Here is a 115,343-nt window from a genome sequence, read left to right on the forward strand (position 1 = left end):
TACATCCGGCAAGCCGGCGGCAATTCACTACTAGTCGAGAATCAGAAACTGATGCCTGCCTTGATCGAAATTCGAAACCGTCGATTTTTCACTGCGCTGTTACTTACGCTCGGTCTCAATTTGACCTGCGTTGGACAGGAACGCGAACAAGCCAGGGCGCAGGCTAGCCCCGCCAGCACCGCCGACTTGAACGCGAGGCTGATTCAGTTGAACTCGGCAACTATTGAATATGCTGAACATCGGGCGCCCAGTGCCCAAGCGACTATCGTGTTTGAAAATGGCTTGTTGCTAGATTTTTCTACCTGGAACGCTGTCGCGGCTGGGCTTAAGCAATGCTGCAATCTGCTGTTCTACAACCGGCCCGGTGTGGGGCGCAGCGTGCGCGGTGATGCCGACCTCAGTCCGGAGTCGGAGAGCATGCGCTTGCACCAGCTATTAAAAGAACGTGGGTTCGCTCCGCCGTATGTGCTGGTGGGGCATTCCCTCGGCGGGCAATACGTACAAGCCTATGCCAAACGCTATCCCGAGCAGGTCGATGGTTTGGTTCTGGTGGATGCATTGCCGCTTGGCGTCGTCAAGCCGTATAGCGAGTTCCCTTGGTTCACCCGATTCAGTCTGTGGATTTTTGCGTCCCGGGCCGCCCGGCAGGAAATCGCCAACATCGATTTGATGGGCAAGTATGTGCTGGAACAGGCTGATTTCTATCGCAAGCCCGTAATACGCATCGTCGCGCAGTCTTCACCGCAACAGCACAAACCGCAAGGTCTCATCAAAGATCTTCTGAGTGGTGTGATCTATGCGGAGGATTTCGGTGTGTGGGCGACCGATCCTGATATCGCAGAAGGCCGTATGCGTAGCTACTATCCGCACGCCCAAGTGCGCTCGCTGTCCGCCATTCATCGGATACAGGAGCAGTATCCGGCGGTGGTGATTGATGCCATCTCAAGCTTGGTCAAAAAGCAGGCGGACGTGCAGGCAGCGTTGAACGTCGTGCCCAAGGATTCCAGAGAAGAGTAGGCCGCCTCGGAGCGGATAATCCGAACGGCTTATTCTGTCGGGCACAGCATGCTTCGTAACTGGCCGGGTGTGGGGGATGTCAGGGCAGGGCCGCTTATGGAGTAGCTTGCCTGGTGTGCGGCGTTTACGACATTGTGACTTCCGACGATGGTGACCGTGCTGTTTGGCTTGCCCCAGTGGAAAAACCAGCGCATATCCTTGCCTGCGCTCCGGTCGGCCAGAATGCCGAATAGATCGCCATCACCGGCGATTGTCTGGAAGGCGGCGTCGCCCATGGGCGATATCCCGGGCGTCAGCATGCGCCCCTGGAGTCCGGCGTTGGTTGCTGTGCCGCGCGCCAGTACATAGCATCCGCTTCCGGTGGAGCCAGCGCCTTCGCTCTGGAACTCATAGGCTGATATGCGTCCGAGCCGGTCGATTTCGACATAGCCCATCGTTTCTATCGTGGTGTCAGCGGTTTTAATGGTGTGGGCAGAACTGTAGATGCCGGCGATGGACGAGACATTGGCGGGTTCTTCCGCGGCATGCGCGCCCAAGCTCATACCCAGCGCAAGCAAGGTGCTGGACGACATAAATTTCATGGGTGGGTTTCCGTGGAAAAGTGTGCGCCAATGAAAAAAGCCTTCTTCAGTTATAACGCGATCAAGATCGCGCTGCGTACTGAAGAAGGCTCTTTGCGGAATTCTGTGGTGCCCACGGAGGGACTCGAACCCCCACACCTCGCGGCACATGGACCTGAACCATGCGCGTCTACCAATTCCGCCACGTGGGCACTGATGCTGCTCAACAACTCTGCTATTATAACGACGGGGAGAGTATCGCGCCAGATGAACTTTCGTTCCTTACTGCACATCAACCCTGTCTAGCAGTTCCTGCTTTGACTTTGTTTTTCAACGTTGTCGCTGCAAGAGACCAAGATTATAGAGGAAATTTTTCGCTTGTCAAAGGCTCGCGCAAAAATTTTTTTAGTCCCTCCGGCTGAAACCGGGGGCAAATTAGTCTTTCAGGGCGTTTCCAAGTACACTACGGCTGTCGTCGCGCCATATATATGCACCCGATGATTTTGCCAGGCCGGATTCCCTCTGAATACTGTCAATATAACCACAGAAATACTTTTGAATCAGATTACCCATACCATTCCTAGCCGGGAGGATATTCTCGGCATTTTCCGCAGCGCCAAGGGCCCGCTCGATCTGCGCGCTGTCGCCAAGGCGCTCAAAGTCGCCACCGATGCGCAGGCCGTGCTGTCGCGCCGCCTGAATGCCATGCAGCGCGATGGCCAGCTCGATATCGATGACAAAGGCCGCTTTGCACTGGTCACGGAAACCGGCTTTATTGCCGGCCGTGTCAGCAGCCACAAGGATGGCTTCGGCTTCGTCATTCCCGACGAGCCCGGCGAGGACCTGTTCCTGCCCGATAAGGAAATGCAGAAAGTGCTGCACGGTGACCGTGTGCTGGCCCGCGTGGTCGGTACGGACCGCCGTGGCCGCAAGGAAGGCACCATCGTTGAAGTGGTGCAGCGCGCGAATACCCACATCATCGGCCGTCTGCTCAACGAGAACGGCGCATGGATCGTCGCGCCGGAAGACCAGCGCATCGCCCACGATGTGCTGGTGGAAGGCGCGATCGGCAAGGCCAAAGCAGGGCAGGTGGTTAGCGTGGAGCTGACCGAACAGCCTATGCGCTTCAAGCAGCCGGTGGGCAAGATCGTGGAAGTACTGGGTTCGCTCGACGATCCCGGCATGGAAATCGAAATCGCCGTGCGCAAGTTCGGCGTGCCGCATATCTTCTCGGACGCTGCACTCAAGCAGGCCAACAAGCTGCCCGATGTGGTGAAAGAATCCGACTGGGGCGAGCGGGTCGACCTGCGCGATGTGCCGCTGGTGACTATCGACGGCGAAGATGCGCGCGACTTCGACGATGCAGTCTACTGCGAGCCGATCAAGATCGGCCGCAGCAAGGCTTACCGTCTGATCGTGGCGATTGCCGATGTGAGCCACTACGTCAAACCGAACGATGCGCTCGATGCCGATGCGCTGCAGCGCAGTACCTCGGTCTACTTCCCGCGCCGCGTGATTCCCATGCTGCCGGAAAAGCTGTCCAACGGCCTGTGCTCGCTGAACCCTGCCGTCGACCGATTGACACTGGTGTGCGATGCCGTGGTAACGGCCAAAGGCGAGATCAAGGCTTACCAGTTCTATCCGGCCGTGATCCATTCGGCGGCCCGCCTGACCTACACGGAAGTGGCCGAGATCCTCGGTAACACCAAGGGCCCGGAAGCGGCGCGCCGTCCGCAGATCGTGCCGCATTTGCTGAATCTGTATGAGGTGTATCACGCGCTGCTGAAGGCGCGTACGGAGCGCGGTGCGATCGATTTCGAGACTACCGAAACCTATATCGTCTGCAACCCGTCCGGCAAGATCGAGAAGATCATTCCCCGTACGCGCAACGATGCGCACAAGCTGATCGAAGAGTGCATGCTGACGGCCAACGTCTGCGCCGCCGATCTGCTGATCCGTCACAAGCATCCGGGTACTTACCGTATCCACGCCAGCCCGACGGTGGAAAAACTCAAGCAGGTACGCACCTTCCTCAAGCAGGTAGGCCTGAACCTGAACGGCGGCGACAAGCCGACGGCCGGCGATTATGCGGAACTGATGCGGCAGGTGAAAGAGCGTCCCGACGCGTCGCTGCTGCAGACCATGCTGCTGCGCTCCATGCAGCAGGCGGTCTACAGCCCTGACAATATCGGCCACTTCGGTCTGGCCTATGAAGCGTATGCGCACTTCACCAGCCCGATCCGCCGCTATCCGGACTTGCTGACCCACCGCGCCATCAAGGCTATTTTGCTGGGCAAGAAATACGAGCCGAAAGTGGCCGATACCAGTGTGCTCAACACCAGCGTATCGAACGCCACCCGCAAGCAGCAGGCCAAGGACAAGGCCGAAGGCAAGGAAAAGAAAGCCGCCGACCTGACGGTGTGGGATGCGCTGGGCGTACACTGCTCGGCCAACGAACGCCGCGCCGACGAAGCTTCGCGCGATGTGGAAGCATGGCTCAAGTGCTACTTCATGCAGGACAAGCTGGGCGAAGAATATACCGGCCTGATTACCGGCGTGACCAGCTTTGGCATCTTCGTCCAGCTCGATCAGCTGTTCGTCGAAGGCATGGTACACGTCACCGATCTGGGTGCCGATTTCTTCCAGTACGACGATGCGCGCCATGAACTGCGCGGCGAACGCACCGGCAAGACCTTCCAGCTGACCGACCGCGTGCATGTGCAGGTGGTGCGGGTGGATCTGGAAAGCCGCAAGATCGATCTGCGTCTGGCCGGCCTCGATGCGCCAGCTGAAAAACCTGTCATGCCATCCAAGGCCGATAAGACCAATCTGCGTCCCGGTCCTAGCGTGCCGGCGGCACGTCCCGGCCCGAAGATAGTGCTCAAGGCGGCCAGCAAGGCCACTGCTGCACCGGCTGCCAAGGGCAAAGGCAAGGCTGCGCCCAAGCCGGCGAGCAAGCCGGCAACTAAGCCAGCGAGCAGCCGGAGCAAGGCCAAGAGTGGCCATAAAACACATGCCGGAGCGAGTGCTGCGGCAGCACCCCGGGCAGCCAAAGCTGCCTCAAAAAGTAAGAAGAAGCGATAAACAATGAAGAATAAAATGATTTTTGGTTTCCACGCTGTGACCTCGCGTTTGCGTCACGAGGCATCGTCCGTGGAAGAGATTTTTATCGATGCGGGCCGTACCGACCGCCGCATGCAGGATCTGGTGGCCAACGCCAAGGCCGCCGGTGTGCGTGTGATGCCGGTGGATTCCTCGCGTCTCGACAAGATCGTCGGCACCCGTCGCCATCAGGGCGTGATCGCGTTTGCCTCGCAACTGTCGCTGGCCCGTAACCTCGACGAGCTGCTCGATGCCATCGACGGCCCGCCACTGCTGCTGGTGCTGGACGGGATCACCGATCCGCACAATCTGGGCGCCTGCCTGCGCGTGGCCGATGGTGTCGGTGCACACGCAGTGATCGTGCCGAAAGACCGTGCTGTAGGCCTGAACGCGACGGCCGCCAAAGTGGCCAGCGGCGCAGCCGAAACCGTGCCTTACATTACCGTGACGAATCTGGCCCGTACTCTGCGTGAACTGAAAGACCGCGGCATCTGGCTGATCGGTACTTCCGACGATGGCGACAAAGGCCTGTACGAAGCCGACTTCACGGGCCCGTGCGCGCTGGTGATGGGTTCGGAAGGCGAGGGCATGCGCCGCCTGACGCGCGAAACCTGCGATGTGCTGGTGAATATCCCCATGTTCGGTTCGGTCGAAAGTCTCAACGTGTCCGTCGCATCGGGCGTCTGTCTGTACGAAGCGCGCCGTCAGCGTATGGCACAGGAAGCCTAAACTTCCCGTTCTGCCTGCGGCGGCGCTCCAGTGGAGAGGCCGCCGTGTCTCCCCGCTGCGTCCTCCCCGCTTTTTTCGCCTGTCCAGCAACCTTGCACTGAATACGCTACCATCGTCGTTTCAGTGGTTTTTCCGGCTTTCCCTATGTTCCATCGTTTGCGCCAAGACATCAACAGCATCATCGAACGCGATCCCGCGGCCCGTAACGCGTGGGAGGTGCTGACCTGCTATCCGGGCCTGCATGCCATTGTCATGCACCGCTGGGCCTACTGGTGCTGGCATCACGGCATGAAGTGGCTGGGCCGCTTCATCTCCTACCTTGCCCGCATCATCACCGGCATCGAAATCCATCCGGGCGCGCAGATCGGTCAGCGCGTGTTCATCGACCACGGCTTCGGTGTAGTGATCGGCGAGACTGCCATCGTCGGTGACGACTGCACCATCTATCAGGGCGTGACCTTGGGCGGCACTTCGCTGCACACGGGCGCCAAGCGCCATCCCACGCTGGAGCGCGGCGTCATCGTCGGTGCCGGTGCGCAGGTGCTCGGTGCTTTCACAGTGGGCGAATATGCCAAGGTGGGCTCGAATGCCGTACTGCTCAAGCCTGTGCCGGCCGGTGCTACGGCCGTGGGCAATCCGGCCCACATCGTGCAGAAGGAAACCAATCTGAGTGCCACCGCCCAGCTGTTCAGCGCATACGGCGTGACGCCGAATGGCGATGATCCGCTCAGCAAGGCGCTGCATGGCCTGATCAATCACGCCGTCACGCAGGAGCAGCAGATCGAGCGCATACTGGCCACGCTGAAGGCGGCCGGCCTGCACTGTCAGGGTCTGGCCGAATGTGATAAATTGAATTCCGATCAACTCAACAAGCTGGTGGAATAAGGGAGTATGGATGGAATTGTCGCCTGACGGGGTGGAACTGCTGGACCCCTACGAAATCCGTGTGCTGGCTGTGCTGGCCGAAAAAGAAGCGCTGACGCCGGATAACTATCCGCTGTCGCTGAACGCGCTGGTGAATGGCTGTAACCAGCTATCCAGCCGCGATCCGGTGATGTCGCTATCGGAAGAGATGGTGGCGGAAGTGCTGCAGCGGCTGATGCAGGCCAAGTATGTGAACGGCATTACGCAGGCCGGCGCGCGCGTGACCAAGTACGAACACCGTATGCGCATCAAGTGGTCGCTGGAACAGGACAAGCTGGCCGTGCTGACCATGCTGATGCTGCGCGGTCTGCAGACGGCCGGCGAGATCCGCAACCGCAGCGGGCGCCTGCACGAATTCAAGAGCGTGGCCGATGTGGAACAGGCACTGCAGTTCCTGATCGATAAATATCCGCCGCTGGTGTCGCGCCTGCCGCTGGCACCCGGCACCAAGGAGCCGCGCTACGGCCATCTGCTGGCTGGCGAAGCTGCGCTGGCGCGCGAAGAAACGGCGGCCAGTCTTGGTGGTTCGGTCAGCACGGGCGGGCAGGGCAGCCGCGTGGCCGCGCTCGAGCAGGAAGTGCAGCAACTACGCCAGCAGTTCGACGAGCTGAGTGCGCAGTTTGCCGAGTTCCGCCGCCAGTTCGAATAGCCTCTTCAATGGATGGACAGCACGGCGCGCACGCTGCTGTCCAGCGCCTCACGGTCGATATAGCCTATCAGGCTGGCATCGGCCGCCACCAGTTTTTTCACCGCTTCGCTATCGCCCACGGCAACGGGCGGTTGCGCCCGTCCCGTAAATAGCATGCGCGCCCAGTGGGCATTCATCTGCGCCGGTCCCTTGCCGGTGGTCTTGCGGTAGAAGCTATCGCGTATGCTGGCGCCTTCGCTCTGGTCCAGTGGTGTGGCCTTGCTGCCGTTGGGGAAGTCGTTATTCTTGCCGAGAAAAAGATCGACAGCCTGTTCGTTACTCAGGGTGCGCACGGGATTTTTCGCCGAGACGATGACGATGATTTCTGCGTGCAGAGGCAAAGGTAGGGCCAGCAGCAATGACAGCGGCAGGAGCAGGCGGGCGAGCAGGGTAGGCAGGGTTCTCATGGCGGCCACCCTAGAACACAAAATCCGTCAGCACGCTGACGACGTTGACCTTGCCGCCTGCCCTGGTGCCGGGCGCGACGTTCTGCAGGGTGCCGAAAGAATGGTCGTTGAGGCGTATATGATCCCACTGGAATTTCACATCGACGTTGCGATGCACGTCCCAGCGCACCCCGGCCGCATAGGTGTGCTGGCCTACGGGCGCCTGCCCCGTATCGGAAATGGGGCGTAACTCGGAGAGTGTGAGGTAGGGCGTAAAGTCGCCCACCCGTACGCCGCCGTTCAGATACCAGGCGGCGCGGGTGATCTTGAGATTGCTGGCATTGTAGTTGATGGCCTTGACCCATTCGGCCGAGGCAAACCACGGCCCCGGATCCCACGCCACTCCCAGCGACATGAATTTGCCCAGCGGCGGATTCTGGTTATCCACGCGGCGCTGCTGGTAGGCCGCATGCACGGTGAGCGGTCCCTGCTCGAAGCGTTCGAAGATCCCCGCCACATCAGTCGAATGGACGTTGACGGAGCGGGTGTTGGTGACGGTGCGCTTACCGTACAGCACCGAGACAGTGTTGACGAAGTCGCGGTTGCTGTAGCGGTAGGTGGCATCGATGCCGTCGCTGTCGCGCAGTACCAGCAGACGATAGACTTCAGTGGGCGGACGCGCCGTGATATTGCTGTAGCCTATCTTGCGCGAATCGGAAGCGATGAAGCTGTCCAGTGCGATACGGCCGACCCGCAGGCCGAGCGCGGGCGTTAGGGCATAGCGCAGATAAGCCCAGTTGACCATGGGTGTGTAGGTGCCGTCCCAGCGGTATTCGCTCACCACTTGCAGCACGGCCGACAGGTTGGGGTTCAGATTGGCCGTCAGCTGCAGACCCAGCCGGCTATCCACATCATTGGACCATTCGTGGCTGCGCCCCGTACCTTTGGGCTGCAGATTGTCGAACACGAAGTCGGCACCGCGTTCGCTGGAACGGGCAAAGCCCAGCGTGCCGAAACCGTTGAGTGCCAGCGCGGCCGGCGCTACCTGCATGGAGGGGCTGGCGCTGCTGGCCAGCAGCCCTTCCTCGGCGCGGCTGCTCGCGGCCAGCGGCAGGAGCAAGGCGAGTGCGGCCAGACGGGCAGAATGGGCAGTCATTGTAGATAGCGCTCCAGCAAGGTCTCGAAGGTGTGGGTCTTTTCCTGGCGCTCCAGCCCGGCATTGAGCTTCTGCAGCAGACTGGCCGCTTGCGGGCTATCCGCAGCCACGCCGAAATACAGTTCCTGGGTGGCCGCGCCCGGCAGTGTCTGCTGAACCAGGGTGCCATCGACCAGCATGCCGCGCAATTTTGGGTTGACCAGATACTGTCCGGCCATGGTTTCGCGGCTGGAAATGAACAGGTCGCAGCGGCCCAGATGCAGCTTGTTGATCAGCTGCTCGTAGCCTATGGTGGTGCCGCGATCGACGCTGCTGGTGCTGATGCCATAGGCTTCGAAGCGGTAGCCGCCCATGCCGCACACATGGTAGTTCTTCAGGTCGGCCAGTCTGGCCAGCTTGATACCGGCCGGACGGGCGCGGCGCGAGGTGTAGTACACATTGTGCAGGGTGTAGTAGGGCGCGCTGGTCTGCAGCGCATTCGAAACACCATCGCTGGCGCTGATGTTGACGGCGATCTGGATTTGCTGGCTGGCCACTTGTGCCACGCAGCGCGCCCACGGCAGCAGCTGGACTTCGATCTGCCAGCCATGCCGTTCGGCGATGCGGCGCAGCAGGTCTACGCTGGCGCCGGTAATGTGTGCGCTCTTGCGGCCCTCGATGCGCTCGGCGTAGACAAACGGTGGCATTTCGGCCTGATCGGCGCAGGCGCGCACCAGTTCCGCATGTGCCGGTAGCTGGAACAGGACCAGACAGAATGCTGTCAGGATGGGTAGCCGCATACGACTTTTTTGTCAGAAGAACGATGTTGCGATCATTCTAACAAGAATGGCTTGCTTAGAAGAACTTTCTACGCAATCTGTTGCTTAATCGGGCGAGTTGGCCGTAGGCGGGGAGTGCAGCGGTGGCGCGGCAGCATAGTCCACCACCGCTGCAGGGCTTACACTTCCTCGCGGCGCTGGCGCATGCGCACGGCGATGGCCAGCATGACGAGGCCGGCGACGGCGCCCAGCCAGACCGATGCTCCCGTCAGCGTATGCCAGGAAGCGTAGTAGGCCGATTCCAGCGGCGGCAGGTGCTGCGCGCTGAGATGCTGCTGTACATTGTGCGCCTCGAAGCCCATCCAGCTGCCCGGTATTGCGCCCAGCAGTATGCGGTTGGTGACGTTGGCCGTGAACCAGCCCGCATCCAGCCCCAGATGCAGCATGCGGTCGGCCCACATCAGCAGCAGCGAGGTGATGACGGGCGTGCCGACGGCCCACAGGAACACTTTGGAGCGGGCCATGCTCGACACCATCAGCAGCCAGCCCACGGTGGGCAGGGCCCACAGGATGTACACGGGCAGCAGCGACAGCAGGCGCAGCGGCGACAGATACAGGTCGGGGTTGAGCAGCAGGCCGCCGAACAGATTGGTGCCGTGACTGAGTAGCAGCCCGCAGCCCGTTACCAGTATCGTCAGAGCCAGCACGATGGCCACCAGTATGGTGATCAGTGGCGCTACTACCAGCGCAAGGATGGCTTTCGAGGCCACGGTGGCAGTATCGGATACCGGCAGCGACTTCCAGAACAGCAGGCTGCGGTCGCGCCGTTCGTCATGCAGAGCGCCCAGACAGTAGAAAAACACGAGCAGACTGAGCAAGGCTAGCACGGGCAGGGCGGCCATGATGTAGCCTTGCGCGATGGTCTCTATCATCACTGCGCGGGCCTTGCCTTCGATGGTGATGGTGCCGATCGAGAAGGTTTCCTGCGCTTCGGCGAAGCTGGCATCTTTGCCGAGCAAAATAGAGGTGATGGCCAGTATCGCCACCACGGCGGCCACCACGATAGGTGTCCACAGCAGCATGCCTTTGTTTTCCCACATTTCGCGTTTGAGTAGCCATTTCATGGTGTTCATGCGTAAGTTCCTTTCATGGTGGCGACGAACAGATCGGCCAGTGCCGGTGTGCGCAGTTCGCCCAGATTGGCCAGCTGTGCGCGTGGTACGCCATCGAACAGCATGATGCTTTTGCCGAATACGGCGCGCTGGTGGATGGGCTGCAGTGCCTGTGCAGCGGGGATGCTGGCTGCTTCCACCATCACTTCCGTGAAGCGCTCGCTGACTTCGTCCATCGAGGCGGACAGTTCGATCTTGCCGTCACGGATGAACATCAGATCGCTGAGGATGTGCTCGACTTCCTCGATCTGGTGGGTGGTGATCAGGATGGTCTTGTTCTCGTCGAAGTAGTCCTCCAGCAGATGCTGGTAGAACTGCTTGCGGTACAGGATGTCCAGCCCCAGCGTGGGTTCGTCCAGTACCAGCAGGCGCGCGTCGATGGCCATCACCAGCGCCAGATGCAGTTGCACCACCATGCCTTTGGACATGGCTTTGACCTTCATCTCGGGATCGAGCTTGGTCTGGGCCAGATATTTTTCCGCCTTGCTGCGGTCGAAGCGCGGATGCACGCCTTCGACGAAATCCAGCGCCTGCTTTACCTTCAGCCACTTGGGCAGGATGGCCACGTCGGCGATGAAGCACACGTCGTTCATCAGCGCGTCGCGCTGCTGGCGCGGGTCCATGCCTAGCACCGACAGTTCGCCTTCGAAGCGGGTCAGGCCGAGGATGGCTTTCAGCGTGGTGGTCTTGCCGGAACCGTTAGGACCGATCAGGCCGACGATGCGGCCCGCTTCGATGCTGAAGCTGAGGTTGTCGATGGCGGCGCGCTTGCCATACTGCTTGCGCAGGCCGCTGGCAGTGATGATGGCACTCATGATGCTGCTCCCGTGCCCGCTGCCGGTGCGCTGAGCAGGGCGGCAACATCCAGACCCAGCCGGCGGATGCGTTCCAGCATGGCAGGCCAGTCTTCGCGCAGGAAGCGTTCACGTTCCGTGGCCAGCAATTTGTCGCGGGCGCCTTCAGTCACATACATACCTAGTCCCCTTCTTTTTTCTACCAGCGTTTCGTCTACCAGTTCCTGGTAGGCGCGTGAAACCGTAATCGGGTTGAGTTGATATTCGGCGGCGATCTGCCGTACCGAGGGCAGGGCGTCGCCCGGCTTGAGTACGCCGTCCAGCATCATGCCTACAACCCGCTCCTTGAGTTGCCGATAAATCGGCGCATTGTCATTCCAGCCTATCGCAGACATACATGTAGTCCCCTTGCTGTGTGTTGATGGAGTGGTGTTGTAGTGAACTATAACACTAGATTTTGAATTTGCAAGTATTTTTTACAAGTGCATGGTGCTGCCTGTGGCGCTGGCATAATGGCGGCACGATAGACTCACCGGAATGCGTATGCCTGTACTGTCCTCTTATTCCCGCTGGGCCATAGCCCTGATCTGCGGCGCCATGCTGGCTGCCTGCGCCACCCTGATAGGCCCGCGTCAGCTGGAGCTACCCCAGAGTAAATTGCAACAGAGTCTGGAGCGTAAATTCCCTGTGCACCAGCGCATGCTCGGTATCTTCGAACTGGAACTGAGCCACCCGCAGCTGGCCATTCTGGCCGAGAACGACCGCGTTTCCCTGTCGCTCGACGTGCAGGTAACGCCGCTGCTGGCACGCCAGAACTGGCAGGGCAGCATGGTGCTGTCGGGACGGCTGAAAGTGGATACGGCGCGCAATACCGTGTATCTGAGCGATGCACACGTGGACCGCTTCGCCATGCGCGGCATGGATGAGGGCAAGCAGAATCAGGTGGCCAGCGTGGCCAATCTGCTGGCGGAATCGTCGCTGCGCGATGTGCCGGTGCACACCTTCCGCCCCGAGGAACTGCGTTACGGTGGCGTGCAGTTTGTGCTGACGGGGATAAGCACCCGTCCCGGCGCGCTGCTGGCCAGCGTGCAGCCGGCCCAGTAGGCTTTAGAGGAAACCCAGATTGCGGCTGCTGGCGTTGAAGTTGGCCAGCGAGGGCAGCATGGCCAGCAAATCGCTATTCGATACGCCCATCCAGCTACCGAGCGTGGCCGCATACTGGGCGATCGAGGTGGTGGGCAGCAAGCGGCCCTGACCCACATCATCGGGACCATCGGCTGCTACCACGGGCGCCGTGCCGTAATAGCGCCCGCCTTTGACGGCACCGCCCAGCATGAAATGCATGCTGCCCCAGCCGTGATCGGAGCCGTCGTTATTGCCGCTCAGCGTACGGCCGAAATCGGATGCCGTGAAAGTGGTGACCTGGTTGGCCACGCCCAGTTCTACTGTGCTCTGGTAGAAGGCTGCCACGGCATCGGCCACGGTTTTCATCAGCACCGGATGCTGGGTGACCAGACCATCATGGGTATCGAAACCTCCCAGCGACACGAAGAATACCTGCCGCTTGGCGCCCAGTGCCGGTGCGGCGGCGATCATGCGTGCCACCATCTTGAGCTGGTCGCCCAGGCTGTTGCTGGCCGGGTAGGGCGTATTCAGCGCGCTGCTGCCGGCTAGTGCCGAGGTCAGCACATCGTTGGCGGCGATGGCGCGCTGGGTGATGCGGGCATAGTCGGACTGCATCAGGTGCGGCTGGGCCTGCGTCATCAGGGTCTGCAGGGCGTTGCTGCAGGAGGCCGAGCCGAACAGCGGTTTCTGCAGGGCTGCGAACGGTACCGAGCCACTGGTAGACACCTGATACTGCACCGCCTGCTTCCCGGCGAGGAAAACGGCGTTGCCGGAAACGTTGACGCAGGTGAAGGTGGCATTGCCATTACCGGAGGCGAACAGATCGCCCAGCATGCCGCCCCAGCCGGTCGAAGCACCTTCCGGCATGGACGATTGCCATTCCGATTGCTGGTCGTTGTGCGAGAACAGCTTGGACGGCAGCGGCACGGATTTGTTGGCGAACTGCTGTTTGGTGGTGGGCTGGACCAGCGTGCCGACGTTGAGCAGCACGCCCAGCTTGCCGGCATTGTAGATCGGCATCAGCGGCGCCAGTTCCGGCGCTAGCGCGTACTGGTGTGCCGTGCCGTTGACGTCGACCGGCGCATTGGCAGTGCTCAGCACGGTGCTGCCGAGCGCGCTGCGCTGGTAGGCCAGATTCGGCCGCAGATTGTAGTAGCTGTTGAAGCTGCTGGCATCGTAGGGCACCAGCGTGTTGGCGTAGTCATTGCCACCATACAGGAAGACGCAGACGATGGCTTTGTAGTCATTGGCATTGGCTGCCGAGGCTTCGGCCATGGCGGCCAGATTGATGGCCAGCGGCGAGGCCACGCCGCTCAGGGCCAGTGCGGAAGCACGTTGCAGGAAGGCGCGGCGGGAGAGTTCGGTAGTCATGGCGGCCTCTTATTGTTGGATCAGGTATTCCGGCGCGGCCATGACCATGGTCAGTGCGGCGTAGATGCGGTTATTCAAGGCATTCTGGCTATTGGCCGGCATGGTGTCGAGCGCGCCGCGAATCAGGCTCAGGGTGGTGCTGCCGAGCTGGCCGGCTGCCAGCACCTGATTGATTTCGGCCAGCAGGTTCTGCGCATTGGCGGCCAGCGGCAGCAGGCTGCTGTAGTCGGGCAGCACGTCGCCTATGCCTTTGCTGATCATGCGCTGCATGAAGTTGACGTAGCCGACCACGGACGATTCATTGGTCAGCTGGAACTCGGGTGCCACCAGCCCCAGCTTGGCAATCGAGCTGTTCGGCGGCACATAGCCGGGCCGGTAGAAATTGAACACGGAGGGCGAGCGTAGCGGGCTCTGGCCCAGCCGCGTGGCCGCATCGCTGGTGTTGCCGATGGCCCAGTTGTCGCCGGCCGAGCTGACATTGTAGGCACGTGCCCAGGCCACCAGGCGCAGCATGGGCTCGCGCAGCTTGCCATAGCTGGCGTTGATATAGGCTTCGTTGCGCGCTTCGGGATCGAGCAGCAGCGCCTTGACGACGGCGGCCAGATTACCTTTGACGCCACGCCCATCGTTATTGAATACGCCCGCCACGCGGGCGACATAGGCTGGCGATGGATTGCTGGTGACCAGCTTCTGGATCAGCTGGCGGCTGATGAATGGCGCCACGTTGGGGTGGGCGTAGATGATGTCGATCGCCACCTTGAGGGCATCGGCACCGGACAGGCCGGCCGGCACGGTGCTGCCGAGGAAAGTGGAAGCGCCCGTTTCATGGCGTTTGGCGATCTGCAGCATGGGACGGCGCAGGAAGTCCGGCATGTCTTTGCTGGTGCCCGTCAGATCGAAGTCCCAGCCCGTGAAGACGCGGGCCAGCCCCGTGATGTCGCTCAGGCCATAGGTTTCCTGCGGATTGCCATTCACCAGCTTCGGCGTGCCATCGAGATTCAGCTGGATCAGGCCTATGCTGAACAGCTGCATGATTTCGCGCGCATAGTTTTCATCGGGCAGGGCGCCGGTACCGGGGTTCTGCTTGACGTTGCCACGGAAGGTCAGATACTGGCCCATGGGCGCGCTGGTCGAGATGGCGGCCAGCAGGTTGCGGTAGTTGCCGAAAGCGTGATCTTCCAGCAGATCGAGGTAGGCTGCGGCCGAGAAGCTGCGCCACGGCGCCCCCACCAGCCCGCTGATGGCCACCACGCAGATTTCGGACAGGGCCAGCGTTACGCGCTGGCGCAAGGTGTCGGGGGCGCTGATCAGCTTGCGCCATGCGCAGGCATCGAAGCCCTGTTCGGAGTTGCGGAAGCTGGCGTTGCTATAGCCCTTGTCGACCAGCCAGTCCCAGCGCGTGCCGGAGTGCGGCGCGGCCAGCTGGGCATCTATCCAGGCCGCATAGCCCAAAGTCTGAACGCGGGAGATTTCGGCGCGCGTGGCGCCCATGGACGCTTGTGCGAGAAAGCGCGAAGCTGCGTTCGCAGTGGGAGTGGGCATGGCGGCGTCCTTCGTGCTGGTCTGGGTGAATATGGTATTGCTTCACGGTAATTTATTCCTATTTGCCTCAGCCCGCCACCGGTTTTTTGTAACGTACCGTTACCCGCAGCGGCAGCGGCCTTAAATAATAAGCAAGCTTTCTTGTGGGCGCGGGCAAACACTTCTACAATGCGCCAGATTCGCCTAGAGGAGAGCAAGCGTCATGACGATATTTGGTGTTGGACTGCATGTGCTGATTGCACTGTTTTTTGCCGTGCATGTGATCCGTAGTGGTCAGCAGCTGTACTGGCTGATGATACTGTTTATGTTCCCGCTGCTGGGGAGTGTGGTGTATTTCATTGCCATCTACCTGCCGGACTCGAAGCTGCACCATGGGGCGCGGCAGGCGGTGGCCGTGGCCGCACGCGCGATGGACCCGGGACGCGAATTGCGCGAAGCACGCGAAGCCTATGATTTCACGCCGACGGCACAGAACCAGATGCGGCTGGCGGCGGCCCAACTGGCGGCAGGCGCTGCTGCCGAGGCAGCGGCCACTTATGAAGCCTGTCTGCAGGGGCCATTTGCGGGTGATCTGGAAATCCGTTTCGGTGCAGCCCGTGCCAGTCTGGCGGCGGACAATGCCGCTGCGGCAGTGACGCATCTGCAGACCATACGCGCCAGCGATGCCGGTTTCCGTGGCGAACAGGTGACCTTGCTGCTGGCACAGGCGCTGGCGGCAGCTGGCCGTGCCAGCGAGGCGGGTGCCGAGTTCGATCATGCGCTGGCGCGCTACAACAGCTTTGCTACGCAAGCCGAGTATGCGATCTGGGCGGCAGGGCAAGGCGATGCTGCCAAAGCACGCCAGTTGTATGCGGAACTGCAGCGCACCATGGATCGCTGGAACCGCCATACGCGCGACATGAATCAGGAACTGATACGGCGGCTGCAGGCGGCCATGGCCGCGCTGCCACGTTAAGGCTGGCGGGATTAGGGTCGTCTAGTGTGCTTTAGTGTGGACTAGTGCGTTCTAGTCCGGATTAGAAAACCGGAAAAAAACCTAGTCCACCAGCGCTGTGCCATCCAGCGCGTGGCGCGTGATGGCGCCATCGAGGCCGATGGCGATCCAGCCGCCGCGCGCAGGCGTGGCTTCCGGCTCCCAGTCGGGCAGCACGTAGCGGCGCTTGCCGTCTTGCACGTGCAGGGCGGGGCGGTGCGTATGGCCGTGGATCATCACGTCGCATGCCGTTTCGGCAAACACGGCAGCAATCGCGGCCGGCGTCACATCCATGATTTCGTAGCTTTTATTGCCCTGATCCTTGCGGCTGCTTTCGCGCATGCCGGCTATGATGGCTTTGCGCTGGGCTAGCGGCGTGGCAAGGAACTGCTGCTGCCATGCGGGCTGGCGCACCATGGCGCGGAAAGCCATGTACTGGGTGTCTTCGGTGCACTGAGCGTCGCCATGCAGCAGCACTACGCGCTGACCAGCGATGGTGGCAACGTGAGGTTCGGTCAGCAGAGTCACACCGGCAGCGTGGGCAAATTCGGCACCGACGAGGAAATCGCGGTTGCCTGCGATCCAATAGATGGCCACGCCAGCGTCGCTCAGCGTGCGCAGGGCGGCAATAATCTGTTGATGATAATCGTCGTGCAGGTCGTCGTCACCGGCCCAGTATTCGAACAGGTCGCCCAGCAGATAGAGTTGTTGCGTGCGCCGCGCCTGTTGCTCCAGAAAGCGGAGAAACGCCGCCGTGGTGGCGGGCTGGCCGGCCTGCAAGTGCAGATCGGAGATAAACAGCGCGCCGGTCTGGCCGGCGCGCGTGTTGTGAGTCGTCATGCGGAATCCGACGTGTCAGCCTAATTAGGCAGCCAGTTCGATCTTCTCGATGATGATGTCTTCCACTGGTACGTCAGCGAACATGCCGGCGCGGGTGGTTTTGACTTTCTTAATCTGGTCAACCACTTCGGTGCCGGCGGTAACTTTGCCGAACACAGCGTAGCCCCAGCCGTCCTGGCCTGGGTAGTCCAGGAAGCTGTTGTTCTTCACGTTGATGAAGAACTGTGCCGAAGCCGAGTGCGGTGCCGAGGTACGGGCCATGGCCAGCGTGTACGGTTCGTTTTTCAGGCCGTTCTTGGCTTCATTCTCTACCGTGGTTTCGGTCGGCTTCTGTTTCATGCCTGGCTCGAAACCGCCGCCCTGGATCATGAAACCGTCGATTACGCGGTGGAAGATGGTGTTGCTGTAGTGGCCGGCTTCCATGTAGGCGAGGAAGTTGGCAACGGTTTTAGGGGCTTTTTCCGCGTTCAGTTCAACGGTGATGTTGCCCAGATTGGTGGTGATGATTACGTTGGTCATGTGTTTATCCTGAGTGAACAATAATGCTAAGGGCGCTATTTTACTGTTTTGGCGTGACAGGCGTCTTTAAAATTGTGGCCGACTTGATCACGACGGGTACCACAGGGATGTTCTGGAAGCTGCCTTTGTCGTCGACCAGCACGGCTTTGATGCGGTCTACCACTTCCTGACCCTTCACCACTTTGCCGAACACGGTATAGCCGAAGCCGTCGCGGCCCGGGTAGTTGAGGGCGTCGTTATCGGCCACGTTGATGAAGAACTGCGACGTGGCCGAGTTCGGGTCGCCAGTACGCGCCATGGCGATGGTGTAGGTGTTATTGGTCAAGCCGTTCTGCGACTCGATAGGCACGGGTTTGTTGGTTTTTTTCTGCACCAGCTTCTCGTCGAAGCCGCCGCCCTGAATCATGAAGCCATCGATGACGCGGTGGAAAATCGTGCCTTTATAGAAACCTGCCTTCACATAGGTGATGAAGTTGTCCACGGTTTTAGGGGCTTTTTCACCGTTCAGTTCCACCACGATATCGCCCATGGTGGTCTTGATTTCTACCTGCGGGGTGGCTGGAGCGGCCGCTGGCGTAGCAGCCAGTGCGGCGCCGGACAGGGCCACGCCTGCGAACAGGGACATCAGTTTGCCGAACAGGGTAGGCTGGGATGCTTGCATTGTTACTTCCTTGTCTAGTTATAGGCGGTGTTGTGTAGATCGAATTGCCAAAAAATCATAAGGCACCCGGGACTATGCGGTTTTTATCAATGCTATACTTGCCCATTCTACTCCTTCAGAGTGGAAAGATTAAACGGGTGTACCTGCCGGTCGCGCCGATAAAGAGAACATAGCAAGAGCCGATGAGCAATTTAAAGATTTACAACACGCTAGCGCGTGACAAGCAGACTTTCGTACCGATAGAAGCTGGCAAAGTCCGCATGTATGTATGCGGTATGACCATCTATGATTACTGCCACATCGGCCATGCGCGCATGATGATGGCGTTCGACGTGATGTACCGCTGGCTGATGGCTTCCGGCTACGAGGTGACTTACGCCCGCAACATCACCGATATCGATGACAAGATCATCAAGCGCGCCGTGGAAAACGGCGAAACCATTTCCCAGCTGACCACCCGCTTCACCCAGTACATGGATGAAGATACCCAGGCGCTGGGCATATTGCCGCCCACGCTGGTGCCGCGCGCGACCCAGTATGTGCCGCAGATGCTGGCGCTGATCGAAAAACTCGAGTCCAAGAATCTGGCCTATCAGGGCGAAGACGGCGATGTGAACTATGCCGTGCGTAACTTCCACAATTATGGCCGTCTGTCCGGCAAATCGCTGGACGATCTGCGCGCCGGCGAGCGCGTGGACGTGAATACGGGCAAGCGTGATCCGCTCGACTTCGTGCTGTGGAAAGCTTCGAAAGAATCCGAACCGGAAGAAGTGAAGTGGGATTCCAAGTGGGGCAAGGGCCGTCCGGGCTGGCACATCGAGTGCTCGGCCATGTGCTCGGCGCTGCTCGGCGAACACTTCGACATCCACGGCGGCGGTGCCGATCTGCAGTTCCCGCACCATGAGAACGAGATCGCCCAGTCGGAAGGCGCGTTTGGCCGTCCGCCCGTCAACTACTGGGTGCACAATGGCTTTGTGCGCGTGGATAACGAGAAAATGTCCAAATCGCTGGGCAATTTCTTCACCATCCGCGATGTGCTGAAAAAATACGATGCCGAAGTGGTGCGTTTCTTCATTCTGCGCGCCCACTACCGCAGCCCGCTCAATTACTCGGACGCTCACCTCGACGATGCGCGCGGCGCACTGACCCGTTTGTACACGGCGCTGGACGGCGTGGCTGATGATGGCTCGGCGCTGGACTGGCAGGGCGAGCAGGCCCGCCGCTTCGCCGAAGCGATGGACGATGATTTCAATACGCCGCTAGCCGTGGCGGCCCTGTTCGAACTCGCAAGCGAGCTGAACAAGTCGAAATCGCCGCGTGTGGCGGCCCAGCTCAAAGCGCTGGCAGGTGTGCTGGGTCTGCTGCAACGCAGCCCGCAAGCCTTCCTGCAGGCTTCGGTAGGCGAGGTGGACGGCGCGGGTGATGCAGCGATTGCTGATGCGATCGCCCAGCGTGCCGCGGCCAAGAAGGCACGCAATTTCGCCGAGTCCGACCGGATTCGCGCCGAACTGCTGGCCGCTGGCATCATCCTCGAAGACAAGCCTGACGGCACGACCAACTGGCGCCGCGCATAATGGTCACGGCCAAGGATAACGGGGGCGCAGGCCCGGTCACGGCGGTACCGCCGTACTGGGAGCAGGCCAAAATCGAGCTCATGAAGCGTGATCGCATCATGAAAAAGCTGATTCCGCAATTTGGCGACCTGTATCTGGTCGGCCATAGCGACCCGTTTACGACCCTGGCCCGTTCCGTAGTAGGACAGCAGGTGACGGCCAAGGTGGCCGAGGCTGCCTGGGCCAAGCTATTGCTGCTGAGCCCGAAATGCACGCCAGCCCAGATCATCAAGGCGGGTGCCGAGCAGGTAGCCGCTTGCGGTTTGTCCAAGCGCAAGACCGAGTACATCCTTGATCTGGCCGACCACTTCAAAAACAAGCGTGTTCATACTGCCCAGTGGGACCAGATGGACGACGAAGCGGTGATTGCGGAACTCACGCAAATCCGTGGCATCGGCCGCTGGACGGCCGAGATGTTTTTGATTTTTAACCTGCTGCGGCCTAATGTTCTGCCCTTGGACGACCCCGGTCTGATTCAGGGCATCAGCCAGAATTACTTCTCCGGCGAGCCGGTTTCGCGCAGCGATGCACGCGAAGTTTCGGCCAACTGGGAGCCCTGGCGTACGGTGGCGACATGGTATTTATGGCGTAGTCTCGATCCGCTTGCTGTAGAATAGATACTCTAATCGCTGAGCGTGGTCCTGCTAGACTCTAATATGCAGTCTGCAAGGCCCCACGGCGGAGAATAAACACGGAGGTACAATGACCAAAACGACTTTCCTCAACTTTGAGCAACCGATCGCCGAACTTGATGGCAAAATCGAAGAACTGCGTTTCGTTCAGGACGATTCGGCTGTCGACATCTCTGAGGAGATCGACCGTCTGGCCAAAAAGAGCCAGCAACTGACCAAAGATATCTACGCCAAGCTGACCCCCTGGCAGGTCGCGCAGATCGCGCGCCATCCGCAGCGTCCATACACCATGGACTATGTGAACGAAATCTTCACCGACTTCCACGAACTGCATGGCGACCGTACCTATGCGGACGACCTGTCCGTGGTCGGTGGTCTGGCCCGTTTCAACGGTCAGGCCTGTATGGTCATCGGCCACCAGAAGGGCCGCGACACCAAAGAACGCGCCATGCGCAACTTCGGCATGCCTAAGCCTGAGGGCTACCGCAAGGCCATGCGCCTGATGAAGCTGGCTGAAAAATTCGGCATTCCCATTTTCACCTTCGTCGACACCCCTGGTGCATTCCCCGGCATCGACGCGGAAGAGCGCGGCCAGTCGGAAGCCATCGGCCACAATCTGTACGTGATGGCCGAACTGAAAGTGCCACTGATCGCCACCATCATCGGTGAAGGCGGTTCCGGCGGCGCACTGGCGATTGCCGTGGGCGATGCCGTGCTGATGCTGCAATATGCGACCTACTCGGTGATTTCGCCGGAAGGCTGTGCCTCGATTCTTTGGAAGACTTCGGAACGTGCAGCCGATGCGGCCGAAGCACTGGGCCTGACGGCGCACCGTCTGAAAGCCATGGGCCTGATCGACAAGATCGTCAACGAGCCACTGGGTGGGGCACACCGCGATCCGAAACAGATGGCCACGCTGCTCAAGCGCGCGCTGGCTGATTCGCTGCGTCAGTTCCACGGTATGAAGACCAAGGACCTGCTGGAAGCCCGTCACGAGAAGCTGATGAGCTACGGTAAGTTCAAAGAGACCACGCCGCAGGAATAAGCGGGCGCGGCATCAACAAGAGTCGGGGGCGCTGCCCCCGATTTGCATTTTTGGAGCAGGCATTGAAGAAGCAACAGATTCCTACCCTGAGCAGCATCTTCGCTCAGGCTACCAGCGCCGCACTGGCGCGCGTACAGGCTGACGAAGGCGCCAGCAGCACGGCGCATGCGGCGCAAGGCGGCGCGCTGGGAAGCGCTTTGGCTAGTCCGCGTATGGCGGTCGCGCTCAGCGGCGGACTGGATTCGTCCGCCTTGCTGCAGCTGGCGCACGGCTATGCGCGCGAGCATGGCATAGAACTGTTTGCGTTCCACATCCACCATGGCCTGAGCCCGAATGCGGATCACTGGCTGGCCCATTGCGAGCAAGCCTGCGCTGCGCTGGGCGTGATGTTTGAAGCTCAGCGCGTGCAATTGACGGAGCAGGGCAAGACCGGCACCGAAGCGGCGGCGCGCAAGGTGCGCTACGCAGCTTTGGGCGGCCTGTGCGCGCGCCACGAAGTGCGTTTGCTGCTGACCGCCCACCACCTCGACGATCAGGCCGAAACCGTGCTGCTGCAGCTGCTGCGCGGTTCCGGCACAGCCGGCCTGTCCGGCATGGATGCAGCCAATGCGGCGCCGGAACTGCTGGCCAATCCGGCACTGGTAATGGCGCGCCCACTGCTGCCCGTCTCGCGCAAGCAGCTAGATGCTTATGTGGCAGCGCAGCAGATCAGCCATATTCACGACGAATCGAATGACGATGCGCGCTTCGCCCGCAATGCCCTGCGCCACAAGGTGATGCCGGCGCTGGATGCGGCCTTCCCCGGTTTTCAGGAGCGCTTTGCGCGCAGCGCCCAGCACGCCCAGTCGGCCCAGCGCCTGCTGACCGAACTGGCCGAGCAGGATCTGGCCCAGTGCCTCGATGGCGACAGCCTCGATGTGGCCAGGCTGCGCAGTCTGAGTGCCGACCGCTGCGCCAATCTGCTGCGCCACTGGTTCAAGGTGCGGCAGTTGCGCATGCCTAGCTCGGCGTGGCTGAGCGAAATGCTGACCCAGTTGCTGGAGGCCCGTTACGATGCCCAGTTGCTGGTGACCCATCCGGACTGCCATGTGCGCCGTCATCGCGACCGCTTATATCTGACGCCCAAGCTGGCAGCACTGGCAGGAGAGCGGGAAGATCAATTCGACCAGTCGCCCGGTACGGAATTTGTATGGAAAGGCGAGGCGGAACTGGCGTTTCCTGCCTATGGCGGAGTGCTGCATTTCGAGCGGGCAGAGCAGGGGCTGGACCCGCAGTGGCTGCAGGGCCAGACGCTGGTGATCGAATTCCGCCGCGGCGGTGAACGCCTCAAACTGGCCGACAACCGGCCCACGCGCGGCATCAAATACCATTATCAGGCGCTGAACATCCCCGCATGGGAGCGTGGCCGCCTGCCCGTTGTGAGCACGCCGCAACAGTTGCTGTTCGCGGCGGGCATAGGCATGGACTGCAATAAGTTGACTACAGGCACTGACCGTATCCGTCTGCGCTGGCAAGCAGTATAGACAATTGTCTGTTTCTGCCGAATTTTGTATGTAGATATGCTTATTCGGTATGACTTTATCTGTTTTTTGACTTGTTATTTTGCAGTGCGGCATGTAGAGTTTAGGGTTCCATTTACCTTTATTTGAGCGGAAAAACTCACTGTTATGGCTTTAATCGTGCACAAATACGGCGGTACGTCGATGGGTTCGACGGACCGTATCAAGAACGTGGCGCGGCGTGTCGCCAAGTGGCATGACGCAGGTCACCGCATTGTTGTGGTGCCTTCGGCTATGTCCGGCGAAACGAATCGCCTGATCGCGCTGGCGAAAGAAATTCAAGAGCAGCCTGACCCACGTGAACTCGACATGATCGCCTCGACCGGCGAACAGGTGTCGGTGGGCCTGCTGTCGATGGCCCTGCTGGCTATCGGCAAGAAGGCGGTGTCCTACGCCGGCTGGCAAGTTGCGATTAAAACCGATTCCGCTTTCACTAAAGCCCGTATTCAATCGATCGACAACGAGAAGGTGAACCGTGATCTGGACGATGGCAAGATCGTCATCATCACCGGCTTCCAGGGCGTAGACGAAGGTGGCAACATCTCGACGCTGGGTCGCGGTGGTTCGGATACTTCGGCGGTGGCGATTGCCGCTGCCATGAAGGCCGACGAGTGCCTGATCTTCACCGACGTCGACGGCGTCTACACCACCGATCCGCGCGTGGTTTCGGAAGCGCGCCGCCTGAAGGCGATTACCTTCGAAGAGATGCTGGAACTGGCGTCGCTGGGCTCGAAAGTCCTGCAGACCCGTTCGGTGGAATTCGCCGGTAACTATCGCGTGCCGACCCGCGTGCTGTCGTCACTGACCGACCCTATGCTGGACATCAATGTCGAAGCTAACTCGGGTACCCTGATTTCGTTTGAGGAAGATACAAACATGGAACAAGCAGTCATCTCCGGTATCGCGTTTAACCGCGATGAGGCCAAAATCACCGTGCTGGGCGTACCGGACCGTCCGGGCGTGGCCTACCACATTCTGGGCCCGGTGGCCGATGCCAATATCGAAGTCGACATGATCATACAGAATCAGTCGGTCGACGGTAAAACCGATTTCACCTTCACCGTCTCGCGCAACGACTACCAGCGCGCTGTGGACGTACTGAACAGCACCAAGGCCGAACTGGGCGCAGCCAGCATCACCGGCGACGCCAAAGTGTCGAAGATCTCGGTGGTGGGCGTGGGCATGCGTAGCCACGTCGGCGTGGCATCGCAGATGTTCCGTACTCTGTCGGAAGAGGGCATCAACATCATGATGATCTCGACTTCGGAGATCAAGATCTCGGTGCTGATCGACGAGAAGTACATGGAACTGGCTGTGCGCGCACTGCACAAAGCCTTCGAACTGGAAAAAGCATAATTTTTTCAAAAAAATCGCCGAGTAGCCTTGACCAAACCCAGTGCGGTCTATACTATGGCGGTCGTCTGCTGTAGCGCAGTTAGCAAGGCAGACATAGTTGAGTAATCGACTAGGAGACGTGGCCGAGTGGCCGAAGGCACTTCCCTGCTAAGGAAGCATACGGGCAAAACCTGTATCGTGGGTTCGAATCCCACCGTCTCCGCCAGGAAACTTTGTTAAAGAGAATCTTTAACAATCAAAAAAGCCCGCTAGCTATGAAGCTGCGGGCTTTTTTGTTTTGGTTCGGAAAATTTGTGTCGCCAATAGGTATCCCGAATTCTCCCTTTCCAGATGATGTCTCCTTATGAGGGATAGGCCTAGCAAACACTTTTGAGGGGCAATTTGAGGGTCGCGGGCTCATGTAGTTTATCTGGCCTTGTAGGACCGAATTAAGTCCGTCAGGATATCGAAAGCCCAATTGTGCAAGACGTCCTTTTACTTGCGCTAAAATGGCCGTGACAATTCCCAACGCTGTGAACAAAGCCATGCGACCATCCACCGCACTTGAACTGCACCGAATCGCTGTACGCCAATCCGCAAGCCGCTTCCGTACGGTAAATCCGCGCGTATTCGGATCGGTACTGCACGGCACGGATATGGATGGCAGTGACCTGGATTTACTGGTAGACGCTTTGCCCGGTGTGACCTTGTTTGATCTGGGCGGATTGCAGGACGAGCTGGAATCCTTGTTGGGTATTCAGGTTGATCTGCTGACGCCAGCTGACTTGCCCGCCAAATTCCGTGACAGCGTGCTCGCTGAAGCATTGCCGGTATGAGCGAAAATAGGCTTTATGACTATTTGGAACACATGTGGGATGCAGCATCCGATGCCTGTAGTTTTGTTGACTGCATGAGTAAAGATGGGTTTCTGGCCGATAAGCGGACGCAGCAGGCTGTCATTATAAGCGTCATCATAACGAGTGAAGCAGCGACCAAGGTTATGGATGGTTTTGTTGAATTTTCACTAGCGCATCCGTAAATACCATGGTGTGCTACGCGGGGGATGCGTAACCGGATAGCCCACGGCTATTCCGACATCAATCTGGATGTGGTGTGGGATACCGTGCAATTGGCGTTGCCGTAGCTCTTAAAGCAATTACAGGCATTTCATCAGGCTAACCGGCAAGGTGATGACACTGGTGACAATTTAGTTTGCGGCTGCATGTAAAATTCATGGTGATTCAAGATGTGTCTGGCCTGCAAAACCGTCCATTCCATGAACACATGGATCAAAGAAGGACGGCGTACTCAAATTGTCGCGCAAATGGGTGGCTTGGTTCGTCTTAGAACGAGAAGCGCATGCCGAGGTCGTATTCGCGATTACCTGAGCCGAAGCGGGTGGTGGTAAAGTTGGTGTTACTTAGGTAGGCAAAGGAGGCGTATAAGGCGGTACGTTTGCTGAGCGCGTACGAATATGCGCCGGCGTACTGGTGCGCACGATATTTATGGCTAGTGGCGCGATCGTTCTTATCGATATACGTGGCCATCAGTGTATGTTTGCCTAGCGGAATAGTTAGCGCGGCGATGCTGTCGCGGCTATCGATGCTGCCGATACCGTGATTGATGGCGTAGCCGAGGCCGGCAATCACTGGGCCGAAGTTGTATTTCGCGATCATCAGCGTATTGTGCGCGCTGTCTGTAGCGGTGGCATTGTTAGTCTGGTTGTAGCCTATGCGAGCAGTAAAATCGCCGCGGCTGTATGTCAGGCTACCGCCGAGTTGGCGCGATGCAGCTGCATTACCGGCGACTTCACCGGCGCCATAGGCCAGTTGTGTGGTCCAGCCTTGCATCTCTTCGGAGATAAACATGACGGTGTTGTTCTGACGTGCGCCCGCTTTGGCACCCGACATCAGCTGACCTGCGGCGCCAGCATACTGGTTGGCCATGGGGTCGATCGTGGTCAGGGTCTGATAGATAGGCACGTACACCCGTCCCATATACAAAGCACCGATATCCTTTTGACGCAGCCCCACGTAGCCCTGACGACCAAACAGCAGTCCGCCCTGATCCATGCCGCCGGTATCGACCAGCATACCGCTTTCGAGCAGGAAGAAGGCTGATGTGCCGCCGCCGAGATCTTCCTCACCTTTGAAGCCGAGCCGGCTGCCATTCGAGACGCCGCTCTCCAGTTTTGTGATACGGCCTTTAGGACCGCCACTTTCGAGCACAATAGCGCTGTCGATCAGTCCATAGATCTGGACATTTGATTGCGCGTGTGCTGCGCCGTGACTCGCCACCATCGCGACGGCGGCGGTCAGTAAGGTGGGGAGTCGGTGCTGCTTGGCTGGTGGTGCGTCATGGTAGTCGGACGTACTGGGCTGGTTGAGGGAATGCATGAATGTCTCCTTGTCTGTTATGTATAGTCGAGCGACGCCAACGTGGCTAAGTGCGTCAGCCACGGTGAGCTTGGGTAAATCGGGATGTTGTGCCGCTGACAGGGCGGCGTTTAGGCCACCCTGTATTCTGCGTACGCCAGTGCAATCAGGCGGCGCTGGCCTGACGCACCTCGGCGGCCACGGCTGCGCTGAAGGCACGCGTCCCCATGTTGCCGCCAAGGTCGGCGGTACGGGTGGCCGGATTGCGCAGCACGTTATCGACGGCGGCTTCAATCGCATCGCCTGCCCGCTGCAGGGCCGGACGCTGGTGATGTTCGCCCAGCCAGCGCAGCAGCATGCCGGCCGACAGGATCATCGAGGTCGGGTTGGCCTTGTCCAGCCCTTGAATGTCCGGTGCCGAGCCGTGCTGGGCCTGAGCGCAGCACTGACGGTCGCCGGCCATGATGGAACCGGCCAGTCCGAGGCTACCCGAGAGTTCGCTGGCCAGATCGCTGAGGATATCGCCATAGAAATTGGTGGTGACCAGTACATCGAAGCGCTCCGGCGTGCGCACCAGATGGGCGGTCGATGCGTCTACCAACAGCTCGTCATAGGCCACTTGTGGGAACTCTTTAGCCACCTGACGTACGGCTTGCAGGAACAGGCCATCCGTCATGTAGAAGCTGTTGGCCTTGTGGATGGCCGTCACTTTGCTGCGGCGTTTGAGTGCCAGTTCGAACGAGCGGCGGGCGATGCGTTCGCTGCAGTGGCGGCTGATCTTGCGTACCGACAGTGCCAGATCCGGCGTCGGCATCATTTCGCCCCATCCCAGATGCATGTTGCGGTCCGGGTAGAAGCCTTCTGTCGCTTCGCGCATGATGACGAGATCCATGCTCTTGCCAGCCTTGAGGTTGGAGTCAAGGAAGCTGCGGGTACGAGCCGGACGCACGTTGGCGTATAGGTCGAGTTTGCCGCGGAAGGCCGCCGATACATTGATGCCGCCCGCTTCCGGACGAGGGTAGTCGGCGTGCGAAATAGTGCCCAGCACGATGCCGTCATAGCCGCGCGCACGTTCTAGCACATCGTCGCGCAGTGTGGTGCCATGCTGCTGCAAGCTGGCGAAGCCGATATCTTCCTGATCGAAATTCAGGCCCAGATCGAAAGCCTGATTGGCGGCGTGCAGGACTTCCACTGCACCGGTGGTGATTTCCGGGCCGATACCGTCGCCGGGGAGTACGAGAATACGCATGATGGGGTTCCAGTAGTTGGTTATTTCGGGTGATGTTCGAGCGCAATCGGGCGGGTCTCGCCACTATCGCGCAGGGTACGGGTGGCTTGCGGCGAAGCGTAAGTCCAAAGAATCTTCATAGGTTTGCTATCCGAGATATTGCGGAAGCGGTGCACCACATTCGGCGGGATGAAAGTCGTGTCGAGTACCTGTAAGGGATAGTGCTGGTCATCGATGTCCATGATAGCTTCGCCTTCCAGCAGTACCACGCTTTCCTCGCAGTTATGACTGTGGAAAGGGATCGCCGTGCCGGGATCGAATTCCGTGATGCCGGAAATGAAGGTGGTAGCGCCCAGTGCTGGCGATACCAGCGAAACGGTGCGGGCACCGCCACCACGGTCATGCTGTGGCAGTTCGCCAGGACGCAGCAGTTTGGCATCCGACGGGGTGGTAATGGGATACATGTATGCTCCTCAGGTGTTCAGCGGGCCGGCCCGACCCAGATGGTTTTGGTATTGGTAAATTCACGGGCACCGGCCGCACCCAGTTCGCGCCCATAGCCCGATTGCTTGATACCGCCAAACGGCAGGCGGGCATCCGATGCCACCAGCCCGTTGATGAACACGGCGCCGGCTTCGATTTGGCGTGCGAGTCGATGGGCGCGTGCGATGTCGCCGCTCCACAGTGCTGCGCCGAGACCGAATTCAGTAGCATTGGCGAGTGCGATAGCCTGCTCGGCATCCTGAACGCGGATCACGGCAGCGACCGGACCAAAGGTTTCTTCGCTCGCTACCGCCATCTGCGGCGTCACGTGATCGAGGATGGTAGGCGGGTAGAAGCAGCCGGCGCCAAACACTGGTGCACCACCGGTCAGCACGCTTGCACCGGCAGCAACAGAACGCTCGACCTGGCTGTGCAGATCGCTAACCAGACTAGGGCGTGCCAGCGGACCGATCGTGGTCTGCGGTAGCAGCGGATCGCCCATTACCAGTTCGCGTGTGGCCGCAGTAAACGCGGCAACGAAGGCATCGGCCACGCTGGCTTCAACGATGAAGCGCTTGGACGAGATGCAGCTTTGCCCGGTGTTGCCGAAGCGTGCTTTGACGGCCGTTTTGGCCGCGGTGGTGATATCCGCATCGGCTAACACGATGAAGGGATCGGAACCGCCCAGTTCGAGTACTTGCTTCTTCAGTACCCCACCGGCCTGGGCCGCAACCAGTTTGCCCACGGCGGTGGAACCGGTCAGTGTCACCGCAGCGATGCGCTCATCCTCGATAACAGCTTTAACGCGACCGGCATCGATCAGCAGTACGCCGACCAGACCGGCAGGAACGCCGGCATCGAGCATCAATTGCTGCAAGGCCAGTGCACACTGGGGCACATTGTTGGCATGTTTGAGGATGGCACCATTGCCGGCCACCAGTGCCGGAGCCAAGAAGCGGATAAACTGCCAGAACGGGTAGTTCCACGGCATGATGGCCAGCACCACGCCTAGCGGATCATAGGCGATATAGCTGTCACTGGCATTGCTGCTGACGGGCGTGTTGGCCAGATAGGCTGGTCCATGCTGGGCGTAATGATCACAGGTCCAGGCGCATTTCTCGATTTCGCCCTGGGCCTCGGCCAGTGGCTTACCCATTTCCAGCGTGATGAGGCGCGCATATTGCTCGCGTCGCTCGCGCAGCAGGCGAGCAATGGCTGGCAGAATGGCGGCGCGACTTGCAATGTCGCGGCAGGCCCACTGGCGCTGGGCTTGCGCGGCGGCGTTTAGTGTCAGCTCGACGTGCGCGTCACTGTGCTCGTCATAACGGGCCAGTTCAGCGCCTGTGGCAGGGTTGGTAGAACAGATCATAGTGGGCTTTCGTGAATAATCGTAGTGAAGGATGATCAGATGGCGAAGCCGAAGAGGGCCGCCGGGTTGTGGATCAGGATGGCGTCGCGCTGGGCGCCTTGGCGGGCCCATTGCGACAGCAAGCTCAGCGTGCGCGTCGCATCTTCGGCGCGGAAGGCTTCAATCCGCGCAAGGTTGCCATCACGCTGGGCCGAGCTACCGGTATGCGGCCAGTCCGAACCCCATAGCAGGCGATGCGGGGCCGCATTGATCAAGGTGCCAGCCAGCTCGGCCACAGATGCGTAATCAGGACCATCTCTGGCCACACGGTAGGGGGCCGACAGCTTGATGTACACGTTGCCGCTGGCCAGTAAATCCAGTAGCACGGGTAAGGTGCTGGCGCGGCTGGCAGGATTGCTCTTCATTCCGCCGAAATGGTCGAGAATGACGCGGCAGGGTAGGGTGGCCAGCATAGGCGCTAATGCTGCGACGGTTGCGCCGTCCGCGTATAGCTGGATCAACCAGCCGAGAGGCGCGACTTTTTCTGCAGTCTGGCGCAAGGCCGCACTGATGCTGACGGCATCAGCCGATCCGGCTTCGACATTGAGCCTGACGCCACGTACGCCTTGCTGATGCAAATTCTCAAGCTGTAGTGGCGTAGTGCTGTCGGCATCGATCACGGCAATGGCGCGGGCCTGGGCGCAGCCCAGCTGTTGCAGTGCGTCCAGCAGGCAGCGATTATCCGTACCGTAAGGGCTGGGCTGGATCAGCACGACCCGTGCCATGCCCAGCTTGTGCAGGTGCTGCCGGAGCTCCCTGACGCTGGCTGTCGCGGGAGTGTAGCTGCGCGGCAGTACGTAGGGAAAACGGGCGGGGTCGAACACGTGCACGTGGCTGTCGCAGGCTAGTGTCATATTTGTTACGTGGTTCATCTTGAGTTCCGTGAAATCGCTTGGTGAATTACTCTTTTTTTACCAGCAGCCAGAGCGTCGAACTGAGTGTGGCAGACAGTACAAGAATGCCGGCCATAGCCCAGATGCCGTAATTGAACGAGCCGGTCGCTTCCTTGAGCACTCCCACCATGTACGGACCAGCGAAGCCGCCCATAGTGCCGATTGAGTTGATGAAAGCCAGTCCGCCAGCAGCGGCCGCCCCGGTCAGGAAACCGGTCGGTATGGTCCAGAAGATGGCACGCGCTGAACTGATGGCAATCACGGCGATACTGATGCCGGTCATTTCCAGTGCAAAGGAACTGGTCTGGGTGGAGGCGAACAGGCCGATGGCGCCTAGCAGGCAGGCCAGCAACAGATTGCCTATCTTGCGGCCGGAGCGATCCACTACGCGGGCCCAGAGCAGCATGCCGAAGATGGCGCCGATGTAGGGGATGGTCGAGAGAAAACCAACTTCTACGGTGGAGAAACCGCGTCCTTTGAGGATCAGCGGCAGCCAGATGCCGATGCCGTAGGAACCCAGTACGAAGCCGAACTGGATGGCAGCCAGCAGCAAGACCCGGCCATCGGTGAGTGCGGCCCATACTGCCTTGCGAGGTTTGTCACGCGGCTCTTCTTCCAGCATGGCGATCAGTTCGCGTCGCTCGTCGTCGCTGAGCCAGTGTGCCTGCTGTGGCGTATCGCGCAGATAGATCAACACGACGATGCCGATCAATGCGGCAGGCAGACCCTGGATGAGGAACATCCATTGCCAGCCGGTGAGGTTGAGGATGCCGTTCATCTGCAGCAGATAGGCTGACATCGGGCCACCAATGACGGACGACAGCGGTACCCCCAGCATGAACAGGGCAAGTACCCGGGTGCGGTAGGCCGCAGGGAACCAGCAAGCCAGCAGATAGGTTACGCCGGGGAAGAAGCCGGCTTCGGCCACCCCTAACAGAAAGCGCAGAATGTAGAACGAGGTCGGTCCCTGCACCAGCGCGGTGGCGGCAGCAGCGATGCCCCAGCTGATCATGATGCGGGCTAGCCAGCGGCGGGCACCATAGCGATACAGTGCCATATTGCTGGGGATTTCGAAGAAACAGTAGCCAGCAAATAAAACGCCGGCACCCCAGCCAAATTCGGTCGCGGTCAGCCCCAGATCCTTGTTCATGGTGATGGCGGCGAAGCCGACGCTGGTGCGGTCTATGTAATTGAAGATGAATGCCAGGATGAGCAGCGGCAGCAGGCGCCAGGCGTTCTTGCGAATGGCACTGCGGCGCACTGCCTCCTTGTCATAAGTGGGCAGCGTCTGCGCTGCCATAGGGGGATTCAGGTGCATCGTGAATTCCTTGTCTCGGTGTTGTGGTTGTGGTCCGTTGGGCTGACTAGCGTATCGGAATGAGTGGTATTTTAGTTGCGTAAAAAACCGCGTCAAATGGTTTTTTTGGTTGTTACAAAACAGCCGCAAATACCATTTTTGTGAATATTTCAGCGTTTTTTTACGGCATTTTCGTTCTCGAAAAACCACTAAATGGTATTATTTTGTTTTAAAAAACCATGGTGAGATTTTGATGGTGCGCCGTATCGCCGACACACTCGTACTGCAGATTAAGCAAATGATTGCTGCCGAAGGCCTTGCGGCCGGGACCCGACTAAGCGAGCGCGGGCTGGCTGAACGCTTCCGTGTCTCGCGTACGCCGGTGCGCGAAGCGATACAGCGACTGGTGCGCGAAGGTCTGCTGGCGACCAGTGAAGATGGTGCCCATAGCATATCGAGTGCTGGCGCCTTGCTGGTGCAGTCGGGCGAAAAGCAGCTTGCGCCACCGGACCCGCTCGAGCAGGCCTATTTTGCGATTGCCGAAGACAGGTTGGCAGGACAATTGCCGGAACGGGTGACGGAGAATGAATTTGCGCGGCGGTATGACATCAGCCGAGCACAATTGGCTGCGGTCTTGCGTCGTATGGCGCAGGAGGGATGGATAGAGCGTCTGCCCGGGCATGGCTGGCGCTTTACCCCTATTCTGACGTCAGCGGCAACTTATGATCAGGGCTACCGCTTCCGTATCCTGATCGAAGCGGCTGGCATACTGGAGCCGACATTCAGTCTGAACCGTACTGCACTGGAACGTTGCGAGCAGCAGCAGCGCATGCTGCTGGAGCGGATTAATGAAGTTTCTGCGGTCGATATCTTTAATGCCAATACGCAGTTACACGAAGCCATTGCAGAATGCTCAGGCAACGTTTTCTTTATCGATTCGCTCAAGCGGCTCAATAGCCTGCGCCGCTTGATGGAATATCGTAAGACGTTTAACCGCGAAGCCAGTGCACGTCGCTGCCGTGAGCACCTGAGCCTGATTGAATTGCTACTGACAGGGCAGCAGGAGGCAGCGGCAGATTTTATACGCTTGCACTTGAGGGATGCTGCGCGTGAAAAATCGGCGCGTATAGATGGCTAGATTTTGGAATTGTCGAGACCAGTCAATTCTTTGTAAATGAGGAATATGAAGATTTTTTTTAGCATTGCAGCCGGGTTTTTCAATGGCGTAAATCTATGTGGTGTATCCGAACGTCTGTCGCGTTAAATATGGCACATTGATTTCTGTTAGATCGCCATGGAGCGTGCCAGGCCTATGCTAGGATGGTCCGAGGAGGTGCAGCTATGCCTGTGTGCATATTCGGTTTGCTCGTGCGTTTTGAGGGGCAATTTGAGGGTCGCGGACTGTTCTGTAGACTCGAAAATTCGCATTTTTCCCTCTGGCGGACCTCCCAAGTAGGCTCCCACCGTCTCCGCCAGGAAACTTTGTTAGAGAGAATCTTTAACAATCAAAGAAGCCCGCTAGCTATGAAGCTGCGGGCTTTTTTGTTTTTTGGTGGAAAATTTGTGTCACCAATACGGATCCCGAATTCTCTCGTTCAAGATGATCTCTCCCTATGATGGATAGGCCTAGCAAACACTTTTGAGGGTCAATTTGAGGGTCGCAGACTCATGTGGCTTATCGGCCTATAAGGGATCGATTTTCAGGCATTGGCTATATCCAAGAGGCCACAACCTCCGATGTGCTCCGAGTCGGCACGAGTTCTGTAGATGCTCTCCAGCCATCGATATGGGGCGAAAGGAGCAGTAATGAGTAACACGGGTTACACCGACAAATTTAAGGCAGAGGCATTGAAATAGGCGACTGAGCACGGGTATAACGTTGCCGATGTCGCCGCCCGGCGTGATGTGAGCATGCATCGCGTTTATCATTGGATGAGGTGCATTGACGCCACACCGGCGGAGCGCAAGGCATCCTGTAACCAGCAAGCATAAATTCGATGGTTCAAGGCCAAAATCAAGCGCGTTAGCGAAGAGCGAGATCTCCCTAAAAAAGCCGCAATGTATTTGGTCAAAATGTCCGGGTGAAGTACGCCTTCGTGCGCGAACATCAGGAAACCTATCCCGTGCGCCATCTGTGCAAGACGTTAGAGATTCATCCTAGCGGTTACTACGCATGGCTGCATTCCCCTGATTCGACCAGGACCATTGAACGCCTCCGCTTACTGGGTTAATGGGGGCAGGAAGTGATAAAGAACCGGCTTAAGTTGCTCTAGTGATGGCAGTCTGGTGTCGTCCGCCAAAACAAGCCGTAATGGTGTGCCCAGACCGGGCATTCAATTCGCGGCTATGACTGGCAGAATTTCCTGAAGGCCCACAATCTTCAGCAAAGCATGAGTCGTCGCGACAACTGCCATGATTACACCTTCGCTGAAAGCTTTCTCCGGCATTCGATTCATCAAGAATGATGCAGTTCTCCTACGCTACATCAAATATTTCCTTCAGCTACCAGTATCCTCAGATTGTTTCGTAGATCGAGGTGGCCCATCCATCGCCCAGACACGCAATTTAAGCAGCGTGGTTTTTTTGTATCCATGTTTGTTCTTGTGTCCTATGTTTGGTACTATGTACTAACTAATGATGCCTAGTCCCAACTAGGTCTGTTAAAACCAGATGAGTTCAAATTATGAAAACGAAAACCTTAATCAAGTTGCTAGCCATTCCGCTGACTCTCTCGTGCGCACATGCTGAGGAGGCAGCAGGTCCAGAAGTTAAGTTCAGTGGCTTTGGTACGGCTGCACTGACTTCGACCAACACCAATCAGGCGCTGTTCTCACGCCCGTTTCAGGCGGGTGGTGCTGGCACAAAGCCGCGCACCGGTGTGGACTCCAACGTTGGGTTGCAAATCGATGTCAATTTGAATGACTGGCTGACGCTGACAGGTCAGGGCGTGGTGCGCAAACTGGAGTCGGATTCCTATGGCGCAACCGGTAGCATGGCCTTCGCAAAGGCCAAGATCAATGACAACGTCAGTGTCCGGGCTGGTCGTGTGCCGCTGGCGGTATTCCTCGTCTCCGACTTCCGCAATGTCGGCTATGCCAACACGATGTTGCGACCCTCGCAGGAAGTGTATCGGCAAGTTCCCAACGATAGCCTAGATGGTGCAGATGTGGAATGGCGTCATGAACTGGGCGCATCTACGCTGACAACTGAATTGGCATATGGTAGTTCCGTTGCAAAGCTGGCAGGACAAACGGTGAAGTTCTCTAATGCCAAAGTCCTCAATCTGATTCTGGAACGTGGCCCTGTCACGGTACGTTTAGGTCGCGACGAAGGACGTATGAATGTTGAGCAGGAGGGCATCTCGGTAGCCAAGGCCAAGGTGTCGTTTACGGCCCTGGGTTTCACGCTGGACCAGGGTAACGTGGTACTGCAGTCGGAATATACGATTGCGCGCGGTGCTGGCGAAAACACCAAGGGCTGGTACGCCATGGGCGGATACCGCTTTGGCAAATTACTGCCTTTTGTTAGCCATGGCAAAGCCACAGGGGAAGGTGCGCAAACCACTGACAGCGTAGGGCTGCGCTGGGATGCCTTCCGCTCTGCGGATATCAAATTCCAATTAGACCGTGTCAAGCCTAAGGGTATTGGCATGTTCAATGAGGCGAAACCGTCATTCCGAGGCCCGGTCACGGTTGGCGCAGTCGCGATTGATTTCGTATTCTAAGGAGAATGAAATGCAGAAGTTCGTATATTCGTGCGTATATGCCGCGCTGCTGGGTTTTGTTGTGCCGGCGTATGCCGAAGTAGTTGTGATCGCGCATCCCAGCGCCCCGGAAGCCACACTCAGTAAGGATGAGGTTGCGCAGTGTTTTCTGGGAAAATCATCGGCCTTCACGCCGGTCGACCAGTTAGAAAATGCTGCTATCCGTGCAGAGTTTTACCGCAAGGTCGCTGATAAAGATCAGGCGCAGGTGCGGGCCCTCTGGGCCAAACTGGTCTTCACGGGCAAAGGCACGATGCCTAAGGAATTGGGCGGGAACGCAGAGGTGAAGCGCGCGGTTGCTGCTAATCCGAAGACTATCGGATACATAGACAAGAGTGCGGTTGATGCCACTGTAAAAGTGATCTACACCCTTCCTTAATCAAGATCACCTGAGTCCGAATTCAATATGAGTATCAAACGTACTATCTGGTCCCTGCCAGTCGTCTCTATCGTTGTTTTTGCATTGGGTATAGGCGGCAGCTCCCTCATCGCAACAGACGCTTTACACGCTATCAATCGAACGGAGCACTTAGATTATCCGTTAATGGATGTTATTAAGGAGCTCAATCAAGAGGTGAACAGCATCACGGATGGCTTACGCGATGCGGTCAGTGAGGGCGAGCAAAGCCGACTCGCTCCTATCTCGGAGCAGGCCGCGAAAGTGCGTTCGCACTTTGAGCGGCTATCTGCATTGCAAGGACAGCAGATCGCTGGCGCCCGGTTGGCGAGCGAGTTTGATGCTTATTTCATGGCCGCATTCAGTGCTACCCGTATTATGTTGAAGCTGGAGGAGGGTGATTTTCAGCCGGTCATGGAGAAAATGCAGCAGGCGCAGCGTATTCTCCAGACCGATCTGACTCAAGCTAGTGCCGATGCACAGCGCCAGTTCCAGGATGGCATCGAGCGCAGTGGCTCCGGGGTCAGGCAGGTGCTCTGGACCATGGTGCTGACGGTGGTGATGGTAGCCTTGGGGCTGATCACTTCTTCATGGTTTGTGGTGCGCGCCATCTGGCGCCAGCTGGGGGGCGAGCCGGAATATGCGCGTGCCATTGCGCAGGCGGTGGCACGTGGCGATCTGTCCATGGAGATCCGCACCAAGTGCGGCGATAGCGTGCTGGCGGCACTCGGTGAGATGCAGCAGCGTCTGGCAACGCTGGTGGCAGAGATCAAGGGCACTGCCAATGCGATTGCGAGCGCGAGTAGTGAGATTGCGCGGGGCAGTGTAGACCTTGCCGGCCGTACTCAAGTGCAGGCAGAGGATCTGGAAGTCACCAGTCGCTCTATGCTGGCGCTCAATGCTGCGGTCGAGCAGAATACGCAGCATGTCAATACAGCGAGCCAGCTGGTCAATGAGACTTCTACGATAGCTACGCGAGGGGGGCAATTAGTGGACAGTGTCGTCACTACTATGGGAGAGATCAATGAGTCGTCCGGAAAGATTGTCGACATTATCGCGGTAATCGATGGTATCGCCTTCCAGACCAATATTCTGGCACTGAACGCAGCCGTCGAGGCGGCACGCGCTGGTGAGCAAGGACGGGGATTTGCGGTGGTCGCTAGTGAAGTTCGCCAGCTGGCGCAGCGCAGCGCTGCAGCGGCCAAAGAGATCAAGGAGCTGATAAATGACTCGGTTGCCAAAGTCGAAGCAGGCGGCGTGCTAGTTAATGATACGGGAGTGACCATGCGTCAGATTGTGGCTTCTGTCTGTCAGGTGGAAGCCATCATGGGGGAAATCAAAGCGGCCGGTATGCGCCAGGCTGGCGGGATTGAGCAGATAGGGCGGGCAATTACCAGTATGGATAAGATGACTAGCCAAAATTCGGCGCTGGTCGAAGATGCTTCTGCTGCGGCTGAGTCGCTGTCGGATCAAACCACGCAACTGACGGCTTCACTCGCAGTATTTCGGCTAGCAGCATTCAAGCGCAGTGCGATCAAATTATTGACCTAGTATCCGCTAGCCCTTTAGCTACTTCGGACATTTCGGTTCCGCCCATCCTGAGTAGCTTTTTCCTTTTCTACAAAAAAGAGAGACTACGCAGGATGAGCATCCCACGTAGTCTTCATCTCGGACCCAATATCACCGATAGTCAGCTTGCGAAACTGCGCTGGCGGATATGTTTGCGCAGGAAGGCAAGCTGTAGGGCTATGCTCTGCTGGCACACTTGCTCGCTCGTCAGGTGGAGCTCGAAGTGGTTTCCATCCAGAAGATGAAATTCGCAGAAGGGTATCCGTTGTGCAGTCCGAGCGGCAGCACTGGCTGGGGTGACCGAGTCTCGGCTGCCGGCAATAATCAGTGTAGGCACTTGTACTTCTCGTGCATATCGGATGGGACTATAGAACGGTAGCTCCAGGAAGATGCGGGACAGTACTTTATTTTCCCAAACTGCCCCCGGCGGATTCAGTTTTGCATAGCCATCCCAGCATTCCGGACTGGTCAATGCAGCCAGTTCGCCCGGATGCCCCACGATACGGCTGTAGTGGGGTTTGCCGAACAGGCTACCAATCCGGTCGCGCAGCGCTGCAATCGTCAGTCTCGTGCTGATATGCAGCGGCACTTGCAGCACGCTAGCGATCCCGCTGACATGTGGTACCTGTGCGATAACAGCACGGATGCCTGCTTCGCGCGCAGCAGTGCAGATAACATGCCCGCCAGAGAACGATGTGCCCCACAGGATGATGTTATCTACATCGATGTTCGAGAAGTTTCTCACATGATTGAGCGCCGCCTTCCAGTCCGCTAGATGGCGGCGTGGGCTGATCCAGTGCCGCGGCTCTCCCGCGCTGTCACCGAAATTGCGGTAATCGAAGAAGAACACGGCATACCCATCATTTACAAAATGCTGTGCGATCTGCGGGAGCGCCGCCATCCGAATTCCACCAAAGCCGTTAGCCATCAGGATGAGAGGAGGACACTGGGCTGCCGTTGGCAGCATGAGGGTGCCGATACAACTGACCCCCTCACTGGAAAACAGCGAATCGATATGCAGAACGCTCATGCCGCGCGGCGATTAATTGACTCGACCTTGGCCTTGCTTGGGCCGGTGAGTTCAAGTGAGGCATCGCCGACCGGGTCGTTCAGGAACATGTTTCGATCCGACTTCAGGTTGTTGACAACGCGCCATGGCAAGGAACGTCCTTGACGCGGGAGAATTTCCTGCCGGCGTGTGACATAACCAGCGTGTATCGATGAAAGAACTGATTCTTCCAGTTTCTGCCCGACCGGTGCGCGCGGGATGACGACATCTTTGCCCAAGTTCTCCATGTGCTCCCAAAGTCGGCACAGATAATTGGCCGACATTTCGATCTTCACTGTCCAGGGTGCGTTGGTATAGCCGAACAAGTAAGCAAAGTTGGGAACGTTCTCCAGAAGTACGCCTTTATAGGTCAGCAGCTTTCCGGGCTCGACTTTGGTTCCATCCACGGACACGTTCATGCCGCCCAATGATTGCAGTACCAGGCCGGTTGCTGTGATGATAATGTCGGCTTCCAGCAGCTTCCCAGACTCCAGCAGAATGCCTTTTTCAGTGAATGTCTTGATTTTGTCGGTTACAACAGATGCCTTGCCCTCTCGTAAAACCCGGAACAGATCGCCATCAGGTACCGCGCACAGGCGCTCGTCCCATGGATTGTATTTCGGGGTGAAATGACGCATGTCGACGTCCTTGCCGACCTGTTTCTCGACGTGATTGAGCAACCATGAGCGTACCTTTACTGGCCAGCGACGAGCGGCCTTAAAGATCAGTTGCTGCAGACGTAAATTGCGCCAGCGCGCCATGCTATACACCCAGCTCAACGGGAGTATGCGACTGAGCACGGCAGCGGCTATATCGTAGCCAGGCACCGACATGACATAGCTTGGCGAGCGCTGGAGCATGGTGATGTGCTGGGCTGTTTCGGCCATAGCCGGTATCAGCGTTACGGCTGTCGCACCACTACCGATCACGACAATGCGCTTGTTCCGATAGTCGAGATTTTCCGGCCAATGTTGCGGGTGTATGCGCAGGCCGGCGAAGTTCTCTTCGCCAGGGAATGTTGGTAGATATCCCTGATCGTGATTATAGTAACCCGTGCAGGAGACCAACTGTTTGCAGGTAAAGCTGAGTTTTTCACCGCTCGCTACGTCGTGTGCGCTGATGGTCCAGCATCGATGTTCGGACGACCAGTTGGCTCCCTCGATCATGGTGCCAAAGCGGATCAGACGATCGACCCCGTGTTCGCGTGCAGCATCTTCAATGTACTGGCGGATGGCGGGGCCGTCAGCCAGCGTCTTGTGCTGATTCCACGGCCTGAATGAGTAGCCGTAAGTGACCATGTCCGAATCCGAGCGGATCCCTGGATAGCGGAACAGATCCCAAGTACCGCCAATGGCCTGACGCCGTTCTAAGATGGCTACACGCCGGCCGGGGCTTTCACGCTTCATGTGGCACGCCATGCCGATGCCAGACAGGCCGGCGCCAATAATCAGTACGTCAAAGTGCGATTTCATTAGAAAGTCTCCCTTATGTGTTTATTAACCGTAATGCACTATAGCCAGTTGATTAGTAGGGTGCTTGACATAGTGAGACAAATTATTTACATTTTGAGACATGGAGCCTACTGTTCGCGCGAGAGGGTTGCTCGGTTATCCTGTGCTGATGCGGGAGCTAGGCTGTGATCCTGAGCCACTGATGCGTCGATATCACATCGACCCGGCCTTACTGGGGCAGGAGGATGCGTGGGTGTCGCTACGCGCGGCGACGCATTTGATGGAAGCTAGTGCGGAGGCGACGGGTTTGGGGGACTTCGGTTTGCGACTATCGGCGTACCAGAGTATCGAGGTGCTCGGGCCGCTGGCGATCGTTATACGTAACGCGCCGACCGTGCGGGAAGCACTCAATGATGTGATCCGCTATCTGTTTGTGCAAAGCCCAGGCATCATAGTTTCGGTCGATGAACGTAACTCTCCGATAAAGGATACCGTAGCGGTATCTGTTGAGGTTAGAATTCCAGGCCCGACAGTGACGCGCCAGAATAGCGATCTCTGTCTGGCCGATGCGCACAATTTCTTGCGCCTGTTTGCTGGTGCTAATTATGAGTTGTGTGCTGTGTCGCTTTCGCATCAGCCTATAGTCAGTCGCGCGGTTTATGAGCGATTCTTCGCCACTCGGTTGCTGGAGGAGCCAACTGGTGCAACGTTGTATATTTCGCGTAAGACCTTTGCTGCTAATCTGGAAGGTGCGAATGCTTCGTTCCGTCAGGTAGCCGAAGACTATATCTTTCGTACTTTCGGCATTGCAGAGCAGGGAGTTGCCGAACGAGTGCGTAGTGCACTAAGAAGGACACTCGGCACGACCAGTTGCAACAAGACGAGTATCGCGGCACTACTGGCACTGCATCCGCGCACGCTCCAGCGCCGTCTGGCAGAAGAGGGCGTATGCTTTGAGCTGATCAAGGACGAAGTACGCAAGCAGCTGATGCTGCAATACTTATGTGGCACGCGTCTGCCACTTGGTCAAATTGCGCTGATGTTAGGTTTTCCTGCCCAGTCCGCGCTTTCGCGCGCCTGCCGACTGTGGTTTAACGCGACACCTATGGCGATACGCGCCGGCGAAGCTATTCCTGCCTTAGATGCGTGATTAGGTGCGCACTCCCTTTAACGGATTTGCTGGGAATACCTGAAACGGACTTGCTTCCCGGTACCTTAAGTATTTTCACTGCTGTCACTACTGTCACTACCTGATCTTATTACTCACCATAGCGTCACGTGAGAGACAGTAGTCTATTCCGGCAGGCGGCTTAAGCAACGTTGGCAGTTATCGGAAAATATTTTTCGTCGAGCTTGGTTACTGCAGGAACGTAGTCCTCCCAAGCGGAAATAGCATCTATTAGCATTCGCTTTAGGATTTCTAGTTCGGGAGTGTCGCGCACTTTGCTTCCAAAGAATCCGCGAACTCGACTAGTAAGATGAACTCGAAACTCGCCCTTGTCAGGATCATCGCAAAAGATGTCCACCGCAAGTTTGACGTCAGCGTACTTAAACCCAATATGCCATCCCCAGTCTTCCTCAATCGGGTCTAGTTCCCCATAACGTGGGGTAAGTGCAGGGAGCAAGGCCTCAGCGATCAAATCACCACCTACACAGCAGTTATTGCAATAGCTTTCGCGCTCAACCTGCGCTATAGATTTCACAAAAGAGAGTTCGTAAGGCATTTGGTCCCAGCGTATACGTTGGTCGAAAATACAAGCTCAGCCATGCTGTTAGTCTGCTAATGGCCGAATCTTGACTTCAAATAGTTGCTTTGCATCGCAATTTCTTGGTGTGGCGTTCTCATGGTAGAGGTCCGCTAAATACTCACATAGCTCGGATTCCTCAATATCTTTAGGCACGATGAAATCTGCCGGCCTCCGTTTTCCATCTGCCCCAAGGTAGTAGCCTTGCCAAGCGCCGTATGAGCCTTTCACGGCGATGAGCTTTCCGAAGATATTAAATCTCAATTCTTTCACTAGTACTCCCTCATCCCCTGTGTCTCCAACCGAGGTAGAGCTCGGCCGATGTCCAAAGGATACCATCCTGCACATTTGAAAAATGCGCGAAATCTCACTGCTAGCAGCGCCGAGGCTGTGCGCATCTGAATGGCGGCGAACTATAGGAGAAAGGGGCAGCCCCTCGTGAGGATGCGGGGCGTTAATTCATGAGAACAGGCGGCGGCAGTCGTGAGATTGCTCAGTACTTGGCTGCGCGATGTCCTGCGTAGAGCGCAAGTTCCTCTTTTACCTGAGTGCGGATCCGGCTATCACATCTGGAAATTCTCTGCCCGGCTAAATCCATCAATATTGGCCCGGCAGGCTGGTATTGGCGCTGGTGTCTCATTTTTTACACTTGTTTGTCTTTTTGACCTAAGTTTGTTACTCTGTCCTACTTGAGGCAAGGCGCGGCGCTCTTGTCCTAAATCAGATTGGGAGTGACTTCAGTGGGAGAGACAATGTGCAGTACTGGATTTGACAAAGAAGCGGTAGTGGATAAGCCGGCGCTTTCGCGGCGAGGATTTCTTGGCATCGCAGCGAGCGTCACGGCAGGTGCCACGGCGACTATTCTGCCTAACATGGCAAATTCCGCTGTCGCAGGTAGCGAACGTGACGTCCTTGACGTAGCAATCATAGGCGCAGGTCTAGCGGGGCTGACAGCGGCACGCGATCTGCGCCGCGCCGGTTGCGAGTCCTTTGTCATACTCGAGGCGCGTGATCGTGTCGGCGGGCGCACGTACAACCATGATCTCGGTAACGGTTACTTCTCCGAGGCTGGAGGTCAGTGGATAGGTCCAGGGCAAACGGCGATTGCCGATCTGGCTCGTGAGTTAGGGATCGGTACTTTCCTCACCCGTTGGGAGGGGAAGTACTGCATGATGGCCGGCGATATTACTGCGCTGGTTGACTGCGAAGGATATTTTGAAACCAACCCGGAACTGCGGCGGGAGTTGGAGGAGCTCGCAAAGGGCGTGCCGAGCGCGGCGCCGTGGACGGCGAAGCGTGCGCGCGAGTTTGATTCGATGTCTTTGGCGGACTGGCTGGCGACGAAAAACCTGAGTCCGGCGGATCAACTGGGCTGGGCAATGGGCGCGCAGCTGACGACGGGGACGACGCCAAACAAGTTGTCGCTACTGCACTATCTTGCGCTGATTAATTCCGCCGGATGTAATTACTTACAGCTTGAGGCTATCAAGGGAGGGGCGCAAGAGAGTCGTATTTCTGGCGGCTCTCAGATTCTCTCCATAAAAATGGCGGAAGCATTGAGCGACAAGATACGCATGAATTCGCCGGTAATGAAGATTGAAAATTGGCAGAGCGGTCCAGCAACGATATACACCACGCAAGGTATTATCCGTGCCCGCAGCGTCATCGTGGCGCTGTCGCCGTCGCTGTGCCAGCAGATCACTTTTGATCCGCCACTGCCGGAGAAACGACGTGAGATGCAACGTCGCTGGCCAGCCTATGCCCCCATGCGCAAGACGGCCCACGTCTATAAGAAGGCTTTCTGGCAGGACAAGGGGCTGAATGGCATGATCGTTCAGCTGAATGGACCGGTGCAGTGGTGCTACGACAACTCGCCAGAGGATGGATCGTTAGGAGTCATTTCCGCATTTATCAATAACGGTATGCTGCCATCGGATCCGCAAGACGCAAAAACCGAGCTGTGCAAGATTTATGCGCGGGTATTTGGCGAAGAAGCGATGCATCCACTGCACTTCTTCGACCAGGACTGGGGTAGGGTAGACCGCTGGTCACTCAGCTGTACTTCGCCGATTCCGCCAGGATTCTTGACGCAATATGGTGATGTCTTACATCCGTCTATCGGTCGCTTGATCTGGGCCGGTACCGAGACTGCGGAAATCTGGATCACGACCATGGATGGTGCTATCCGTTCCGGTCATAAGGCAGCACTCCTGGCATTGCAGGCTGGTGCAGGGAGGAAAGCATAATGGCTAAAGCAAACAATACACCGCGTAGCGGTTTCAGCCGGCTTAAGCTGATTGGGGGGCTACTTCTATTAGCTGTCACTGTGGCGGGCGCGATTTATGGTCCTCAGCTGGTCGGCCTGATCCGTTTCAGTCATGAGTTTGACAAGATCGCAGAAGAGAGCACGCGTGTTGGCGGAAAGTGGCCGCGTGCCAGCGATGCCTGTATTGCATGTCACGGCATCAATGGCAATGCGCGCGCACAGTCTTATGCCCGTCTTGCCGGGCAACCGGAAGCCTATATTGCCAAGCAGCTCAATGCATTCGCTAGCGGTGAGCGCAGCAATCCAGTGATGACCTCGCTTGCCGTAAGTATGTCACCACAGGAGATTGCTGGACTGGCAAACCATTTCTCCAAGATGACGCCGCTGCCGAATGACACGCTACACGTTGAGAGTGTGCGTATCGCCCGAGGCGAAGCGTTGGTGAAAGCCAATAATTGTGCATCCTGTCATGGTGCAAAGTTCGAAGGAAAAGATGTTTATCCTCGCCTGGCCGGTCAGGGGTACGACTATCTGCGCGAGCAGCTCAAACGTTTCAAGAGTGGCGAGCGACATGAGAGTAGTGGTGCCATGGCAGCCATTGCGGCGGCGCTATCAGCGCAGGACGTGGACGATGTGTCGCAATTCCTGGCAAGCCGCTAGGACGGTTGCAGCCATGACAGATCGCGCATTTCTAACTCAATTTTTGCTGGAATAAGCATGGACGACAATGTACCGCTACAAGCGGATGAAACGCAGGAAGGGCTGACACGTCGCCGTTTCCTGGGTATGGCGGCAACAGCGACGGCTGCCGCGACGGCCTCAGTACTACCGCAGGCGGCCGCTGCCGCCAGCGCGCAGGGTGCTGGGCGCGATGTGCTCGACGTTGCCATCATCGGCGCCGGACTGGCAGGGCTTACGGCTGCGCGCGATTTGCGACGTGCAGGATGTGAGTCGTTCGTGGTGCTCGAGGCACGTAACCGGGTCGGTGGCAGGACCCTTAACCACGATCTCGGCAAGGGCTACTTTTCCGAGGCCGGCGGCCAGTGGATAGGTCCCGGTCAGACGGCGGTGGCGGATCTGGCACGCGAGCTCGGGGTGGGGACATTTCCCACCTATTGGCAAGGGGAAACGACTCTGCTGGCCAGCAATGCGCGCGCCGGCATTGATACACACGGAGGCTTTGGTACCGATCCGAACATTGCACACGAGTTGGAGAAACTGGCCAGAAGCGTGCCTTCCGGCGCTCCCTGGAAGTCTCCCCGTGCAGCGGAGTTCGATTCGATGTCGGTGGGTGACTGGCTGGTGAAGAAGAAAATTGCTCCTGACGATCAGATCGGCTGGTCTACCGGCCTGGCGATCACTGGCGGATCTTCACCTGCCCGCATTTCACTGCTGCACTGGCTATCGATGGTCAATTCAGCCGAGTGCAATTACGACCGGCTGGAGGCGGTCAAGGGCGGTGCGCAAGAGACCCGGATTTCCGGCGGTTCACAGATACTGTCGATCAAAATGGCGGAGGCTCTGGGCGACAAGGTCCGGCTGTCGAGTCCGGTATTGCGCATCGAGAACTGGGACAGTGGCCCTGTCATCATACACACGCCTCAGGGCGTGGTACGTGCCCGCAGTGTGATTATGGCGCTCTCGCCGCCGCTGTGCCAGCAGATCGCATTTGATCCGCCCTTGCCGGAAAAGCGCCGTGAAATGCAGCGACGCTGGCCTGCATTCGCACCGGGCCGCAAGACTGCACTCGTGTACAAGCGTCCTTTCTGGCGCGACAAGGGACTCAATGGCTGGATCTTCCAGCCCCAGGGGCCTGTGCTATGGGCGTATGACAATTCGCCGGAGGATCTGTCCTTCGGTGTCATCAACGCCTTTGTTCACATCAGTATGCTGCCCTCTGACCCCAAGCAGGCGGAGGCAGAGCTGTCCAAGGTCTATGCACAGGCATTTGGGGAGGAAGCACTACACCCGATTGCCTACCACGAGCATGACTGGCGTAAAGCTGACAAGTGGACGCTGACTTGTGTTTCGCCTATGCCGCCGGGCTTCCTGACCAAGTATGGTGAAGCGCTGCATCCGCCGCTGGGGCGTCTGATCTGGTCGGGCACGGAGACGGCCGATATCTGGGCCGGCTATATGGATGGTGCGGTTCGTTCGGGGCATCAGGCGGCGCTGCAGGCGCTGCAAGCGGTGGCAGGAGGTAAGTCGTGATGCATCGGAAGAAAACTGCGATACCCGTCAAGCGTAAGTGGTCATGGCTGGTATATGGGTTGTTCGCTGCGGCCCTCATAGTCGGCGTGATGTACGGTCCCAATCTGTATGCGCTACTACGCATCAGCAATGAGATCGATACCATCTCGCGCGAGGCTACCCAGGCAGCGGGGCCGTGGCCACGTGCCAGTGATGCCTGCATTTACTGCCACGACGGTATGCAAGGCAATGCACGTACCCAGCTTTACCCTCGCTTGGCAGGGCAACCGGCGGCCTATCTGAAGAAGCAGCTGACCGGGTTTGCCAATGGCGAGCGTCACGACCCGACCATGACACCATTTGCACTCGGTTTGTCCGAACAGGACATGGACACTATGGTCAGCCGCTTTGCCAAGATGACGCCACGCCCGAATATGACGTTCCATGCCGATGCGGTAAAGGTGGCGCGCGGCGAGGCGTTGGTCAAGTCAGGAAATTGTGTGGCCTGCCATGGGCAAAAGTTAGAGGGGCGTGACACCTATCCGCGTCTTGCTGGCCAGAGTTATGACTATCTGGTGGACCAGCTGACCAACTTCAAGAGTGGGGTGCGGCACGATGCCTCGGGCGCTATGCCAGCGATCGCTGCCAATCTTTCATCTGGCGACATCGAGGATCTGGGGCACTTCCTGGCCAGCCGCTAGGTCTGGCTACGTTGTAAGTCAGTCCGCACGTGCATGCTGGCGTGCGGATACTTTTTGCGCTGCAGTCGCAGCATCATTTCAAGGAATTTAAGCATGTTACAAAAAATCGCAAGCAGTGACTCACAGCGCTTTGCCGGACGAGTCGCTGTGGTGGGGGCGATACTGGCATGGACCATGGCCATACTGCTGATGGCCGCTGCCGGATTCGACTTCGATGCAGCGGAGAACCCCGTCTCGATGCTGGCATTCTCGGCCGAGGCGCAGAATCTCTATCGACTGGGGATGTGGGCGGATATTCTGGGCTGGTACATCCCATTTCTCGTGGTCGGGGGCTTTCTTTGGCAGCGCATGCGTCAGCGCATGGGCGTCGACGCTGATATTGCGCTGGTGAGTCTGGTGGCTTACGCCTTGCTCGGTATGGTCGGTGCCGGGATGTTGAATCTGACTTTGCCCGGATTGGCGACGCTGTATACCGGTCATGATGCGGCAGGTGTTGCAGCGGCCCAGGCAACATGGACGGCTCTACAAAATGCGGCTCAAGGTATCTGGAATATCGAAGCTCCCGTGTTGATGATCTGGGGAGCTACGGCAGCAAAGTATCTTAAGGCGGAGAGGTGGGGCTATGGTGGCCTGCTAAAATTCGATGTGGCGCTGTTTGGGATTGAATTTCTGCTGAATCTACTTGGCCGTCGTGACTTCGCGATGTCGGTGCAGATGCTGACATTGCTAATCCATCCGCTTTGGTTGCTTCTGTTTGGACTGAATCTATTGCGCCTACAACCTGTGTCTACGTCGCTTAAGGACGCGCCCCGCGGACAGGCTATTTGAAGCGAGGTAGCGTGACAAGACCTTCATGCTGTGAACATCTGCCGCGGGCACCTGTGCTGCTGAGAGTTCGGAGTCTGTATCGGCCTTAAAGATGCTAGAACGCCGGAGCAGGGCAAGTGGTCAGCGCGAGATGTTGCAAGCGAGGGCGGATGCTATCGTCCTTGCCTTGAAATGTCGTGGCCGGGCATGGTCTAGTCAGTGTGCCAGCCTTTGGCCAGGAATTGGTTCGCGTAATTCTGTCTGCGCAATGGGAGCATTTGCAGTGGTGATGTGCTTTGCGCTGTCGATGTGCGCGGCATTGACTTTTTGGTATACATACCAAACAATGGGATGTTATCTATCACTCTTTACGACAATGACATCAGCAAAAGAACCCGCCGAAAAGCCTACACGGAAAAAGCGTAACACTGTACCAGCCGTCGCGAGCGAAGTTGCGACGGCTGGTCTACGTGCCCAAGGCCTGCGCACCCGCAATGCGATTGTTGCTGTTGCCAGGACAGTACTGCTGGAAGGTGGCAGTCTGGAATTCTCACTGCGTGAAGTCGCGGCCCGTGCTGGTATCAGTATCAGCAACTTGCAGTATTATTTTCCTACCCGATTATCGGTTTTGCGTGCCGTTATCGAGCCGCAGATCGAGGCTTATCTAGTGGAATTGCGGGCAGCGTTCAATAGTGGTGCGCCTGCTAGGGAAACACTCGAGGGGCTGGCTGTCCGATCGCTGCGGGAAGCCAAGGATGCAGAAGCAACCGCACTATGGTGGCATTTTGTATCGTTTGCCGTCATCGATCCGGAATGTTCCCGCCTGCTGGACGAATGGTATGAGACCTTGACCAACGAGGTGGCACACGTGATCCGGCGCGCATATCCGCACTATACCGCCGCCGATTGCCTGCATCGTGCTACCTTGTTGATTGCGCTGGCCGATGGCATCAATTTCCAGCTTGGTGCAGGACGTCGTAAACGTCACTATACACGTGGGCTCGATGCAAAGTTCCGTGCTGCAGCTGAATGTATCTTGGGAGATAGTTTATTGACCTAGTTCGGTCTTATCGATTTGGGTACGGTAGAAAAACGACAGCAGAGCCTGTCGTTTTTTTTTAACTTTTGTTTGGTTTAATGTCCTAAGTTTGGTACGATGTACCTACTTTATGTTTGGTTGTTCAGCGGAGACCAGATTCGCCAGTTTGGTCTCTTATGGCACTGCTGATCAAGACACGATGGTGGCGCCTGGGCTACCGGATGCCTCTGAACTGAACAATTCATGCCGCTTGTGCAGACGCTTGCACCCTGATCATTTGCTCATCATTAGGTTAGTTATGGAACTTAAATACTATTTTTACTGTTTCGCCGACATTGTTCTGATCGTGTCTTCGTACATCCTCGGGCGAAAGTTGCTCAAGAAAAGGAATTACCTACTGGGTGCCGAATGGCTGGTGGTGACTTTCTCCGCGACGAATCTGCTGATCAATGCGCTGACTGAAGCGCCGCTTTTTCTCAAAATCTCGCTGTTCTGTGATGCCTTTTCCCGCAGCTTCGGCATACCGGTGATCGGTGTCATCGGACTCATGGCCGTCACGCACCGTTTCAAGCCCACAATTTTTGCCGACGTGATGCTATTTCTCGTCGGACTGGTGGTCACCGTGATTATCTGGACCACCGACGCGCTCACGGTAGTGAAGCCTTATTTCTATTTGGTGGCCTGGAGCACCTTCTCCCTTTATCTGCTGTTGCTGATACGGCAGCTGCTTGAGGTAAATGAACGTTTTCATGCGCTGAGCGTCGCGGTTTCCATGGTCTGCGGCCAAGCCATTGCTGGGACCTATGACTTCTACCGCATCCCCGGTGATGATGATCACGCCATCTTTTACACCTTCGCTATGTTGACCTGGTCCTTGCTTGGCATTTCGCTTTACTTTGCCTATTGCGCGCTGGAGCGTCATCAGTACACCGTTGCCAGCGCCCGTAAAGCCGTATCCAAAGACAGCACCTATCCAGGAAATTGAAGCACTGATTGATCTCCGCCATCCCTCCGAAGGATGGTTTTGCCCGGTAGCCGCAAGCTGCCGGGCTTTTTTATTTGTGCGTATAAGTACTGCGAGCTCATGGCAAGTGTTGTATTTTGATTCAATTATTTATTTGCTTGTCCTATCTTTGGTAATATGTCCTACATCAACTGGTGGTGAATTTTATTGCGGCGATGGTGGTATATAAAAAGGAGAAAGTGGTGAATAGAGCATTGGCTATATTGGGCATGGCGCTGGTATCTGGTGGTTTCGCGCAGGCGGCAGGCGGGGAGGTGGACGTGGCTAGACTGGGCAAGGAGTTGACGCCAGTCGGTGCTGACCGGGCCGGTAACAAAGACGGCAGCATTCCTGCGTGGACTGGCGGCGACATGAAGGCGCCACAAGGCTGGCGCGTGGGTGCGCCGCGGCCAGATCCGTACGGCAACGACAAGCGTCAATTCTCTATCGATGCGACCAACGTTGACCGCTACAAGGACAAGCTGGCCGCTGGCCAGATTGAAATGATCAAGACCGTTCCCGGATACCGGATGGACATCTACCCAACCCACCGCTCTTGCGGTTATCCTGACTTCTTCTATGACCGGACGCGGAAAAATGCGGCGAATGCCAAGCTAGCCGATAACGGGTATGAAATCGCTGAGGCGATTGGGGCGGCCGTGCCATTCCCATTGCCGCGTAACGGTGCCGAGGTCATTTGGAACCATAAGCTGAACTGGAAAGGGGAGGGCTTTGTCGCCCACTTTGCCAGCTATATTCCGCCTAAAGGCGGTGACAGCATCGGCGAAGCCATCGTGCAGGACGAGTTTGAAATGTCTCCGATGTGGTCGCCATCGAATAAAGGTCTAGCTGATGCGCGCGGGATCGAGTATCAGTTGCTAAACGTCTATACGGCGCCCCCTTCGATTGCCGGCGATGCGACGCTAGCACAGTATAACTTTGCCAAGCCTAATGATGTCTGGCTCTACTTCGCCAGTCAGCGTCGTGTGCGGCGCGCGCCGACCTACCAGTATGACGCCCCGGTATTGAATACGGAGAATCTGGAAGTGGTCGATCAATACTTCCAGTTCAACGGTCCACTAGACCGGTATAACTGGAAGCTGCTAGGAAAAAAGGAGCTCTACGTTCCCTACAACACTTATCAGCTCAATTCGCCAAGCCAGAAGGTGGCCGATGTCGTCAAACCCAAATTCTTCAGCCGCGATCTGACACGCTACGAGTTACATCGTACTTGGGTGGTGGAAGCTACGCTTAAAGAGGGGATGCGCCATACCTTCCCGAAACGTATGTTCTACATCGATGAGGACAGCTGGACCATCCTCGTGGCCGACATGTTCGATGCGCAAGGAAAAGTGTGGCGTACTGCCGAGATGGGGCCCTACATGGCCTGGGAGATTCCCGCCTGCGTCTCTGGTGCCAACAGTAGTTTCGATCACGTTAGCGGGCGTGTATTGCTTGATCGCGTCATAGGCGGTGGCAAAGACACCGACTGGCTGGCTGCGCGCGAGGGGCGGCTTAAGGCTGCAACGTTCGAGCCGGACGGCCTGCGTCGTGCTACCACCCGTTAAACCATACGCATCCTGAGGGACAGTGAGATGAAATTACTAGTAAAGACCAATACGCTCCCGGCACGCCGGATAGCGGTCAGTGCGGTACTGGCAGTGCTCTCGGCCGGGACTGCCTATGGCGCAGAATGGACCATGCAGAATGGCTGGGTTGTCAATCTCGATTCGACCATCTCGTTCGGTATGATTGCACGCACCTCATCGGCCGATTGCCGCAATCTCGGCAATGACAACGGCGGCTGTGTGGGGGATGCCGCGACGCCGCTGCAATTGTCGAATCCGGCCGTATTTGCCGTCAACCTCGATACGCTGCGCTTGAACCAGGATCTCGGCAATTTGCGCTATGGCAAAGGGCAGGTGGTATCCGCTAATCTGCAATACAGTGCCGAACTGTACGTCAAAGCTAGCGATGGCTGGAGTGGTTTGCTACGGGGCGTCGCAAATCATGATTTCGCAGTGGACCGGAGCACCCGCGCACCGCTCGATAGCGCGGCACGGGACTTTGCGGTCAGTAACCCCCGCTGGCTGGATGCCTATGTAACTAAAGAGTTCGACTTTGGCGCGCAGCAGGCTCGCGTCCGCGTTGGTAATCAGGTCTTGAGCTGGGGCGAGGATCTCTTCATTGCAGGCGGCGTGAATTCGATCAATGCCCTTTATGTACCGACCGCGCACCAACCCGGTACCCCGCTGAAAAACCTCTTCATTCCCGCACCGATGCTGTCATTTAGCAGTTCGCTGGCAGAAGGATGGGGAGTTGAAGCCTTCTATCAGTGGAAGTGGAATCGCTATACGTTTGATGCGCCGGGAACGTTCTTTTCCACCACGAACTTCGCCGGTAATGGCGGACGCGGCATCTATTTGCCGACCTCGGCCTTGAATGCTGCGGTAGCCCGGTTTGGGCTGGAGCCATTCCCAGCCGGCACCATCGGAAATCCTGCAACGCTCAATATAGGGATAAATCCGCAGACCGGTTTGCCCTACGGTCGCCGCCTCAGTGCTGCAGAACTGGCCGATCCGGCAGTCAATCCGGCCGGGGCGATCTTGGGTAGCGGTACCGTGATTCCACGCGTAGGCGAACACGCACCGCACAATGGACAGGGCGGTATCGCTGTCCGGCATCGCTTCGCCGAAAGTGGGGACGAGATGGGACTCTACTATATCCGTTATGACGACAAGGTTCCCTTCGTCAAATACCGGGTCAGTGGTACTTCGGCTAACCCGTTCGGTCTTGAGGCGGCGCTCGATTATGGTACGCATCGCGATCTGTTCGGCATTTCCTACAATTTGCAGGCGGGTGAATGGGTGATCGGCTCGGAACTGTCGTTCCGTCCACGCGATGGTGTCACCATAGATCCCACTGCGGTAATCGATCCCCGCAATAAGCATTACTGCAATGCTTTGGCAGACTTTAGCGCCGCACCACTCGGTAGTGAGTGCCGCGGCTGGGTGGATACGCAACACTACCAGTTGCACTTGACCGGAATACATATTCTTTCGCCGTCCGGCATGCTGGGGGGCTTGCTGCGGGCATCGGGCGCCAGTGAAGGCACGATCTCGGCGGAAACCGCACTCGCCTATTATCCCAAGCTACGTCTGAACGGCACGGTGCCTTACGCTGTCAGTGCCGATTACAGCCTGCCGACCAAGACGTCGTGGGGCATGGTGTTTGCGGCCTCGCTGACGTATCCCAATGTCTTCGGTACCCGTGCATCGCTGACGCCTGATCTCGCTGTGTCACAGGGACTGTCAGGCCTGTCCGCCACAGCGCAGCCGGGTTTTATTAAGGGAGCGGGAGCGGCAGTGCTGGGCATGACGGTCGACCTCAAGGTCAAACCGGAAACAAAGCTGCGACTCGACTACACCAAAAATTGGGGCGGTGGCGCGGTCAATCCTATGCGTGATCGTAATTTTGTTTCCTTCAGTATGGCGTCATCCTTCTAATGCTTACTACTATCATTGCCCGTCTTGAAACTGCGCTGTTCGGATATCGCCGTCTCTTCCTTCTCCTACTAGCGGGTATGACCTTGCTGATGGGCGTGTTCGCCATGCGTCTGCAGTTGAGCGCTGGCTTCGAGAAACAAATGCCCAAGGGGCACGAGTACATCCAGACCTTTGAACAGTATCGTGCCCAACTGTTCGGTGCTAACCGGCTCACTATTGCCGTCCATGCACGCAAAGGCAATGTCTGGAATTCGGCAGTGCTCACGCAATTGCTCAAGGTGACCGATGCGGTGACGTACTTGCCCGGCGTGCAGCGCACCAGTGTGACCTCGCTGTGGACTCCGAATGTATTCTTCACCGAAATCACCGAGGATGGCTTTCGCGCCGAACCGGTGGCCGGTGGCGATATCGTTCCGGAGAAGCTGAACCCGGAGGTCATCGGGCAAATGCGTCAGCGTGCGACTGCTGGCGGGCACATCGGCACGCTGGTCGCGCGTGACCAGACCAGTGCTCTGATAACTGCCGAGCTCTCGGACACCGACCCTCGTACAGGACAGCAACTGGACTATATTGCCTTCAACCGGATGCTGGAAGAGAAAGTCCGTCGTGCCTTCGAGAATCCTGAGGTGGAGATCGAGATCATCGGTTTCGCCAAGCAGATCGGGGATATTGCTGATCGTTCGGACGAGGTGATGAAGTTCTTTGTGATTGCCTTCGTGCTCACCGGTCTTTCGGTCTACTGGTATTGCCGCTCGATCCGTCTGACCCTGCTGCCGCTGGTATGTTCGCTGACCTCGCTGGTCTGGCAGTTCGGGACGCTGCACTGGCTTGGCTTCGGGCTGGATCCGCTGGCCATACTGGTACCGTTTCTGGTATTTGCTATCGGTGTCTCGCATGGCATTCAGCAGATTAACTTCATCATGCGCGAGGTGGCCAACGGTGCAGATTCGGCCACGGCTGCGCGCCATAGTTTCACCGGTTTGCTGATTCCCGGCTCACTGGCACTGATTACGGCCCTGGTTAGCTTCATTACGCTGATCCTGATCCCCATCCCCATGATCCGCGAGCTGGCCATTACGGCGGCGATCGGTATGGCCTATAAAATCTTGACCAATCTGATGATGCTGCCTGTCGCAGCATCGTTCTTCCACTTCACCCCAGCGTATGCACGCGCTGCGCTGGATCGGCGCGAGAAACATAATGGCTGGCTACAGGCGATTGCACGGATTGCCCGGCCGCGTAATGCACTGATCGTCACGATGGCAGGCTGTGCGGTGTTCGCCGTGGCGTTCTGGCAAAGTCAGGGACGCCATATCGGCAGCCTGCAGCCGGGTGCGCCAGAATTGCGGGTGGAGTCGCGCTATAACCGCGATGCGGCCGCAATTGTCGAGCGCTTTGATGTCGGTCTGGATTGGCTTACCGTAGTGTTCGAAGCCCATCCGCAAGTCCACGGAGAAGTCTGCTCGCGGGTAGACCAGATGCTGTATATCGATGAGTTCGCATGGTATATGCGCGGTGTCCCCGGCGTGGTGTCCGTCGACGCTCTGGCAGGGCAGTTGAAGCTCTACAACGCGGGTTTGAATGAGGGTAACCCTAAGCTGACCACCGTCACCCGCGATCCGCGCGGACTGGGCTCGCAATTTGCTGGCGTCAATAACCGCATTGCCGGCCTGTCCTCGGGCGATTGCCGCGTGCAGGGCGTCAATCTGTATCTGCCAGATCATCGGGCCACCACGATCAAGAGCGTGATCGAAGCAGTCAAGGAGTTTTCCCGTACCAATCACCTGGATGGCGTCAGCCTGCGTCTGGCCAGCGGCAATGCCGGGGTACAGGCGGCTACCAATGAAGTACTGGAACATGCCGAGACACCGATGATGCTATACGTCTACTTCGCCATTCTGGCGCTGGTATTCCTGGTCTATCGGGACTGGCGCGCAATGATTGCTTGCTGTTTGCCGCTGACCGTAGCGACATGGATAGGCTACTGGTTCATGAAAGAGCTCGAAATCGGTCTGACGGTAGCGACGCTGCCCGTGATGGTGCTGGCAGTCGGGATAGGGGTTGACTATGCTTTCTATATCTATAACCGCTTGCAAGTGCATCTGGCACAGGGAAGTGCTTTCACTCGCGCACTGGAACAGGCATTGGCGGAAACCGGCCTCGCCACCGTATTCACTGCTATCACGCTTTCTGTAGGGGTTGCAACCTGGACGTTCTCCAGCCTCAAATTTCAGGCAGACATGGGGGCATTACTGACATTTATGTTCCTCGTGAACATGGTGATGGCCATTACGCTGCTGCCGGCATTTGCTGCGGTACTGGAGTGGCTGATCCCTCGGAAAGGCCCCGTATATATGCCAGCGATCTTACAACACTGAGGAATGAATTATGCAGGTGTCTAAATTTTTGATGATGCTGGTGTTGATGCTGGTGCTGGCAGGATCCAAGGCAGCGGGCGAATTGGCTGCGAGCCCAGTGCCAGCGAAACGCAGCAACTGGCCGACGCTCCAGCCAGCGCGGATCGTGTCCCATGCCAGTCAGGCGCCGCTGCTGGCAGCGGCGCGGGCCGGTCAGCGTATTGTGGCCGTTGGCGATCATGGCGTGATCCTGCTGTCCGATGACGGGGTGCGCTTCCGCCAGGCCAAGTTGGTGCCGGTACGGGTGATGCTGACTAGCGTGCAGTTTCTTGACGAGCGAGTCGGATATGCCGCCGGGCATGATGGCGTCGTACTGGCGACCCGCGACGGTGGCGAGACATGGGCCCTACGGCACGCGCTGCCCGGGCAGGAGCAACCCATACTGGCACTGCACTTCGATACGCTGTCGCACGGTATCGCCGTTGGACTGTACGGCTGGGTACTGGAAACGCAGGACGGTGGCAGTAGCTGGACACAGGGCCATATCGGCGAAGGGGACAATACCGACCACCATCTCTATCACGTCTTCTCATCCGCGCAGGGAACCCTGTTCATTGCCGCCGAGGCCGGCGTGATCTACCGTTCTAGTGATCACGGTAAAACCTGGGCGGCGCAGCAGATGGGGAGTCAGGGTTCCCTGTGGCATGGCGCAGCTATGGCGGACGGTACGCTGCTGGTATGCGGCATGCGGGGACATCTTTACCGTAGCCGCGATGATGGCCATCACTGGGAGGAAGTCGCGACGGGAACCACGGAGTCGCTGACAGGCATTGCGGCCTATGCCAACAATGCTGTAACGGTGGTGGGTATGGCCGGAACGGTGTTGCAGAGTACAGATGCTGGGCAGACCTTTAGATTGCGGCAGCGGCCGGAACGCGAGCCCCTCACAGCGGCCATTGATGACGGCAAGCAACATCTGGTGCTGTTGTCTCTTGCTGGTCAGATAGCGCCCTGAAGTACTAGTTTGATATGAGTGCGGTCGATGCGATCGCATTGCTTTGATTTCACTCGCAGGTGCGGCGACGTTGATTGCCGACTGCGAGTTTCTTTTTTGTTGAGCAAGTGTAAGTAAACTGCTCAGCAGAGTTTGGTGTATTTCTTGCAGAGTAGGCGTGTACACTCAGCTATCTCTCTGATTTGGAGTTCTGGCATGAAGAAGATGAATTTTGCGTTGAGTGCGGCTAGCGTACTTGGAATTCTGTATTTCTCACAGGATGTCATGCAGCCGATTGTGACGGCACTTGTGCTGAGTCTGGCGCTAGCGCCGCTGATTCGTGCGCTTGGGCGGGTCGGATTATCACGGATCAATGCGACGTTCACAGCGCTCGGGTTCGTCATCGTCCTGTTTGTCACCGCGTTCACAGTACTGGGTGCCAATGTGTTGGCGCTCACAACGGATTTACCGCAATATAGTGCGGAGATCCGCAACAAATCCAAGGCACTCGAGGAGCTGGTGCAGCATCCGCTCGCACGGCTGGCACCACACTGGATCGATAGCGCGGCCAATAATGCCCAGCTTGTGGCAGGCCCCAACCCTATCCCCGTAGAAATCCGTGAACGTGTCAGCACCAGTGATTCTATCGCTAAAGCGGTTGGCGTGGTTTCCGGCCCCTTGGGAGAGGCTTTTCTCATATTGGTTTTGCTGATATTCATATTGCTGGATCGGGAAAATCTGCGCGACAGGTTGTTGCGACTGGTAGGCCAGCGCGAAGTGGGGCGCACGATAAAAGGACTGGAGGATGCGGCCGAGGGCGTTTCGCGTTTCTTCTTTACCCAGTTGGTGCTCAATGTCCTGTTCGGCGTCGTAGTTGCCGTCGGCCTCTGGCTAATCAGCATTCCTCATGCGGCTTTATGGGGGAGCTTGTGTGCTGCATTACGGTTTGTTCCGTATATTGGCGCGCTGATCGCCGGCGCCTCGATTGCCCTTTTTGCCGCTGCGGTAGATCCGGGCTGGTCTCTGGCAATCTACGCAATGGCGTTATTCCTTCTGCTTGAGTTACTGGTTGCTCATGTTGTCGAACCGCGTGTGTATGGCCAGAGTGTGGGTATGTCGCCGCTCGGGGTCATCGTCTCCGCCTTATTCTGGGGGGCCATCTGGGGGCCACTGGGCTTGCTGCTGTCGACCCCGCTGACGCTTTGTCTGGTCGTTGCCGGTCGCTACATCAAAGGCCTGGAACCTATCAGCATCCTTTTTGCGGAGGCTCCCAATGTGAATGATGCTCAGCGCTTCCATCATCGCTTGCTCAGCGGCGAAGCCGATGCCATCATCGATGATGCGAGGGCATTTGTCCGCAAGTCGTCGTTGGCACGCTACTGCGATAAGGTGATGCTGCCTGGCATAGCGCTGGCGCGCGCTGGGCTGCTAGGTAGTCAGGAGGAGCAGTTTCATTCCACGGTGGCCATGGTGGCGGATACGCTGGCAACGGGCACCGTGCAGAGCCGCTTCAAAGGGCGCAGAATTTCGCTCCTCAACGAGAACATCGGCGCGCATTTGCGCCATCGCAGGGAGGAACGACTGGGGCGCTGGCAGGGCTCGCTAGATGTTCCCGCGCGCTCGGTGATCTTGTCGACCACGCTACCAAGTGTGCGTGAGGAATTCATGAGCGAGCTGCTGGTGCTGGTGTTTCGTGCTGCGCAGCTTGACGCTCGCAGCTACGTCATCGATCCTACAGGGGCTGCCGATGCTGACGAACCAGACGCGGACCAACTGGTCTCGACTATCTTCGTGGCCTATCCTGTGGAGAGTGATTTGGCGGTATGGCTAAATGCGGTAGCCGAGCTACGCCAAGCCATACCAGAGGCGCCCGTAGTGACTATCCGCCCCCGTGAAGAGGTGTCCGTGGACCCGGCGGAAGTGGTCGCTCATGTCGATCTGGTGTTGCAGACGTTTGAGGAGGCGCTGGCATTTGTTACGCCAAGTAACGGGCAGTAGTGCTATTCGGTCGAGTGGGCAGGACTGAGTACAACCCCCTTGCCTTATAGCGATTTCACGCAATTGCGCCCAGCATTTTTTGCCGCATACAGGGCAGCGTCAGCGTTGCCGATAAGCTGCTCGCCCAGCGATTCGATACTGGCCATGGACTGTTCACTGTTTTCCAGACTCGCCACGCCGATACTCACGGTCCACGGTATTACGTGGCCTAGGTCGTCGCGAAAGCCCATAGTTTCGATATATTGTCGGATGCGCTCGGCCAGATGGATGGCCCCCTCGGTAGTGGAACCGGGCATAAGAACTGCAAATTCTTCGCCCCCGAGGCGGGCGACTTCGTCTACGTCTCGGGTGTTCAGCGTGCAGGCGTCAGCCAGTGCTTTGATGACACGGTCACCGGTGGGGTGGCCAAAATTATCATTAATGCGCTTGAAGTGATCGATATCGAGCATCAGTAGCGCGCATGGTTGCGCCAAACGTAGCAGACGTGAAGTTTCACGTTGTAGTAGATGCTGGAAATGGCGGCGATTTGCCACGCCGGTCAGGGCATCCGTATTGGATGCGTCTTCCAGAGCGCGTTCCAGCAGATAGCGGCGATGATAGCCCATGGCAAATGTGACGCAGATGCAGGCGAGGAAGATCGATGTCGGCCAGATGATCAGACCATAGAGTTTGTTGGGAAGTTCGCTGAGCCAGCCGGTGGCTGCCAGAGCGAAGGGGCTCAGCGTGACCAGCGCAAGGGCCAGCCAGTTGACAAAGATAGAGAAGCCCAGACATAGCAGTGTCACGGCCAGAGGGTAGAAAACGAAGCTCATGACCGCTGTGCTGAGCCCGCCGTCGAGCTGGCGCAGGATGGCGATATCGTGGATTTGTGCAAGCAGGAGTGTGAGCAGCGCCATCAGGGTGGCACTCCGATGGCTGGGCGCGCGTCTGATAGCCCAGGCAGGAATCAATAGCCAGACATAGGCCAGCCGCATCCAGATGAGCCCGGATGCGGCGGCCGGGTCTATGGCGTGATCGACGATCCATTCGCTCGCGCCCATTACCGCCGTCAGCAAAATGACGAGCGCTGTCTGCAGGCGATATGCACGGAATTTTTTCTGGAGATAATCATTGTCGAAATTGCAAAGAAGAATTTCTTTGACGGTCGTCATTATGTTTCTCCACAATATTTTTTTACGATCTTACTCCAAAACTATATTTGGTCGAATGTCCTAGTTTGGTACTATGTGATTTTGATGTATGACAAAGCAGGAGTTGCAATGGATCAGCATACCTTTAGTGAGTCACTTGCCGCCATCGTGCTAGTGGTAGTGGCAGGCATTTCCGGTCTGGCGCTGTGGGGGCGTAGACATTTTTTGCTGGGTGATCTGGCCGGGCTGCTAGCCTTCTCAGGCATATGTTTCCTGTTCTACGGTGTATATGAAGAGCCCAAGGCCTATACATTGTCTCGGCTGTGCGATGGTGCCTTGAAGGGTATGGCCCTGCCTGTGCTCGTGGTACTGGGTATGCTGGCGGTGACGCACCAGTTCCGCCCTGCGCGGTGGCTGAGTGCGGGCATCCTCTGGACCGTGTTGCTATGTGCCATCTTACTGGAAACAAAAGTCAATCTGACAGGGATCAGAGTGGTGGTGCGCCTGTGCGCCTGGAGTGCATTGACCGTATTTCTCTGGTACTTAGCCACGCGTCTGCTGCGGGCGGGCGAATTCGTGCATGCAATAGGCATCCAGGTGATGGTCGTTTCAGCCCAGGTGGTTGCTGTCCTGGCGGGCAACGGCAGTATCGAATTTGCGCGCAATGATATGCCGTACCTGCTGTTCGAGACTATTTCCGCCAGCTTTCTGTGCGTGCAGCTGTACTACGCGGTCTATGCGCTGGAACGCGTAATGACGCCGCAAACAGTACGTGCCAGCGTCTCCAGCATTTCGTGACGGCGCCTTACTTCGGCTCGTTTCTTCGAGGGAATCGTGATCAGGCAGGGCGCTTGAATTTGCTCGCAAGCCAGTTCGAAGTCACCGTCGAGCCGCGGGTAAGCCTGCAGTTCGCGCCACAAGGCGTCATAGTCTGCGTGGACTTTGCCCTTTTTTAATGCAGCGAGCACCACGCGATTTTTATTCCCGACCAGACGCACGCCCGCACAGCGTTGGTGGTGGCCCAGATGGGCCAACAGACGCACCAGTAGTGTCTTCGGACGTAGTCCATGCAGTTCGCGCGTGGTAGTGCGAACCAGCTGGCGTCCATGAGGGACTTTGGGGCCTTGCAGGCAGCCTATGGCCAACACCATGCCGTGTTCTCCCGCAATAAAGGAAAATGCACAACTGCAGATGAGTTCACTATCTTTGTATAGCTGAATCACCAGCTCTCCTTCGCGTTCCATGGGATCAACTGCTGCCAGTCTTAATTGCAGCTGGCTGCCAGATTTTCCCAAGGTGTTCGCCAATATGGCCGGCCGCCGTGCCGCTAGCAGCGTCAACGGACCCAGGCCGCTGGCCAGCACGAAGCAATAATGATCGCGCAAGGCCTCCAGACGCTGCACGGCCGGTAGGGCCAGACTCAGATAGGGGCGGTAGACTTTCAGGATCAGACGCGGCTTTCTCTGTGATAGTTCACGCAGCAGTGGGTGCGAGTTGATCAGGATTAGCCAGGCTTTGCTGATGCGCCAGTTATAGGTTGCGCGCAGTCCCAGTTTGATAAATGCGCTGGTTCTTTGCCAGCCCGAAAGATGGGTCACGGCGGATCGAATGGTAATTTGTTCGGGCATATCGTTTGCCAAAAAAAATGGCAAGCAACGGGAGCGCACCCCGAAGCTTGCCCAAGGAGGAGAGGGTTAGTTTGCCGTCGGATGTGCTGTGGGTGTCGGTTCACCCGTGATACGCGCAGCCCAGGCTGCAATCCGGCCGTCAAACAACAGTTCGTACAGTACCGGTACCAGACCCAGTGTGATCAGGGTACCCAGCAGCAGACCGCCCATAATCGTGACGGCCATGCCCGTCCACAAGGAACCAGCGAACAGCAGCAGGGGAATCAGACCTGCAATACAGGTGAGCTTGGTCATAACGATAGGGCGCAGACGTGCTATAGCTGCTGCGACCACGGCTTCACGCATGGCTTTGCCTGCGCCCAGTTCGACCTCTATGCGTTCGAGCAACAGCACCGCGTTATTGACGATGATGCCGGCGAGCGACAACAGACCGAAGTTCGCCATGAAGCCTAGTGGTTCCCCGGCCACAACCAAGGCCGGTCCGGCGCCGATCATAGCGAAAGGAATGATGCCGACGATCAGTGCCAGTTTTCGGAACGAACCGAACTGCCAGACAAACAGGATCAGCATGGCGACCACGGCCGCAGGCAGATATTTGCCCAGCGCGGCATTGGATTCACCCGCCTCTTCAATTTCGGCGCCGAGTTCGATGCGATAGCCCAGCGGTAGTTTGATGCGCGACAGGGCGGCAGCGGCCTGATCAACACCTTGCTGGGCGGTTCCGGTAGTGTTGCGTGCGCTGATGGTCAGGGTGCGTTCCAGATTGCGGCGACGTATGGTTGAAGGCTCGGAACCGAGACTGAGCGTGGCCACAGCCGACAGCGGCACCGGTGTGCCACCCGCCGACGGCTGGATCAGTGTATTGGCCATGTCATCGGGGCGACTGCGTTCGACTTGCGAACCGCGCACGATCAGCGGTATCAGGGTGTCGCCATCGCGCAGCACCGAAACCTCGGTGCCGCTGTTGCGCATGGCTAAAGTGCTGGCAATATCACTGCTACTGATACCAAGCCGGCGGGCTTTGCTCTGATCGATCTCGACATTGACACGTGTCAGGCGCGGCCCCCAGTTGTCGCGTACCTGAGTCAGCCCCGGTACTTCGCGCAACACGGATTCGACCTGATTGCCCAGATTGCGCAGAACGCCTTCATCCGGACCGGAGATGCGGTAGGCAATAGCACCGGCATCATTCGAGGTGCGCGAGAAGCGCTTGGCATCGATCCTGACATCCGGGTGCTGCTTGCTCATCCAGTCGCGTGTGCGTGCCATGATGGCGCCCAGTTGTTTGCCATCGGCGACCGTTACCGTAAAGTAGCCGATGTTCGGCGCAGGCAGTGGCGGATTGAGTACCAGCACCACGCGCGGACCACCCTCTGCCACATAGCCGATGCTGGTGGTGACATCGGGATTTTCCTTGCGGTCGGCCAGCCAGCGGCTTAGATCGCGCACCACTTGCTGGGTCTGACGCGAGTCTGTTCCAGGTTGTAACTCAAGCTCGATCTGGAATTGTGGACGATCCGAGGCTGGCAGGAAACCTGCTGGCCGGCTGCCCAGTACCGTCAGCGCGGCAACCAGCACCACACACATAACACTCAGAAAGACCACTTTGTGATCGAGCACGCGGCGGATGGTGTTGGAATACAGGGTGTAGAAGCGGCTAGGTGGGGGCGTATCGCTATGCGCATGACCTTGTTGTAGGAAGTGATAGCACAGCAGCGGTGTAACGGTCAGGCACAAGACCCAGGAACCCAGCAGCGACAGCGTCAGTACGACCACTAGCGGGCGCAAGTATTCGCTGGTCGAGGTATTGCCAAAGAAGAAGGGCGAGAAGGCGAAGATAATCACCAGTGACGATGCCAGCAGTGGAATTGCCAACGTACGACCGGCTTCCACACAGGCATGACGGCGCTCTTCTCCAGCGGCAAGCCGGCGCTCGACATCTTCGGCGATAACGATACCATTATCGACCAGCAAACCTAGCGCGATGATGATGGCGGCCATGGAGACGATGTGCAGTTCGATGCCCAGCGAGCGCATCAATAGCAGCGTGGCCAGAATGGTGAGCGGAACTATGCTGCCGACGACGACGCCAGCGCGCCAGCCAAGGAACAGCACCACCACGATCATCACGATGATCACGGTTTCCAGCATGACCTGGTTCATATGGCCCATTTCCGCCGCCACGACATCCGGCTGGAATGTCACGTAATCAAGCGAGAAGCCGGCTGGCAATTGCTGTTCCAGTTCGCTCATGCGTTCCTTCAGTGCTTTGCCGACGGCCTTGATATTCTGGCCAGATCGCATCGAGACACCCAGTACCACCGCATCCTGACCATGATAGATCGCAGCACTCTCGACCGGATCAGCCTTCTTTACTTCTATGCGGGCGATGTCGCCCAGACGGACAGTGCTTGGTCCGGCAGTCTTATCAGCGTTGGGCACGCTCAGCGGGAACTCTTTGAGCTCCTGTACCGAACGTATCTCACCGGATGCGACGACAGCGCTATTCAAGCCGGCAACGATGAGCTGTCCGCTAGACTGGACGATGTTCTGCTGCTGCATCTGCTGCAGGACATAGTCGCTGGACAGCCCCAGTCCTGCCAGACGTGCGCGGTCCAGTTCGATGTACACGCGTTCATCCTGAATGCCATAGAAGCTGACAGCCTGAACACCGGGTACCCGTAGCAAGCCTTCGCGCAGCAATTTTAGCGGCGCACGCATTTCGCTCATCGAGAAGCCCGGAGCGGTCACGGCAATAGAAGCGATTGCGACGCGGCCGAAGTCATCGTCGATCTGCGGTGGCAGTGTTCCCTCGGGAAAATACGGCACGGCCTCCGCAACCTTGGCTCGCATGCGCTGCCATACGGGTACGAGGTCATGGACATCTTCACGTAGGCTCACTTGCAGCAGAACGCTACCAGCGCGTACCGTGCTGGTGACGGTTTTCAGTTCGTTGAGCGTACGCATGCGCTCTTCCAGCGGTCTTGCAATCAGTTGTTCCATGCGCTCTGCTGGAAGGCCGGGATTGGCTATCAGTACCACGCCTTCGCGCATGGTGAGCGATGGCTCCTCCTGAGATGGAAAAGTCAGGAAGGCAAAGGCCCCCGTGACGAGAATCAGCAGTGCGACAAAAAAGGTGAGCCGGCTGGAATTAAGTGCAGAAGAGGTGAGCTTCACTGGCTTACTCCTTGCAGTATCGTTTGTGACTGATGCTCGACCACCGCTTGCCCGTCTTTCAGGAAGGCCGTGCCGGCGATGACTACGTGTTCGCCATTTGCCACGCCGCTGGTGATAGCAATCCGGCCATTGGGCAGCAGGTGCCCATCTGTCGTGATGGCGCGGCGGTGCAGGCTACCGGATTTGATGATGAAAACATTGGTGGTCTTGCCATCGTTTGCGTTGATGAGTGCAGTATTCGGCAGGGTCAGCTGGGCGTCTTCAGCGCGCGCCAGCTCCAGTTCGACGACGGTGCCACTGCGTATATTGGCCGGTGCGTCTTTGATCTGGAAAATCGCCTGTACTAGCGAGCCATTCTCGCTACGGCTGGAGAGGCGTGCGAGCTTGAGCGCAAGGCGCTGTTCACCGCTGTAGGCAAAGGCCTCTTTGCCGATCGCCAGTTTCTCCGCCACCACATCAGGCAGCATGCTGATCAGCTCGTATTCCTGTCCCGCTTCCAGCTGTAATACGGACTGTCCAGCTGCAATGTCGACAAATGGCTGGGCGAGGCGCGCCACGATCCGTCCATCGAAGGGGGCGGTGATGCGTGTCAGTTCCAGATCGCGCCGCGCGCTAGCCACAGCCGCCTCGGCAGCCGTAAGCTGGCTGACCGCCTGCTGATAGGACGCTTGCGCCAGCTGCAGTGCTGCTGGTGCAATGATGTTGTCGCGCATCAGCGCTTCTTGCTGGCGTAACCAGGTTTCTCGCTCGGTCAGCGTGACGCTGGCCGCCTTGCGCTCGGCGACGGCTTTGTCCAGGCGCCAGCGGGTTGGCGCTTCGTCAAGCTGGGCAAGTACCTGGCCGGCGCGCACGTGATCACCGACATCCACTTTGATGCTGTGCAGGCGGCCATAAGTCTCAAAGCTCAGTTCGGTGCGTTGCCGTGCGCGGATCGTGCCGACGAAGCTATCAACGGTCGGACCCGCACGGGCACCGGCCACTTCGACTTTGACCGGTTTGGTGGTGGGTGGGGTAGATGGGGCTTGTTCTGCGCAGGCAGCCAGTAGCAGGGCGGCGCTGAGTGGAAGCAGGTTACGGAGGCGCATAGGGGGATCTTCCTTATGAATGCGGTGTGGGGTTCAGGGTAGGGCGCGGATAGCGCTTTCCAGAGCGCCGCGCATGGCATCGCGTTGCTGAGAGGTAAATTGGTGCAAGTTAAGTAGTTCGAGCAAGGCAATGCCGTCCAGTGCTGCGGCGATCACGAGTGCCTGGTCGACCTGTTCGCTATTCTGAGCAAGCCAGTCGTAGTTGCGCGCATACAAAGCTTGCACAGGAGGCATCAACTGGGGGTGAAACGACACTGCGGCCAGCAGATTGGCCATCAACTGGCGCAGATCCGAAGGCATGTCGAAGGTTTCGATCGACATCTTGTTGAGTGCCGATTTGGTGGTCAGCGCTTGCGTTACCGGCCTCTGGGCAGTGTTCGCCTGCACATCAAAATCTTTAATCAAGCGCTCGACAAGTGCCGACAGCAGATCGTCGCGGGTTTTGAAGTGGTAAATCAGGCCGGCCTTGGTGACGTTGGCGGCCGCAGCCACCGCCTCGATCGTGAGGTGCTGGACGCCCTGCGTACTAACAATGCTGGCGGCAGCGTCCAATAACTGGTCCCGCTTGCTAGTGCGCCCCTGACGCTTTTCTGTGGATGACATGAAGACTTCCTTTTTATTTGATTATTTACTATACGTATAGTATAGTTTTGAAAAACGCATGTCAACCCAAAAGGTGATCCAATGAAAAAACAAATTTCCCTCTCGTTATTAGCTGGGCTTGTCGCATGGTCTGTTGGTGTTAATGCGCCCGTTCATGCTGCGGAGTATTTTGCTAAGGTCGAAGTTCCGGCCGGCTGGACCGTCCCCGTTTCTGCTGAATCGGCAGTGATTTCCGACGAATGGTGGCAAGAGTTCGGCGATCCGATCTTAAATACCTTGGTGCGAGCGGCATTAGCATCCAATCAGGATCTTGCTGTGGCCGCTGCTCGTATCGAGCAGGCGCGTGCACTGGTCGATAGTTCCGAGGCGGATCGACGGCCACGCCTGGATGCTGGCGTCAGCGGCCAGCGTACTCGCGACGGATCAGGTGCCCCGAGCATCGAACAATCTTCCATCGGCTTACGTGCCGGATGGGAGGTCGATCTGTTCGGTCGTGGTGCGCAAGGTATTTCAGCAGCGAAGGCGGATGCCGAGGTGGCGCGCATGGCCTGGCAGGCGGCGCGGATTGCACTGGCAGCTGATGTGGCAACTGCTTATTTCGAGTTGCGTACGCTCGATCAGCGTCTAGTGTTGCGGCGTGAAGCAGTCGATGTGCTCCAGCGACAGGTCGGTGTGGCTTCACGCAAGTTTGAAGCTGGCATGGTGGCGTCACTGGAGGTGCAGCGCTGGCGCGTGGAACTGGCGCGGGAAAACGCCACGCTAGCGGAAATTCAGGCGCAGCAGGACCTGCGGTTGCGTCAATTGTCGCTGCTTCTCGGGAGCAGTGCCTTGCCTGACTTGAGCTCTGCTGGCGGGCCGGGCAGAATGGTGGGCGCACCGGCGACCAGCTTGCCTGGTGAGTTACTCGAGCGTCGTCCGGATGTCCAGCGTCAGGCGCGTGCTCTGGATGCAGCATTGGCGCGGGCGGGTGTGGCCAAGCGTGAGGTCTATCCTAGTCTTCAGATCAACTGGTCAGGCAGCCGCGAGCGTATTGCCGAGCTAGGTGCCAGTGCTGCGCCGAAAATGGCACTGGGCTATGGAGTGTCATTGAGTATGCCGATCTTAGATGGTGGGCGTATTAAAGCCAATATTGCAGTACAGGATGCGCGGGTGAAGGAGGCAGCGGCCGAGTATGAGAAGGCCATACTGGCTGCATTGGTGGACGTGGAGTCACGCCTAACGCAATGGTCTGCTTCGGGCATTGCACAGGATCAGTGGGAACAAGCCCATGCGGCTGCCGTCATTGCATCGCAAAGTGCCAAGCGTGTATACGATGCGGGTTCCGGCGATGTCAGTGCAGTATTGGATACGCGCCGGGCACAATTGCAGTCCGCAGAAGCTTTGGTGCTGGCAACAGGAGCGCGCTGGGAAGCGGCGATTGGTCTCCGGCGTGCTTTTGCGGGTAGTTTGTAGGAGCGACTTGATAGGTGCGTTTTCGCGCACTTGGTACGAGGCAAGGCAGCATGCTTTTTGTGCTAAATCGTGCAATTGTATTAGCCCTGCCGTGTTTCTAGACCGACATATGTCCGGCTGTCGATCGGGAAGTCGGAACAGATATGCCTGGGTCTTCTGATGGTCACTATTTGCGACGAAGTTCATCCATAGTGACCAGACGGAACCGTTCGGAAGAGCTGGTTGCCAATTTTTACACCAAATGAAATGCCTAACTTAAAACTGAGATTGCACTTGGTAGTATTGTGCTGGCTTATGCTGTCGATTTGCGGATGCGGAGCTCCTCCAGTCTATCCGGATTTTGATGCTAAGCTGCAGCAATCGATAGGTAAAACGGATGACCAGATCGCCTTGCCACTGGACCTACCTTTAAAACGTCATACGGTAAGTGGCACAGTTATCGTAGAGTATTCATATCTACGTCCGACTTATTGTCGATGGCAGTTCTATTACGACAGCAGTGGACACGTCGTTCAATGGGCCTATCCAGACGAAATCGCACGGCGCGAGTGTGCCACATTAGCTTTTCATCTTCGGTAGAGAGTACGGTGGAGGCGACGGCAGGCTACTGCATACATGAAGGTGAAGAGAGCTCCGCTAACAAGTGAGTGCAAGTTGAGATGGATCCGGTCGGGTCACATCTAATATCTATCATTAGGCAGCGTCTTCTTTTTTGAGAAGCATTTAAAAAAAGGGGGATTACCGCCGGATCGGTAATGCCAGACCGTAGGTGATGGATGATAGTCTCAGGCCACGGCCAGCGCTTGCTCTAGTGCGGCGGTGTCTTCGTAGAAGTGATAATGAGTAATGAGTCCCTGTCTTACTTTGCAAATCAACGCCCAATCGCTGACGAATTGGCGACCCGAAGCCAGTGCTTCGTGGCGCAATTGTCCATACATCAATGCATGTTCGCCCAGATCTAACGCGGCTTCAACATTGAATAGACCAGGTTTCAAGGCGGCGGCAAAGTTCGTAAATACTTGTGCCGCTCCCTCCGGGCCGCGATAGGTGCCGTATAAGGGAATGGTTGCACTGGATTGAGGACGAGTGGGGATGAAGATGGCGTCTCCCGCTACCAGTGCCAGTGCTTCCTGCATGCGGGCATTGAAAATGTGGTCAAGAAAAGTCTGTACGGTTTGTATGCTGTTCATTGTGATTCCTTAGTTGAAAAACCCGTTAAGGTCAGTTTGCCGATGGTGCTTCCCCGCTCCAGCCGGCGGTGGGCGGTTAGTAGATTTGCGAGAGTAATGGGGCCGAGATGTTCGCTGCGCGTGGTCCTTATCCGCCCCGCATTCGCCAATCGGGTAAGCTCACTCAGGATTTCACCCTGCCTCGCCATGTCTGCGGTTTGAAATAGGGATCGGGTGAACATATAAGTCCAGCTGTAGCGTATGCTCTTTTGCATCAAGAGATTTAGCTCAGGTGGCTGATCAAAAGGCACGATGTTGACCAGCTTCCCTTGTGGTGCAATGAGTTGTGCCAGAATGGGAAAATAGTAGTCAGGCCGGTTCAACAGCAAAACTGCATGGACTTCACGGATGCCTGCTTCCTCCAATTGCGGGGCGAGCGCTAGGCTATGGTCGAGCACCCATTCTGCCCCCATCTGCCGGCACCAGTCCGCTGACTGGGGGCGCGCGGCAGTCGCTATGACGCGTAAGCCCGGGACCAGACGCGCCAGCTGGATCGCAATCGAGCCCACACCGCCGGCACCACCAATGATAAGTAGAGTCTGCTTTTCGGGCAGTGCCACATCAGGTGCATATCCCAGTTGTTCGAACAAAGCTTCCCAGGCCGTTAAACCCGTTAGTGGCAGTGCGGCGGCCGCCTCGGCTGGCCACGCCTTGGGCCGATTGGCGACCAGGCGCCAATCGACAAGCTGATAGGCGCTATTGCAGCCAGGACGAAGGATGTCACCCGCGTAATACACAGCATCTCCTGGATTGAATGCGTGACCAGCACCGGGGCCGCAAGCGATCACCGTGCCGGCGGCATCCCATCCCAGAACATCTGGCCGACCATTCGGCTGCTTACGTAGGCGCACGCGATAGTCCGCAGGATTTACGCTGATCGCGTCGACCTGAATCAGTAAATCGTTGTCACCCGGCGCGGGGATGGGGAGCGCGAGCTCTTGCAAGGCGGTGGGTTCGTCGGCCGCATGTGCCGCGAATACTCCTATGGCTTGCATGAATCGATCTGGCATGTATGGCTCCCTTGAAATTGAAACCACAGTGTATTCCGACGATAAATGCCATGGTAGTCGGTAAAAATTGGTAGGATATGTGCAAAAATACACGGATAAAACTATGCAATGGGACGACGTACGATATTTTCTGGAAGTTACGCGACAAGGTAGCCTGTCTGGTTCTGCGCGTGCCATGGGGGTGGAGCACAGCACTGTTGCGCGCCATATTGTCAGTCTTGAAGCAAGCTTGAAGCTGCGGCTGTTCGATCGCTTGCCGCGAGGCTGGCAGCTTACGCAGGAAGGGCAAAGCATGCTGCCGCAGGCACTTGCCATAGAGACGAGCGTACTCGCCTTGAAAAGATTGGCGACTACGCAGCAGGCGCTCAGTGGGCAGGTCCGCTTGTCAGCGCCGCCTCAACTACTTAGCATGGTGTTACTACCACGGCTATTCGCTTTCCGGCAGCAGTTTCCTGACCTTGATCTGGTTTTACTGGGCGAGCGCCGCATCTCTAATCTGGAGCAAGGAGAAGCCGACCTGGCCTTACGCCTCGGAGAACCTCAGACCCCGGATCTAATCGCCAAACCCATCGCCCAGATTGCGTATGGCCTGTATGCTATACAGCAATGGCAAAACACAGACTTCAAAGCCCAGCAATTCATAGGCTTTGATGACAGCATGCCCAGCCTGGGGCTCAAACATTGGATGGACGAATTCATTGCTGGCCGTCGTCAGATTATCCGCAGCAATGATATGGCTGCACAATTTCAGGCCGCCCGTGATGGCTGGGGGATAGCATTGCTGCCTCATTTCCTGGCGCAGCAGGCACCTGAACTGCTTCCCCTGGATGCGGCCGCCCCTCCGAGGCGCACGTTATATTTGCTAATGCATCCGGATGTTCGTAAGGCGGAAAGAGTACGTGCTTTGGCAGACTATCTGGTGAGCCTGTTTAAAACGCTAGATTTACATAGAGGTTAGTCCATCTGTATATTTGCCAGGCCTACGGCGAAGGACTGCAAGCGGACCTCCCCAGCGGCGTGACAATGTGAGCATAATGAGTTTCTTGAAGCGAGGAAGAAGATGAACGTTGCGGTATTAGTTATTGATGTTCAGCAGGGACTATGCGAAGGTAGCGAGGCTGCATTTGATTGCGCAGGAACGATCTCGCGCATCAACCGGGTGACGCAAAAAGCTAGGGAGGCCGGTGTTCCGGTGATTTTCATACAGCACGAGTCGAAGTCCGGCTATCTTGAACATGGTTCTGATGCTTGGCAACTGGCGAATGGAATGAAGGTGGAACCCACAGATATAAAAGTGGGAAAAACTACACCTGACTCCTTTCTCAATACGGAACTAGCGAATATTCTGGAGAGTCGTCACATAGGAAAATTGGTGGTGTGTGGTATGCATACGGAATTCTGTGTCGATACAACGACACGCCGTGCCCTTGCCCTCGGCTACCCAGTTATTCTGGTTGCAGATGCACATACTTCGGCCGGGAATGCTGCGATATCGGCTGAGAAAGTTATTGCTCACCACAACGCCACCCTCACTAATATTTCGAGTTTTGGCCCCCGGGTGCTGGCAATTGCCAGTAGTGACCTTAAGTTCGCACCATAATTTCCTACACTGCTTGTTGACGGACGATATGCGACTTGCTTGGCTGGACACGCCATGAAGTCGCAAATGCGCTTCTGTGTTCTTGAACTATTGCTTGGTTCGGCGCCGATGTCGATGGCAATTTCGCCGGAGTCAGCAGCCATGGCTTGAAAGAATGAAGATAGAGCGAAGGCGCTGCTTCGCTCTACCGTCTATGGCGTCATGGGGAGTAGCGAGGCAAGAGCGAAGACGAGCTGCTGGCGATTGCAGCGTCGATACAAAAATGGACTATCGTATCGCTTTGATGAGACCGGGACGCACCGGCTCGTCGCGTATGTCGTATGCGATCGGGTTGGCAGCACTTGCTCAGTTCCGCTTTTCTATCAGGCTCAGAAATTCACTGCGTAGTGCGGTGTTGTTCAGAAAGGCACCACGCATCACCGAGTTACGCATCAAAGCACCATCGTCCTTGACGCCTCGCCAGTGCATACAGAAATGCTGGGCTTCCATCACGATGGCCAGACCATCCGGGCGGATTCGCTGTTCCAGTTCGTTGGCCAACATCACCACGGCTTCTTCCTGAATCTGTGGCCGGTTCATCACCCACTCGGCCAGACGGGCAAACTTGGACAGACCGATCAGATCCGAACTGGCGTTCGGCAGGACTCCCAGCCACACCTTGCCCATGATAGGGCAGAGGTGGTGCGAGCAGGCGCTACGCACTGTTAGCGGGCCAACGACCATCAGCTCGTTGAGTCCTGCGACATTGGGAAAGGTGGTGACCGAAGGTGCAGCTTCATAGCGACCGCGAAATACTTCCTGAACGAACATCTTGGCTACCCGTCGTGCCGTGTCGGCCGTGTTATGGTCGTTCTGCGTATCGATGACCAGAGTGCGCAGCACTCCCTGCAATTGCTGGGTAACTTCGTGGCGTAGTTCATCCAGCTCACCATGGCGGATATACGCCGCGATGTTGTCGTTGGCGTGAAACCGCTGGCCTGCATCCAGCAAGCGCTGGCGTATCCGTTCGGACGCGCTGTCCTTTAGCGTTTGCGGGCCGGGGTTCATGTCTAGATCTAACAGCATTTATGCTCCTTGTGTCGCACACGCTTGCGTGTGATCGGTCGTAGTAATTGGCTCTTGGTAGCACTGGGTCGGTACTGCCATTCTGTCGGTATTGAATATGGTCGTGGCTAGCGGCATCCTGGCCGCGATGCAGGGCGCGTCACTTAGCGCTGCGCTTGTTCATCGCTGCTAATACTACGTCTGCTGGTAGTACACCTTCGTGCAACAGTACTGGTTCGCCCAGCGGGTTGTAGAGTATGCTGGTCGGGAAAACGCGCGCCTTGAACTGCCGGGCTATCTGCAGATTGCCGGCGACCAGAGGATAGTGAACCTTTAATGCCTTGGCGAAGCGTGTCAGCCGCGCCGTGTCCGCACCATCGACGGCAAGCCCGATGACAGTCAGATCGTCGTGCGCATCGTCCAGGGCCTGCAGCATGGGCATTTCCGCCACGCACGGCGCGCACCAGGTGGCCCAGAGATTGAGCAATACCCATTGCCCGCGGTGTCTGTCCAGACTCTGCACTGTGCCCTGCAGATCGGTCAGCAAAAAATCCTGTGCGTGCCCGCCCGGCGCCATGCAGCACAGGATCAGGACAAGCAGCGTGCGTGCGCAGCCCATCAGAAGCGGGAACTCAGGCCCAGCGTCAGTGCCTGGCGGCTACCGAGCTGCACACCGTTGACATGGCGATACACCGGCAGCTGGACAAAACCATATAGCTGCGTGTCGTCGGTGAGCGCATAGGCCAGCCCGGGGCTGAGCGCAAGATAGCGGCCGCCGCTATCCTGCGGCTCGGCTTCGCTGCCGCTGTCGCGGCGCTTTAGCTGGGCGTTCAGCTGCAGCAGCACGCCGATGCGATCGTTGATGCTGAACCGCCAGCCGGCATCCAGGCCCAGCTGGTCGCCAGGCTGGTAGCCTCGGCGCGGACTGATGGCGTGCTGTAATTGCCCCTGCACAAACCAGTTAGCGTTTATGGCCGGCAAGGCTTGATTGTAATAAGCGCCCAGCAGCAGATCGGTGGTCCCCGAGCCGGGCTGCAGCGAGCGCTCGGCGGGCTCGGCGGCATCGTTGCGGATGCCCGTCCTGCCGGTCGGCAGCTTGAGCCCAAAGGTCAGGCCGGCATTGCCACCACTAGTGAGCGGGTCCGCGTAGAGCAGTTGATAGCGGCCGAGTACACGTACATCGCCCAATCGCCGGAAGTTCCAGTACTGGTCAATCTGCTCACCATGGTGGTTGTGCACATGGGCATGCTCGCGATCCAGCAAGGGGGCCGTCACCGTCAGGCCGAAGCCGCTATCGAAGTTGTGCGACCAAGCCACCACCAGATTACGGTTCCGGGTAGCGCGTTCGCTATGGTGGCGGGCGATCTGGCCGAAGGCGACACGGGATGTGCCAGCGTAGTTCTGGTCCTGGTCGATATACTCGTAGCGCAAGTCCAACATCGAGCCGGTTTCGCTGGCCGCACTTTGTGTGGTCCAGTTGCTGTTCACCGTGCAAAAGGCCGCGCCGCAACTGGCCAGGGCGAGCGCCGGCGTCGTGGTCGCGATTAGCGCGAACACTATACGATCGATTTTCATAAGAGATCCCAAGTAGGAGCCCTGGCGGCTGTATAGCCGCCAAGGGCCGGGGACGGCAAACCGGTCAGACCGGCTACTTGACGATGATGCTGGCCTGCATCATCGGATGCAACGTGCAAGCATACGTAAAGCTACCTTTGCTACGTGCCACGAACTTCCAGCGTCCGCCTGCCGGTATGGTCTGGGACTTAAATTGCGCGGTAGTGCTGACAGCATCGTGAGGGAACGGGTCTTTATTGATCCATTCGACCGTATCGCCAGCTTTGATTTCCAGAACTTGTGGCGAAAACTGCATAGCTTCAATGGTCACGCTGTGTGTGACAGGCGCTGCTAGCGCCTGCGAAGGTGCGAACATGAGCGGTAGCAGGGCAAGCAGCAGCGCACCTTTGCTGCTGCAGCGCGCTAGAACGTCGGGAAGCGGCAGGGTAGGCATAGCCATCCCTACTTCAGCGACGCCTGCATGTGCCTGGCGTGATCAAGATGCGCCACGAACGCTGGCCGTACTTTCACCAGAAGTGCCTTGAGTTCGGCATTTTGCGCGTTCGGGATCAGGGTCTTGTCGAGCGCATCCATGACTGCAGCGTGATAGGCCACTTCGTTATCGACATAGGCCTGGTCGAATTTCGCGCCGTGCAAAGATTTTAGCTTGGTCAGTGTTTCGTTGCCACCCTGTTTGAGTGATTTGCTGATGTCATTTTCTTCCGGGGTGACCTTCAGTCGGGTCACCAGTTCGACCGCCATTTTATTCACGCCGCCATGGTCGGTAACCATGGTTTGTGCAAATTTCTTTACCTCTGCATTGCTGGCTTTCGATGCGGCTAGCTGGCCTGCTTCGATATCGACGCTATTGGCCGCGACGACGATTGCGGCGATTTGTGCGTCGCTAGGCCCGGCTGTGTGAGCGAACGATGCCGATATTGCCAGTGCCAGCAGGCTTGCAGTCAATGCTTGAAGACGCTTTTTCATAGTGTTCCTTTATGCTGTTTGTGAAGTGGAGTAAACGTGCTTGCTACAAACATTAGATGTGGCCAAGGTTCGTTGCGTTCCCGGTTACTCCTAGCGCACGGCAAGGCGGACCAGGACGTTGGCCACGATACGGTCACAGCGCGCGCCATCGAACGAGAAGGCCGCATCGAGGCCGTGATCGATTTCACGTGAGAGTGCTTCGCGCAGCATGCTGCGGGCGCGGAAATACCGTGTCCGCACGGTCGCTTCGGGAATGTTCAGGCAGGCGGCGGTTTCTTCCACCGACATTTCTTCCAGCCCGCGCAACATAAATACGATACGAAAGACTTCCGGCAAGTCGTCGATTTTTGCTTCGATCAGGCGCCGGATCTGGGCACGCTCTGCCGCCTCCTCGGGCTGTTCCACTCTTTTACCATCCATGATTGCCTCGTCGTCCGTCTGATGTCGCTCTACTTCGTCCCATTGCATCTCGCTGCTGATATCGATGATCTCGGCGCGCCGTGTGCTCTTGCGGCTACGTGCCAGCCCTTCGTTAATGACGATGCGGGTCAGCCAGGTCGACAGGCTGGACTCGCCACGAAAGCTGTGCAGCGACTGAAAGATACGCAGATAGGATTCCTGCACCACGTCTTCAGCTTCGGCGTCATTCTTGACGATGGCGCGTGCCGCTCTATACAGGACCCGGTTAAAGCGGCGCATCAGCAGTTCGAATCCATTGCGCTGCCCGGCCTGTATAGCCTGGATGATGTCGGCGTCCGAAAAGGCACTCTGGCTGGCAGTGATACCGCTGGCGATGCGATGGGGTGGCATGAATGGTTTCCTTGTGTAGTGGCGTATGGCTTTTAGACGTCGTCAGCTTAGCGGGCGTTCCCATAAATAATTTTTGATTTTCTCAAAATCAAGGAACAGGGAAAATTTTCGCTTCATCTAAACACGGGCGACACGGTCATGTCGACTGCGGCTTGCATCTCCTCACACATCGATATTGTAGAAAGGGAAAACAGCATGACATATTTCAGCGCATCAGCTTACACACGCTGGCGCCTGCTGGGCGGCGCCATATTCAGCACCATTTTGATCAGCGCTTGCGGCGACGGGCACCCATCGCGCCCAATTGGCACCGTTCCGACCACGCCAGAGATGCCCGATCCTGCGCAACTGGCGGAGGGTAAGCAGATCTTCCGCTACGATACTTTCGGCGACGAAGCACATTGGACCGACAAACTGCAGATGCATACCGTCATTTCGAGCGCGGTCGATCCGGTCACCGCGCTGTCGGTCGGGCTGAAAGTCGACGTCGATGCCTTGCCGACTGCAATCGTCCACGGTATCAAGGATGGCAGTATCGACCTGAAAAGCCCCGCCACCACGGTCGCACTGCTGAAATTGAATGCCGTGGTTGGCATAGTCGGTAAAGTCGAGAGCGTTAATGGCAGAGATGTGCTGACGCGGGTGGGCATCACCTGTGCACTTTGCCATTCCACGGTTGATAACTCGTTCGCCGCCGGCATAGGCCGCCGGCTAGACGGCTGGGCTAACCGTGACCTGAATGCTGGCGCCATCATTGCGTTGTCGCCAGCGTTGAGTACGGTGCAGAAAGCCGTCTACAAATCCTGGGGCAAGGGCATGTATGACCCGCGCTATAACGTGGATGGGAAGAACGGCCCGCAAGTGATACCGCCGGCCTATGGCCTGGCGGGCATACACCGCATCACCGCTACCGGCGACGGCACAGAAATCGCGTACTGGAATCGTTATGTAGCGGTCACGCAGATGGGGGGGCAGGGGCATTTTGACGACAGCCGTATTGGCGTTTCGGTGACCAATGGTACGGTCGACCTGGTTTCGTCCAAGCTGCCGGCGCTGCAAGCGTACCAGCTTTCGCTGGCGGCCCCTAGTGCACCTGCGGGGAGTTTTGATGCGGCCATGGCAGCGCGCGGCCAATTACTCTTTTACGGCAAGGCGACGTGTTTTACCTGTCATAGCGGAAATGAATTCACCGATGCTAATTCGCGCTTGCATACGCCGTTGGAGACGGTGAGTGAACCGGAACCGGCGGGAGTACCTAGCTATGCCAGTCGCTCGGCTACGCAGCAGTATCGGACCGCGCCGCTTAAAGGTGTTTGGCAACACGCGCCATACTTCCATAATGGCTCGGCAGCGACTCTGGAAGATGTGGTTGCAACCTATAATGAACGTCAGCACTTGCAGCTGACACCAGCCGAAGTGGCCGAATTGAGTAACTATCTCAAGTCTTTGTAGGTTCCCGACTAATGTGGGAGGACTAGGTCTTTCGCCAAGCAATGACCAGAGGGGGGCGGGGCAATAAGGTGTCCCGTCTTGCATTATGGCGCAGGTGCGCTTCCGCATTCTGCGTATCTATTGTCCGAGTGGGCGCAGCACGTCTGTATGAGCTATTTCCTTCCTCAAGTTACGATTTTGGAAGGCGGGCGTCATTACAGGAAGGCTCGATTTTCCGGCATAGGCTGTAGCCATCAGGCAGCAACCTCCGTTGCGCTCTGAGGATGCCTACGAGCTTATTCAAACCAGGCCTATGAGACGACCAGAAACAATGGTTGCAAGCCACCCTAGCAGGGTCAATGCCGCAATCGAGCGGGAAGGCTGGGCATCGGCTTGGGCTCTGAACAGCAGCCAGACTTGAATGACGCTGAGTGCGATTAACAGGGCCAGCTTGATGCGGAAGACCGGGTTAGCCCAGAACTTCAATACGTCTGCGATGAACAGCCATAGGCCGCTAAGCAGGGCGACGCCAAGACCTGCAAGCAGGTATGGCTGCAGATTTCTGGCAATCTGTGCTGGCTGGCTCGCGCGCAAACCCCAGCCAACCAGCCGCAGGTCAAGTATCAGCGAAGTACCGAAAGCGAGCGCAAGACCGAGCAGGTGGATGGTCATGAACGTTGCAAAGGTCCACGGATCGGCCTCATTGAAGTTGTGGGCGAGCGACGACCTGGCCAGCCAGTCGATGGCCGCAGGATGGGAAGTTGGCGACATGGTAATCCTCAGATGTAGAAAGCGATGAGCCGGCCCGCGATCAGGGTGCCGGCCCATAAGATGAGCGAAGAGGCGCCGGCGAAGCGGGCTTGCCACGGCAGTGTGGCGCTGCTGCTCCATTCCGCATGGCGCGAGAAGTTGTAGTGCCAGTAGCCGATATTCGCGGCGGCAAGCAGCAGCAGGGCGAGCTTGGCCTGTAATAAGGGGTTAAGCCAGATCTTGCCAGCCTGCGGCAGGAACAGGCCGATGCCGGTGGGGAATACCAGCAGCGCACCGGCGATGGTAAGCGGCAGAATCTGACGCTGGAGGACATCGAGGCCGACGTCGGAAAACACCACGCCAAGCAGGCGCAGGTCGACCACGGAAATGCTGCCTGCCAGTAGCAGCACGCCGACGATGTGGATGACGTCGAGTGCGGAAAATAAATCCAGTGACTCGCCGATAATCAGGCTGACGGGTAGGGCGGCTACTTCATTGAAAAACTCGCCTAATGGCATGTGAACTCCTTGACTGTGTATGCGTGGTACTAGCCGGTGTGATACGTGCCGGCCAGCCACCTTATGCCGTAATTGACGCGTCTAGAACTTGTAATTGAGCGTGGCGTAATACTGGCTGCCAAGGTCGGCACCGAGCGGCCCGCTGGTGTCGAAGGCATACTGGTACTGGGCCTTGGAGGCATTGGTACGCGAGATGTCCGGTACGCGGCGGGCACGCTGGTTGAAGACGTTGATGACAGCAAACTTGGCCTCAAAGCCATGGCCCAGATTCCAGCCTAGCGTCAGGTCGGTGGTCCACAGCTTGCCCGCATCCCATTCGCCGCTAGCTGGCAGGCCTTGCGCAGCATTGTCGGCATTGGTCCAGAAGCGCCGCACCTTGCCGATGCGGGTTTCACGCACATCGATGGAATACGCACCGCTCTTGTAGGCCACATCGAGTACCTGCTTGTCGCGCGGCGCGAGATACAGCGTGTTCTGCTGATTGGTCAGCGACAGAGTGGAGATATTCGGCAATCCCTGCAGCTTGGCCGGTACACCGGAGATACGGGTAAAGGCGCTGGAGTTGAAGTTCGCGGCGAAATTCCACTTCAGCACGCCTGTGCCCAGCCGCTGCTTGCCATCCAGCGTCAGATCGACGCCGCGGCTACGCACATCGCCGACGTCGGTAAAGTAGTGGGCTGTCAGACCGTTGCCGGGTTGGGGAATCGCCAGTCCGGCGGCGGTAAAGTAGCTTTGTAGTATGGCTAGCTGGGAGGGGCTCAGCACGGCACCGGTGGCATCGCGGAACTGGCCGTCGCTATTGGTGCGGTCCAGTCCTAAGTTGGCGGAGGTGCCCAGCGTGTGCTGGACTTCGGTCTGATAGAAATCCAGCGCGTAGCTAAATTGTGGACCGAGATCACCGGTAAGGCCCAGCGTAAAGCCTTTGGCCTTCTCGGGTGCCAGCGGAACCGCGCCCAGTGCCAGGCCGGCGGCCGAATCCGGCCGTACCAGCGAAGAGATCAGGCCGTTAGGGCGTCCTGACGTGTTGCTGAACGAGACCGTCTGCAGTGCTGGTGCGTGGAAGCCATTGCTGGCGGTGCCACGCAAGGCGAAGGCGGGGCTGAAATCGTAGCGGGTGGATAGCTTGCCGATCAGGCCGCTGCTGCCGAAATCGGAATAGTGTTCGCCGCGCAAACCGCCATCGACAAACCACGCATCAGTGATATTGCTGCCGGCGCCGGCATAGGCGGAATAGCTATGCCGTTTGGTGTCCGCCGCATCGCGCGGCAAATAGCCGGGCAAGGATTGTGCGCCGCCGCTGCCGTTGCCGCCATCACCGGGAATGACGCCCAGATAGGCATTCGATTCGCCGGGTTTGAGCTGGCTATGCTCCTGACTATATTCGAGCCCCAGCGACAGGTTCACCGGCTTGGCGGTCCAGCCGGTCGGGATGCTGCGGCTCAGGTCCAGCGTATTGGTCCACAGCGAATAGCCATTCTGGCCGATGTAGAAATCCGTCTGACCGGCCGAGGCAGGCAAGGCATAGTTGGCCGAGTGCACGGTGTAGACATCTACCTTGTCGCGCCCGTAGTTGCTGCTTAAGTCCCAGTTCCAGCCATCCCAGTTGCCACGCAGACCGGCGACCAGTTGTGCCTGATGGTCGGAGGTGGACTCCTGCGGGGTATAGCCATCCGGATAGAAGCCGAACCAGCCGTTGTTGCGGGCGAGGGCATTGCTATAGATTGCGTATGGGCTGCGGAAGTTCTGTGCCGAGTAGGCGCGACGGTCGGTGTAGGTGGCGAAGCTATAGGCGCTCAGATCGCTAGCAAGGTCGTATTCGGCGTTGTAGCCGACACTGCTGGTACGGACATCGAGTTTCTGGCCGCTGTTCTTCCATGGCGCGTTATCCCGCGATGCTTCTCTGGGGTTGACACTCGCACCTGCCGGTAGCGAGTTATTCGGTCCCAGTGTCGTGGAAAGCGTGCCATCGGCCTTGATGGCGGGGTAATACAGATAGCCTGCATTGAGCGGTGAACTACGTACGGCAGGCTTCTGCTTGCTCAACTGGGCGAACAGGCTGACGTAGCCGCGATCATCGAGTGCAAATCCCTTGTCGGCAGAAAAGCTGCTGTTATCGCCGTCGCCTTTTGTTGTGGCGCCGCCCTTGATGGCGAGATTGCCGCCTTGTGCATTGCGTTTCAGGATGACATTGACGGTGCCGGCAATCGCGGCAGAGCCATACAGTGCGGAGGCGCCATCACGCAGCACTTCCACATGGTCGATGGCACTGATGGGAATCAGTCCCAGATCAACAGCAGCGGAGCCTGCGAAGCCGTTTTCGCTGACGACTGCCGTGGTATTGCGCCGCTTGCCGTTGATCAGCACCAGAGTGTAGGAGGGCGAAAGGTTACGCTGCTGTACGCCCAGTACGATACTGCCCAGGTCAGGCTGGGGTGACTGGCCCGGCAGGCTGAACGATGGAATCAGTGTGGTTAAAGCACCGAGTAAATTGCTGGCGCCGCTGTTGCTGAGGTCTTCCTGCGTCAGTACATCGATGGGCGAGGCACTATTTTCGACCGTCCGGCCAGCGGCGCGCGAACCCGTGACGACGACGACACTGCTGGCGACACTGGTGTCCGCCGCATAAGCTGGCGCGAGTAAGGCGCATGAGACGGCAAAAGCCAGCGTGTTGAGCGGAAGGTTGTGGTGATTGCTCTTGTTTGAACTCATCTCGGTGTTTTCCATTGCTTGGTTGTCGAAAACCCGATTCTGTCTGCTGTGTTATTTGCTGTCGAAGAATAAATCAGCAGAATGATATGAGGCGCTGTCGCTTAAGCTAATTACTATTCTGCTGCATGCCATTTCTAACCGACCTTTATAGACATTGGCTTGGTTCAGATCTGGATGAAAAAAAGGCCGGCGCAGTTGCGTGCCGGCCTGATGCGGATTGCAGCTCTGTTGAATCAGCTACTGGCGTCCTTCTGGGCCTCGGCAGGCTTGATATCGCCGGGACCGCCATCACCCTCGGTACCGCCATTGATGACGCGGCCATCCGGCAAGGTGACGATGCGGCCATCGATCAGGCGCACACCGGGCTTCTTGACCAGATAGCCATCGACGACCAGCGTGTCGCCAATTTTCACATCGCCTTTCTTGAAGCCGCGGCGCGACAATGCGCCCGGACCTGCACCTTCTACGGCCCAGTTGTAGCTCACGCCTTTGCTGTCGACGACGTCGAGGTAGAAGTAGCTGTGCGGATTAGTCCAGTCCACTTTGGTTAAAGTACCTTTCAGGCGGATGGGTTTGCTGGCGTCGAACAGTGCCGCAAACGAGTGATGTGCTAGTACGGCCGGACTGATGGCGATGGCCGCCAGCAGCAGTGCTGTACGCGAAATATTTTTGTTCATGGATTCTCCAGTAGCGATTAATGCGAAGACAGCTTACATGCAAAAACAGCGCCGACCAAACGCGCACTTTTGATATGGATATGCAATAAACTTATTGGACGATGCGCAGGCTTGCTGGCAAATTGGCTGCTTCATTAATCAGCCCAGCAAGAGGAGGCTATGTTCTTTCGAATCAAACCGCGCCATATGGTAGCTGGCTTTGTTCTATCCGCGTTGGCTGCGGCAGTCAATGCGCAATACCGTGACGAGGCTAAGCCCGATGGCATTACCGCCAGGTCCTATGCCATCTGGTTAGGCACGGAAACTACCGGACAGCCTGCCGCGACACCGCGTGATGCCAAGGGCAAACCCATTCTGAATGGCTACTGGAAATTGCTGCATGAAGCGGGCAAGCCCGATGGTAATCTGGCCAAGGATTTGCCGCAATACCAGCTGCCATACACCGCTGCCGGTAAAGCTGCGCTGGCCGCAAATGAAAAAGTAGTGGATCCGGAAGCACGCTGCATCATCACCGGCATACCGCGTGCACTGACTGCGGTGCTGCCATTTGAAATTCAGCACAACGGGGTACGCTTTGCCAGCTTCCATCAACTGGGCTGGCATAGGCTGGCGTGGCTCGATGGACGTAAAGCGCCCGCCGATCCGGACCCGCGCTACAGCGGTAACGGGATAGGGAAATGGGAGGGCGACACGCTGGTAATCCGCTCGAGCGGATTCAAGGATAGCGCGGACGGCCGTGTGTGGGCCGATGACAATGCCAACCCTATCAGCAACGAGGCCGTGGTGATCGAACGCTGGACGCGGCCCGATTACCAGCATCTGAATCTGGAGCTGACCTTCACTGACCCCAAGTATTACAGCAAGCCTGTCAGGTATGCGCGCCGCTACGTACTGGCGCCGCAAGGCGAACAGCTCAAGGAGTTTTCCTGTGAGTGGAATAGCTACTGGGTGACCACCCATCTAGAACCGGGGCCGGGCAAGATCGGTAGCGATGGCAACCGCTATTTCGGACCGGATAAACAGCTGGTGCCGGACTGGCCGCTGGGGAGTGTCGAGGACGATGGGCGCGGTACCGGCTACTGGCTGTATCGCAAGAACAAACCTAAACCGTCGGATCTGCCACCTAAACCGGAGGCCAAGTGAATCGTATGAGCAAGCTGATGAAACGTAAAACTGTCACACTTAGTCTGATGCTGGGCGCATTGCTGGCGGTATGGGCCGGCCATGGCTGGGCGCAAAACGGCAAGGCCGCCACCCGTGCACCTGCGCAGGGTGAAAACGCCGATGCCGAGACCGAAATGTTCCGCCCGCTGATCTATAAGGGTCCGCCACTGCCGGCGCCACGCCTGCTCGATGGCAAGCCTGATCTCAGCGGGTTCTGGCAGGGCGTGCGCGAGAAAGGCGTACCGGGAGGGAATCACGGTAAGGATCAGCCCGGCTTCATTCTGCCGCTGACGGAAAAGGGCAAGCGCGCCATGATCTATGCACAGAACCATACGCCGGATCCCGAAGCGGTCTGCATCAATGGTGGCATTCCACGTCACAATAGCAGCGGTCTGCCATTCGAGGTGCTGCACACGACAGACCGCTTTGCCACGCTATACCACTACACCACGCATCGCTCCGCAACGGTGGCGCAGCGCCGGCCGTTGCCGGCCAAGGAAGACATCAGTAAAACCTATTTCGGTACCAACGTGGCGTACTGGGACGGCGATACGCTGGTGATCGAGACCACTGGCTTGCGCGATTCTTCGTTCGAAAAAATCTGGCTCGATGAAAACGGTAACCCGACCAGCGATCAGACCAGGGTGATCGAGCGCTGGTCGCGGCCTGATTATCATCATCTACAACTGGAAGAAACGGTGATCGATCCGAAGTATTATCGCGAGCCTTTTAAATTCACCCGCATATGGAATTATGGTGGTGATGGGCGGGGCGTAGGGGAATACTCGTGCAACGAGAATAATGTCGAGCGCGAGCATATTGGACCGGGGGCGGGAGTGATAGGTCCGAATGGTAATCGCGGCTTTGGCTACGATGCGCCACTGCCGAAAACACCGCCAAGTCCGGACGCCTACGGTTTCTGAGGGGCGATCTAGTCGGCCCAGCAGAACGCGCAAGGCGGGTGCTCAGAGTCGCTGATCACCCGCCTTGTGTCTGTGAGAGAAATGAATGAAATAGGGAGTGCAGCCAGCCCGCTGAGCGGGCGCTGGGGAGATGACGACTTAGTCGATCACCTTTGCGTGCTTCAGGAAAGTGCGCAATACGTTGCGGCTGAGGTTTAATCGCCTGGCGGTGCGGACCTGATTGCGCTGGCATAGTTCCCACGCCGCCAGTATCAGTTGTAGCTGCAGTTCCTCGAAGTGTATGGACTCGTCAGATTGCAGCAAACTGTCCCAGGCCTGATACAGGGCGGGGGCGCAAGCTGTCGCAGTGTCGGCACTGGACTGGGCTGCTGTTTCTACCGTGTCTGATTCGGACGGGCGGCTGTACTGCTTGCTCTGGTGAGCGCCGGGATGGGCGGGCGGTTCTTCCGTAGAGCCTGAGCCTGGTGCGGTATTGTGCCAGCCTGGCAGATTCAGTTCGGCCGGTGTAATGAAGCCGGCACGGCTGAGCAACACGGCGCGGTGGATGATGTTTTCCAGTTCGCGGATATTGCCCGGCCATGGATATGTCAGCAAGGCTCGTTCTGCATCGGCTGTCAGACAGACCTGCTCCACCTGCAGGCGGCGCGCATAGGTAGACAGAAAGTGCTGTGCCAGCGGCAGTACATCGCCCGTACGTTCGCGCAAAGGCAGCACGGGCAGCGAGATGACCTGCAGACGGTAGTACAGATCTTCGCGGAAGCGGCCGGCGCGCACGGCTTCCGATAAATCGATATTGGTGGCGGCGATCAGACGCACGTCGATCGGTACGGGTTGGCGTGCACCTAGCCGCACCACCTCGCGCTCCTGCAGCACGCGTAGCAGCTTGACCTGCATCGCCAGCGGCAGATCGCCGATTTCATCGAGGAAGAGCGTGCCGCCATTGGATGTCTCGAACCAGCCGGCCTTGCCTTGCAGGGCACCGGTGAAGGCGCCGCGTTCGTAGCCGAACAGTTCGCTCTCGATCAGCGTTTCCGAAAAAGCACCGCAATTAATCGCGACAAACTTGGCATTGCGGCGCTTGCTCAGCGCATGCACATGGCGGGCAACAAGCTCTTTGCCGGTACCGGTTTCGCCGGTGATGAGTACGGTCGCATCGCTGGGCGCGATGCGCTCGATGACGTTATGTAGTGCGCGTGAACGGGTATCGGCGTAGACAAAGGCAGTGGCCCGGATGATTAGACTGAGCTGGGTGGCGTCGCGGAAGGCGATCAGCGGCTGTTCATCGGCGCCCGCGCCTTTGGCCAGATTGGCGCCACGGATAAAGTCGTTCCGAAAATTGTGTGCAAGTAGTTCCATGCAACGACTATAACGGCGGCGCTTATTCGCAGGAAGGAATTATGCCAAGCATGCTTATCCGGAATTGGCATAAGGCCGATGACAGGGGAACTGCAACCGCTGCGTCTATCGCTTATGCGTTTTTCGCCTTTGTGAACTCGATTTTATTCGTTTTATCCTGAATGCAGCGACCGTATGCTGACGTCTATCGCCATCATGTGACCAAGGTTGAATATGTCGGAAGTCGTTGTTGAATTACCGCTGGAGTTAGCACAAGCCAGTGCCGGAGTGCCACCTGCCATTGCCTGGCAGCTGTTCTTGCGAGGACAGTCGCTGCTGGTGGATGTGCGTACCGCCGAGGAACGCAAATTTGTCGGCCATGTGCCCGATACACTGCACGTGCCCTGGGCAACCGGCACCGCGCTGACGCGCAATCCCCGTTTTGTGCGCGAGCTGGAAGCCAAGGTAGGCGGCAAGGATGCCGTGGTCCTGCTGTTGTGCCGCAGTGGCAAGCGCTCTGCGCTGGCGGCGGAAGCGGCTGCCAAGGCCGGCTTCACGGCGGTCTTCAATGTACTGGAAGGTTTCGAGGGCGAGATCGACGGGCTGCAGCAGCGCGGCAAGTCGGACGGCTGGCGTTTCCGCGGTCTGCCATGGGTGCAGGATTAAACCATGACGACTTTCGACATTACCGGCATCGTGCAATCGCTGCATGATGCGCGCCATAACTGGCGCCGCATCCAGAGCCGCAGCAGCGAAGCAGGCAACCGCGAATTCCCGTCGCGCAATGCGCTGGCGGCCATCATCGAGAACCTCAAGGGCGTGCTGTTCCCTATGCGCTTAGGGCCACCAGACCTGCGGCAGGAAAGCGAGAACTTCCACGTGGCCCACACGCTCGACGCGGCCCTGCACGCGCTACTCAAGCAAGTGCGGCGCGAACTGTCCTACAACGCCAGCCTGCATTTGGGCGAGCGAGGCGACGTCGATGCCGACGCGCTGACGGCAGTACGCAGTTTCGCCGCTGCCTTGCCCGCCATCCGCACGCTGCTCGATAGCGACGTGCTGGCAGCCTATCAGGGTGATCCGGCCGCGCGCAGCGTGGATGAAGTGTTGCTGTGCTATCCGGGCGTGCTGGCCATGATCCACTACCGCCTTGCTAATAAATTGTATCAATTAGGGCTGCCGCTACTGGCACGCATCGTGGCCGAGCTGGCACATAGTGCCACCGGCATCGATATCCACCCCGGTGCGCGTATCGGTGCAGGCTTTTTTATAGACCACGGCACAGGTGTGGTGATCGGCGAGACGGCCGTGATCGGCGAGCGTGTGCGCGTCTATCAGGCCGTCACACTGGGCGCCAAGCGCTTTCCGGCCGATGGCGACGGCAACTTGCAGAAAGGCCTGCCGCGCCACCCGGTGGTGGAAGACGATGTGGTGATCTATGCCGGCGCTACGGTCCTCGGCCGCATCACGATAGGCAAGGGCGCCGTGATCGGCGGGAATGTCTGGCTGACCCATGACGTGCCGGCCGGCGGTCGGGTGGCGCAGGCCGAGTCGCGCGAAGGTGCGCTGGCGAACGGTATAGCTTCCGCATGAGTACACCGAACTGCATAGCGTGTGCACTGGTCGGCAGCTTCGGCCGCGGGGTGCGCCAGTTGCGCGAGGCGCAAGGCTGGTCGCAGGAACGGCTGGCCGAGAATTCCAATCTGAATCGTTCGTACATCGGCGAGATCGAACGGGGCGTAGTGGTGGCATCGCTGCTGACAGTGGAGAAGCTGGCCACTGCGCTCAAGGTGACGCCAGCTGCGCTACTGGAGCAGGGTGGTAAGCAGTGCGCAGGCAGGCCTTGATGGCTATAGCATGTTGAGGCGTCTGGGCCAGCGCCGCACACTAATCGTGTTTATTAACTCAATTTAATGGGAGTAAAGATGTCAGCAACTGTAGGCGGAACCACGGCGCTGGGCGATAACGCAGCAAGGCAATTAGCCAATGCTACCAAGACGGCGCCCCAGCTAGAAACAATCAGCCCGCGCTGGCTTACCCATCTGCTGCAATGGGTGCCGGTGGAAGCAGGTATCTACCGCCTGAACAAGGTCAGGAATCCCGAGGCGATCAAGGTCACCTGCACCGCACGGCAGGCCGAGAACCAGTTGCCGCGTACCTTTGTCGATTACGAAGAGCATCCGCGCGAATACTTCCTGAATGCCGTCTCCACCATCCTCGATGTGCATACCCGCGTGTCCGATCTGTATAGCAGTCCGCACGACCAGATCAAGGAACAGCTGCGTCTGACCATCGAGACCATCAAGGAAAATCAGGAGTCCGAACTGATTAACAATCCGGACTATGGCTTGCTGTCGCAGGTGACGGACGAGCAGCGCATCTTCCCGCTGACGGGCGCACCGACGCCTGATGATCTGGACGAGCTGCTGACCAAGGTGTGGAAGGAGCCAGCCTTCTTCCTGGCCCACCCGCTGGCGATTGCTGCTTTCGGTCGCGAAGCCACGCGGCGCGGCACGCCGCCGCCGACCATCAGCCTGTTCGGTTCCCAGTTCATCACGTGGCGCGGTGTGCCGCTGATCCCGTCCGACAAAGTGCCGGTGGCCGACGGCAAATCCAAGATATTGCTGCTGCGCGTGGGCGATAAGCGTCAGGGTGTGGTGGGTCTGTATCAGCCGGGGCTGCCGGGCGAGCAGAGCCCCGGCCTGTCGGTACGCTTCATGGGCATCAATAATCATGCGATTTCGTCGTATCTGATTTCGCTGTACTGCTCACTGGCGGTACTGACCAATGATGCACTGGCCGTGCTGGACGATGTCGAAATCGGCAAATACCACGACTATCCTGATACCTATAAATGAGCGATCCAACGTCCAATTTGCCGGAACCTCCCGGCGCGCCGTTCGATACGGCGCTACTGGCGCGGCTAGCCAACGAGCTATTTAGTTCGGCGCCGTTCAAGACGCCGCTCGGCGTGGCGGGCGTGCAGGCGCCCGCCAATCTGGCGCCGGCGGGATCGCCGCTAGCCAGTCCGGCCGGCCTCGGGCCTTCGGTGCCGGGTACGCCGATTCCGCAGGGGCAGATACCGGGCACCAATCTGATACCGGCCTCGCCGACCCAGCTTCCTTCGCTGGCCAACCGTATTCCGGCGTTGGCGCCGGTGGCCCCGGCCGGTAATGGTGTGCCAGACAAGGTGTACAGCAGCTTGCCGGCCTACGAGCCGCGCAGCGGCAGCGCCGTGCTGGGCGTGCCGGCGCTGGATTTGGGCGGGCCGCGTCAGGCCGATGCACCGTCGTACTACTTCCTCAGCGACTGGCATAGTCCCGATCCGGCGGCTGTCAGTGCAGCGCGGCCCGCCACCGCTACGCCACTGTTACAGGCCCAGCGTGCGCAGGCGCCATTCGATGTGCATGCGGTGCGGCGCGATTTTCCCATCCTGCAGGAGCGTGTTAACGGGCGTCAGCTGGTGTGGTTCGATAATGCTGCCACTACCCAGAAGCCACGTGCGGTAATAGACCGGATCAGCTACTTCTACGAGCACGAGAACTCGAATATCCACCGCGCTGCGCACGAACTGGCAGCACGTGCTACCGATGCCTACGAAGGGGCGCGCGAACGGGTGCGTGGCTTTCTCAATGCGCCCGATGTGCGCGAAGTGATTTTTGTTCGTGGCACCACCGAGGCGATCAATCTGGTGGCCAAGAGTTGGGGTGCGCAGCACATCGGCGAAGGTGATGAAATCATTGTCTCGCATCTCGAACATCACGCCAACATCGTGCCGTGGCAGCAGTTAGCCAAAGCCAAGGGGGCAGTGCTGCGCGTGATTCCTGTCGATGACAGCGGACAGCTGCTGCTGGACGAGTACCGCAAGCTACTCAATAGCCGCACCAAGCTGGTGTCTGTGACGCAGGTGTCGAATGCGCTCGGTACCGTCACGCCTGTGAAGGAAATCGTGGCACTCGCGCATAGCGTGGGGGCGCGGGCACTGGTCGATGGTGCGCAGTCGGTGTCGCACATGAAGGTCGATGTGCAGGATATTGGCGCGGACTTCTTCGTCTTCTCCGGCCACAAAGTGTTCGGGCCGACCGGCATCGGGGCGCTGTGGGGTAAGCGCGAGGTGCTGGAAGACATGCCACCATGGCAGGGCGGCGGCAATATGATCGCCGACGTGACGTTCGAGCAGACGGTGTATCAGCCGATACCGAACAAGTTCGAAGCGGGCACCGGCAATATCGCCGACGCGGTGGGGCTGGGCGCGGCCATCGACTATGTGCAGCGTATCGGGCTGGATGCCATCGCCCGCTACGAGCACGAGCTGCTGGTGTATGGCACTTATCAGCTGGAGCAGATCCGTGGTGTGCGGCTGATCGGCACGGCGGCCGAGAAAGCCAGTGTGATGTCGTTCGTGCTGGATGGCTATACCACCGAGCAGGTGGGCAAGGCGCTCAACGAGGAGGGCATAGCGGTGCGTACCGGCCACCATTGCGCGCAGCCTATTCTGCGCCGCTTCGGTGTCGAAACTACTGTCCGGCCTTCGCTGGCTTTCTACAATACCTATGAAGAGATAGACCGGCTGGTAGCGGTGATCCGCAAGCTCGCGCATTAATCCTATATCGAGTAGTCATGGAGAGGCCTGTCACCCGGCGTGGTGGCAGGCCCTTTTTTTGCCCCTCCATAGGCCGGGTGAACGAAATCCGACACTGGCCGATGTGGTGCTGTTGAATTCTCAACAGCAGCGCGACGGATGTGCTGGAAATCCAACATCGGGCTGGAATAGTGTAGCTGGCTGATATGCGGTTTCGTCCGTCAATACAGGGTTTCCGTCCATCTGCGGGGGGGCGGGCACGCTACTTGCGACTAACAGACCAAGTTCAACTCTGCGAAAGACCGCAATCATGAAACATATTCTGCTCTTACTGGCGCTGGCTGCCAGCATCCCCGCCTTTGGCCAGCAAGCCTGGACTCATAACACCAGACAGCTGCAGCGCAGCGAAGTCGATGCGCTACTGGCCCAGCCAGAGAAAGTGCTGATTCTGGATGTGCGCCGCCCCGACGAGGTGACGGCCAAAGGCAGCTTTCCCGTGTATCTGAGCGTGCAGGCCAAGGATGTCGAGCAGCAGCTCTCGTTCATTCCGAAAGACCGCTTGATCATCACTGTGTCTAACCACGCCCATCGTGCGGGGGCGGTCGGCGATCTGCTGCTGGCCAAGGGCTATCAGGTGGCCGGTGCGACCGGTTCGGAGGACTATGAAGCGCAAGGCGGTACGATCAAGCGGATTACACCGCCGCCTGCCAAAATATCGGCCGCTCCGGCGGCAGCGGCACCGGTGGCGGATGCGGCGACAACTGCGCTGGCCTTATCTGCCCTGGCAGCGCTTCCCTGAGGTGAGGCCGCGATGACGTTATTCGATATTGTCCATCTGATTCAGGAATCCGAGAGCAGCACGGCGCTGCGCGAATCGCAGTATGCATTTCCGCTGCTGGAGGCCTTGCACCTGCTGGGGCTAGCCGCGTCTTTCGGACTGATACTACTGACGGACCTGCGCCTGACTGGCTTGCTGCTCAAGCGCATTCCGCTGGCTGACCTGCTGAACCAGCTGCGCTATTACATTTTCGCCGGTTTTGCTCTGACCTTCATTACCGGCGGCCTGCTGTTCTGGGCCGAGGCCGAAACCCTGTACACCAATCTGCCGTTCTGGCTCAAGGTCGGCTGCATGGTGCTGGCCTGCCTGAATGCGCTGTACTTCGAACTGAAGTGGGGGCACCGTGCCAGCCAGTGGGCCAACGAAGCTGTGCTGCCGAGGGCTGCCACGCGCGCCGGCTGGATTTCGCTGAGCTTCTGGACGCTGGCGACAGTGTTTGGCCGCTCCATTCCCTATTACCTCTAACTTTGGCAGGTCCTTTTGATTATGACGTTTGTACATATCCTTGGCTGGGTTCAGGACAGCTACCTGATCACACAACTGCGTGGCGCTCACCATCTGGTGATAGAAATTACGGAGGTGCTGCATGTGTTGGGACTGGTGAGTTTTCTTGCCGTGCTGGTACTGGTAAATCTGCGCCTGCTGGGCCTAGGCCTGCGTGCGGTGCCGCATCCGCAAATCGCGGCAGCGGTGGCACCGCTGCTGTGGGGCGGGCTGGCGCTCACTGTCTTGACGGGCACCACGCTGTTCCTGTCTGGCCCGGTGCGATATTTCTACAACAGTGCGTTCGTGCCCAAGATGGCCTTGCTGGGACTGGCATTGCTGGTGCAGCTCACGCTGTACCGCAAGGTGACGCAGGCAGAGAAAGTGGCACCCTGGCTGGCGCAGGGCAGTGCCGTGCTATCGCTGTCGCTATGGTTGGGCGTGGGCCTGTTTGGCCGCGCCATCGGTTATGTTTAAAGGAAGATTATGAAGTTAAAGGCAGTAACAACCCTGGCCGCCGTACTGGCGATTCCGGCTTTGCTGGGCGCTTGCAACAGACAGACTCCCACGGCGCTTCACCCCGATGCCTCGGTACAGGAAGTGATGGCCCATATAGTGGACCCGGCCGCTGATGCTATCTGGGGTGCGGTGCGAAGCGAGACTACCGCCCAGGGGCTGAAGGAATATCAGCCGAATACGGAAGCGGAATGGCTGGAAGTTCGTCACCACACAGTCACGCTGGCCGAGGCGGCCAATCTGCTACTGGTGGAGGGCCGTGCGGTTAGTCACAGTAATCAGCTGGAAGACGCGCATGTGCCGGGTATCCTGACGGCAGAGCAGGTGCGTATTAAGATCGCAGCTGATCCCGTACGATTCGCTGCTGCGGCAAGGGCGCTGCAAGTGGCAGCGCAGGAAGCAACTGCGGCGGTGGATGCCAAGGCGGGGCAGCGCCTGATGGCGGCGGGCGAGAAGATTGACGCCGCCTGCGAGCATTGCCACCGGATCTACTGGTATCCGAATACGGAGCAGCCGAAATGGCCTGCTCCGATCAAGGCGGCGGCTAAACCTTGATGCCTTTGCGTGCCAGTAGCTGGCGGCTGTTGTCGATGTAGATCTGCTGACGCTGTGCGGGCGTCAGCACCTGATCCAGCGTGGCGAGTCCCGCAGCGGAATCGCCACGATCTCCCCCTCCCACGCCATAGTCCGTACCGAACAGTATGCGGTCTGCACCCAGTTTATCGATCGCCAGTTTGACCCACTCGCCATTACGCGAATACGGGCCGGGATCAAGGTACAGGCGCCGTAGGCGGGCCAGCGGATCGGTCACGCCTGCCTTGTGCGCAGCGGGCACCAGGGTGTCGATCAGATAGGGCAGGAAGCCACCCAGCATGATCACTTCCACGGAAACGTCGGGATAGGGATCAAGGAAATCCGTCAGGCCCAGCGTGATCGCTCCATTTGCCAGATGGCCGTTGCTGATGATGCTCCAGCGTGCGTACTCGGTATCGCGCGGGATTAGCACCGGCGGCTGGCCGGGCAGCAGGGCGCTGGCCGGTGCACGGTGGATGAAGAAATGGCTGCCCAGCTTCTGCGCTGCAGCGAACAGCGGTGCCAGCGTACGTGCGCTTTCCAGCGTGGCAAAGGCGTTCAGCGGCAATGAGCCGCCGATCAGTCCCAATTCCGTATGGGCGCGGCGCAGTTCCTGTGCAGCCCATTGGGGATCTGCGGCCGGTAACGCCGCCACGGCGAAGAATCGATCCGGATAGCGCTTGACCACGCTGGCCAGTTCGTCATTCACGGCACGGAACAGGGGGCGTAGCTGTTCCAGCGGCAGGGTCGCGTCGAAGCCTAGCGCCACCGTATGGGTAAGCAGCTGGCGGCCGATGCCCAACTGGTCCATGTGATGTAAGCGCGCTGCGATACTCGAAGCGCTGAAGGGCGAGGGTTTGCCGCCTGCGAATGAGGCGGTATCGAGATTTTCCATCAGGCTCACGCCATCGGCACCGTCAAACACACGGGGGGCGCTCTGACGCTGGCGCAGGAAGCTGATCTCGGCATGGGTAACAAAGTGCGCGTGCCAGTCCACCAGCACGCGCGGGTTTGCGCTGCTGGCACGGACTGCCGCCGGTAGACTGGCCACTACGGCCAGTGCACCGGCGCCGCGCAGAAAAGTGCGGCGATCCGTCATGAATTTCCTTTATAGTTTGTAGCTCAGACCTGCATACACGAAGCGGCCGGAGGCGCCGTTTGGTGCGATGAAGGAGTACGGGTTGATACCGCTGGCGCGGTTATTGGTCAGGTATTTGTCCGGATAGCGGTTGAAGGCGTTCTGCACATTCAGATCCAGCTTCCAGTTTTTGCTGAGTGCATAGGCCACGCTGAAGTCCACGTAGGTCTCGGACGAGAATTCCTGATCGATATTGCCGTTGGGCGAAGCCACACCAGCCACGTCGCCCACGTTGTAGCGGTAGCGGCCGTAGCGCGTCACCGTACTGTCGGTGGTCCATGCACCGCTGGCGTAGCGTGCCCCCAGCACCACTTTGTTTTTTGGCGTGCCCGTTTCGGCATCGCGTACTTTGGCGTTGCTGACCGCGAGGATCTGGCTACCGCCGATACTGACGTAGCGGTGTACATTCGAGACACTGGTGTTGAGCAGGCTCAGTGCCGCGCTTAATTCCAGCTGGCCGCTGCCTGCGCTCAGGTGATGCTTGCCGATGATGTCCAGACCGTCGGTACGGCTATCCCAGCCATTGGTGTAATAGGACGCCTGCGTGAAGCCAGGCAGGCCGGCCGCATTGAAGGCGCTGGTGACGGTGGCACCCTGCAGGGTTTCGGTCTGGATGATTACGTCACGTACTTTGAGGCGGTAGGCATCCACCGTCAGCGAGCTGGCATCGCTGGCACGCCAGACTGCGCCCAGCGAATAGGTGCGCGACTTCTCCGGATCGAGCGCGCGGGCTCCAAAGGCGCTGGCGGCGGGATCGTCAGGACGGAACTGGCGCGTCTGGCCCGGCGTCAGCGTGCCGCTACCGGAATTCGACCAGTTGCTGGTGGTGCCCGTGCTCTGGAAGCCCAGTGCGGCCAGACTCGGCGCATGGAAGCCCGAGCTGACCGTGCCGCGCAGCGCGATTGCCGGCGTGAAGTCATAGCGGCTATTCAGTTTGAAATTGCTGGTGCCGCCGAAGTCCGAGTAGTGCTCGTAGCGGCCGGTGGCGCCGATCAGCCATTGGCGGTTCAGGCGTGCATCCAGACCGGCATAGCCACCCGCTACATTGCGGGTGACTTCGGTAGCATCCTGCGGCTTGATGCCGGAAGTGGATGAACCGCTGATAGGAATACGGGTGGTGTCGCTGGCATAGGCGGTGCCGGGATACAGCGAGCCGACCGTTTTACCGGCCAGCGGGCCACCTGTGTAGCCTGCCACATCGCCAAGGTCACCGGTGCGCCAGCGTTCATGACGCGCCAGCAGGCCAGCCGAGACATTCAGACCATCCTGCAGGCCATCGATGTTCAGTACATTGCTATAGTCGGCGGTGAGGCTGGTGGTATCGCTTTTCCAGGAGCCCAGATAGAAGTGGGTCGGGCTGCTGGCGCCATACGAAGGATTGGCCGTGTTGTAGGTGTCGCGCGAGGTTTCGTTGCTGCCGTAGCTGACTGCTACATCGAACTGGCCGGCACGCTCGGCATCGAAGCGCACCCCGCCTACCACTGCCGCATCCTTGGCGTGGTAGCTCATCCACGGCTGGTAGCCATTCGGATACAGGCCCAGTACATCGTTTTCGCCCAGCTTGGTGCCATCGGTCACCGTCGTATTGCTGGTAATGGCCTTTACTACGCGCTCAGGATTGACCCAGTTATGCGAGTCCTTGTCCGAGTAATTGGCCCAGCCGTAAGCCACGGCTTTGGCGCTCAGTGGCAGTTCTGCATTGGTGAGGGCGCTCCAGTTATTGCGCGATGCCTGCCCCCACTGGCCGTATTTCTTGTTGAAGCTGTCGTTACGCGGATCGCCGTTGGGGAATAGCTGGCGCCAGTCTGCTGCGCTGCGATCGACGTTGGTGTTCTTCAGGCGGTCGATGCTGAAGTTGGCAAAGCCATCCTGTCCCAGTTTGATGCCGGTCCAGCCGTTGACTGCCGTGGTGTGGCCGCCGCCATCGGAATAGCCGCCGCCATGGGCGGACAGTTCGCCCCCGCTGCCATTCTCGCGCAGCACGATGTTGATTACGCCGGCGATGGCATCTGAACCATATTGGGCAGCGGCGCCGTCACGCAGCACTTCGACCCGCAGTACAGCACTGAGCGGGATGGTATTGAGGTCGACCACGGTGGCGGCTGGCCATGGATCGGTGCCGGACAACTGGGCCGAAGCATTGCGGCGTTTGCCGTTCACCAGTACTAGCGTATAGGCGGGGCTGACACCGCGCAGGGAAGCGGAACGCACACCCTGGCCTTTGACGGCGTTCTGCCCTTGCGGGAAGTTGAACGAAGGGTGCAGCTTGGAGAGCGCCTGATTCAGCGATACGGCACCGGTCTCCTTGATTTGTTGCGGCGTGATCACATCGATAGGCGAGGAGCTGGTGAGGACGGTGGCATCGTGACGGATCGAGCCGAGTACTACCACGCTGTCGACGATGGCGGAAACGCCATCGGCGCCGGCGGTGGTGCTCTGGTCACCGCTATCTGCCGAAGCAGGGAACTCGGCGGCAGTGGCGTGCAGGGGGATAGTGCTGCTGAAAGCCAGCGTTACCAGCGTGGCGATCACGGTACGACGGGGGAGAGATTTATTCATCGGGTATTCCATTTCTAGGTTTTTTGCGGGCGAGAGTTAGCGCGGTGCCGGAGTGACAGCCACGTGGCCGAAGCCGATATTGTTTTCAGTGCAGATACGCTCGTCGCGCTCGATCACCTGCTGTTTGCCGGTCACATTGCTGGCGACTTCATAGTGCCAGCCGTCCACTGCATCTTTTTCGGTGCGACGTTTGGCCGGAATGGTGGCCGTCCATTTACGCGTGTAGACGGTTGGGTCATCAAAGGTGGCAACATAGTTGTAGCGCTGGCCATCGTTGGAGAAGATGTAGCGTTCGGTGATGTGGACGTTTTCACTGGCGAATTCGCCGGTACGACCGAACAGTGCCTTGCTATTGTTGTTGGTGACATCGACCACCAGCGTATTGCCTTCCCAGTGGCCGCGCGAGTCGGCATTCCACAGTTTGATATTGGCCGGCAGGTGAGGCTTGCCGTCGAGGTGGATGATGCGTGTGCCCGAATTGAACAGGAACACCACATAGCCGGGGAACTGGCGGATTTCGTAGCCGTGCCAGATGAAGGACTTGGGCACACCAGCCGGTGCACAGCGTGCCAGCGGCTCGATGTATTGTGGCTGGGTAGGATTGTGGAAGTTCTTCAGAAAGTCTTCCTGTGCTGCCTTGGCCCACGGCTGGAATGGTACCTGCCCATCGGCCGGATCGGTCACGCGGCTCGGCGCGCGCTCCGAGCGTGGCCCCAGCGGCTTGCGCGGCGGCGCCGGGTCGCCTGGTATGCCGCCTTGCGGATCGGTCCAGTTGTTATGGTTGGCGACCGTGTTGGACCAGTGGCCTTCCACGTCGGGCTGCCCATCGGCCAGCCGTTTTCCGATCCATTTGCCTGATTCGACTGGGGTATAGCTAGGCTCGAAGCGGATCCGGTCAGTACCGGCCAGGGGCTTGGTTTTGTTTTGCTGGGCTTGTGCATGGGGAGTGACGACCAGCAGCAGGGTGAGCGCAGTTGCGAGAGTTTTCATGGCGTTCCCTATGGTTGCTTGTGCGTCGCTTGTGCAGCGGAAGCTGGTGGTTTGGGCGGGTAGTATTGTTCGTATTCCAGCGTGTAGCGATAGTCTTCGATCAGCTGGAAATTCTTCTCGCGGTGGCGATGTAGAATCACGCTCAGATCCCATGGGCGGGCAAACACTTCCGGATCTTCTACGCGGGCACTGTATTCGATGGTGTTGGCATCGAGGTACTTCCAGCGTTCCACCACATGCAGCGCTTCGCTGTGGTAGTTGCCGGCGCGATCCAGCCAGGTCTCGTCGTTGAAGCCGGATACATCGACCACCAGTGTGTCGCCATCCCAGCGGCCGCGCGAATCACCCAGCCAGAACTGGTTACGGTCGCCGCCGGGGTGGTCGGTGCCATTGGTGTGGATGGTGCGCACCGAATGGCCGAACTGGTGTACCAGCGTCAGGTCGCGCTGGCGCTGGAAAATCTGGAACGGCTCGGGGTAGTAGATCCCGCGTGGCACGCCCAGCGTCCAGCCTTTCAGGCGTGGATCATCCTTGTCGCGATTGGCGAAGTTCTTCTTTTTCTGCTCCAGTGCTGCCGGCAGATAGGGCAGCACATTGCCGACCACCACGCCGGCGCTCGGTGGCGCATCAATGCGGGCAGCATGGGGTTCCAGATCGAATTCGGCGGCGCTGGTGGTCTGCCAGATGCCTGAAAAGTCCGGCCGGCCATTGGCCAGACGGGGAATCTTATCGGCGGCGAAGACGCAGCCGGTGAGCGCCGCCAGCAAGGTAAATAGTGTCAGGGATCGGATCATGGACGCGGCGCCTCGGTAGTCGGGGCGTCCTGCGCGCCACCGGTCTGGATGGTGCGGCCATCGGCCAGCGTGACGAACACGCTATAGCCGAAGGCTTCACCGTTCTTGGAGCGGAAGCCGCGGATACGTACTGGCTGGCCGATTTTCAGATCGCTCTTGGCCAGACCTGCATTGGCCAGCGAATTCGGCGCACCGAATTCCACGCCCCAGTTAGTGACCTTGCCATCCGGTCCGGTGACATCGAAATACAGCCAGCTATGCGGATTGACCCACTTGGCTTTGGTGATGGTGCCACTCAGGTCGAGCGGCTGCTTGGCGTCGAACTCGGCGGCGAAGGCGTGGTGCGCCTGCGCCTGCGGCACGCTGATCAACGCTGCACTGCCGGCCGCTAGTGCGATGAGCCAGCGCGATAGATTCATTTTCATTTTTGTTCTCCTGAAGGATAAATGGGGCTTGCATGCCGCTATGATTCGCAAGCCCTGTGCCAGCGTAGAGCGGTCGCGGGAAAATGAACTCAAGTGATTGTTTTCTTTAGAGAGTTTTGCGCTCGGCGCAAGAAGGCGCGCAGTCGCATCTGCTGAAAAATCAGCAGTACTGTTGAGTAGGCAGCAGAACTGTTGATTTTGAACGCGCCCTTATTCCATAAGGCGTATATAGGAATGCGAATGAAGTATTTATCGAATCTAAACAGGCGCACATAGAATCTGCCGTACTGCTCGTATTCATTTTCTGATTAGGCTACGCATGTCCTCTGTACGTTCTCATTACGCTTCATTACTGGCCGCGCCAGCGCTGCTGGTTCCATTCGTTACGGTGCACGCCGAACCGACCGGTCTGCTGACGGTCACCGTCGAGGCATCCCGCACCAGCCAGTTAGGGCTGGCCGATTCTGCAAATCAGGGCAGCATTACTGGCCGTGAACTGGAGCTGCGCACGGTGTACCGGCCAGCCGAGATTCTGGAGGCTACGCCGGGTCTGATCGTGGGCCAGCATAGTGGTGAAGGTAAGGCCAGCCAGTACTACCTGCGTGGCTTTAATCTCGATCACGGCACCGATCTGGCGACCTATGTTGACGATATGCCGGTCAATCAGCGCAGCCATGCGCATGGTCAGGGCTGGACCGATCTGAATTTTCTGATTCCGGAAGTGGTAGGGCGAATGGACTACAGCAAAGGTCCGTATTCGGCACGCCTGGGCGACTTTGCCTCGGCCGGTAGCGTCACCGTCAATTACGCCAACCGGCTTAGCGACAGTGTGTTCACCATCAGTGGTGGGCAGAACGCTTATGGTCGTGCAGCGCTGGCGGCTTCGAGCGAGATTGGCAGCGGCAGCCTGCTGTATGCACTGGAAAGTGTGCATAACAACGGTCCCTATACGCGTGGCGATAACTACCGCAAGGCGAACGGCGTGCTGCGCTATTCGGTGGGGCCGGCCAGTAATGGCTGGAGCGTAACGGCGATGGCCTACCGCGGGCAGTGGAACTCGACCGACCAGATACCGCTACGTGCCGTACAGGATGGCAGCATAGGGCGGTTTGATGCCATCGATAACACGGATGGCGGCCGGTCGGCGCGTAGCAGCCTGTCGGCCACATGGCGCAGCACCACGGCCGAAGCGGCGGCCAAGCTGAATGCCTATGTGATCCGTAACCGGCTTGATCTGTTTTCCGACTTTACCTACTACATGGATGATCCCGTGAACGGCGATCAGTTTGGTCAGCCGGACCGCCGCGTGACGAGCGGCTTTGGTGCCAGCCATACGTGGCGTGACGTACCTGTATTGGGGCTGGCGGGGGACTGGACGCTAGGCCTGACGGGACAGAACGATAACGTGTTCAATGGACTCAATCACACGCGCGCGCAGCAGGTGCTGTCGGCTACCCGGCAGGATCATATCGTCGAGAGCAGTGCCGCACTGTATGTGGAAAATGCTACGCGCTGGACTGACAAGCTGCGTTCGGTCGCCGGGGTGCGCACTGACCGCTATCGCTTCGATGTGAAGAGCAATCTGGCGGATAACAGCGGTACCGCAAGTGCGCAATTAGTCAGTCCCTCGCTTAGCCTGATTCTGAGCCCGTTTGCGCAGACCGAGTTGTATCTGAATCTGGGCAAAGGATTCCACAGCAATGATGGGCGCGGCACGGTCGCCAAAGTGGATGCGAAGACGGGGGAGGCTGTGACACCGGTGCCGGGACTGGTGCAATCGCGAGGGCAGGAAGTAGGGCTGCGTACAGAACTGATCCCGCGCATGCAGACTTCGCTGTCCCTGTACCGGCTGGACTTCGATTCGGAGCTGACCTATATCGGGGATTCCGGCACCACCGAAGCGGGGCGGCCGAGCCGGCGCTATGGGGTGGAGATCTCCAACTACTACAAGGTGCTACCATGGCTATCGTTCGATGTGGATGCTGCCTATGCCCATGCACGTTCGCGCGATCATGATGCGCTGGCTGGCGACTATATCGAAGATGCTGTGGAAGGTGTGGGGCAGCTGGCACTGACGGTGGATAAATACGGGCCGTGGTCCGGCGCACTGCGTCTGCGCTATTTTGGTCCGCGTCCGCTGACGGCGGATAATCGCGTGCGTTCGCGATCGTCGTTCACCTTGAATGGTCATGTGGCGTATCAGCTGACACCGAAGCTACGGCTGTCGCTGGAAGCGTTCAACATCGCCAACCGTAAAGTCTCGGCGATCGACTACTTCTACAGCTCGCAGCTACGCGGCGAAGCTGCGCCAGTCGACGACGTGCATTTCCATCCTAGCGAGTCTCGCTCGCTGCGCGCCACCTTGATCGCTAACTGGTAGGGTGGGTGGGGTCTCGTTACCCTCGGATGGGTTCAGTTGTGGTCTCAAAGGAGCAATGCTCTAGCGCAGCGTCTTTCCGTCATGAGACAAACAACTTGAATCGCACTACATCCTTGCTCACTAAACTGTGTGTTGCATCCTTTAGCCTTGTGACATTCCGTGAGCGATACTTGTGTATTAGTTGTTATGCTTACTGACGCGGTCACTGCACTTCGGCGACTAGGGCGGCATGCCGCTCAAGCTGTTATGCGCGGCGCTGGATATCATCACCATCGTGGCGCTGTTGACCGTTTTATGGCTCTGTTGGCGAAGGCGCTTTAGCCAAGCAAGCGTGCGCAAATAAAATCGACAAATGTGCGCAGCTTGGGCGACAGGTGGCGGCTCGGCGGCCATAACACGGAAAACACGCCGCCGTGCTTTACGTAAGGCGTCAACACGGTGCGGACATGTCCTGTCGCCAGCGCGTCGCGTACCAGAAAATCAGGAAGATAGGCCAGCCCCAATCCTTGGCCTGCCGCACAGATCAGCGCTTCGATGTTATTGCAGGTCATGGAGGCAGGCGAGTCGATGGTGTACTGCGGCTGCTGCGGGTCGAGCACCCACTCCTGCAGCTTGCCGGTGCTGGGAAAGCGATAGCATAAGCGCGCATGGTTACGCAGATCGTGAGGCGTAGCAGGCTCGCCGCGCTGTGCGATGTAGGCAGCCGAGCCAACCACCAGGAAACGGAACGGCCCGAGCGGCCGGGCCGCCAGGCGTGAATCGGTTAGCGGGCCGCTGCGGATCGCCACGTCCACGCCTTCCTCGATTACGTCGACCAGGCGGTCGCTGAAATCCAGCTCCAGTTCGACCTCCGGATAAAGCTGCGCGAATTCCGGCAGCACCGGCAGCAGCATCCGGTAGCCGATCACAGGCATGCTGACGCGTAGCTTGCCGCGCGGGCGCTCCAGCGTGCGGGTGATTTCAAGTTCGGCGTCCCGCACATCGCAGAGAATGCGGCGGCAGCGCTCGTAAAACAGGGCGCCTTCCGCCGTCAGGCTGATGTGGCGCGTGCTGCGTTGAAGCAGACGCACGCCCAGGCGCAGTTCGAGCCTGGCGACAGCTTTGCCGACAGCGGAAGCCGAGATGCCGAGTTGCCGGCCTGCCTCCACAAAACTCAGGGTCTCGGCCGCGCGCACAAATATGTTTAAGCCATTCAATTGATCCATTAAGGAATTTTTTTCCGTATTAAGCGGATATCGAGCTTGTTTATCTGGGATTGCAGCGATTCTATCATTGTCGACTCTTTATCTTTGATGGAGTCACCATGATTGCAATGCAGCGCGACCATTCGCTCACCTTGCTGGCGGTCTGCCTGGCGGCGCTGGCCATGCCGCTCAGCTTTACTGGACCGGCCGTTGCGCTGTCGGCCATCAGCCTTGACCTGGGCAGCGATACCGTGGGTCTGAACTGGATCGTCAACGCCTTCATGCTGACCTTCGGTAGCGCCTTGATGGCTGCGGGTACGCTGGCCGACCGCTATGGCCGTAAACGGCTGTTCTTGTGCGGCGTCTTGCTGTTTGCGCTGTCGTCGTTCGGCCTTGCCGCTGCGCCTACGCTGGCAGTGTTCGACTGCTTGCGTGCGTCACAAGGCCTGGGAGCGGCGTTCGCGCTGGCGTCCGGCATGGCCGCCTTGGCGCAGGTATTCGACGGCAAAGCGCGGCTGCGCGCATTCAGCATGATCGGCACGGCGTTTGGTGTCGGCCTTGCGTTTGGCCCGCTGCTGAGTGGCCTGCTAATAAGGCAGTGCGGTTGGCGCGCTTTCTTTGTGGCTGCTGCGCTGCTGATGCTGGTCGCGCTTGCCGCCGGCCTGCGGTTCATGCACGAATCGCGCGACCCGGACGCCGAACAGCTGGACTGGCGCGGCGCAGTGGTTTTCACTGCCACCCTGACCACTTTGACGTGGGCCGTATTACGCGTGCCTGAACTGGGCTGGAACCATCCGCTGGTGCTGGCCTTGCTGCTGACGGTCCTGCTGCTATTGGCCGGCTTTATCGCCATCGAATTGCGCAGCGCACGGCCTATGCTGGATCTGTCACTGTTCCGTTATCCCCGCTTTATCGGCGTGCAGTTCCTGGCGGCGGCGCCGGCCTACGGCTTTGTGGTGCTGCTGGTGCTGCTGCCGGTGCGACTGATCGGCGTCGAAGGTCATAGCGAACTCGAAACGGGGCGCTTGATGCTGGGATTGTCCGCCCCCATGCTGGTGGTGCCAACGCTGGCCGCGTGGCTGGCGCGCTGGTGGTCGGCGGGCGCCTTGTCCGGACTGGGATTGCTGATTGCGGCTGCCGGTCTCGTTTGGCTGGCGCAGTTGCCCTTCGGCGTATTGGGGGCTGAATTGCTGTGGCCTTTGCTGACCATCGGCGTCGGCATCGGTCTGCCGTGGGGACTGATGGATGGCATGGCCGTCAGCGTGGTGCCCAAGGAGCGTGCCGGCATGGCGGCCGGTATCTTCAGCACCACGCGCGTAGCAGGCGAAGGCATTGCGCTGGCCGTCGTTGGCGCCGTGCTGGCGACGCTGATACAGCATGGTCTGGCGCATTCCAATATGCCGTCTGCCGCGAGCCGTCTGGCATTGGGACAACTGGCTGCTGCCGCCAAGCTGGCCGGCATGCCGGTGCAGCAGATGGCGCAGATTTACGTGCACGCCTTTCAGAACCTGCTACTCATGTTATCTGGTGTAACGGTGCTGACGGCGCTGATGGTGTTTAGCTTTCTGCGCGCTCCTGCTGTCGAGGCGACGGAGTCAGAGCGCCTTGCTGCATAACTGGAAGTCTGGATCGTCGGCGTGGGGCAGGACGTGGAAGCCGAGGCTGGTCATCAGTCTGAGCATGAGGCGATTCTTGTGCAGCAGCAGGCCGACGATTTCGTTGAGTGGCCGTCACGCATGCCGCCGTGGCTGATGCCACGGTCTCCGAGTCGCTTCTCGACCGTGGCGACACCAGCCGCAATACTACGCGAATCGGAGCGCCCCTACCGCGGAGAAGGAAGCGAAGTTGAAACAGGCCGGCTGGCGCACCTACATCCAGCGCAAGGGCAGTGCCACCAAGGGTATCTCCCAAGTGCAAAAGAAACGAAACCGCCACCTATTGGCGCAGCTCGCGCCGAATCGAGCCGCTTTGCTCTGCTCAAAGCTATCACGAAAGGCACTTTCCGACATGACTCTTCTTTTTGCGGCTCTCCCTTGTGCCAGCGATCAAAGGAAAGGACTTCTGGTATGTGCAAACCTGATGAATGGCCAGCTTCGCCTCAAATCGAGCAAGATGCATGGTGTCGACTGCATGGAATAGTCCGAGTCGAGCTTCTGATGAGAGGCTACAGCACCCGGCGTGACATTTCTTGAACCTTTCAGGCGAGCAAGATGCTACTCTCAATGCGTCGGCCGGGTTCGGCCAAAAGCGGTCCATGCTTGCCTATACCGGCAAGACAAGGAAGGTAGTGGCTTCCCCATCATTCCTCCTCCTGACGCGTACCTTTTCGATATTCAGAAGGGCTACTGCCTGTCCAATGTTTGAATGCACGGCAGAAGCCTGTGGCGTCAGAAAAGCCAAGATCGAATGCCAGCACTGCGATACTCGTATTCGAATTTGTCAGCCGATGGACGGCAATATCTCGTCGAAGCCCGTCTTTGACCGCCTGAAAATGCGTTCCTTCGTCTGCAAATCGGCGGTTGAGTGTCCGGACAGAGCTATGCAATGTCTGCGCGAGGTCCCTTATCGTAACCGGCTGTCCAATGTTTTGCTCAAGATACTCGCGCGTTCTAGCCCCAATTGAAGCTCGGTGAGATGTGCTGAAGGTCCAGTCTTCCGGAGCACGTTTAAGGAACGCCCATAGGTCATGCTTCTCACGTTTGAACAGCTCCGCACAATCTTGATATGAGAAGTAAATGCTGGTCACGTCAGCATGGAAGCTCACCTCACCTGGATACAAAAAAGTATAGTCCTCGAAATGCCTAGGCTTGGCGAAGCGAAACTCGACCCGGTGCAGAATGATCTCCCTACCGAGCAGCCAGGATGCGATGCCGTGAATTAACTTCATCATCAGCTCATGTCCAAGCAGATTTACCTGCGCACCAGGTGTTCTTTCGATAAGAGCCAACCGCACCAGATTATTTTTAGAAGAGATCTGCACACGATAATCATCCAGCAGCAGATTCCAGAAGCGGACAAAACGGTGTAGCGCTACTAGTACTGTTGGCGCGTCCAACAAGCTAAGCATGAGGTATTTCAGGGTGCCAGTACGGATTGGCCGGGACCACAATCCCAGCATCTCGTCGTCGAGTGTCGCCGCGACTGTTCTGTACAGCGTTACGTACTGTTGACGCGTTAGTCGTGCATCAGGCTGATTGAGAAGGGACTGGGGAATAGTGGCACTTGCAAGTACGTGTGCTGCTACCTGTTCTCCGTGATGGGTGAGAACAGACTGCAGCATCCCGTGCAGAAAGTGAGCCGAAACAGTAAGAGTGCTTTGCCGAAATATTTTCATCGTCTTTTTATTATGGCGCATTCCGCATATCTCTTGGCGCGATGCGATAATCTTTGTTTCATCTCCAGCCTATACTTGAACAGAATTCTCTCACGCCGCACATTCTTGAAGACGGCTGCATGGCGTGTTTTGTCAAGGCCATACACATTTTTCATTGGAGCATGATTTGAATACACGACGAGTTGTTGTTACTGGCATGGGTATTGTCTCCCCCCTGGGCTGTGGAGTCGAGGCTGTATGGCGCCGCCTTCTAGATGGTCATTCGGGATTGGTAGCGCTTCCTGAGGAGGTCACGGAGGGCATTACATCTAAGGTCGCCGGAATTGTACCGAGCGTAACGCTAGACTTCCCATGGGGATTCGATCCTTCCTTCGCGGTTGAACCCAAGGATCACAAGAAAATGGACAGGTTCAGCTTATTTGCGCTGACCGCAGCGCAAGAGGCCTTGAATCAAGCTAGCTGGCATGCTGGCACAGACACTGCGCGTGAGAGGACGGCGACCATTGTGGGCTCAGGCGTGGGCGGATTCGGCGCAATCGTAGAGGCTGTGAGAACCACCGATGGCCGTGGGCCAAAACGACTTTCTCCTTTTACCGTGCCCAGTTTTCTGGCCAATATGGCAGCTGGACACATTTCCATTCGTCACGGCTTTCGTGGTCCGCTCGGTGCGCCTGTCACCGCATGCGCCGCAAGCGCACAGGCCATTGGCGATGCAGCACGCCTTATTCGTGCCGGCGAAGCCGATATTGCTGTATGCGGCGGAGCTGAGGCCTGCATCGATCGCGTCAGCTTCGGCGCATTTGCCGCTGCAAGAACCATGTCCACCAGCTTCAACGACCGGCCCACTTTGGCGTCCAGACCCTTCGATGTCGAACGAGATGGCTTTGTCATGAGCGAAGGAGCCGGCATGTTGGTCATCGAAGAATTGGGACATGCATTGCGCCGCGGCGCCACGCCGTTTGCGGAACTGCTGGGGTATGGTACGAGTGCGGATGCCTACCACATGACGTCCCCACCCAGCGACGGCGCTGGAGGACGGCGCGCCATGGAGCTGGCGATCCGGCAGGCGAACCTCGCACCCGAACAGATCGGACACTTGAACGCCCATGCAACATCCACTTCAGTTGGCGACACTAGTGAGCTCGCTGCCATAAAAGCAATATTTGGAACGGGTCGCGGCCCCGCCGTATCCGCCACCAAGTCCGCGACAGGACATTCGCTCGGGGCGGCGGGCGGCATGGAAGCAATCTTCACCGTGCTTGCCCTGCGCGACCAGATGGCGCCGCCCACATTGAACTTGGCGCGGCCTGATCCGGCAGCTGCGGGCATCGATATTGTCAATGGATCGGCCAGAAAAATAGCAACGGACTATGCTATCTCCAATGGCTTCGGGTTTGGCGGCGTCAACGCGAGTCTAATATTCGGTAGACTTTAATCCTGTTGTGGACCAAGGGAAGCAGTAACCCTTGGGCTGTCACTGTCCGTTATGGGGCGTAAGCAGATATTTCATTTAGCCCACCTGACCGAATCGGTTGCCGGAAGTGATCTGACATATCTTGAGCATTTCGCGTAAGAGTGAGTGCCGCACGTCTATCCAGTCGACGCCCTTACTCATGTGACGATTTTGAAAGGAGGGCGCCATGAAAAACTGGGCAATCAAAGCCGTTGTCTTTTTTGAGGGGCAATTTGAGGGTCGCGGACTGTTCCGTAGACCCGAAAATCGGCATTTCTCCCTCTGGCGGACCTCCCAAGTAGGCTCCCACCGTCTCCGCCAGGAAACTTTGTTAAAGAGAATCTTTAACAATCAAAGAAGCCCGCTAGCTATGAAGCTGCGGGCTTTTTTGTTTTAGTTCGGAAAATTCTTGTCACCAATACGAATCCCGGGTCCTCGCATTCCAGATTGCGTCGCCCTATGAGGGATAGGCCTAGCGTACCCTTTTGAGGGGCAATTCGGGGTCGCGGACTCATGGCGTTTTATCTGTCCCGGATCCGTCAAGTTACGCTCTTCTACCTCTGTACGATTCCCCCAACCCGGCGTTCAGTCTTTCTGCTGTAGCTCTCTCGATTTATCGGGGCTTGGGAGTGCTTGTACAGGCTGCGGAGATTTATGGCCCTTTTTCTGCTCCCCCGAATTCGTAGCTAAAAAGAACTACTCTACCTAGTTAGAATTTTCATATCTCCTCCGCCTTCTGATGCATAGGAAGGTGCGACGTGTTTTTCTATAATCAAATCACAATTGGTATTAAGTTAAGTATCGCTATATACTAAAGTATATTGCGATACGAGATTTATAAGCTCCCAACCCGCTGGCGAAGTATGAAACTGGTCGGGTTAATTTTTTACCCATCGCTATATACTGAAATACATAACGAAAACTATGCATATATTTACTCCTCGTCTTTGCATGATGGCTAGTGCACTTTTCGCTGCCGGCCTGTCTCAACCAGCGCTTGCCCAGCAGGCCACTCAGCCCACCGTTTTCGAACTTGGTAGCGTGGTCGTGATTGGCACCCGTGAACAGGCGGGCAGCCTCGACGCCGATCAGGTTTCCTCCGTAATTGATGCGGGAACGATCCGCAAGGACAATCGTGAAAACGTCGGGGATGCCTTAAACCTGTTGTCCGGTGTAACCCTGTCGACCAATTCGCGTAATGAAAAGACCATCGCGGTGCGCGGCTTCGATGCCCGTCAGGTGCCCCTGTATATCGATGGCATCCCCGTGTACGTGCCTTATGATGGCTATGTCGACTTCGCCCGCTTCAGCACGGCAGATCTGGCCAGCATACAGGTGGCGAAAGGCTTCAGCTCCATGGCGTATGGTGCCAATACCCTGGGCGGCGCCATCAATCTGGTGTCGCGCAGGCCGAGCAAGGCACTGGAAGCCGATGCGCGTATCGGCTGGGCCAGCGGTACGGAAAAGCTGGCCTCTGTCAATCTGGGCAGCCGTCAGGGCATCTGGTATGTGCAGACCGGCTACTCTTACGATCAGAGCGACAGTTTCCCCTTGTCGTCGGACTTCCAGCCAACCGGCAATCAGGCCTCTGGTCGCCGTAATAATGCCCACCGGCGCGACAGCAAACTGTCGCTCAAGCTGGGCCTGCTGCCAGTGGCCGGCGATGAGTACGCGCTCAGCTACTATCAGCAGCATGGCGTCAAAGGCCAGCCGCCTTCGACCGATCCATCGGTGGCACGCTACTGGCAATGGCCGTACTGGGACAAGGAAAGCCTGTACTTCATTTCGCGCACGGCGCTGGGCCAGTTCGAAACGCTGAAGCTGCGGGCTTACCATGACAACTACGGCAATGAAGTCGATAGCTACACCAATGCCGCCTACACGACCTTGAAGCCGGCTGGTTCCGGTAGCGTAGGCAGTGGCCGCAGCATCTATAGTGACTGGACCAGTGGTGCCGCCCTCGAACTGGAATCACACCGGCTGGCTGGCCAGACCATACGTGTAAGCGTGCATAGCAAACGTGACCGCCATGAAGAGCGCGATGCGACGGCCAGCCTGCTGGCCATCTACAAGGACGAGCTACGCTCCTATGGCATCGAGGATAGCATCGCCCTGAACAGTACGACCACCTTGTCGCTGGGCGCCGCAGTCAACCAGCTCAAACCGTTGAATGTTTTCAGTGCGGGGAATCCGTATTCCCTCCCGGATGCCAAGACGGCCCACGATAGACAGGCGGGGCTGTTCTATGATCTGGCCGCCGGCCAGCGCCTGTATGCCACGCTGGCGCACAAATCACGTTTGCCGACGCTGAAAGACCGCTACTCGCAACGGCTGGGAACCTATATTGAAAACCCTGCACTGCAGCCGGAAAGCGCCACCCATACCGAGCTGGGCTATCGCGTGCAAGGCGACGCGACCACGCATTGGCAGGCGGCGATTTTCAACAGCGACATCAGCAACAAGATTCAGAGTGTGGCCAATGTCTCCGGCACCAAGGCGCAAATGCAGAATCTCGGTCGGGTACGCATCTCGGGACTGGAACTGGAAGGCGAGCATCAATGTAATAGCGTGCTGAGTCTGGGCGGCAGCTATACCTATCTGGATCTGAAAAACCGTAGCAATCCCACGACGCGGATGACCGATGTGCCACAGCAGAAGTTGCTGCTGAAGGCGGCACTGCAAGTACGCGCCGATACGGAACTCAGTGGCTTTGCCGAGCACAACAGCAATCGCTGGGCATCGAATACCGTGCAACTGGCCAGTTTTACCACCATGAATCTGAAAGCCAGCTACCACCCTAACGCCCACATCAGTCTGGAGAGCGGCGTCAATAACGTTGCTGACCGCAACTATGCCTTGGCAGACGGTTTCCCTGCGGCAGGACGTCAGTGGTTTGCACAACTGGCTTACCAGTATTGAGTAAGAGGCGAGCTGGTCGCTCGCTTCCGGTCTAACTTTAGGAGCATGATATGACAATAGCTTTACCCCGTTTTCTTCCCAGTCTGGCACTGGCTGCGACACTGGCGCTAGGCAATTTCGCCCACGCCCATCCTGTCACCGGCGACCCATCCCGGTATGTGACGACACAGTTAGCTGTTCAGGGCGCTGTCGAGCATACGCTGACGCTAGGTGTCGCCGAGCTGCGCCAGCTGGCCCAGCGTTATCCGGGCGATGCGACCGTCAAACTGCAGCACGGCAGTGCTGGGGCCAGCAGCAAGCTGTCTGGCGTGCGTCTGCGTGATGTTCTGGCCCAGGCCAGCGTCATCAGCAAAGACCATAATGACGTCAAAAAGACTGTCATCATCGCGACCGCCAGCGATGGCTACGCCGTGGTGTTTTCATGGTCGGAACTGTTCAACTCCCCGCTAGGCGATGGCGTGCTGGTCGTGCTGGACAAGGATGGTGCAGCGCTGGGGGATGACGAAGGACGGATCGCGCTGATTTCGGCGCAGGATCTGCGTACCGGCCCCCGTCACGTGAAATGGCTGCAGCGCATAGACGTGAAGAAGATCGTCGAATGAACCGCGCCGCCGGCCCCGTTATCGCGCCTGCTGATGCGCACGTCTTGCGTTTGCTGGGGCGTGCCGTGAATGGGGTCATGGGCCATGCACAAGCGGGGGATTTGCCTTTGAGTGCATGGACGCTGGGCTTGCCGCAGGACGAACTATGCGCTCTGCTGAGCTTTTGCTTCCCCGAGCTGGAGGATCTCGAGCGTTTGCCTGCACATCAGTATGACACCTTAATGAGGCAAGCCAGCTGGGAGCAGCGGCAACTGGTGCAGCTGTTGCTGGCACAGCGAACCGTTCCAGTGGTCGAACGGCATGCGCACTGGACGGCCCATGTCGTGGCTGCGGCCGCGCAAGGCAGTCGTCACTTATGGGAGGACATGGGGCTGGGTGGGCGCGAAGAGGTCAGTACGCTACTACAATATTTTTTCGCCCCGTTTTGCGAAAGAAATGTCGCCCATCTTAAATGGAAGCGCTTTATGTTTGATCAGCTAGCCTTAATGCATCCTGATGTGCGAGTGCGCAAACCAGACTGCACGCTGTGCAAGCAGCAGCTGGCTTGTTTTCCGACAGAATTTGCGGAACTAACCAAACCTGCCTGACATTGCATCTATTGAGGCCGGATTTATGGCACGGTGATGATAGACGTAGCATGTCTTGGCAAATCTAGCCTGAGATTTGCCAAGACAATTCTGCTCCGGCTTCACTATCCCTTCTCATGTAGATGAAATGACGATGAGTAAGATATCAATCAAGATACGCCTCTGGCGCGATAGTGAAGCTGCTATAGAGCCCGGTAAAGCGGATCATCGTGCGTGTGACAATCTGAGTACATTGCCCAACCTAGAGTTGCTATTCTCCCTGGGGGCTATCGGTTAGGGACGGGCGGGAGGCACCCATCATCGATGCGACAGAGCGTGCAATTTTTGGTGATATCTGCATGCCATTTTTTACTAGTTGAGAAATGAACTGATGCGGAAAATTTCGACGAAATTCCACTTGCCTGAGTATGCCGCCGGACTCTTGACATCACTTTTCCTGAATACGGGATTTGCCCAGACTACGCCGGCACCATCCGAACAGGCTCCGTTGGCCCGGGTGGAAGTTGCTGGCAGGGCTGATGTGGATGAGCGGCCTTATGAGCGCTTTGTTAAAGCGATGGATTTCTTCGATGCGGAGAGTCCGAAGCTGGCTCCGCAGTCAAAGTTGCGCTTTCGCCTGGTAACAAAGCATCGCTCGGCCCGCGTGGATGAACTCAAGCTTGCCGTGACCGGGCCGACAGTGCATATTCCGCTTGAACTCATGCCGCAAAATTTCTTCACCATCGAACGCAACGCGCGGGCATTGCATGAGGACGCTACCGTGCGCAGCAATCGCAAGAACGGCACATTTGACTGGAGCGTTGATGTGCGTACACCTGGATTGCCCCGTAATACGCGACGGCTCGGGGATCTGCGCTTGCAATGCCGGATCGAATTGCTGGCCGCGAAGCTGGGGCAACATGTGTTCTCGCCCCTGTATTTCGTGCAGACGGCGGCGGGAGCGGACCCTTGCGCTCTGCGTAACACAAGCATGCTGTTGATCGGGGACGAGCCGATCTTCGCGGTGACCCTGGTTCAGGGGGCACGACGTCAAGTATTACCCGCGGCCAGTCTTTATGGCGGTTCGCTTCCTTCGTGGACTAAGGCCATCACGGGCGACTGGCTTGGGCGCGACCACCTCTTTGAAGTACCGCTGTGGGATGCCAGTTGGCCAGACGATACCTTGGTCGAGCTGGAGCCGATGCGCACGGTACAAGCAAACGCCACGGAAGCCGAGCCGCCGCCCGCAAGCGAGCTGCTCCAATCGGTGACGCGAGAAAGCCTGGCGCGCTGGGTCATTGAAGGCCGTACCAGTGGCAAGGATGTGGAGGGAGTGTTTGGCCATCCCGAAGTCATACAGTTCTCGCATGGTGACGCGTCCTGGGTCTTTCGGACCGAAACAGGTAGCGGCAAAATAATATCCGCAGTTCCGGTTCTTGGCATACTGCTTAAGCCGGAGCGCAAGCTAAAGGAATTGCACCTCATCATCGGCCCTGGTGGCATCGTCAAACAATATCAACTGGAGGAAATGGTGCTTCGCTTCTAGCATCCTCCCGCGCTGAATTTCCGCTTTGGGGTGTGGAAGCAGACACGTCATTAAGCGTACTAGACCAGATCAGTTGCCGGAAGTGCTCTCATACCATAGGCTAGACCAGATCATTGACCAGCGATGTTGAAAAATGCTAATTTATTTTGGATGCAAAATTTGCACTAAAATGCGATCGTAGCAGCGCCGCCAATTTGTAAAAAATTGTGACAAAAATGATATTTTTGCCAAGTTATTACCATTCATTTTCGTTCTTTCTTTACTTCATTGCCAGATTTATTCACAAAATAACTTTTTATTGGTGAATAAAATTCCGTGGTCCTGACGGAAATGGCTTCACGCCACATTTTTCTTAGATCATCCTTAAAGTTGCGCGCTTTTTACATTTATGGCGCTCTTTTGTTGTTTTCTATCTTGATGTCAGAACGGCCATTGACGCTCGAATTTGTCATATGTTGTTATATGACATCAGCTGCTGTGGCGTATGCCCCACAAGCTGAGGGACTCAAGAAATAAGTTGGCCTTAAAAAAGAGAGCGAAGTACTGGTTCAGTTTGAAGTGATGGTTGTCCCCAAGACGCTGTGCCCTTTCTGAATTAACACGTAGCAAATCCAGGGTAGCCAACGTTTAGTGGCGCGCCGAGTTTGTCGGCGTGGCCGTAACCCTCCATTCTTCAAACGGAAATTTCATGACCAAAGAAACCGTAATCTCGCGCTCGCTGCGCCTGGCGTTCTCCGGCGCTGTCGCGTTCGGCACCATTGCCGCACAAGCGCAAACCACCGATGCTTCCATGCAGCGCGTGGAAATCACTGGCTCCTCGATCAAGCGTGCCCAAGCGGAAGGTGCACTGCCGGTACAGACCGTGACCCACGAAGACATCGCCAAGATGGGCGTAACCAACACCGAAGCGTTGCTGCAGCAAATAACCGCCATCTCGGCAGTGGGCGGCGTGCCTAGCGCCACCGGTGTAGGCTCCTCGACCTACGGCGAAGCCACCGTGTCGCTGCGCGGCATCGGCGGCAGCAAGACCCTGATTCTGGTGAACGGCCGCCGTCTGGCCAACTACGCCACCGACGGCACCGCGGTCGACATCAACGCAATCCCGCTGGCAGCCGTGGACCACGTGGAAGTGCTGAAAGACGGCGCTTCCGGCGTGTACGGTTCCGACGCCATCGGCGGTGTGATCAACTTCATCCTGCGCAATAACTTTAACGGCGTTGAAGCGTCCGCCTACGCTTCGGCTACCAAGGATGGCGGCGGCCTGACCAAGAAGGCTTCCGTGATCGCCGGCTGGGGCGACTTCGACGAAGACCGCTACAACATCACCGTGGCAGCCGACGTCTCCAAAGACACCACCATCTACGGCTCGCAGCGCAGCTACGCCAAGAACAGCTGGAACAACAACGGCCTGCGCGAGCAGAGCGCGACCCCGAGCGGCGCCATCACCAGCTTCCTCCCGAACACCACCCCGAACCAGTTCGGCGTGATCCCGAACACGCTGGCAGCGCTGGGCAAAGGTCTGGGCAACCCGCTGGCACCGAATAACTGCGCCGCCAACGGCAGCGAATACGACGCCAACCTGGACACCTGCCGTTTCAACTCGGCGCCATACGTGGGCCTGGTACCGCAAACCGAGCGCGCCAACCTGTCGGCTTCGTTCCGCTTCAAGCTCAACGAGAACAATGAGCTGTTCGTGGAAGGCTTCCACTCGCAGCAGAAGACCGATAACAACTCGCAACCTTCGCCATACAGCAATTCCTTCCTGTCGACCGACAGCGCCTTCGCTGCCGCCAATGTGTACCCGTCGATCATCGTATCGCCGAGCAGCCCTTACTACCCGGCTGCCTGGCTGGCTGCCAACGCGCCTGCCCAGGCAGGCAAGCCCATCAGCGTCAGCTATCGCGCATTTGATGCCGGCAACCGCTCGACCGAAGACATGGCCAAACTGTCGCACCTGGTCATCGGTATGCGTGGCGTGGTCAAGGGCTACGACTATGACGTGGCCTACACCCACAACTCGAGCGACGTGAGCGAGAGCACCCAGCAGGGTTACTCGAATCAGGTGGCGCTGGTCAAGCTGCTGAGCAACAACCCGGCCTTCAACCCATGGACCAAGTTCCAGTCGCCCGAGCTGGCCAAGCAGATCTACGCCACCAACTATGTGGGCCAGATGATCCACTCGACCCTGACCAATGACTCGCTGACCGCGCGCATGTCGGGCGATCTGTATCAGCTGCCAGCCGGCATGGCCAAGTTCGCACTGGGCGCATCGGCCACCAGCGAAAAACTGGACCTGAACCCATCGGCTGCCTACCAGTCGGGCGACGTCTCCGGCTACGGCGGCCAGGTGCTGCCGCTGTCGGCTTCGCGTTCCTATCAGGCCATCTTCGGCGAACTGAATGTGCCTATCGTTAAGCATCTGGAATCGGATCTGGCCCTGCGTACCGACCGTTATCCTAACGCCACCTCGACCAATCCTAAGATCAGCTTCCGTTATCAGCCGCTGTCGCAGCTGCTGGTACGCGCCTCCTATGGCCGTGGCTTCCGCGTCGGCGCTCTGCCTGAGCTGAACAATCCGCAGACCGTGGCCACCACTGCGACCTTCACCGATCCGGTGAGCGGCACC

Annotated in this window: 102 protein-coding genes, 2 tRNA genes and 2 pseudogenes (1 of these 106 running past the window's edge); 58 read left to right on the forward strand and 48 right to left on the reverse strand. The window is 58.0% G+C overall.

What is annotated here, in order from left to right:
• The first annotated feature begins 51 nt into the window (after positions 1-51).
• Positions 52-1,017 (forward strand): alpha/beta fold hydrolase, encoded by a 966-nt coding sequence (locus GTP23_RS06475; protein ID WP_161034329.1) that lies wholly within the window; start codon positions 52-54, stop codon positions 1,015-1,017.
• Between the two features lie 29 nt (positions 1,018-1,046).
• On the opposite strand, the gene GTP23_RS06480 is transcribed toward GTP23_RS06475, so the two are convergent.
• Both GTP23_RS06480 and GTP23_RS06485 read right to left on the reverse strand, forming a co-directional pair.
• A complete protein-coding gene (locus GTP23_RS06480; RefSeq protein ID WP_161034330.1) occupies positions 1,047-1,598 on the reverse strand; it encodes a hypothetical protein in 552 nt (183 codons plus the stop codon).
• A 106-nt stretch (positions 1,599-1,704) separates the two neighbouring features.
• Positions 1,705-1,789 (reverse strand) — tRNA-Leu (locus GTP23_RS06485).
• A gap of 343 nt (positions 1,790-2,132) precedes the next feature.
• On the opposite strand from GTP23_RS06485, the gene rnr reads away from it, so the two are divergent.
• From rnr to GTP23_RS06505, 4 genes are all read left to right on the forward strand, one after another.
• A complete protein-coding gene (gene rnr / locus GTP23_RS06490) occupies positions 2,133-4,661 on the forward strand; it encodes a ribonuclease R (RefSeq protein WP_161034331.1) in 2,529 nt (842 codons plus the stop codon).
• Between the two features lie 3 nt (positions 4,662-4,664).
• Complete coding sequence (rlmB, locus tag GTP23_RS06495) at positions 4,665-5,408, forward strand: 23S rRNA (guanosine(2251)-2'-O)-methyltransferase RlmB (RefSeq protein WP_155433700.1); 744 nt, start codon at positions 4,665-4,667, stop codon at positions 5,406-5,408.
• A 144-nt stretch (positions 5,409-5,552) separates the two neighbouring features.
• Positions 5,553-6,293: a serine O-acetyltransferase gene (gene cysE / locus GTP23_RS06500; RefSeq protein ID WP_161034332.1), complete on the forward strand. Its 741-nt coding sequence runs from the start codon at positions 5,553-5,555 to the stop codon at positions 6,291-6,293.
• A 10-nt stretch (positions 6,294-6,303) separates the two neighbouring features.
• Positions 6,304-6,981 carry a YceH family protein gene (locus GTP23_RS06505; protein ID WP_161034333.1) on the forward strand — a complete coding sequence of 226 codons (678 nt, stop codon included), beginning with the start codon at positions 6,304-6,306 and terminating at the stop codon, positions 6,979-6,981.
• Positions 6,982-6,986: 5 nt separating this feature from the next.
• On the opposite strand, the gene GTP23_RS06510 is transcribed toward GTP23_RS06505, so the two are convergent.
• The 6 genes from GTP23_RS06510 to GTP23_RS06535 all read right to left on the reverse strand — a co-directional run bounded on the left by GTP23_RS06510 (position 6,987) and on the right by GTP23_RS06535 (position 11,681).
• Positions 6,987-7,427: a type 2 periplasmic-binding domain-containing protein gene (locus GTP23_RS06510; RefSeq protein ID WP_161034334.1), complete on the reverse strand. Its 441-nt coding sequence runs from the start codon at positions 7,425-7,427 to the stop codon at positions 6,987-6,989.
• 10 nt (positions 7,428-7,437) lie between these two features.
• A complete protein-coding gene (locus tag GTP23_RS06515) occupies positions 7,438-8,562 on the reverse strand; it encodes a porin family protein (RefSeq protein WP_161034335.1) in 1,125 nt (374 codons plus the stop codon).
• Entirely contained in the window at positions 8,559-9,341 is a 783-nt protein-coding gene (locus GTP23_RS06520) for a substrate-binding periplasmic protein (RefSeq protein WP_161034336.1), read from the reverse strand. The genes GTP23_RS06515 and GTP23_RS06520 overlap by 4 nt, the downstream gene beginning before the upstream one ends.
• A 158-nt stretch (positions 9,342-9,499) precedes the next feature.
• Positions 9,500-10,453 carry a hypothetical protein gene (locus tag GTP23_RS06525; protein ID WP_161034337.1) on the reverse strand — a complete coding sequence of 318 codons (954 nt, stop codon included), beginning with the start codon at positions 10,451-10,453 and terminating at the stop codon, positions 9,500-9,502.
• Positions 10,450-11,307 carry an ABC transporter ATP-binding protein gene (locus GTP23_RS06530; protein WP_161034338.1) on the reverse strand — a complete coding sequence of 286 codons (858 nt, stop codon included), beginning with the start codon at positions 11,305-11,307 and terminating at the stop codon, positions 10,450-10,452. The genes GTP23_RS06525 and GTP23_RS06530 overlap by 4 nt, the downstream gene beginning before the upstream one ends.
• Complete coding sequence (locus tag GTP23_RS06535; protein WP_161034339.1) at positions 11,304-11,681, reverse strand: GntR family transcriptional regulator; 378 nt, start codon at positions 11,679-11,681, stop codon at positions 11,304-11,306. The genes GTP23_RS06530 and GTP23_RS06535 overlap by 4 nt, the downstream gene beginning before the upstream one ends.
• 148 nt (positions 11,682-11,829) lie before the next feature.
• On the opposite strand from GTP23_RS06535, the gene GTP23_RS06540 reads away from it, so the two are divergent.
• Positions 11,830-12,390, forward strand: coding sequence for a DUF1439 domain-containing protein (locus tag GTP23_RS06540; RefSeq protein ID WP_161034340.1), 561 nt, complete (start codon positions 11,830-11,832; stop codon positions 12,388-12,390).
• Between the two features lie 3 nt (positions 12,391-12,393).
• Here the strand turns inward: GTP23_RS06540 and GTP23_RS06545 are convergent, their stop codons facing one another.
• Complete coding sequence (locus GTP23_RS06545) at positions 12,394-13,782, reverse strand: DUF1501 domain-containing protein (RefSeq protein WP_161034341.1); 1,389 nt, start codon at positions 13,780-13,782, stop codon at positions 12,394-12,396.
• A 9-nt stretch (positions 13,783-13,791) separates the two neighbouring features.
• On the reverse strand, positions 13,792-15,324 hold the full coding sequence (locus tag GTP23_RS06550) for a DUF1800 domain-containing protein (RefSeq protein ID WP_161034342.1): 1,533 nt from the start codon (positions 15,322-15,324) through the stop codon (positions 13,792-13,794).
• 202 nt (positions 15,325-15,526) lie between these two features.
• Here GTP23_RS06550 and GTP23_RS06555 point away from each other — a divergent pair, with 202 nt between their 5' ends.
• Complete coding sequence (locus GTP23_RS06555) at positions 15,527-16,279, forward strand: hypothetical protein (RefSeq protein WP_161034343.1); 753 nt, start codon at positions 15,527-15,529, stop codon at positions 16,277-16,279.
• Positions 16,280-16,360: 81 nt separating this feature from the next.
• Here the strand turns inward: GTP23_RS06555 and GTP23_RS06560 are convergent, their stop codons facing one another.
• Genes GTP23_RS06560 through GTP23_RS06570 form a run of 3 tightly spaced genes read right to left on the reverse strand, consistent with a single transcriptional unit; the run spans position 16,361 to position 18,317 of the window.
• On the reverse strand, positions 16,361-17,137 hold the full coding sequence (locus GTP23_RS06560; RefSeq protein ID WP_161034344.1) for a UDP-2,3-diacylglucosamine diphosphatase: 777 nt from the start codon (positions 17,135-17,137) through the stop codon (positions 16,361-16,363).
• Positions 17,138-17,161: 24 nt separating this feature from the next.
• Positions 17,162-17,656 (reverse strand): peptidylprolyl isomerase, encoded by a 495-nt coding sequence (locus tag GTP23_RS06565; RefSeq protein WP_155433714.1) that lies wholly within the window; start codon positions 17,654-17,656, stop codon positions 17,162-17,164.
• A gap of 40 nt (positions 17,657-17,696) precedes the next feature.
• A complete protein-coding gene (locus tag GTP23_RS06570) occupies positions 17,697-18,317 on the reverse strand; it encodes a peptidylprolyl isomerase (RefSeq protein ID WP_161034345.1) in 621 nt (206 codons plus the stop codon).
• Between the two features lie 182 nt (positions 18,318-18,499).
• Between GTP23_RS06570 and cysS the strand changes: the two genes are divergently transcribed.
• The 8 genes and pseudogenes from cysS to GTP23_RS06610 all read left to right on the forward strand — a co-directional run bounded on the left by cysS (position 18,500) and on the right by GTP23_RS06610 (position 25,645).
• The gene (gene cysS, locus GTP23_RS06575; protein WP_161034346.1) at positions 18,500-19,891 is read left to right on the forward strand and encodes a cysteine--tRNA ligase; all 1,392 of its coding nucleotides are present in this window, start codon (positions 18,500-18,502) and stop codon (positions 19,889-19,891) included.
• Complete coding sequence (locus tag GTP23_RS06580; RefSeq protein ID WP_161034347.1) at positions 19,891-20,547, forward strand: DNA-3-methyladenine glycosylase family protein; 657 nt, start codon at positions 19,891-19,893, stop codon at positions 20,545-20,547. The genes cysS and GTP23_RS06580 overlap by 1 nt, the downstream gene beginning before the upstream one ends.
• Positions 20,548-20,632: 85 nt before the next feature.
• On the forward strand, positions 20,633-21,607 hold the full coding sequence (locus GTP23_RS06585; protein ID WP_155433718.1) for an acetyl-CoA carboxylase carboxyltransferase subunit alpha: 975 nt from the start codon (positions 20,633-20,635) through the stop codon (positions 21,605-21,607).
• Positions 21,608-21,669: 62 nt separating this feature from the next.
• A complete protein-coding gene (gene tilS / locus GTP23_RS06590; RefSeq protein ID WP_161034348.1) occupies positions 21,670-23,130 on the forward strand; it encodes a tRNA lysidine(34) synthetase TilS in 1,461 nt (486 codons plus the stop codon).
• Between the two features lie 144 nt (positions 23,131-23,274).
• On the forward strand, positions 23,275-24,522 hold the full coding sequence (locus tag GTP23_RS06595) for an aspartate kinase (RefSeq protein ID WP_155433720.1): 1,248 nt from the start codon (positions 23,275-23,277) through the stop codon (positions 24,520-24,522).
• A gap of 112 nt (positions 24,523-24,634) precedes the next feature.
• Positions 24,635-24,727 (forward strand) — tRNA-Ser (locus GTP23_RS06600).
• A gap of 319 nt (positions 24,728-25,046) precedes the next feature.
• A complete protein-coding gene (locus tag GTP23_RS06605; RefSeq protein WP_161034349.1) occupies positions 25,047-25,337 on the forward strand; it encodes a nucleotidyltransferase family protein in 291 nt (96 codons plus the stop codon).
• Between the two features lie 32 nt (positions 25,338-25,369).
• Positions 25,370-25,645: pseudogene (locus tag GTP23_RS06610) on the forward strand (HepT-like ribonuclease domain-containing protein).
• 199 nt (positions 25,646-25,844) lie between these two features.
• On the opposite strand, the gene GTP23_RS06615 reads toward GTP23_RS06610, so the two are convergent.
• The 6 genes from GTP23_RS06615 to GTP23_RS06640 all read right to left on the reverse strand — a co-directional run bounded on the left by GTP23_RS06615 (position 25,845) and on the right by GTP23_RS06640 (position 32,206).
• A complete protein-coding gene (locus GTP23_RS06615; RefSeq protein ID WP_161034350.1) occupies positions 25,845-26,897 on the reverse strand; it encodes a porin in 1,053 nt (350 codons plus the stop codon).
• 145 nt (positions 26,898-27,042) lie between these two features.
• The gene (locus tag GTP23_RS06620) at positions 27,043-28,125 is read right to left on the reverse strand and encodes an isocitrate/isopropylmalate dehydrogenase family protein (protein WP_161034351.1); all 1,083 of its coding nucleotides are present in this window, start codon (positions 28,123-28,125) and stop codon (positions 27,043-27,045) included.
• Between the two features lie 20 nt (positions 28,126-28,145).
• Positions 28,146-28,568, reverse strand: a complete 423-nt coding sequence (locus tag GTP23_RS06625; protein ID WP_161034352.1) for a cupin domain-containing protein — start codon at positions 28,566-28,568, stop codon at positions 28,146-28,148.
• Positions 28,569-28,585: 17 nt separating this feature from the next.
• Positions 28,586-29,956, reverse strand: coding sequence for an NAD-dependent succinate-semialdehyde dehydrogenase (locus GTP23_RS06630; protein ID WP_161034353.1), 1,371 nt, complete (start codon positions 29,954-29,956; stop codon positions 28,586-28,588).
• A gap of 35 nt (positions 29,957-29,991) precedes the next feature.
• Positions 29,992-30,867, reverse strand: coding sequence for an amidohydrolase family protein (locus GTP23_RS06635; RefSeq protein ID WP_161034354.1), 876 nt, complete (start codon positions 30,865-30,867; stop codon positions 29,992-29,994).
• Between the two features lie 28 nt (positions 30,868-30,895).
• Complete coding sequence (locus GTP23_RS06640; RefSeq protein WP_155433727.1) at positions 30,896-32,206, reverse strand: MFS transporter; 1,311 nt, start codon at positions 32,204-32,206, stop codon at positions 30,896-30,898.
• A 109-nt stretch (positions 32,207-32,315) separates the two neighbouring features.
• Here GTP23_RS06640 and GTP23_RS06645 point away from each other — a divergent pair, with 109 nt between their 5' ends.
• From GTP23_RS06645 to GTP23_RS06660, 5 genes and pseudogenes are all read left to right on the forward strand, one after another.
• A complete protein-coding gene (locus tag GTP23_RS06645) occupies positions 32,316-33,323 on the forward strand; it encodes a GntR family transcriptional regulator (RefSeq protein WP_229255939.1) in 1,008 nt (335 codons plus the stop codon).
• A gap of 1,128 nt (positions 33,324-34,451) precedes the next feature.
• Positions 34,452-34,629, forward strand: a pseudogene (locus GTP23_RS23150) (IS3 family transposase); the annotation flags it as partial.
• A 239-nt stretch (positions 34,630-34,868) separates the two neighbouring features.
• Positions 34,869-35,909, forward strand: coding sequence for a hypothetical protein (locus tag GTP23_RS06650; RefSeq protein WP_161034355.1), 1,041 nt, complete (start codon positions 34,869-34,871; stop codon positions 35,907-35,909).
• Positions 35,910-35,919: 10 nt separating this feature from the next.
• Positions 35,920-36,327, forward strand: coding sequence for a type 2 periplasmic-binding domain-containing protein (locus tag GTP23_RS06655; protein ID WP_161034356.1), 408 nt, complete (start codon positions 35,920-35,922; stop codon positions 36,325-36,327).
• Positions 36,328-36,354: 27 nt separating this feature from the next.
• Entirely contained in the window at positions 36,355-37,896 is a 1,542-nt protein-coding gene (locus GTP23_RS06660) for a methyl-accepting chemotaxis protein (RefSeq protein ID WP_161034357.1), read from the forward strand.
• Between the two features lie 139 nt (positions 37,897-38,035).
• Here the strand turns inward: GTP23_RS06660 and GTP23_RS06665 are convergent, their stop codons facing one another.
• Together GTP23_RS06665 and GTP23_RS06670 are read right to left on the reverse strand one after the other, a co-directional pair.
• The gene (locus GTP23_RS06665) at positions 38,036-38,944 is read right to left on the reverse strand and encodes an alpha/beta hydrolase (RefSeq protein WP_161034358.1); all 909 of its coding nucleotides are present in this window, start codon (positions 38,942-38,944) and stop codon (positions 38,036-38,038) included.
• A complete protein-coding gene (locus GTP23_RS06670) occupies positions 38,941-40,434 on the reverse strand; it encodes a flavin-containing monooxygenase (RefSeq protein ID WP_161034359.1) in 1,494 nt (497 codons plus the stop codon). The genes GTP23_RS06665 and GTP23_RS06670 overlap by 4 nt, the downstream gene beginning before the upstream one ends.
• Before the next feature lie 148 nt (positions 40,435-40,582).
• On the opposite strand from GTP23_RS06670, the gene GTP23_RS06675 reads away from it, so the two are divergent.
• Positions 40,583-41,563: an AraC family transcriptional regulator ligand-binding domain-containing protein gene (locus GTP23_RS06675; protein WP_267874486.1), complete on the forward strand. Its 981-nt coding sequence runs from the start codon at positions 40,583-40,585 to the stop codon at positions 41,561-41,563.
• 160 nt (positions 41,564-41,723) lie between these two features.
• On the opposite strand, the gene GTP23_RS06680 is transcribed toward GTP23_RS06675, so the two are convergent.
• Both GTP23_RS06680 and GTP23_RS06685 read right to left on the reverse strand, forming a co-directional pair.
• Positions 41,724-42,137, reverse strand: coding sequence for a hypothetical protein (locus tag GTP23_RS06680; protein WP_161034361.1), 414 nt, complete (start codon positions 42,135-42,137; stop codon positions 41,724-41,726).
• A 48-nt stretch (positions 42,138-42,185) separates the two neighbouring features.
• Positions 42,186-42,431 carry a DUF7661 family protein gene (locus GTP23_RS06685; protein WP_161034362.1) on the reverse strand — a complete coding sequence of 82 codons (246 nt, stop codon included), beginning with the start codon at positions 42,429-42,431 and terminating at the stop codon, positions 42,186-42,188.
• A gap of 479 nt (positions 42,432-42,910) precedes the next feature.
• On the opposite strand from GTP23_RS06685, the gene GTP23_RS06690 reads away from it, so the two are divergent.
• The 12 genes from GTP23_RS06690 (at position 42,911) to GTP23_RS06745 (ending at position 59,019) form a co-directional block, all read left to right on the forward strand.
• The gene (locus tag GTP23_RS06690) at positions 42,911-44,404 is read left to right on the forward strand and encodes a flavin monoamine oxidase family protein (protein ID WP_161034363.1); all 1,494 of its coding nucleotides are present in this window, start codon (positions 42,911-42,913) and stop codon (positions 44,402-44,404) included.
• Positions 44,404-45,084 (forward strand): c-type cytochrome, encoded by a 681-nt coding sequence (locus GTP23_RS06695; protein WP_161034364.1) that lies wholly within the window; start codon positions 44,404-44,406, stop codon positions 45,082-45,084. The genes GTP23_RS06690 and GTP23_RS06695 overlap by 1 nt, the downstream gene beginning before the upstream one ends.
• 57 nt (positions 45,085-45,141) lie before the next feature.
• The gene (locus tag GTP23_RS06700; protein ID WP_161034365.1) at positions 45,142-46,635 is read left to right on the forward strand and encodes a flavin monoamine oxidase family protein; all 1,494 of its coding nucleotides are present in this window, start codon (positions 45,142-45,144) and stop codon (positions 46,633-46,635) included.
• Entirely contained in the window at positions 46,635-47,315 is a 681-nt protein-coding gene (locus GTP23_RS06705; protein WP_229256001.1) for a c-type cytochrome, read from the forward strand. Before GTP23_RS06700 ends, GTP23_RS06705 begins: the two co-directional genes overlap by 1 nt.
• Before the next feature lie 93 nt (positions 47,316-47,408).
• On the forward strand, positions 47,409-48,143 hold the full coding sequence (locus tag GTP23_RS06710; RefSeq protein ID WP_161034367.1) for a hypothetical protein: 735 nt from the start codon (positions 47,409-47,411) through the stop codon (positions 48,141-48,143).
• A 247-nt stretch (positions 48,144-48,390) separates the two neighbouring features.
• Entirely contained in the window at positions 48,391-49,182 is a 792-nt protein-coding gene (locus GTP23_RS06715; RefSeq protein WP_229255941.1) for a TetR/AcrR family transcriptional regulator, read from the forward strand.
• 277 nt (positions 49,183-49,459) lie between these two features.
• Positions 49,460-50,146, forward strand: a complete 687-nt coding sequence (locus GTP23_RS06720) for a hypothetical protein (protein ID WP_161034368.1) — start codon at positions 49,460-49,462, stop codon at positions 50,144-50,146.
• Positions 50,147-50,322: 176 nt separating this feature from the next.
• Complete coding sequence (locus GTP23_RS06725; RefSeq protein WP_371866836.1) at positions 50,323-51,732, forward strand: DUF1329 domain-containing protein; 1,410 nt, start codon at positions 50,323-50,325, stop codon at positions 51,730-51,732.
• A 27-nt stretch (positions 51,733-51,759) separates the two neighbouring features.
• A complete protein-coding gene (locus tag GTP23_RS06730; protein ID WP_161034369.1) occupies positions 51,760-53,670 on the forward strand; it encodes a DUF1302 domain-containing protein in 1,911 nt (636 codons plus the stop codon).
• Entirely contained in the window at positions 53,670-56,048 is a 2,379-nt protein-coding gene (locus tag GTP23_RS06735) for an efflux RND transporter permease subunit (protein WP_161034370.1), read from the forward strand. The genes GTP23_RS06730 and GTP23_RS06735 overlap by 1 nt, the downstream gene beginning before the upstream one ends.
• 10 nt (positions 56,049-56,058) lie before the next feature.
• Positions 56,059-57,042 carry a WD40/YVTN/BNR-like repeat-containing protein gene (locus tag GTP23_RS06740; protein ID WP_161034371.1) on the forward strand — a complete coding sequence of 328 codons (984 nt, stop codon included), beginning with the start codon at positions 56,059-56,061 and terminating at the stop codon, positions 57,040-57,042.
• 195 nt (positions 57,043-57,237) lie between these two features.
• Positions 57,238-59,019, forward strand: coding sequence for an AI-2E family transporter (locus tag GTP23_RS06745; RefSeq protein WP_161034372.1), 1,782 nt, complete (start codon positions 57,238-57,240; stop codon positions 59,017-59,019).
• A gap of 44 nt (positions 59,020-59,063) precedes the next feature.
• Here GTP23_RS06745 and GTP23_RS06750 read toward each other — a convergent pair whose 3' ends face one another.
• On the reverse strand, positions 59,064-60,170 hold the full coding sequence (locus tag GTP23_RS06750) for a GGDEF domain-containing protein (RefSeq protein ID WP_161034373.1): 1,107 nt from the start codon (positions 60,168-60,170) through the stop codon (positions 59,064-59,066).
• A gap of 108 nt (positions 60,171-60,278) precedes the next feature.
• Here GTP23_RS06750 and GTP23_RS06755 point away from each other — a divergent pair, with 108 nt between their 5' ends.
• Positions 60,279-60,947 (forward strand): hypothetical protein, encoded by a 669-nt coding sequence (locus GTP23_RS06755; RefSeq protein ID WP_161034374.1) that lies wholly within the window; start codon positions 60,279-60,281, stop codon positions 60,945-60,947.
• Here GTP23_RS06755 and GTP23_RS06760 read toward each other — a convergent pair.
• From GTP23_RS06760 to GTP23_RS06775, 4 genes are all read right to left on the reverse strand, one after another.
• Positions 60,884-61,777 (reverse strand): DUF535 family protein, encoded by an 894-nt coding sequence (locus GTP23_RS06760; RefSeq protein WP_161034375.1) that lies wholly within the window; start codon positions 61,775-61,777, stop codon positions 60,884-60,886. The two genes, GTP23_RS06755 and GTP23_RS06760, sit on opposite strands and share 64 nt — an antisense overlap.
• A gap of 66 nt (positions 61,778-61,843) precedes the next feature.
• Entirely contained in the window at positions 61,844-64,954 is a 3,111-nt protein-coding gene (locus GTP23_RS06765) for an efflux RND transporter permease subunit (RefSeq protein WP_161034376.1), read from the reverse strand.
• On the reverse strand, positions 64,951-66,039 hold the full coding sequence (locus GTP23_RS06770; RefSeq protein ID WP_161034377.1) for an efflux RND transporter periplasmic adaptor subunit: 1,089 nt from the start codon (positions 66,037-66,039) through the stop codon (positions 64,951-64,953). Before GTP23_RS06770 ends, GTP23_RS06765 begins: the two co-directional genes overlap by 4 nt.
• A 33-nt stretch (positions 66,040-66,072) precedes the next feature.
• On the reverse strand, positions 66,073-66,642 hold the full coding sequence (locus GTP23_RS06775; protein ID WP_161034378.1) for a TetR/AcrR family transcriptional regulator: 570 nt from the start codon (positions 66,640-66,642) through the stop codon (positions 66,073-66,075).
• 81 nt (positions 66,643-66,723) lie between these two features.
• On the opposite strand from GTP23_RS06775, the gene GTP23_RS06780 reads away from it, so the two are divergent.
• Entirely contained in the window at positions 66,724-68,094 is a 1,371-nt protein-coding gene (locus GTP23_RS06780; protein WP_161034379.1) for an efflux transporter outer membrane subunit, read from the forward strand.
• Positions 68,095-68,879: 785 nt separating this feature from the next.
• Here the strand turns inward: GTP23_RS06780 and GTP23_RS06785 are convergent.
• Together GTP23_RS06785 and GTP23_RS06790 are read right to left on the reverse strand one after the other, a co-directional pair.
• A complete protein-coding gene (locus tag GTP23_RS06785; protein WP_161034380.1) occupies positions 68,880-69,284 on the reverse strand; it encodes a nuclear transport factor 2 family protein in 405 nt (134 codons plus the stop codon).
• A complete protein-coding gene (locus tag GTP23_RS06790; protein WP_161034674.1) occupies positions 69,281-70,318 on the reverse strand; it encodes a zinc-binding alcohol dehydrogenase family protein in 1,038 nt (345 codons plus the stop codon). Before GTP23_RS06790 ends, GTP23_RS06785 begins: the two co-directional genes overlap by 4 nt.
• Before the next feature lie 118 nt (positions 70,319-70,436).
• Here GTP23_RS06790 and GTP23_RS06795 point away from each other — a divergent pair, with 118 nt between their 5' ends.
• A complete protein-coding gene (locus GTP23_RS06795; protein WP_161034381.1) occupies positions 70,437-71,291 on the forward strand; it encodes a LysR family transcriptional regulator in 855 nt (284 codons plus the stop codon).
• A gap of 102 nt (positions 71,292-71,393) precedes the next feature.
• Positions 71,394-71,933 (forward strand): cysteine hydrolase family protein, encoded by a 540-nt coding sequence (locus GTP23_RS06800; protein ID WP_161034382.1) that lies wholly within the window; start codon positions 71,394-71,396, stop codon positions 71,931-71,933.
• Between the two features lie 345 nt (positions 71,934-72,278).
• Here GTP23_RS06800 and folE read toward each other — a convergent pair whose 3' ends face one another.
• The 6 genes from folE to GTP23_RS06830 all read right to left on the reverse strand — a co-directional run bounded on the left by folE (position 72,279) and on the right by GTP23_RS06830 (position 76,328).
• A complete protein-coding gene (folE, locus tag GTP23_RS06805) occupies positions 72,279-72,998 on the reverse strand; it encodes a GTP cyclohydrolase I (RefSeq protein WP_161034383.1) in 720 nt (239 codons plus the stop codon).
• A 139-nt stretch (positions 72,999-73,137) separates the two neighbouring features.
• A complete protein-coding gene (locus tag GTP23_RS06810) occupies positions 73,138-73,596 on the reverse strand; it encodes a TlpA family protein disulfide reductase (protein ID WP_308494792.1) in 459 nt (152 codons plus the stop codon).
• On the reverse strand, positions 73,596-74,552 hold the full coding sequence (locus GTP23_RS06815) for a transporter (RefSeq protein WP_161034385.1): 957 nt from the start codon (positions 74,550-74,552) through the stop codon (positions 73,596-73,598). Before GTP23_RS06815 ends, GTP23_RS06810 begins: the two co-directional genes overlap by 1 nt.
• Positions 74,553-74,625: 73 nt before the next feature.
• On the reverse strand, positions 74,626-74,991 hold the full coding sequence (locus GTP23_RS06820; RefSeq protein ID WP_161034386.1) for a cupredoxin domain-containing protein: 366 nt from the start codon (positions 74,989-74,991) through the stop codon (positions 74,626-74,628).
• 2 nt (positions 74,992-74,993) lie between these two features.
• Positions 74,994-75,518 carry a DUF4142 domain-containing protein gene (locus tag GTP23_RS06825; protein ID WP_161034387.1) on the reverse strand — a complete coding sequence of 175 codons (525 nt, stop codon included), beginning with the start codon at positions 75,516-75,518 and terminating at the stop codon, positions 74,994-74,996.
• Positions 75,519-75,608: 90 nt separating this feature from the next.
• The gene (locus GTP23_RS06830; RefSeq protein ID WP_161034388.1) at positions 75,609-76,328 is read right to left on the reverse strand and encodes an RNA polymerase sigma factor; all 720 of its coding nucleotides are present in this window, start codon (positions 76,326-76,328) and stop codon (positions 75,609-75,611) included.
• Positions 76,329-76,523: 195 nt separating this feature from the next.
• Between GTP23_RS06830 and GTP23_RS06835 the strand changes: the two genes are divergently transcribed.
• Positions 76,524-77,780, forward strand: coding sequence for a c-type cytochrome (locus GTP23_RS06835; RefSeq protein ID WP_161034389.1), 1,257 nt, complete (start codon positions 76,524-76,526; stop codon positions 77,778-77,780).
• Positions 77,781-78,059: 279 nt separating this feature from the next.
• Here the strand turns inward: GTP23_RS06835 and GTP23_RS06840 are convergent, their stop codons facing one another.
• From GTP23_RS06840 to GTP23_RS06855, 4 genes are all read right to left on the reverse strand, one after another.
• On the reverse strand, positions 78,060-78,530 hold the full coding sequence (locus tag GTP23_RS06840; RefSeq protein WP_161034390.1) for a hypothetical protein: 471 nt from the start codon (positions 78,528-78,530) through the stop codon (positions 78,060-78,062).
• 8 nt (positions 78,531-78,538) lie between these two features.
• Entirely contained in the window at positions 78,539-79,027 is a 489-nt protein-coding gene (locus tag GTP23_RS06845; RefSeq protein WP_161034391.1) for a DUF6644 family protein, read from the reverse strand.
• A gap of 81 nt (positions 79,028-79,108) precedes the next feature.
• Entirely contained in the window at positions 79,109-81,736 is a 2,628-nt protein-coding gene (locus tag GTP23_RS06850; protein WP_161034392.1) for a TonB-dependent receptor plug domain-containing protein, read from the reverse strand.
• A 233-nt stretch (positions 81,737-81,969) separates the two neighbouring features.
• On the reverse strand, positions 81,970-82,413 hold the full coding sequence (locus GTP23_RS06855; RefSeq protein WP_161034393.1) for a DUF6152 family protein: 444 nt from the start codon (positions 82,411-82,413) through the stop codon (positions 81,970-81,972).
• 159 nt (positions 82,414-82,572) lie between these two features.
• Here GTP23_RS06855 and GTP23_RS06860 point away from each other — a divergent pair, with 159 nt between their 5' ends.
• Both GTP23_RS06860 and GTP23_RS06865 read left to right on the forward strand, forming a co-directional pair.
• Positions 82,573-83,556, forward strand: a complete 984-nt coding sequence (locus GTP23_RS06860; protein ID WP_161034394.1) for a hypothetical protein — start codon at positions 82,573-82,575, stop codon at positions 83,554-83,556.
• 5 nt (positions 83,557-83,561) lie between these two features.
• Positions 83,562-84,500: a hypothetical protein gene (locus GTP23_RS06865; protein WP_161034395.1), complete on the forward strand. Its 939-nt coding sequence runs from the start codon at positions 83,562-83,564 to the stop codon at positions 84,498-84,500.
• Between the two features lie 138 nt (positions 84,501-84,638).
• Here GTP23_RS06865 and GTP23_RS23010 read toward each other — a convergent pair whose 3' ends face one another.
• Positions 84,639-85,856, reverse strand: coding sequence for a sigma-54 interaction domain-containing protein (locus GTP23_RS23010; RefSeq protein ID WP_161034396.1), 1,218 nt, complete (start codon positions 85,854-85,856; stop codon positions 84,639-84,641).
• Positions 85,857-86,069: 213 nt separating this feature from the next.
• Between GTP23_RS23010 and GTP23_RS06875 the strand changes: the two genes are divergently transcribed.
• From GTP23_RS06875 to GTP23_RS06915, 9 genes are all read left to right on the forward strand, one after another.
• On the forward strand, positions 86,070-86,501 hold the full coding sequence (locus GTP23_RS06875; protein ID WP_161034397.1) for a rhodanese-like domain-containing protein: 432 nt from the start codon (positions 86,070-86,072) through the stop codon (positions 86,499-86,501).
• A 3-nt stretch (positions 86,502-86,504) separates the two neighbouring features.
• Entirely contained in the window at positions 86,505-87,428 is a 924-nt protein-coding gene (epsC, locus tag GTP23_RS06880; protein WP_161034398.1) for a serine O-acetyltransferase EpsC, read from the forward strand.
• Positions 87,425-87,682, forward strand: a complete 258-nt coding sequence (locus tag GTP23_RS06885; protein WP_161034399.1) for a helix-turn-helix domain-containing protein — start codon at positions 87,425-87,427, stop codon at positions 87,680-87,682. Before epsC ends, GTP23_RS06885 begins: the two co-directional genes overlap by 4 nt.
• A 78-nt stretch (positions 87,683-87,760) precedes the next feature.
• A complete protein-coding gene (locus tag GTP23_RS06890; RefSeq protein WP_161034400.1) occupies positions 87,761-88,693 on the forward strand; it encodes a family 2A encapsulin nanocompartment shell protein in 933 nt (310 codons plus the stop codon).
• Positions 88,690-90,438 (forward strand): family 2A encapsulin nanocompartment cargo protein cysteine desulfurase, encoded by a 1,749-nt coding sequence (locus tag GTP23_RS06895; RefSeq protein WP_161034401.1) that lies wholly within the window; start codon positions 88,690-88,692, stop codon positions 90,436-90,438. The genes GTP23_RS06890 and GTP23_RS06895 overlap by 4 nt, the downstream gene beginning before the upstream one ends.
• 289 nt (positions 90,439-90,727) lie before the next feature.
• Complete coding sequence (locus GTP23_RS06900) at positions 90,728-91,216, forward strand: rhodanese-like domain-containing protein (protein WP_161034402.1); 489 nt, start codon at positions 90,728-90,730, stop codon at positions 91,214-91,216.
• Between the two features lie 12 nt (positions 91,217-91,228).
• The gene (locus GTP23_RS06905) at positions 91,229-91,720 is read left to right on the forward strand and encodes a DUF6644 family protein (protein WP_161034403.1); all 492 of its coding nucleotides are present in this window, start codon (positions 91,229-91,231) and stop codon (positions 91,718-91,720) included.
• 21 nt (positions 91,721-91,741) lie between these two features.
• Complete coding sequence (locus GTP23_RS06910; protein WP_161034404.1) at positions 91,742-92,215, forward strand: DUF6644 family protein; 474 nt, start codon at positions 91,742-91,744, stop codon at positions 92,213-92,215.
• Positions 92,216-92,224: 9 nt separating this feature from the next.
• On the forward strand, positions 92,225-92,809 hold the full coding sequence (locus GTP23_RS06915; RefSeq protein WP_229255942.1) for a hypothetical protein: 585 nt from the start codon (positions 92,225-92,227) through the stop codon (positions 92,807-92,809).
• Here the strand turns inward: GTP23_RS06915 and GTP23_RS06920 are convergent.
• From GTP23_RS06920 to GTP23_RS06940, 5 genes are read right to left on the reverse strand one after another with little or no spacing between them, the layout of a single operon-like run.
• A complete protein-coding gene (locus GTP23_RS06920) occupies positions 92,799-93,926 on the reverse strand; it encodes an amidohydrolase family protein (RefSeq protein WP_161034405.1) in 1,128 nt (375 codons plus the stop codon). The genes GTP23_RS06915 and GTP23_RS06920 overlap by 11 nt on opposite strands.
• A gap of 9 nt (positions 93,927-93,935) precedes the next feature.
• Positions 93,936-96,524 (reverse strand): TonB-dependent receptor plug domain-containing protein, encoded by a 2,589-nt coding sequence (locus GTP23_RS06925; RefSeq protein WP_161034406.1) that lies wholly within the window; start codon positions 96,522-96,524, stop codon positions 93,936-93,938.
• A gap of 36 nt (positions 96,525-96,560) precedes the next feature.
• Positions 96,561-97,514: a hypothetical protein gene (locus tag GTP23_RS06930; RefSeq protein WP_161034407.1), complete on the reverse strand. Its 954-nt coding sequence runs from the start codon at positions 97,512-97,514 to the stop codon at positions 96,561-96,563.
• An 8-nt stretch (positions 97,515-97,522) separates the two neighbouring features.
• Positions 97,523-98,308, reverse strand: a complete 786-nt coding sequence (locus tag GTP23_RS06935) for a hypothetical protein (protein ID WP_155433748.1) — start codon at positions 98,306-98,308, stop codon at positions 97,523-97,525.
• A complete protein-coding gene (locus GTP23_RS06940) occupies positions 98,305-98,733 on the reverse strand; it encodes a DUF6152 family protein (protein WP_202411940.1) in 429 nt (142 codons plus the stop codon). Before GTP23_RS06940 ends, GTP23_RS06935 begins: the two co-directional genes overlap by 4 nt.
• A 319-nt stretch (positions 98,734-99,052) precedes the next feature.
• Between GTP23_RS06940 and GTP23_RS06945 the strand changes: the two genes are divergently transcribed.
• On the forward strand, positions 99,053-101,113 hold the full coding sequence (locus tag GTP23_RS06945; RefSeq protein ID WP_161034408.1) for a TonB-dependent receptor: 2,061 nt from the start codon (positions 99,053-99,055) through the stop codon (positions 101,111-101,113).
• Positions 101,114-101,430: 317 nt separating this feature from the next.
• Here GTP23_RS06945 and GTP23_RS06950 read toward each other — a convergent pair whose 3' ends face one another.
• Positions 101,431-102,318, reverse strand: a complete 888-nt coding sequence (locus GTP23_RS06950; RefSeq protein ID WP_161034409.1) for a LysR family transcriptional regulator — start codon at positions 102,316-102,318, stop codon at positions 101,431-101,433.
• Positions 102,319-102,416: 98 nt separating this feature from the next.
• Between GTP23_RS06950 and GTP23_RS06955 the strand changes: the two genes are divergently transcribed.
• Both GTP23_RS06955 and GTP23_RS06960 read left to right on the forward strand, forming a co-directional pair.
• Positions 102,417-103,913 (forward strand): MFS transporter, encoded by a 1,497-nt coding sequence (locus tag GTP23_RS06955; protein WP_202411942.1) that lies wholly within the window; start codon positions 102,417-102,419, stop codon positions 103,911-103,913.
• Positions 103,914-104,142: 229 nt separating this feature from the next.
• Positions 104,143-104,436 (forward strand): hypothetical protein, encoded by a 294-nt coding sequence (locus GTP23_RS06960; protein WP_161034410.1) that lies wholly within the window; start codon positions 104,143-104,145, stop codon positions 104,434-104,436.
• 160 nt (positions 104,437-104,596) lie between these two features.
• On the opposite strand, the gene GTP23_RS06965 is transcribed toward GTP23_RS06960, so the two are convergent.
• The gene (locus GTP23_RS06965; RefSeq protein WP_229255943.1) at positions 104,597-105,652 is read right to left on the reverse strand and encodes an AraC family transcriptional regulator; all 1,056 of its coding nucleotides are present in this window, start codon (positions 105,650-105,652) and stop codon (positions 104,597-104,599) included.
• A 145-nt stretch (positions 105,653-105,797) separates the two neighbouring features.
• Here GTP23_RS06965 and fabF point away from each other — a divergent pair, with 145 nt between their 5' ends.
• From fabF to GTP23_RS06995, 6 genes are all read left to right on the forward strand, one after another.
• The gene (gene fabF, locus GTP23_RS06970; protein ID WP_161034411.1) at positions 105,798-107,066 is read left to right on the forward strand and encodes a beta-ketoacyl-ACP synthase II; all 1,269 of its coding nucleotides are present in this window, start codon (positions 105,798-105,800) and stop codon (positions 107,064-107,066) included.
• A gap of 1,065 nt (positions 107,067-108,131) precedes the next feature.
• On the forward strand, positions 108,132-110,003 hold the full coding sequence (locus tag GTP23_RS06975) for a TonB-dependent receptor plug domain-containing protein (protein ID WP_371866840.1): 1,872 nt from the start codon (positions 108,132-108,134) through the stop codon (positions 110,001-110,003).
• Between the two features lie 50 nt (positions 110,004-110,053).
• Positions 110,054-110,605: a molybdopterin-dependent oxidoreductase gene (locus GTP23_RS06980; RefSeq protein ID WP_161034413.1), complete on the forward strand. Its 552-nt coding sequence runs from the start codon at positions 110,054-110,056 to the stop codon at positions 110,603-110,605.
• Positions 110,602-111,192, forward strand: a complete 591-nt coding sequence (locus GTP23_RS06985; protein ID WP_161034414.1) for a nitrogen fixation protein NifQ — start codon at positions 110,602-110,604, stop codon at positions 111,190-111,192. The genes GTP23_RS06980 and GTP23_RS06985 overlap by 4 nt, the downstream gene beginning before the upstream one ends.
• A gap of 370 nt (positions 111,193-111,562) precedes the next feature.
• Positions 111,563-112,717: a hypothetical protein gene (locus GTP23_RS06990; RefSeq protein WP_161034415.1), complete on the forward strand. Its 1,155-nt coding sequence runs from the start codon at positions 111,563-111,565 to the stop codon at positions 112,715-112,717.
• A gap of 688 nt (positions 112,718-113,405) precedes the next feature.
• A protein-coding gene (locus GTP23_RS06995) for a TonB-dependent receptor domain-containing protein (protein WP_161034416.1) crosses the window boundary here: on the forward strand, positions 113,406-115,343 show its 5' portion. 816 nt of this gene lie beyond the right edge of the window; only the first 1,938 of its 2,754 coding nucleotides appear in the window; it begins with the start codon at positions 113,406-113,408; the stop codon falls past the right edge of the window.

Origin of the sequence: Duganella fentianensis (assembly GCF_009857835.1) — a bacterium.
Lineage (GTDB): Bacteria > Pseudomonadota > Gammaproteobacteria > Burkholderiales > Burkholderiaceae_D > Rugamonas > Rugamonas fentianensis.

Excerpts from the sequence above, each read along its gene's own strand:
- GTP23_RS06615 (WP_161034350.1), bottom strand. The coding sequence starts at position 26,897 with ATGCATTCCCTCAACCAGCCCAGTACGTCCGACTACCATGACGCACCA.
- GTP23_RS06585 (WP_155433718.1), top strand. The coding sequence starts at position 20,633 with ATGACCAAAACGACTTTCCTCAACTTTGAGCAACCGATCGCCGAACTT.
- GTP23_RS06595 (WP_155433720.1), top strand. The coding sequence starts at position 23,275 with ATGGCTTTAATCGTGCACAAATACGGCGGTACGTCGATGGGTTCGACG.
- GTP23_RS06510 (WP_161034334.1), bottom strand. The coding sequence starts at position 7,427 with ATGAGAACCCTGCCTACCCTGCTCGCCCGCCTGCTCCTGCCGCTGTCA.
- GTP23_RS06980 (WP_161034413.1), top strand. The coding sequence starts at position 110,054 with ATGACAATAGCTTTACCCCGTTTTCTTCCCAGTCTGGCACTGGCTGCG.
- GTP23_RS06640 (WP_155433727.1), bottom strand. The coding sequence starts at position 32,206 with ATGCACCTGAATCCCCCTATGGCAGCGCAGACGCTGCCCACTTATGAC.
- GTP23_RS06865 (WP_161034395.1), top strand. The coding sequence starts at position 83,562 with ATGAGCAAGCTGATGAAACGTAAAACTGTCACACTTAGTCTGATGCTG.
- GTP23_RS06920 (WP_161034405.1), bottom strand. The coding sequence starts at position 93,926 with ATGACGGATCGCCGCACTTTTCTGCGCGGCGCCGGTGCACTGGCCGTA.
- GTP23_RS06660 (WP_161034357.1), top strand. The coding sequence starts at position 36,355 with ATGAGTATCAAACGTACTATCTGGTCCCTGCCAGTCGTCTCTATCGTT.
- GTP23_RS06720 (WP_161034368.1), top strand. The coding sequence starts at position 49,460 with ATGGAACTTAAATACTATTTTTACTGTTTCGCCGACATTGTTCTGATC.
- GTP23_RS06820 (WP_161034386.1), bottom strand. The coding sequence starts at position 74,991 with ATGGCTATGCCTACCCTGCCGCTTCCCGACGTTCTAGCGCGCTGCAGC.
- GTP23_RS06650 (WP_161034355.1), top strand. The coding sequence starts at position 34,869 with ATGAAAACGAAAACCTTAATCAAGTTGCTAGCCATTCCGCTGACTCTC.
- GTP23_RS06825 (WP_161034387.1), bottom strand. The coding sequence starts at position 75,518 with ATGAAAAAGCGTCTTCAAGCATTGACTGCAAGCCTGCTGGCACTGGCA.
- GTP23_RS06840 (WP_161034390.1), bottom strand. The coding sequence starts at position 78,530 with ATGTCGCCAACTTCCCATCCTGCGGCCATCGACTGGCTGGCCAGGTCG.
- GTP23_RS06915 (WP_229255942.1), top strand. The coding sequence starts at position 92,225 with ATGAAGTTAAAGGCAGTAACAACCCTGGCCGCCGTACTGGCGATTCCG.
- GTP23_RS06845 (WP_161034391.1), bottom strand. The coding sequence starts at position 79,027 with ATGCCATTAGGCGAGTTTTTCAATGAAGTAGCCGCCCTACCCGTCAGC.
- GTP23_RS06540 (WP_161034340.1), top strand. The coding sequence starts at position 11,830 with ATGCCTGTACTGTCCTCTTATTCCCGCTGGGCCATAGCCCTGATCTGC.
- GTP23_RS06690 (WP_161034363.1), top strand. The coding sequence starts at position 42,911 with ATGTGCAGTACTGGATTTGACAAAGAAGCGGTAGTGGATAAGCCGGCG.
- GTP23_RS06875 (WP_161034397.1), top strand. The coding sequence starts at position 86,070 with ATGTCGGAAGTCGTTGTTGAATTACCGCTGGAGTTAGCACAAGCCAGT.
- GTP23_RS06965 (WP_229255943.1), bottom strand. The coding sequence starts at position 105,652 with ATGCGCCATAATAAAAAGACGATGAAAATATTTCGGCAAAGCACTCTT.
- GTP23_RS06680 (WP_161034361.1), bottom strand. The coding sequence starts at position 42,137 with ATGCCTTACGAACTCTCTTTTGTGAAATCTATAGCGCAGGTTGAGCGC.
- GTP23_RS06950 (WP_161034409.1), bottom strand. The coding sequence starts at position 102,318 with ATGGATCAATTGAATGGCTTAAACATATTTGTGCGCGCGGCCGAGACC.
- GTP23_RS06605 (WP_161034349.1), top strand. The coding sequence starts at position 25,047 with ATGCGACCATCCACCGCACTTGAACTGCACCGAATCGCTGTACGCCAA.
- GTP23_RS06760 (WP_161034375.1), bottom strand. The coding sequence starts at position 61,777 with ATGCCCGAACAAATTACCATTCGATCCGCCGTGACCCATCTTTCGGGC.
- GTP23_RS06525 (WP_161034337.1), bottom strand. The coding sequence starts at position 10,453 with ATGAACACCATGAAATGGCTACTCAAACGCGAAATGTGGGAAAACAAA.
- GTP23_RS06700 (WP_161034365.1), top strand. The coding sequence starts at position 45,142 with ATGGACGACAATGTACCGCTACAAGCGGATGAAACGCAGGAAGGGCTG.
- GTP23_RS06730 (WP_161034369.1), top strand. The coding sequence starts at position 51,760 with ATGAAATTACTAGTAAAGACCAATACGCTCCCGGCACGCCGGATAGCG.
- GTP23_RS06570 (WP_161034345.1), bottom strand. The coding sequence starts at position 18,317 with ATGCAAGCATCCCAGCCTACCCTGTTCGGCAAACTGATGTCCCTGTTC.
- GTP23_RS06550 (WP_161034342.1), bottom strand. The coding sequence starts at position 15,324 with ATGCCCACTCCCACTGCGAACGCAGCTTCGCGCTTTCTCGCACAAGCG.
- GTP23_RS06555 (WP_161034343.1), top strand. The coding sequence starts at position 15,527 with ATGACGATATTTGGTGTTGGACTGCATGTGCTGATTGCACTGTTTTTT.
- GTP23_RS23010 (WP_161034396.1), bottom strand. The coding sequence starts at position 85,856 with ATGGAACTACTTGCACACAATTTTCGGAACGACTTTATCCGTGGCGCC.
- GTP23_RS06530 (WP_161034338.1), bottom strand. The coding sequence starts at position 11,307 with ATGAGTGCCATCATCACTGCCAGCGGCCTGCGCAAGCAGTATGGCAAG.
- GTP23_RS06670 (WP_161034359.1), bottom strand. The coding sequence starts at position 40,434 with ATGAAATCGCACTTTGACGTACTGATTATTGGCGCCGGCCTGTCTGGC.
- GTP23_RS06990 (WP_161034415.1), top strand. The coding sequence starts at position 111,563 with ATGCGGAAAATTTCGACGAAATTCCACTTGCCTGAGTATGCCGCCGGA.
- GTP23_RS06955 (WP_202411942.1), top strand. The coding sequence starts at position 102,417 with ATGATTGCAATGCAGCGCGACCATTCGCTCACCTTGCTGGCGGTCTGC.
- GTP23_RS06925 (WP_161034406.1), bottom strand. The coding sequence starts at position 96,524 with ATGAATAAATCTCTCCCCCGTCGTACCGTGATCGCCACGCTGGTAACG.
- GTP23_RS06800 (WP_161034382.1), top strand. The coding sequence starts at position 71,394 with ATGAACGTTGCGGTATTAGTTATTGATGTTCAGCAGGGACTATGCGAA.
- GTP23_RS06715 (WP_229255941.1), top strand. The coding sequence starts at position 48,391 with ATGGGAGCATTTGCAGTGGTGATGTGCTTTGCGCTGTCGATGTGCGCG.
- GTP23_RS06835 (WP_161034389.1), top strand. The coding sequence starts at position 76,524 with ATGACATATTTCAGCGCATCAGCTTACACACGCTGGCGCCTGCTGGGC.
- GTP23_RS06520 (WP_161034336.1), bottom strand. The coding sequence starts at position 9,341 with ATGCGGCTACCCATCCTGACAGCATTCTGTCTGGTCCTGTTCCAGCTA.
- GTP23_RS06935 (WP_155433748.1), bottom strand. The coding sequence starts at position 98,308 with ATGATCCGATCCCTGACACTATTTACCTTGCTGGCGGCGCTCACCGGC.
- folE (WP_161034383.1), bottom strand. The coding sequence starts at position 72,998 with ATGCTGTTAGATCTAGACATGAACCCCGGCCCGCAAACGCTAAAGGAC.
- GTP23_RS06775 (WP_161034378.1), bottom strand. The coding sequence starts at position 66,642 with ATGTCATCCACAGAAAAGCGTCAGGGGCGCACTAGCAAGCGGGACCAG.
- GTP23_RS06675 (WP_267874486.1), top strand. The coding sequence starts at position 40,583 with ATGCGGGAGCTAGGCTGTGATCCTGAGCCACTGATGCGTCGATATCAC.
- GTP23_RS06740 (WP_161034371.1), top strand. The coding sequence starts at position 56,059 with ATGCAGGTGTCTAAATTTTTGATGATGCTGGTGTTGATGCTGGTGCTG.
- GTP23_RS06790 (WP_161034674.1), bottom strand. The coding sequence starts at position 70,318 with ATGCAAGCCATAGGAGTATTCGCGGCACATGCGGCCGACGAACCCACC.
- GTP23_RS06535 (WP_161034339.1), bottom strand. The coding sequence starts at position 11,681 with ATGTCTGCGATAGGCTGGAATGACAATGCGCCGATTTATCGGCAACTC.
- GTP23_RS06985 (WP_161034414.1), top strand. The coding sequence starts at position 110,602 with ATGAACCGCGCCGCCGGCCCCGTTATCGCGCCTGCTGATGCGCACGTC.
- GTP23_RS06795 (WP_161034381.1), top strand. The coding sequence starts at position 70,437 with ATGCAATGGGACGACGTACGATATTTTCTGGAAGTTACGCGACAAGGT.
- GTP23_RS06475 (WP_161034329.1), top strand. The coding sequence starts at position 52 with ATGCCTGCCTTGATCGAAATTCGAAACCGTCGATTTTTCACTGCGCTG.
- GTP23_RS06810 (WP_308494792.1), bottom strand. The coding sequence starts at position 73,596 with ATGGGCTGCGCACGCACGCTGCTTGTCCTGATCCTGTGCTGCATGGCG.
- GTP23_RS06665 (WP_161034358.1), bottom strand. The coding sequence starts at position 38,944 with ATGAGCGTTCTGCATATCGATTCGCTGTTTTCCAGTGAGGGGGTCAGT.
- GTP23_RS06710 (WP_161034367.1), top strand. The coding sequence starts at position 47,409 with ATGTTACAAAAAATCGCAAGCAGTGACTCACAGCGCTTTGCCGGACGA.
- GTP23_RS06910 (WP_161034404.1), top strand. The coding sequence starts at position 91,742 with ATGACGTTTGTACATATCCTTGGCTGGGTTCAGGACAGCTACCTGATC.
- GTP23_RS06885 (WP_161034399.1), top strand. The coding sequence starts at position 87,425 with ATGAGTACACCGAACTGCATAGCGTGTGCACTGGTCGGCAGCTTCGGC.
- GTP23_RS06735 (WP_161034370.1), top strand. The coding sequence starts at position 53,670 with ATGCTTACTACTATCATTGCCCGTCTTGAAACTGCGCTGTTCGGATAT.
- epsC (WP_161034398.1), top strand. The coding sequence starts at position 86,505 with ATGACGACTTTCGACATTACCGGCATCGTGCAATCGCTGCATGATGCG.
- GTP23_RS06755 (WP_161034374.1), top strand. The coding sequence starts at position 60,279 with ATGGATCAGCATACCTTTAGTGAGTCACTTGCCGCCATCGTGCTAGTG.
- rlmB (WP_155433700.1), top strand. The coding sequence starts at position 4,665 with ATGAAGAATAAAATGATTTTTGGTTTCCACGCTGTGACCTCGCGTTTG.
- GTP23_RS06630 (WP_161034353.1), bottom strand. The coding sequence starts at position 29,956 with ATGATCTGTTCTACCAACCCTGCCACAGGCGCTGAACTGGCCCGTTAT.
- cysE (WP_161034332.1), top strand. The coding sequence starts at position 5,553 with ATGTTCCATCGTTTGCGCCAAGACATCAACAGCATCATCGAACGCGAT.
- GTP23_RS06505 (WP_161034333.1), top strand. The coding sequence starts at position 6,304 with ATGGAATTGTCGCCTGACGGGGTGGAACTGCTGGACCCCTACGAAATC.
- GTP23_RS06695 (WP_161034364.1), top strand. The coding sequence starts at position 44,404 with ATGGCTAAAGCAAACAATACACCGCGTAGCGGTTTCAGCCGGCTTAAG.
- GTP23_RS06900 (WP_161034402.1), top strand. The coding sequence starts at position 90,728 with ATGAAACATATTCTGCTCTTACTGGCGCTGGCTGCCAGCATCCCCGCC.
- cysS (WP_161034346.1), top strand. The coding sequence starts at position 18,500 with ATGAGCAATTTAAAGATTTACAACACGCTAGCGCGTGACAAGCAGACT.
- GTP23_RS06635 (WP_161034354.1), bottom strand. The coding sequence starts at position 30,867 with ATGAACCACGTAACAAATATGACACTAGCCTGCGACAGCCACGTGCAC.
- GTP23_RS06785 (WP_161034380.1), bottom strand. The coding sequence starts at position 69,284 with ATGAACAGCATACAAACCGTACAGACTTTTCTTGACCACATTTTCAAT.
- GTP23_RS06890 (WP_161034400.1), top strand. The coding sequence starts at position 87,761 with ATGTCAGCAACTGTAGGCGGAACCACGGCGCTGGGCGATAACGCAGCA.
- GTP23_RS06655 (WP_161034356.1), top strand. The coding sequence starts at position 35,920 with ATGCAGAAGTTCGTATATTCGTGCGTATATGCCGCGCTGCTGGGTTTT.
- GTP23_RS06580 (WP_161034347.1), top strand. The coding sequence starts at position 19,891 with ATGGTCACGGCCAAGGATAACGGGGGCGCAGGCCCGGTCACGGCGGTA.
- GTP23_RS06905 (WP_161034403.1), top strand. The coding sequence starts at position 91,229 with ATGACGTTATTCGATATTGTCCATCTGATTCAGGAATCCGAGAGCAGC.
- GTP23_RS06930 (WP_161034407.1), bottom strand. The coding sequence starts at position 97,514 with ATGAAAACTCTCGCAACTGCGCTCACCCTGCTGCTGGTCGTCACTCCC.
- GTP23_RS06780 (WP_161034379.1), top strand. The coding sequence starts at position 66,724 with ATGAAAAAACAAATTTCCCTCTCGTTATTAGCTGGGCTTGTCGCATGG.
- GTP23_RS06860 (WP_161034394.1), top strand. The coding sequence starts at position 82,573 with ATGTTCTTTCGAATCAAACCGCGCCATATGGTAGCTGGCTTTGTTCTA.
- GTP23_RS06815 (WP_161034385.1), bottom strand. The coding sequence starts at position 74,552 with ATGAAAATCGATCGTATAGTGTTCGCGCTAATCGCGACCACGACGCCG.
- GTP23_RS06565 (WP_155433714.1), bottom strand. The coding sequence starts at position 17,656 with ATGACCAACGTAATCATCACCACCAATCTGGGCAACATCACCGTTGAA.
- GTP23_RS06560 (WP_161034344.1), bottom strand. The coding sequence starts at position 17,137 with ATGACGACTCACAACACGCGCGCCGGCCAGACCGGCGCGCTGTTTATC.
- GTP23_RS06850 (WP_161034392.1), bottom strand. The coding sequence starts at position 81,736 with ATGAGTTCAAACAAGAGCAATCACCACAACCTTCCGCTCAACACGCTG.
- GTP23_RS06480 (WP_161034330.1), bottom strand. The coding sequence starts at position 1,598 with ATGAAATTTATGTCGTCCAGCACCTTGCTTGCGCTGGGTATGAGCTTG.
- GTP23_RS06855 (WP_161034393.1), bottom strand. The coding sequence starts at position 82,413 with ATGAACAAAAATATTTCGCGTACAGCACTGCTGCTGGCGGCCATCGCC.
- GTP23_RS06515 (WP_161034335.1), bottom strand. The coding sequence starts at position 8,562 with ATGACTGCCCATTCTGCCCGTCTGGCCGCACTCGCCTTGCTCCTGCCG.
- GTP23_RS06745 (WP_161034372.1), top strand. The coding sequence starts at position 57,238 with ATGAAGAAGATGAATTTTGCGTTGAGTGCGGCTAGCGTACTTGGAATT.
- GTP23_RS06705 (WP_229256001.1), top strand. The coding sequence starts at position 46,635 with ATGCATCGGAAGAAAACTGCGATACCCGTCAAGCGTAAGTGGTCATGG.
- GTP23_RS06545 (WP_161034341.1), bottom strand. The coding sequence starts at position 13,782 with ATGACTACCGAACTCTCCCGCCGCGCCTTCCTGCAACGTGCTTCCGCA.
- GTP23_RS06750 (WP_161034373.1), bottom strand. The coding sequence starts at position 60,170 with ATGACGACCGTCAAAGAAATTCTTCTTTGCAATTTCGACAATGATTAT.
- GTP23_RS06625 (WP_161034352.1), bottom strand. The coding sequence starts at position 28,568 with ATGTATCCCATTACCACCCCGTCGGATGCCAAACTGCTGCGTCCTGGC.
- GTP23_RS06620 (WP_161034351.1), bottom strand. The coding sequence starts at position 28,125 with ATGCGTATTCTCGTACTCCCCGGCGACGGTATCGGCCCGGAAATCACC.
- GTP23_RS06830 (WP_161034388.1), bottom strand. The coding sequence starts at position 76,328 with ATGCCACCCCATCGCATCGCCAGCGGTATCACTGCCAGCCAGAGTGCC.
- GTP23_RS06940 (WP_202411940.1), bottom strand. The coding sequence starts at position 98,733 with ATGAAAATGAATCTATCGCGCTGGCTCATCGCACTAGCGGCCGGCAGT.
- GTP23_RS06770 (WP_161034377.1), bottom strand. The coding sequence starts at position 66,039 with ATGCGCCTCCGTAACCTGCTTCCACTCAGCGCCGCCCTGCTACTGGCT.
- GTP23_RS06895 (WP_161034401.1), top strand. The coding sequence starts at position 88,690 with ATGAGCGATCCAACGTCCAATTTGCCGGAACCTCCCGGCGCGCCGTTC.
- GTP23_RS06945 (WP_161034408.1), top strand. The coding sequence starts at position 99,053 with ATGTCCTCTGTACGTTCTCATTACGCTTCATTACTGGCCGCGCCAGCG.